Below are 110461 nucleotides of genomic sequence, written 5' to 3' on the forward strand. Positions count from 1 at the left end.
GCGGACCCCCCGAAATCCGACACCGCCCCACCTTCGACAGATTCCGTGTGCTGTTGGTGGGTGTCGACCTTGGTCGACACAATCTGTCAGATATCGAAATGAATCCGGGGTCAGATCCGTTTTCCTGCGGAAAACGGATCTGACCCCAAGAGCCGTTCCAACAGATCGCAGGAAACTGTCGAAGGCGGGGTGGGTCCGGTTGCGGGGGCGTGAGCCCCATGGATGGCGCGACCGAGCCTCCATGGACGGATTTACGGCGTCCCCCGTAACCGGACCCACCCCGCCATCCCACGGAAAGCCCGCTGTCGCCGTTGCTGTTGCTTCGGCCTCTGCGGGTGCAGGGCGCAGCCCTGCCGAACACCCCTACCGCTCGGAATGCCCGCTCTGGTCGTAATCGCGCGGACTGAACAACTCCGGCTGGATCAGCTCGATGAACGCTCGCGCCTGCGCCGACAGTGCCTTGCCGCGGCGCACGATCACGCCGTAGCTGCGCTCGGGGAACCAGCGCTTCATTGATCGCGCCGCCAGCCGCTCGCGGTCGGCCTCGTGCAGGCACAGCGCCGGCACGATGGAAATGCCCATGCCCATCGCCACGTACTGCTTGATCACCTCCCAGCCGCCCACCTCCAGCGCCACGGTGTAGGCGATGCGGTGGCGCTGGAACACCTGGTCGACCAGCCGATAGGTGATCTGCCGCTTCGGTGGCAGCACCAGTGGATAGCGCGCGATGTCGGCCAGCTCCAGCTCGCCACCGTTGGCCAGCGGATGATCGTGCGGCGCGATCAGTACCTGCTCGAAGCGGTAGGCCGGGGCGTAGGTCAGGTCGGCCGGCACATCGGTCATCGAACCGATCGCCAGGTCGGCGGCATCCTCGCGCAGCAGGTCGGTGCCGTCGGCGCTGATCGCGTTGTGCAGGGTCAGGCGCACGTCCGGGTAGTGCAGGCGGAAGCGTTCGACGATCTTCGGCAGCAGGTACAGGATGGTCGAGCTGTTGGCGGCGATGTTCAGCTCGCCCGCATCCAGGCCGCGTACCTTGTCGCGGAAGCGTGCCTCCAGCCCGTCCAGGTTCTCCACCAGCGGCTGCGCCATTTCGTACAGCAGCTGGCCCTCGCGGCTGGGCACCAGGCGACGCCCGCTGCGCTCGAACAACGGCACGCCCAGCTCCCGTTCCAGGGCCTGCAACTGCAGGCTGATGGCCGGCTGGCTGACGAACAATGCCTCAGCCGCCCGTGAGACAGAGCCCAGACGCACGGTCTGGCAGAACGCGCGCAACGGCTTCAACCGGTCGGATTTGTAGGAAAAACGCGGACTTGGCGAGGGGCGCGTGGTCATGGCGTTACAAGTATTAGCACAACTTATGTAGAGCATTGCAAAAACTGTTTTGCCAAATACTCGGCCCGGGCGGCACCGTGGAGGCGTTCCCCACCGCTGGAGTCGCCCCATGTCCGCCGTCGCTTCCGCTGTTCCCACCCCTGCCAGCAAGGCCACCCCCGGCATCGCCTTGGCGACCCGCGTGGCCGGTCAGGACACCGTGCTGCCGGCGCCGCTGCTGGCCCTGCTGGTGTCGCTGCACCGTGCGGTGGAACCGGGCCGGCAGGCACGGCTGCAGGCCCGCCGTGAACGCCAGGCGTTCTTCGACCAGGGCGGCCTGCCGGACTTCCGTGAAGACACCCTCGCAATCCGTAGCGGCGACTGGCGCGTTGCGCCGCTGCCGGCCGCGCTGCAGGACCGCCGCGTCGAGATCACCGGCCCGACCGACCCAAAGATGGTCATCAACGCGCTGAACTCCGGCGCCAAGGTGTTCATGGCCGACTTCGAGGATTCGACCTCGCCGACCTGGCGCAACCTGCTGGCCGGGCAGCAGTCGCTGGCGGCGGCGGTGCGTGGTGATCTGGAATTCACCGCCGCCAATGGCAAGCACTACACGCTGCGCCCGTACGACGAACAGGCCGTGCTGATCGTGCGGCCGCGCGGCTGGCATCTGGACGAGAAGCACGTGCGCATCGACGGCCAGTTCATCGCCGGCGGCCTGTTCGACGCGGCGGTGTTCGCCTTCCACAACGCCCGCACCCTGCAGGCCAAGGACCGCGGCCCGTACTTCTACCTGCCCAAGCTGCAGAGCATGGAAGAGGCCGCGCTGTGGGAGACCGCGCTGTCGCACATCGAAGGCATGCTCGGCCTGCCGCACGGCCAGATCAAGGTGACCGTGCTGATCGAAACGCTGCCGGCGGTGTTCGAGATGGACGAGATCCTGCACGCACTGCGTGACCGCGTCGTCGGCCTGAACTGCGGGCGCTGGGATTACATCTTCTCGTACCTGAAGACCTTCCGCCGCCACGCCGACCGCGTGCTGCCCGAACGCGGCCAGGTGACCATGACCCAGCCGTTCCTGAAGGCGTATTCGGAACTGCTGATCCAGACCTGCCACCGCCGCGGTGCGCATGCGATGGGCGGCATGGCCGCGCAGATCCCGATCAACAACGATGCCGCGGCCAACGAACAGGCGATGGCCCGGGTGCGCGCCGACAAGCTGCGCGAAGTCACCGCCGGCCATGACGGCACCTGGGTTGCGCATCCGGCGCTGATTCCAGTGGCGATGGCGATCTTCGACGAACACATGCCCGGTGCGAACCAGCACAGCGTGCTGCGCCAGGATGTGCGCGTGGGCCGCGATGAACTGATCGCGCGCCCGCCGGGCACCATCACCCGTGCCGGCTTCGAAGGCAACGTGGAAGTCTGCGTGCGCTACCTGGCGGCGTGGCTGGATGGCAACGGTTGCGTGCCGATCCACCACCTGATGGAGGACGCGGCCACCGCCGAGATCAGCCGCAGCCAGCTGTGGCAGTGGCTGCATACGCCGGGCCAGCAACTGGACGACGGCACCGCGATCGATCTGGCGCTGCTGGATTCCACTCTCTCGCAGCTGCCGGCACGGCTGGGCGATACCGCCGCGCTGCCCGGTGGTACACGCATCGGCGAAGCCATCACCCTGCTCGGCGAACTGAGCCGCAGCGACGAACTGACCGATTTCCTGACCCTGCCGGCCTACGCGCGCATCGATTGACTCCCGCCCGCGTTTCCACGCCGTTTCCCTCCCCGCTGCACGCACGAACCGAACTGGAGAAAGACATGAGCAAGCTGCCCACTGCCGAACAGATCCAGCACGACTGGGATACCAACCCGCGCTGGGAAGGCATCCAGCGCAACTACAGCGCCGCCGACGTGGTGCGCCTGCGCGGCACCGTCCACATCGAGCACTCGCTGGCCCGCCTGGGTGCGGAGAAGCTGTGGGCGTCGCTGCATGAGCGCGAGTTCGTCAACGCGCTGGGTGCATTGACCGGCAACCAAGCCATGCAGCAGGTCAAGGCTGGCCTGAAGGCCATCTACCTGTCCGGTTGGCAGGTGGCGGCCGACGCCAACCTGGCCGGCCAGATGTACCCGGACCAGTCGCTGTACCCGGCCGATTCAGTGCCGGCGGTGGTCAAGCGCATCAACAACACGCTGCTGCGCGCCGACCAGCTGCACCATGCCGAAGGCAAGGATGACATCGACTTCCTGCAGCCGATCGTGGCCGATGCAGAAGCCGGTTTCGGCGGCGTGCTCAACGCCTTCGAACTGATGAAGGCGATGATCGAGGCCGGTGCCGCCGGCGTGCACTTCGAGGATCAGCTGGCCTCGGTGAAGAAGTGCGGCCACATGGGCGGCAAGGTGCTGGTGCCGACCCGTGAGGCGATCGAGAAGCTCAACGCCGCGCGCCTGGCCGCCGACGTGCTGGGTGTGCCGACCCTGCTGATCGCGCGCACCGATGCCGAAGCAGCGGATCTGTTGACCAGTGACATCGACGGCAACGACAAGCCGTTCACCACCGGTGAGCGCACCGTCGAAGGCTTCTACAAGACCCGCAATGGCCTGGACCAGGCGATCAGCCGTGGCCTGGCCTATGCACCCTACGCCGACCTGGTGTGGTGCGAGACCGGCAAGCCGGATCTGGAATTCGCACGCAGGTTCGCCGAGGCGATCCATGCGAAGTTCCCCGGGAAGCTGCTGGCCTACAACTGCTCGCCCAGCTTCAACTGGAAGAAGAACCTGGACGACGCCACCATCGCGAAGTTCCAGCGCGAGCTGGGCAGCTACGGCTACAAGTTCCAGTTCATCACCCTGGCCGGCTTCCATGCGCTGAATTACGGCATGTTCAACCTGGCCCACGGCTATGCACGCCGCCAGATGAGCGCGTTCGTGGAGCTGCAGGAAGCCGAGTTCGAAGCGGCCGAGCGTGGCTTCACTGCGGTCAAGCACCAGCGTGAGGTCGGTACCGGTTACTTCGACGCGGTGACCCAGGCGATCCAGCAGGGCCAGTCGTCGACCACCGCGCTGACCGGCTCGACCGAGGAAGAGCAGTTCCACGGCGGGCGCAGCGAACGCGCTGCGTGATGCGGTAGTGCCGGCCGCTGGCCGGCAACCCGTCGATGTTCCCGAGGTCCAGATGGTTGCCGGCCAGCGGTCGGCACTACCGGGCCTCAGAGCGATCAGGGTGGCCAGGGAAGGGCCAGACAACGCCGGCCGGTCGGGGGACCTGCCGGCGTTGTTGTATCGATGCAAAGGCGCGGCCAGCAGGCAGCGTCAATCAGGCGCACCCCGTGTGCCGGCAACTTGGCCGAAACCCTGTGAAACCCGGCATCGGATTGATCCAGCAGGGGTTTTGCCCGGACACCCGTGACCAGAACGGGCCACCATCGATCTTCACATCAATCAAGATCGGCAGAAGGGTCAAAATGAGATAGGGCGCACACTTTAAAGCGGTGCTATGCTCCGCGGCTCACCAGGGGACGCTGGCGGCGGGTGCAGGGAATGACCGGCAGGGGTGCGGCCGAGAACAGTGATGTGACGTCAGGTATCGCCCGGGTGGCGATGGCCGAGATCGTGCACGCGCTGCTGTCCGCTGCCGAGGTGGCATTGTTCGCCAGATTTGCCCGTCCATGCAAGCTTCATGCCGGACAGTGGTTGTTCCAGCGTGGCCATCGCGGCGAACGGATGTATGTGATCCTCCAGGGCCAGATCGAACTGGACTTCGGCGAGGACCTGGTGATCAAGACGCTCGGCCAGCATGAGTTCTTCGGTGAGCTTGGCCTGCTGGTCGGTGATCACCTGCGCAGCGCCAGTGCACGCGCGCTGGCCGACTGCGAAGTACTGGAGCTGGGCCCGGCCGATTTCCATCGCCTGGTGGAATCCGATCCCGGCCTGGTCGCCTACTTCCTGCGCCGCACGATCATGCGCGTGCTGACCAACGAGCAGGCCCTGATCAGCCAGCTGCGCCGGCGCAACCATGATCTGGAAACCGCGCTGGACAATCTGTACATCACCACCCATCAGCTGACCCACACCCGTGAGCTGGTGCGTACCGATGAACTGACCGGGCTGCACAACCGCCGTGGCCTGACCCTGTACCTGCAGGAGTGCCGCGCCGACGGTGACGGGTTGCCGCAGGCCCTGCTGCTGATCGACTGCGACCGCTTCAAGCAGATCAATGATCGTCACGGCCACCAGGCCGGCGACCGTGTGCTGCAGAGCATGGGCAACATCCTGCGCTCGATGGCCGGTGAGCAGGACCTGGCCTGCCGCCTCGGCGGCGATGAGTTCTGCCTGATCCTGCGCCGTGGCAATCACGAGATCGTGCAGCACGCGGCCGAGTTCATCCTCAGCGCGGTGCATGGCCTGCTCGAACGCAGTCATGGCACGCCGCATGTCAGCCTGGTCAGCATCGGTGCCAGCCTGCTGGCGCCGGAGGCCGGCTGGAGCGAGTGGTATGCCAGCGCGGACCGCGCGCTGTACAAGGCCAAGCGCGATGGTGGCAACTGCCTGCGCTGGGTGGATGCTCCGGACGGCCCATAGGGAGATGCAGGCGATGAATGGCGACAACGGAACGTCAGCCCCGCATAGCCCCCAGCTACGCGCCCTGCTGTTCACCGATCTGTGTGATTCGCTGCAGCTGGTCGAGCGGATCGGCGACGTCGCGGCCGCGAGCCTGTTCCAGGAACACGACCGCCTGGTGCTGGTGTTGCAGCACCGCTGGAATGGCCAGCTGATCGATCGCTCCGACGGCCTGTTCATGCTGTTCGAGCGCGCCATCGATGCGCTCGGTTTCGCGCTGGACTACCAGTGCGAACTGCACACGCTGGGCCAGCAGCGTTCGATTGAACTGCGTGCGCGTGCCGGCCTGCATGTGGGTGACGTACTGACCTGGGACAACAGTCCCGAAGCGGTGCGCGCCGGCGCCAAGTCGATGGAAGTGGAAGGGCTGGCCAAGCCGATGGCGGCGCGCCTGATGATGCTGGCACGGCCTGGCCAGATCCTGTTGTCGGCCGTGGCCGAATCACTGACCCGCCGCGCCACCGATGCGTTGGGCGAGCGCGGCGCGCGCCTGCTGTGGAAGTCGCACGGGCGCTGGCGCTTCAAGGGCGTGCCGGTGGTGCAGGAAGTGATCGAAGTAGGCGAGATCGGCTCGGCGCCGCTGCGCATGCCACGTGCCAATGCCAAGGCGCGCCGCGACCTGCCGCTGTGGCGGCAGCCGTTGGTGCTGGCCGCTGAAGGTCTGGTACTGACGGTGGCGGTGCTGGGCGGCTGGCTGCTGCTGCGGCCGGAGCCGGCGATCGCCTTTGCCGAACGCGACTGGGTGGTACTCGGGGATGTCGACAATCTCACCGGTGATCCGATCTTCGACGATTCGATGCGGCACGCGATCCGCATCGCGCTGGAGCAGTCGCGCTACGTGAATGTGCTGTCCGAGGGCAAGATCCGCGAAAGCCTGGAAATGGCGCGGCTCTCGGGCGATACCCGGCTCAACCGGGATACTGCCGTCGATGTTGCGGTACGTGAAGGTGCGCGAGCGGTGCTGCTGCCGACGGTGCGGCAGAAGATCGGTGGCTACGAGCTCGCCATCGACGTCGCAGCACCGGGCAGCGGCCAGGTGATCCAGACGTTCACCGCCACCGCGGATCGATCCGATCAGATGGTGTTCGCGGTGGACGACGTGGTCGGACGCCTGCGACGTGGCCTGGGCGAATCGGTGGCAAGCCTGGAACAGTCGTTGCCGCTGCCGCGGGCATCGACCCAGGACCTGCGCGCACTGCGTGCGTTTGCCCTGGCCGAAAGCGCACTGGGCCAGCGTCGCTTCGAAGAAGCACGCAACCTCTACCAGGCGGCGATCGATATCGATCCCGGTTTCGCCCTGGCCTACATGGGCGTGGCCAAGCTGCTGGCCCGCACTGCGCAGGTTGCGGACGCGCGTGACGCGCTGGAGCACGCGCTGGCCCAGCAGCAGCGCTTGCCCGCGCGTGAGCGCCTGTACCTGAAGGGCTGGCAGGCCGAACTGGAACCCGGTGGCTGGCCGCTGGAACAGTGGCGTGCACTGGCCAAGATCTATCCGGATTCGTTTGCGGGGCTGTCCAATACCTCCTGGGGGCTGCTGCAGGACAATCGCTTCGCCGAGGCCGTGCCCTACGCGCGCGCCGCGACGGTGCCTCAGGACCCGTTGCGGCTGTATCCGATGATCCATCTGGCGCGGGCACAGTTGGGCCTCGGCCTGCCGCAGCAGGCAATGCGCACCTTGCACCAGGCACAGATGCTGCGCGGCAATGACGAGGCCGACGACCTGGATGTGGACGTGCTGGTTGCGCAGGGCCTGGACGCACAGGCACAGCAGCTGTTGATGCGGTTGCCGCGGGGGGATGACCTGCAACAGCGCATGCGCCTGCGGGCAAACCTGCTGGTGGCTGCGGAGCAGCGTGATTGCAGCAGCCTGCATGCCGCGATCGCTGCGGATGGCCCGGCACCGGATCTGATCGACTACCAGATCCATCAACGGCTGCAACACGCCACCGTGACCACGTTGTGCACGGCCGGCGATGCGAAGGAGCTTGAATCCATCGCCGCCATGCTGCGACCGCTGCTGCGGAAGAACGACGACTCCGCCGTGGGTAGCCGCAGTCTGCAGTTGCTGGCCCTGACCTATCTGGCCCAGCGCCAGGGCCAGCATGCGCTGGCCGCAGAGTGGCTGCGTGACCACGGCGAACTGCTGGAGCGGCAGCGCAGCCCTGTGGTGGGCAAGTGGCGCCGGGTTGTGCTGGCGATGGCCGAACTGGCGCAACAGCGTCCGCAAGCGGCACGCCATCTGCTCGAGCCCACCTTTGATGGCAGCGAACCGGTGCAGGCCCATGTTGTGCTGCTGCAGGCATTGCGTGCCGAGCAGGACACTGCCGGCGTGCGCCGCGAGCAGGCCTGGCTGGCCCGGCACCACGGTCAGGCCATTGCCGAGGTGGCGTCCATGCAGGTCTGGCAGCCCCTGAATGTGCACGACATCGCCACGGAGGCGACGTCGGTGCGGGTACCGCGCTGATGCGGACTCAGGCGTTGACGCGCTCGTCGATCCGGTCGGCTTCGAAGCAGAACACCACCGTCATCGAGGCGGTCGAGGCACTCAGGTATGCATGCAGCGAATCGCGGGTGCGGCGCAGCTCCTCGACCGAAGCCAGGGTGCCGATCTTCATGCAGTCGTTCTCGCCAACGGCACCGTCCAGGCCGATCGAGGCCAGGGCCTTGCCCGGCGATGCGGTGAAGTGGTTGCGGAAGTCGTCGTTGCCGATGAGGTGGTCCAGCAGGGTGCTGGCGTCTTCGGCGGAAAGGCGGGGATGGGTGCTCATGGAGATCGTCCGTAGGTTGAGTTTCTCGTATCGGCCGCGACAGCCTGCCATTGAGGGCGGTGGCGTGCATGTCGCTAAAGTTGGCCGCGTCGCGGTCGTTGCTGCTATGCCGGTTGTGCGGCAGAAGGAAGGAAACCCATGCGCCTGCGCCGCTGCGCCAGCCTGATGTTCGAGCCCCGCGAGTCGGTCACCCTGGACCTGCGCGCGATGCTGGCCGGCCAGGCCGAGATGGACAGCCAGATCAGCTGGGTGGCCCTGGCCGCCCATCTGGACCAGCCGCTGCCGGTGGACGCCGAGGAGCGCCAGCTGCTGGGCGAGCTCAGCGCGCACCGCTGGAGCGAACCGCCGGCCGGCACCTCTCCGGCGATGCTGGCGCGCCTGGTCGAGCAGGGGCTGGTGCTGACCGACCCGCCGGATGAGGTCGGGCACCAGATGCGTGATGAGGCATTGCGACGCAGCCAGTGGTGGCCGTTGGCCGCACTGGCCCATCGCCATGCGCGCTGGCAGGCGGTGGACAGCGTGGAGGACATGCGTCGCCAGGGGCTGGATACCGCTGCCGGCCTGCGCCAGCGGCTGGGGCCGCCACCACCGGTGGTGCAGGCCCTGCAGGGCGACTACCAGCCGCTGCCGCGCAGTGAAGAGGCCGCGTTCGACGCGCTGCTGGCGCAGCGCACGACCTGCCGCAATTTCGACCCGCAGCGCGCGCTGCCATTGCCGCTGCTGGCCCAGGTGCTGCAGCGCACGCTGATGGCCCACGCGGTGCAGAAGGTCGAGCGTGATACCGAGTTCCTGAAGAAGAACGTGCCCTCTGGTGGCGGCCTGCATCCCACCGAAGGTTTCCTGCTGGTGCAGAACGTGGAAGGACTGGCACCGGGCCTGTACCACTACCACCCGGTGCAGCACGCCGTGCTGCCGCTGCCCTCGCCGCCGCCCGATGCATTGCCCACGCTGGCACGGCGGATGCTGTCCGGTCAGGAGTGGTTCGCCGATGCACCGGCGCTGCTGGTGCTGGCACCGCGGTACGACCGCTGCTTCTGGAAGTACCGCAACCACGCCAAGGCGTATCGTGCGGTGACGCTGGATGTCGGCCACATCTCGCAGCTGCTGTACCTGTGCGCGACCGAGCGTGGCCTGGCGGCATTCGTCACCGCAGCCATCAACGATGCCGATGTCGATCGTGCCTTCGGTTTCGACGGCATCGGGCAGAGCGCGATGGCCATCTGCGGCCTGGGCTGGCGCAGTGCCACGCTGGACACGGCCGAATTCGATCCTGCTGGCCGGGTGGTGGTGGGCGACGACCGCTGAGCGGTCGCCGCCGCGGCGTTCACGCCGCCTCGAAGTCCACCAGTACTGCACCGTCACCCACCTGGTCGCCGGCCTTGGCGCGGTAACCCTTCACCGTGCCGTCCGCCGGTGCCTGCAGCGTGTGCTCCATCTTCATCGCTTCCAGCACCACCAGCGGCGTGCCGCGCTTGACCTCGGTACCGGCGGCGACCAGCGTCGCAACGATCTTGCCCGGCATCGGCGCCAGCAGGCTGCCGGCGTCGGCCACGGCGTGGTCCGATTCACCCACCGGATCGTGCAGGGTGAAACGGTGCTGGCCGTCGGCGCCGAACAGGTACAGCTGGTCACCGTCGCGCAGCAGCTGCAACGACCAGCGGCGCTCGCCCAGCTGCACTGTCAGGCCCTGCATATTGGCCGTGCCGATCACCTGCACCGGCGCAGCATCGTCGCACTGCACGCGCCAGCCATCGGCCTGCGCCCACACCTTCAGCGTGTGCCGGCGCTCTCCCTGCTGCAGCGGCAATACGCGCGGCGCGGACGCGCCAAGGCGCCAGCCGTCCTGCGCCTGCCACGGCGAATGCGGGTCGCGCGCATCGCTGCCGGCACCGGCAGTGCTTGCAACAGCGGCCACGGCGGCCAGCTGCCACAGGGCATCATCCGTATCGCCCGCTGCACTCAATGCCGCCTGTTCGCGTTCGATCAGCGCGGTATCCAGCTTGGCGTGCGCGAACGAATCGGTGTTCACCAGGCGGCGCAGGAAGCCGGCATTGGTGGTCACGCCCACCACCTGGCAGTCGGCCAGCGCCTGGCTCATGCGGCGCAGCGCGGCGTCGCGGTCCACGTCCCAGACGATCAGCTTGGCGATCATCGGGTCGTAGTACGGGGTGATGCTGTCGCCTTCCTCCACGCCGGTATCCACGCGCACATGGGCAGACGGAGCCGGCAGGCGCAGGCGGCGCAGGGTACCGGTGGAGGGCAGGAAGCCGCGGTCGGCATCTTCTGCGTACAGGCGTGCTTCGATGGCATGGCCGTGGATCGCCAGCTGCTCCTGGCGCAGCGGCAGCGGCAAGCCCGAGGCCACGCGCAGCTGCCATTCCACCAGGTCGGTGCCGGTGATGTATTCGGTCACCGGGTGCTCGACCTGAAGGCGGGTGTTCATTTCCATGAAGTAGAAATCGCCGTCCGGGCCGGCGATGAACTCCACCGTGCCGGCACCGACGTAGCCCACCGCGCGCGCGGCATCGACCGCCGCCTTGCCCATCGCCGCGCGACGTTCTGCACTCATGCCTGGCGCCGGGGCTTCTTCCAGCACCTTCTGGTGGCGGCGCTGCACCGAGCAGTCGCGCTCGAACAGGTAGACCGCCTCACCGTGGCTGTCGCCGAACACCTGGATTTCGATATGGCGCGGGCGCTCGACATACTTCTCGACCAGCACGTGGTCATTGCCGAACGCCGAGGCCGCCTCGCGCTGGCAGCTGGCCAGCGCATCGACGAAGTCCTCGCTGCGCTCGACCTTGCGCATGCCCTTGCCACCGCCACCGGCGCTGGCCTTGATCAGCACCGGGTAACCGATGGCGTCGGCCTGTTCGCGCAGGAAGGACGGTTCCTGCTGGTCGCCGTGGTAGCCCGGAGTCAGCGGCACGCCGGCTTTCGCCATCAATGCCTTGGCCGCGCTCTTGTCGCCCATCGCGCGGATGGCGCTGGCCGGCGGCCCGATGAAGGTGATGCCGGCGGCGGCGCAGGCATCGGCGAAGTCGGCATTCTCGGACAGGAAGCCGTAACCGGGGTGGATCGCCTGCGCGCCGGTCAGGCGTGCGGCATCGAGCAGGGCATCGCCGCGCAGGTAACTTTCACGTGCAGCGGCCGGACCGATGTGGATGGCTTCGTCGGCCAGGCGCACGTGGCGCGCGTTGCGGTCGGCATCGGAATATACCGCCACGGTGGCGATGCCGAGGCGGCGGCAGGTGGCGATGACGCGACAGGCGATTTCGCCGCGATTGGCGATCAGGACTTTGGTGAACATGGCAACAGGCTCGGTCATGGCACGGGTTACATGCGGAACACGCCGAAGCGCGTCTGCTGCGGGGCGGCATTGAGGCTGGCCGACAGCGCCAGGGCCAGTACGCGGCGGGTGTCGGCCGGATCGATCACGCCGTCGTCCCACAGGCGCGCGCTGGCGTAGTACGGGTGGCCCTGCTGCTCGAACTGCTCGCGGATCGGTGCCTTGAACGCATCTTCCTCCGCTGCCGGCCACTGGCCGCCCTTGGCTTCGATGCCATCGCGCTTGACCGTGGCCAGTACGCTGGCGGCCTGTTCGCCGCCCATCACCCCGATGCGTGCGTTGGGCCACATCCACAGGAAGTTGGGCGAATAGGCGCGGCCGCACATGCCGTAGTTGCCGGCACCGAACGAGCCGCCGATGACCACGGTGAACTTGGGTACCTTGGCGCAGGCCACCGCCATCACCAGCTTGGCACCGTCCTTGGCGATGCCGCCCTGTTCGTACTTGCGGCCGACCATGAAGCCGGTGATGTTCTGCAGGAACACCAGCGGGATGTTGCGCTGGGTGCACAGCTCGATGAAGTGCGCGCCTTTCAGTGCCGACTCGGAGAACAGGATGCCGTTGTTGGCGATGATGCCGATCGGGTAGCCGTTCAGATGCGCGAAGCCGGTAACCAGTGTTGCGCCATAGCGCGGCTTGAACTCGTCAAAGCGCGAGCCATCGACCAGGCGTGCGATCACTTCGCGCACGTCGTAGGGCTTGCGCGTATCGGCGGGAATCACCCCATACAGTTCATGCGCCGGCAGCAGCGGTTCCTCGGGCGCCTGCACCGCCATCGCCGGCTCCGGCTTGCGCCAGTTCAGCTGGGCGATGATCGCGCGCACCCGTGCCAGCGCCTGCAGATCGTTGTCGGCCATGTGGTCGGCCACGCCGGAGATGCGGGTGTGTACGTCGGCACCGCCCAGTTCCTCGGCCGTCACCACTTCACCGGTGGCGGCCTTCACCAGCGGCGGGCCACCGAGGAAGATCGTGCCCTGCTCGCGCACGATCACCGTCTCGTCGCTCATCGCCGGCACGTAGGCGCCACCGGCGGTGCAGCTGCCCATCACGCAGGCGATCTGCGGAATGCCCTGCGCCGACAGGTTGGCCTGGTTGTAGAAGATGCGGCCGAAATGATCGCGGTCGGGGAACACCTCGTCCTGCAGCGGCAGGAAGGCGCCGCCGGAATCGACCAGGTAGATGCACGGCAGGTGGTTCTGCTCGGCGATCTCCTGCGCGCGCAGGTGCTTCTTCACCGTCATCGGGTAGTAGGTGCCGCCCTTGACCGTGGCATCGTTGGCCACGATCACGCATTCCACGCCGCTCACGCGGCCGATGCCGGCCACCACGCCCGCAGCGGGCACGGCATCGTCATACATGCCGTGCGCGGCCAGCGGCGCGATTTCCAGGAAGGCGCTGCCGGGGTCGAGCAGGGCGTCGATACGGTCGCGCACCAGCAGCTTGCCGCGCGCGGTGTGCTTGGCGCGTGCCGCCTCGCTTCCGCCCAGTGCAGTGCGGGCAAGCGTGGCGTGCAGGTCGTCGACCACGGCCTGCATGGCCGCGCGGTTGCTTTCAAACGTTTCGCTGCCCGGTTGCAGCTGGCTGTTCAGGACGGTCATCGCGGTGGCCTTACAGGGTGCGCTGGAACAGTTCGCGGCCGATCAGCATGCGGCGGATCTCCGAGGTGCCGGCGCCGATTTCATACAGCTTGGCGTCGCGCCACAAACGGCCGGTCGGGTATTCGTTGATGTAGCCGTTGCCGCCCAGGATCTGGATCGCCTGGCCGGTCAGCCAAGTGGCCTTCTCGGCGGCGTACAGGATGGCACCGGCGGCGTCCTGGCGGGTGGTGCGGCCCTGGTCGCAGGCGCGTGCCACGGCATAGACATACGCACGGCAGGCGCCCAGGCCCACGTACATGTCGGCAATCTTGCCCTGGATCAGCTGGAAGCTGCCGATCGCCTCACCGAACTGGTGGCGCTCGTGCACGTAGGGCATCACCACGTCCATCGCTGCGGCCATCAGGCCCAGCGGGCCGCCGGACAGCACCACGCGCTCGTAGTCCAGGCCGGACATCAGCACGCGCACGCCGCCACCGATCTGGCCCAGCACGTTTTCTTCCGGTACTTCGCAGTCCTGGAACACCAGCTCGCAGGTGGGCGAGGAACGCATGCCCAGCTTGTCCAGCTTCTGCGCGGTGGAGAAGCCCTTCATGCCCTTCTCGACCAGGAACGCGGTGATGCCCTTGGCGCCGGCGTCCATGTCGGTCTTGGCATAGACCACCAGCACGTCGGCATCCGGGCCGTTGGTGATCCACATCTTGTTGCCGTTGAGCACGTAGCGGTCACCACGCTTGTCGGCGCGCAGTTTCATCGACACCACGTCCGAACCGGCACCCGGCTCGCTCATCGCCAGCGCGCCGACCAGGCTACCGTTGCACAGGCCCGGCAGGAAGCGCTGTTTCTGTTCTTCGTTGCCATTCTTGCGCAGCTGGTTCACGCACAGGTTGGAGTGCGCGCCGTAGGACAGGCCGATGCCGCCGGAAGCACGCGAGATCTCTTCCATCGCCACCACGTGGGCCAGGTAGCCCATGCCGGTGCCGCCGTATTCTTCTTCCACGGTGAGGCCGAGCAGGCCCTGTTCGCCCAGCTTCGGCCACAGGGCCAGCGGGAACTGATTGGTGGCATCGGCCTCGGCGGCCAGCGGTGCGACCTCGGCGGCGGCAAAATGGGCCACGCTCTGGCGCAGCAGGTCGATGTCTTCGCCAAGGTCGAAGTTCAGGGATGGCACGTGCATTGTGGTGGCTCCACGGCGGGATGGCAGGAAATGGACGCACCCGGCGGGGGAGCGGGCGGCGGTCTGCAGGACCGCTGCCCGCACGGGCGATTGGACCCCAGCGTAGCGGGGTTCGGGTAAGAAGTGAATACAAATTCAAAAATTGAAACTAGAATCAAAACATGGCCTACAAACGCTCTGCACTGATGGAAGAACGGCTGGCCGGGGCCCGTGAACGGATCCTGTTGGCCACCCGCGAGCTGGTCGCCACCGGCGGCTGGCGCAATGCTCCGGTAACCGCCGTGGCGACCCAGGCGGGGGTGTCCACCGGCCTGATCTACCGGCACTTCCCGTCCAAGGCCGAGTTGTTCGTGGAGGTGCTCAACGCCGCCGTGGCCCACGAGGTTGCGATCATGGAACGCATCGCCAGCGGCCCGGAGGTGGCCAGCGAGCGCCTGCGGCTGGCGATCACCGCCTTCGTCCGCCGCGCCCTGGCCGGGCCGGGGCTGGCGCACGCCTTCATCGTTGAACCGGTCGACCCGGACGTGGAAGCCGAGCGCATGCGCGGTCGCCGCGCGTTCGGTGACGTGTTCCTGCGGCTGGTGGAGGAGGGCGTGGCGGCCGGTGAGCTGCCGGCGCAGGACGCGCATGTGGCCGCCGCCTGCCTGGTCGGCGCCTTCACCGAAGCGATGGTCGGCCCGACCGCGCCCAGCCGCGAAGCACACCGCGACGAAGACGCGCTGGTGGATGCGATCTGCAGCTTCTGCCTGCGTGCGATCGGCGCCCCCGCAAAACGGTAGCGCCGGGCCATGCCCGGCGGCTGTTGCCATCCTCGACCGTTGTTGCCGCGCTTCGCGCTCGCCGGGCACGGCCCGGCGCTACCCGCATGCGGCCACGGCCGCATGTTGCGCCGCACCAGCAGTGACGCCTGTTGTCGCACGCAAAGCGCGTTCTATACTCGGTCCATCACGCAGTCGCTCAGCCGTGGTCCAACGACTATCAGCCAGGGGTAACGAAGAGTGCGGAATTACGATCTGGAGTTCCTGAAACGCTTCTCCATGGTGATCGCGCTGCTGGCGACCATCACCCTCGGCCTCATCCTCCTTGCCGCCTACATCCACACCCGGATTCCGCCCGAGGTGTCGCCAGCCGCGGCCAAGCGCACCGAACAGCGCATCTCGCCCACCGGCGCGGTCTATGCCGGCAGCACCGGCGCCGCCGCGCAGGCCGCCGCCAAGGCCGCCGCGCTGGCCAAGGCCGCGTCGCAGGTGGCCTACGGCGGCACCAAGGACGGCAAGGTCATCTTCGACAACCTGTGCACCGCCTGCCACACCACCGGTGTGGGCATGGCGCCGACGCTGGACCATTCGCACTGGGACAAGCGCATCGCACAGGGCAAGGACACCCTCTACAAGCACGCCATCGAGGGCTACACCGGGCCGGACGGCGGCATCATGCCGCCCAAGGGCGGCAACCCGGCGCTGACCGAGGAACAGATCCACGCCACCGTGGACTGGATGCTGGGCAACCTGAAGTAGACGCCCCAACGCGCTGCTTCCTGTAGAGCCGAGCCCACGCTCGGCTGCCCTCCGCGCGGTGTGGCCAGGTGCAGCCGAGCATGGGCGCGGCTCTACGATTCCCAGGCTTTGCCCACCGAGGCCTGATCGCTCATATGCCCCCGCTGCGCAGGCGGGGTTTCGCATTTCAGGGTTAGTCTGTGCGCCTCTTCCATGGAGTCGCCCGTCGATGCGCCGCCGTTCCCTCGCCCTTGCCCTGTCCCTGCTGCTGCCGGCCGGCGCCTTTGCCCAGGCCCAGCCGCAGGCCGCACCGGTCGCGTCGCCTTCCACTGCGCGCAGCAGCGCCACCGTGGTGCTGACCGCCGCGCCGGCCGACTGGCGTGTGCTGGATGGCCAGCGCGTGCGCATCGCCGCACCGCTGACCCTGGCCGGTACCGACGGCCTGGAGCGCTTCGGCCAGCTCACCGTGGCCTTCGATGGCCGCCTCTGGCAGCCGACCGAAGTGGCCGCGCCGGGTACTGCCGGCTACGAGCAGGTGATGGCCGACAACCAGCGCCGCCGCCTGGTGCTGGACGACGGCAGCGATGCCCGCGACCCGGCCAGCGTGGCCTACCTGCCGGCCAACCCGGTGCTGCGTACCGGCATGCAGCTGCGCAATGTGGAAGGTGTCGTGCACATGGACGCGCAGGGGCGGCCGCGCCTGCAGGTCGAAGGTGTGCTGAAACTGCCGGAGCTGAAGCGTCCGGCGGTGCCGACCGTGCCGGGCGGCCTGCACGTGGCGGCCTTCAACCTGGAGAACTTCTTCAACGGTGATGGCCAGGGCGGTGGCTTCCCGACCCTGCGCGGCGCGCGCACGCTGGACGAGCACAAGGCGCAGGTGGCCAAGCTGGTCACCACGGTCAACGCGCTGGGCGCCGATGTCGCCGCGCTGATGGAGCTGGAGAACGACGGCTACGGTCCGCAGTCGGCCATCGCCGAACTGGTCGATGCGCTCAACCGGGACCGCGGCGCGCAGGGCGACTGGCGCTTCGTCGACGCGGGCAACGGCCCCGGCGACAACCCGATCCGGGTCGGCATCATCTACCGCAGCGCGCGCCTGCAGCCGGTCGGCAAGCCGGCCACGCTGACCGGTGGTCCATTCGTCGAGCACAGTCGCGTGCCGCTGGCGCAGGCCTTCCAGGGCAAGCAGGGCGCACCGTTCGTGGTGGTGGCCAACCACTTCAAGTCGAAGGGCTGCCGCGACGCCGCCGGTGCCGACGCCGACCGCAACGACAACCAGGGCTGCTGGAACGCCACCCGCGTGACCTCCGCGCAGCAGCTGCACGCCTGGCTGCAGACCGACCCGACCGGTACCGGTGCAAAGGACGCGGTACTGCTGGGCGATTTCAACGCCTACGCGATGGAAGACCCGATCCGCACCCTGCATGACCTGGGCTGGCAGGACGCGTTCAAGGTGGCCAAGGTCGAGCATCCCTACAGCTACGTCTACAACGGCTACACCGGCCGCCTCGACCATGCATTGCTGAGCCCGGGCATGGCCAAGCGCCTGCGCGGCGCCGCCGAATGGCACAGCAACGCCGACGAGCAGGACGCCAGCGGCTACCAGGGCCGCAACGTGCAGGGCCCGTGGCGCAGCTCCGACCACGACCCGCTGCTGCTGGGCTTCGACAGATAAGGTTCGCCGGGGATCTGCTCTGGGAGTGACCTTGATCGGCACGGATGCTGCCGTTGCTTTTGATCTACCAGTCCGCCTTCAAGCGAGCCGAGCATCGCAGGTGAATCAGGGGCGAAGAGGCGCCGATGTCTGAGCGCAGCGAGTTCGGCGCCGTCCCCTGGTTCACCGAGAAGCGCAGGGTACCGGTGCACAGCACCGGCTCGCGGCTGGCGGCGCGTTTCTTTTGGTTACTTTTCTTTTCGCGCGAAAAGAAAAGTGACATCCCACCGCGGGCGCGGAAATGGCCCGCCGCAACCAACGCTCACCCCCAGGCGATCAATCCGATCACCAGCACCGCCAGCGCAAGACCCGCGCGGTTCCACTTCGTGGTTGCCTCGCCGAACGCGAACACGCCCACCAGTGCACCCAGCACCACCACGCCGATGTTCATGCCGGCGAACACGGTGGCTGGGCTCTCCGGCATCGACTGATGCGCGTGCACATAGAAAAGAATGTTGCCGCCATTGAGCAGGCCCAGCAGTGCACCCGCGCCGAGGTTGCGCCAGGCCAGCCGGCTGCGGCCACTGAAGTGCCGCCACAGCTGCAGCGCCAGCATCAGTACGAAGGACACGCTGAAGCTGGCCAGCACCGCCGCCATCGACGGCGTGCCCGACAGCGCCACCTGCTTGAGCAGCACGTCGACCACCGCGAACCCGGCCCAGACGCCCAGCAGCCAGCCCCAGCCACCGGGTGAGGACGACACCGCCGGTCCGCGCGGGCGCAGGCTGATCGCCACCATGGCGACCAGGCCCAGCGCCAGGCCGACCAACTTCCACGGCGTGGCGGTCTGGCCGAAGAACAGGAACGCGGCGGCCAATGACAGCAGCAGCGACAGCCGCTGCGCCACGTCGCTGCGGACGATGCCGGCCACCGCCACCGCGCGGCCCAGCACCAGGAAGATCGACGGCAGCACCACCGCCAGCGCCAGCAATGACAGCCACGGCGCATGCGGCGCGCGTAGCGCATCCAGCGGCGGCTGCAGCACCGCGGCGGTGAGCGTTGCAGCCACCAGATAGTTCCAGGTGACCATCTGCGCCACATCCAGCTGGCGGCGGTTGGCCAGCTTCAACAACACCGAAACCAGCACGCTGCAGATCACGGCCAAGGACAGGTAGAGCATGGGGCGGGCACAGGGCGGGGGCAGGGGACGGTATCATGGTGCCATGCACAAGCCTTCGTTCCCCGTCGCCCCTGGCGAAACCGCCTGCCTCGAACTGGACGGCCCGGCCGGCCCGCTGGAAGTGGTCGTCGACCTGCCCAAGGCCGATGTGCCGGTGCAGCCGATCGTGGCCATCGTCTGCCATCCGCTGTCCACCGAGGGCGGCACCCTGCACAACAAGGTGGTCACCATGACCGCCACCACCCTGCGCGAGCTGGGCATCGCCACGGTGCGCTTCAACTTCCGCAGTGTTGGCGCGTCGGCCGGTGAGTTCGACCACGGCGTGGGCGAGCAGGACGACCTGAAGGCCGTCGCCGCCTGGGTGCGCAGCCAGCGTCCGGACGACCGCCTGTGGTTGGCCGGTTTCAGCTTCGGCTCGTTCGTGTCGCTGAAGGCCGCTGCCGCGCTGCAGCCGGAAGCGCTGATCTCGATCGCGCCGCCGGCCGGTCGCTGGGATTTCGATGGCATCGCACCGCCGGCGCGCTGGCTGGTGATCCAGGGCGAGCAGGACGAGATCGTCGACCCGCAGGCCGTCTACCAGTGGCTGGACACGCTGGACTTCCCGCATGAGCTGGTGCGCATGCCCGAGACCAGCCACTTCTTCCACCGCAAGCTGATCGACCTGCGCGGCGCGCTGACCCACGGCGTGAAACATTGGCTGGGCGCAGCGGCATGAGTGCAACCGAGTTGACCCCGTCGCAGCGGTACGCGGAAGGGGTCGCCCGTGGCGACTGGCAGAACGACCCGGCCCAGCATGCGGCGCTGGCCGAGCTGGACCGCATCCACCTGGGCCTGCTGGACAGTGCCGAGGACGGCTGGCTGGACCGCCTGTCCTCGTTCTGGAAAAAGCCCGAGCCAGTCAAGGGCCTGTACTTCTGGGGCGGCGTCGGCCGCGGCAAGACCTTCCTGGTCGACCTGTTCTACGACGGCCTGCCGATCAAGCAGAAGTACCGCACCCACTTCCATCGCTTCATGCGCAGCGTCCACGAGCGCCTGCGCGAGCACCAGGGCCAGAGCGACCCGCTGGCGAAGATCGCCCAGGAATGGCGCAGCAACCTGCGCGTGCTGGTGCTCGACGAGTTCTTCGTCACCGACATCGGCGATGCGATGCTGCTGGCGCGGTTGCTGGAGCGCCTGTTCGCCGAGGGCGTGACCCTGGTCACCACCTCCAACACGGCGGTGGAGAACCTGTACCTCAATGGCCTGCAGCGCGAGAGCTTCCTGCCGGCCATCGGCCTGCTGCAGCGCTTCTGCGTCGAGTTGTACGCCGAAGGCACCGAGGATTACCGCATGCGCGCGCTGACCCGCTCGCCGGTGTACCGCGCACCGCTGGCGGCCGACAGCGATGAGTGGCTGGCCACGCGCTGGAACGAGCTGAGTGGCGGCCAGCCGGCCAAGGCCGGCAACATCGAGATCGAGGGTCGCAAGATTCCGGTCCGTGGCCGCGGCAAGAGCATCGCCTGGTTCGATTTCGCCGCGCTGTGCGAGGGCCCGCGCGGGCCCTCGGACTACATCGAGATCGCGCACGAGTTCAACACGGTGCTGCTGGGCGGCATTCCGGCATTCGACCGCCTGAACGAAGATGCCGCGCGCCGCTTCGTCAACCTGATCGACGAGCTGTACGACCGCCACGTCAACCTGGTCTGCACCGCCAGCACCTCGCCGATCGAGCTGTACACCGGCCAGCGCCTGCAGGGCGCGTTCGAGCGCACTGCTTCGCGCCTGATCGAAATGCAGAGCGCCGAATACCTGGGCACCCCGCACCGGGCGTGAGGGTAGTGCCGTTTGTAGAGCCGAGCCCACGCTCGGCTGCCTTTGCATGATGTGCCGAAAAGCAGCCGAGCGTGGGCTCGGCTCTACGACAGCACGGCGCGGCTATCGGGTGGGCGCAACCGCGCTCCCCAACGGCCGCTCATCCGGCCCGGCCGACACATGCAGCCCCGAGCCGCTGCCGTGCTCCACCCGAACGCTCTCGCCGCGCTCCAGCAGCCGCAGTGGCTGTCCCTGGTAGCGCACTTCCAGCGCATCGTGGGCCTCTGCCAGTGAACGCACCAGCGGGCAAAGGGCCATTGCCTTGGCTTCCAGCTGCTGGCTGCGCGCTTCCATGCGGTGGTCGACTTCGGCATCGAGGCGATCGGCGCGGCGCTCCATGGCCCCGGCGCGGCCGGTGAACACCTGCCACAGCACGCTGCGGGTCATCGACCCGGCCATCGTCTCGGCCATCTGCTCGATGTGCGCGTCGAAGCCGTCGCCGAAGGCTTCCTGTTCCCAGTAGCCGCGGCCCAGGCTGGCGTCGATCCAGTCCTGCATCTCGCCGCGCATCGCCCGCATCTGGCGGTTGCGGGACTTGCCGGTGATGGCCTCGAAGGCAGCGTCCAGCGCATCGAAGGTGACCCCGGAGACTTCGTGGGCCAGTGCGGTGGCCGCCGGCATCAACTGGCGGGCACCGGCCTCCATCTGCCGCAGGCGGGCGGCGTCGGCGGCGCTGACCGTGACCATCCTGCCGTCCAGGCTCAGCTCGCCGTCGTGGAACACCACTTCATGCGGCGCCTGCGGGCCGTGCCGCAGCCAGATGCCGCCGCTGTCCACCAGCACGTCGTAGTCGGTATGGATGCCGCACTGGTCCGAACGCAGGTCCAGCCCCTCGGCGGCCAGCGCCGGGGCGATGAACAGGGCGGGCAGCAGGGCCAGCGCGGGCAACCGCAGGTGCATCGGAGCATCCTTTTCCGGGAGCGAGCGGCCAGCATCCGCCGTCAGCGCGCGGGCGTCACCGGCCGGAAGTCACCCGTCCACCGGATTCCCACCGGCTGCCCACCATCTATCCACAGGGTTGTCCCTAGCCAGTTTCATCACTGTCATGTGAAGCTGTCATTGTTCCGTTTTCGCGGTGCGTTGTACCACCGCAATGATGCCTTTCGGGCTTGACTGCGCAGCCCGTTCCGGCAGGTCTGAAGCGTCTGATCCGGGCGCCGATGGCACGATCCTTGCGGCGCAAGGGATTGCCGAATTTCACTACATTTGGCGTTGACGGACCCCACTACCCCCACTATCTTGTGGCCGTCGGTCGCAGCAACCCCAATTCCAAGGGATGCCCGGGGTACCCATCCGCGATCGCCAACGGCAGTGGCAGGCGCAGGGTCTCATCCCCTGCGACGCCGTCCTGCCATCCTGGGCTGTCATGTCCCGGGCTGCGTCACCCGATGCATCGAGCACCCACCAATCACGCCAAGAGGACACACGCCGTGACCACCGAATCCAGCGCCACCATCGAGAAGGAAAGCGAATTCCTGTTGACGTCGCCGCCGACGGCCAACGCGATGAGTGTGACCAAGCGCAATGGCACGACCGAACTGGTGGACCTGAACAAGATCGTGCGCGCGGTGCAGCGTTCCTCCGAAGGCCTGCACGCCGTCGATCCGATGCGCGTGGCCACCCGCACCATTTCCGGCCTGTACAACGGCGCCACCACCCGCGAGCTGGACGAACTGTCCATCCGCACCGCCGCCCTGCTGATCGGTGAAGAGCCCGAATACGGCCGCCTGGCTGCGCGCCTGCTGGCCAACTACATCGCCAAGGAAGTCTCCGGCCAGGAAATCTACGCCTTCTCGCAGTCGGTCAGCCGTGGCCATGAAGTCGGCCTGATCAACGACCGCCTGCTGAACTTCGTGCAGACCAACGCACGCAAGCTCAACGATGCCATCGACATCTCGCTGGACCTGAACTTCGATTACTTCGGCCTGCGTACCCTGTACGACCGTTACCTGCTGCGCCACCCGCACACCCGCAAGGTGATCGAGACCCCGCAGCAGTTCTTCCTGCGCATCGCCAGCGCGCTGAGCGAGGACGTGTCCGAGACCCTGGCGCTGTACAAGCGCATGGGCAACCTGGACTACCTGCCGTCCAGCCCGACCCTGTTCAACTCCGGCACCACCCACGAGCAGCTGTCCTCGTGCTTCCTGCTGGACTCGCCGCAGGACTCGCTGGAGTCGATCTATGCCAAGTACGGCGACATCGCCCAGCTTTCCAAGTTCTCCGGCGGCATCGGCGTCAGCTATACCCGTGTGCGTTCGCGTGGTTCGCTGATCAAGTCGACCAACGGCCACTCCAACGGCATCGTGCCGTGGCTGAAGACCATGGATTCGTCCGTGGCCGCGGTGAACCAGGGCGGCAAGCGCAAGGGCGCGGCCTGCGTGTACCTGGAAACCTGGCACGCCGACATCGAGGACTTCCTCGAGCTGCGTGACAACACCGGTGACGAAGCCCGCCGTGCGCACAACCTGAACCTGGCCAACTGGGTGCCGGACCTGTTCATGAAGCGCGTCGAGGCCGACCAGGAATGGTCGCTGTTCGATCCGCGCGTCGTGCCGGAGTTCACCGACCTGTTCGGCGAAGCCTTCGAGCAGGCCTACCTGCAGGCCGAAGCCCAGGGCAAGGCCAACCGGACCATCTCCGCGCGCAAGCTGTACGCCCGCATGATGCGTACGCTGGCCGAGACCGGCAACGGCTGGATGACCTTCAAGGACAAGTGCAACCGCGCCAGCAACCAGACCCTGCGTCCGGGCAACGTGATCCACCTGTCCAACCTGTGCACCGAAATCCTGGAAGTCACTTCCAACGATGAAACCGCGGTGTGCAACCTGGGTTCGATCAACCTGGGCAACCACTTCGACGAGCACAACGAGTTCGACTTCGAGAAGCTGGCCGAGACCGTGCGCCTGGCCGTGCGCCAGCTCGACCGCGTCATCGACCTGAACTTCTACCCGATCGAAACCGCCCGCCGCGCCAACCTGCGCTGGCGTCCGGTCGGCCTGGGCTGCATGGGCCTGCAGGACGTGTTCTTCCGCAAGCGCCTGCCGTTCGACAGCGCCGAAGCCCGCGCCCTGTCGAAGAAGATTGCCGAAGCGATCTACTTCCACGCGCTGGAAACCTCCTGCGAGCTGGCCCAGGAACGCGGCAAGCACCCGTCGTTCAACGACACCCGTGCCGCCAGCGGCGAACTGCAGTTCGACGCCTGGAACGTGGTGCCGGAAGACACCGCACGCTGGGATGCCCTGCGTGAGCGCATCAAGGAACACGGCCTGCGCAACTCGCTGATGATCGCGATCGCCCCGACCGCGACCATCGCCTCGATCGCCGGCTGCTACGAGTGCGTCGAGCCGCAGGTGTCCAACCTGTTCAAGCGCGAGACCCTGTCCGGTGACTTCCTGCAGGTCAACCGCTACCTGGTGAACGAGCTGAAGAAGCTGGGCCTGTGGACCGCCGACATGCGCGATGCCATCAAGCTGGCCGAAGGTTCCATCGCCGGCGTGGCGCAGATTCCGGAAACGCTGCGCGAGGTCTACCGCACCGCGTGGGAACTGCCGATGCGCTCGCTGATCGACATGGCCGCCGAGCGTGGCGCCTTCATCGACCAGTCGGCCTCGCTCAACCTGTTCATGGAAAGCCCGAACATCGGCGCGATGTCCTCCATGTACATGTACGCCTGGAAGCAGGGCATCAAGACCACCTACTACCTGCGTTCGCGCCCGGCCACCAAGATCGCCAAGACCACGGTGAGCAGCGCGGCCCCGGCCAAGGTGTTCAGCCCGGACGAAGCCATCGCCTGCTCGCTGGAAAACCCGGAAGCCTGCGAGGCCTGCCAGTAACACGCCGCGCGGTGGCTGCCGACCGTTGGTCGGCACTCGAACACCTCGCACCTGTAGAGCCGAGCCATGCTCGGCTGCAGCACGGAAACACCAAGGTAGCGCCGGGCCACGCCCGGCGTTTTGACCCGAGAATTCAAGGAAACACCCATGGCCGACAAGCCCAAGCAGATGCTGCTCGATCCCGGTTTTGAACTGACCCTGCGCCCGATGCGCTACCCGCAGTTCTATGACATGTACAGGAACGCGATCAAGAACACCTGGACGGTGGAAGAGATCAACTTCCAGATCGACATCACCGACCTGCACAGCAAGATGTCGCCGGGTGAGCGCCACCTGATCCACCGGCTGGTCGCGTTCTTCGCCACCGGCGACTCGATCGTGTCCAACAACCTGGTGCTGAACCTGTACCAGCACCTCAATGCGCCGGAAGCGCGCATGTACCTGTCGCGCCAGCTGTATGAAGAAGCGCTGCATGTGCAGTTCTACCTGACCCTGCTCGACAATTACCTGCCGGATCCGGAAGAGCGCGCCAAGGCGTTCTCGGCGGTGGAGAACATCGACTCGATCAAGAAGAAGGCCGACTTCTGCTTCAAGTGGATCGACTCGATCCAGAGCCTGACCCGCATCGAGACCCGCGAACAGCGCCGCCAGTTCCTGCTCAACCAGATCTGCTTCGCCGCTTGCATCGAAGGCCTGTTCTTCTTCGCTGCCTTCGCCTACGTGTACTACTTCCGTTCGCGTGGCCTGCTGCCGGGCCTGGCCTCGGGCACCAACTGGGTGTTCCGCGACGAGAGCGCGCACATGGAGTTCGCGTTCGAGTCGGTGCGTGTGGTGCGTGAGGAAGAACCGGACCTGTTCGACGAAGAGATGAAGCAGCAGGTCTACGACATGCTGGCCGAGGCGATCGAGTGCGAAGTGCAGTTCGCCGAGGACGTGCTGTCCGGCGGCGTGGCCGGCATTTCCACCCGCGACATGCGCCAGTACCTGCAGCACTGCGCCGACCAGCATTTCGCCAAGCTGGGCATGGAAAAGAAGTACAACGTGCGCAACCCGCTGCCGTTCATGGAACTGCAGGACGTGCAGGAACTGACCAACTTCTTCGAACGCCGCGTCTCGGCTTACCAGGTCGGCGTGCAGGGCGAAGTGGCCTTCGACATGAACTTCTGATCGAACCGGTCAAGCCTGTCGCAACGAAAAACCCCGGCGATCGCCGGGGTTTTTTGTTGCGCGCCTGGCTTTTGCAGAGTCGATCCATGCTCGACTGCTGTCCGCGAAGATCAGTCGAGCATGGCCCGACTCTACAAAGAGCGGCTATCGCCGCCCTTCCACCGTCATGCGCACCGCCAGCCCGGCCAGTACCGTGCCCATCACCCAACGCTGCACCATCTGCCAGGTGGGGTGCGCGGCCAGGAAGCCGGCGATGCTGCCAGCGGTCAGCGCGATCATGCCATTCACGCTGACACTGACCAGGATCTGGGTGGAGCCCAGCACGATCGACTGCATCAGCACGCTGCCTTCGCTGTCCGGGTGCAGGAACTGCGGCAGCAGCGACAGGTACATCACCGCCACTTTGGGGTTCAGCAGATTGGTCAGGAAGCCCATCGTGAACAACTTGCGCGGGCTGTCCTGCGGCAGGTCGCGCACTGCAAACGGCGAACGGCCACCCGGCTTGAGCGCCTGCCAGGCCAGGTACAGCAGGTACAGCGCGCCGCCAATGCGCAGCGCGTCGTAGGCGAACGGTACCGTCATCAGCAGGGCGGTGATGCCCAGCGCCGCGCACAGCATGTAGAACACGAAGCCCAGCGCCACCCCGCCCAGCGAGATCAGTCCCGCCATCGGCCCCTGGCAGATCGAGCGCGAGATGACGTAGATCATGTTCGGCCCGGGCGTGATCACCATGGCCAGCGAGACCAGTGCAAAGGCCAACAGGTCGGAAAGTGCGGGCATGGGCGGTCCTGGCAGTGGGCGTGGCGCAGTGTAGCGCCTGCCATGGGCGGGGCCTGCGCAGGCACCGCTGCCAGGTGGCCATTGCGCATGCGTTCCGATGGCCGTCACGCCGGTCGCATAAAATTACCGGACCCCACACACCGAAGCACCCCCCATGACCCCGATCCCCGAGACCGTGCCGCCCACCGAAGTGCGCATGGCCGAAATCGTCTTCCCGAACCACACCAACCACCTCGGCACCCTGTTCGGTGGGCAGGCACTGGCGTGGATGGACAAGGCGGCCTTCCTGGCCGCCGCCCGCTATTCGCGCCGCACGGTGGTGACCGCGCGCAGCGACCAGGTCGACTTCAAGCTGCCGATCCGCATCGGCCAGATGGTCGAGACCATCGGCCGCATCGTCGAAGTCGGCCGCAGCTCGATGAAGGTCGAGGTGGAGCTGGTCGCCGAAGACCTGCATAGCGGCGAGCGCAAGCTGTGTACCCGCGGCCACTTCGTAATGATCGCGCTGGACGAGGAAGGCCACCCGATCGCGGTGCCACCGCTGCCGGCGGCCTGACCCGGCCAACGGACCGGCGCTTGCGGGGGCGCCGCCGCGCCCCCATCTGGCAGCCATGATCCCGCCACTGACCGACTTCATCGACCGCGCCCAGCGCCTGTTCGTGCTGACCGGCGCTGGCTGCAGCACCGCCTCGGGCATTCCCGATTACCGGGATACCGACGGCCAGTGGAAACGCACGCCGCCGGTGACCTACCAGGCCTTCATGGGCGAGGCGGCCACCCGCCAGCGCTACTGGGCGCGCAGCCTGCTGGGCTGGCCGCGCTTCGGCCTGGCCCGGCCCAATGGCACCCACCAGGCCCTGGCTGCCCTGGAAAGCCGCGGCAAGCTGCAGGTGCTGCTGACCCAGAACGTGGACGGCCTGCACCAGCGGGCCGGCAGCCGCAACGTGATCGACCTGCATGGCCGACTGGATCGGGTGCGCTGCATGGGCTGCGAACGCCGCAGCGGCCGCGAGGACTTCCAGCAGCGCCTGCTGGACGCCAATCCGGGCTGGGACGCGCTGAAGGCCGGTATCGCCCCGGATGGCGATGCCGATCTGGAGACCGATTTCTCCAGCTTCGTGGTGCCCGATTGCCCGTCCTGCGGCGGCCTGCTGAAGCCGGACGTGGTGTTCTTCGGCGAAAACGTGCCCCGTGAACGCGTGGCAGCGGTGCATGAGCACCTGCAGCAGGCAGACGCCGTGCTGGTGGTGGGTTCGTCGCTGATGGTTTATTCCGGCTTCCGCTTCGTGCAGGCGGCGGCCAGGGCAGGGCTGCCGGTGGCGGCGCTGAACCGCGGCCGCACCCGTGCCGACGACCTGCTGCAGTTCAAGGACGAGCGCGATTGCGCCGAGGCGCTGGCAGGGCTCGTTACCGGGTAGCGCCGGGCCATGCCCGGCGGAAACGGGGTGCCGCGCCGCACGTTCGCCGGGCATGGCCCGGCGCTACCCATCATGCGTCCCCGCGAAACAGCGATCCATCCAGATGGTTGATCCGCGAGCCGCGCGGCGGTGCAATACGCACCCCCTACGTCGTTCATCACCGTCTTGAGCCAGCTGTTCTCGCCGATTTCGTTCGGCCCCCTGACCCTGTCCAACCGCATCGTCATCGCGCCGATGTGCCAGTACTCCGCCGAAGACGGTCGCGCCAGCGACTGGCACGCCATGCACCTGGGCAACCTGGCGCAGTCGGGCGCTGGCCTGCTGATCCTGGAAGCCACCGCGGTCGAGCCGCGCGGCCGCATCAGCTGGGCCGATCTGGGCCTGTGGGACGACGGTACCGAAGCCGCGTTGGCACAGGTGCTGGCCAGCGTCCGCCGCTGGTCGCCGATGCCGCTGGGCATCCAGCTCGGCCACGCCGGCCGCAAGGCCTCGGTGAAGCGCCCGTGGGACGGCGGCGGCCAGTTGCCAGCCGATGATGCGCGTGGCTGGTCCACCGTGGCGCCGTCGCCGCTGCCGTTCCATGCCGGCGATCCGGCACCGCAGGAACTGGACGAGGCCGGCATCGCCGAGGTCATCGCCGCCTTCGCCGCCAGTGCGGTGCGCGCCGAGCGCCTGGGCTTCGAGCTGATCGAGCTGCATGCCGCGCACGGCTATCTGCTGCACCAGTTCCTGTCGCCGCTGAGCAACCGCCGCACCGATGGCTATGGTGGCTCGCTGCCGAACCGCCTGCGCCTGCTGGTGGAAGTGTTCGACGCGGTGCGTGCGGCAGTGTCCGACAAGGTCGCCGTGGGTGTACGCATTTCCGCCAGCGACTGGGTCGACGGTGGTTGGGATCTGGTGCAGAGCGAAGCGCTGGCCCAGGTGCTGGACGCGCGCGGCTGCAATTTCCTGCATGTCTCCAGCGGCGGCCTGGACGAGCGCCAGAAGATCACCGTCGGCCCGGGCTACCAGGTGCCGTTCGCGGCGGCGATCAAGGCCAAGGTGCGCATGCCGGTCATCGCTGTGGGCATGATCACCGAGCCCGAGCAGGCCGAATCGATCCTGCGCCATCGCCACGCCGATGCCGTGGCCCTGGCGCGCGGCATCCTCTACGACCCGCGCTGGCCGTGGCATGCCGCCGCCGCGCTGCGCGACAGCGTGGAACCGGCGCCGCAGTACCTGCGCTGCGAGCCGCGCGACGCGCGCGGCGTGTTCAAGGCGCGCTGAGGCTCACACCCGCCAGGCCGGCGCCATGCCGGCCTGCAGGTGCTCGAACAGCGCGCGGATCTTGGCGGTGAAGTCGCGGCGGTCGCTGACGCAGAAATAGACCTCCATCGGCTCCGGGCGCCACGCCGTGTCGGCGCCGAACACCGCCTGCAGGCGGCCATCGCGCAGGTAGGGCTCGGCCACGAATGCGGCCAGCCGGGTGATGCCGGCACCGGTCGCGGCAAGCGTTGCCAGTGCATCGATGTCATCGCAGACCATGCTCGGCGGCAGTGCGGCGTCCACGCGCTGGCCATCCTTCAGCAGGCCCCAGCGCAGCGGCCGGCCATCGGTGGGGAAGCGGTGCAGCAGCCCGCGATGACCGCTCAGCTCGGAGGGCTGCTGCGGGGTGCCGTGCGCTTTCAGATAGGCCGGCGAGGCACAGAACACGAAGGGCACGCGTGCCAGCTGCCGTGCGACCACGCCATCTTCCAGCTGCGCACCGATGCGGATGCTGGCATCCACCGCTTCCGGGCCATGCTGCACGGCGCGGTCGGTCAGGCGCAGCTCCAGCTGCAGTTGTGGGTAACGCTGCTGCAGTGAAGGCAGCAAGGGGGCAAGCACATGGCGACCGAAGGCGCTGCTGCTGGCGATGCGCAGCGGCCCGGCCGGCTCGATGTCACCGGCAGTGACCATCGCCTGCGCGCGCGCCAGGTCGGCTTCGATGTGGCGCACCTGCGCCAGGTACAGCGCGCCGGCCTCGCTGAGGGCCAACTGGCGCGTACTTCGGTTCAGCAACCGTACCCCCAGATGCGCCTCCAGCCGGTTGATGTTCTGGCCGACTGCGGTGGCGCTGATGCCAAGGATGCGGGCCGCGGCGGCAATGCTGCCGGTCTCTGCGGTGCGGGTGAAGCTGCGGATCAGTTGCAACAGGTTCATGACCGACCAGCTTGCCACGGGGAGTTCCAAGTATCGCTTGGGACTGAACCAAGCAGGTCGGTTGCATCGGTGACCATCGATCCGGCAGGCAGGTCGCTGCCCTACACTCGAGCCATGCGCCCCGATTCCATCCTCACCCTGTCCTGCCCCGACCGTACCGGTATCGTCTACCGCGTGTCCGGCCTGCTGTTCGACCACGGCTGCAACATCCTCGACGCCCAGCAGTTCGGCGACGAGGAGAGCGGCCGCTTCTTCCTGCGCGTGCATTTCGACCGCGATGCCAGCCTGCCGCTGGAGACCGTGTACGCTGCCATGGCCACGCTTGCCGAAGGCTTCGGCATGGACTGGCAGCTGCATGATGGCCGCCGCCGCGCACGCCTGCTGGTGCTGGTCAGCAAGCAGGGGCACTGCCTCAACGATCTGCTGTTCCGTGCCCACAGCGGCCAGTTGAAAGTCGACATCGCGGCAGTGGCGTCCAACCACGCCGATTTCGCGCCATTGGCAGCGTCCTACCAGGTGCCGTTCCACCATCTGCCGGTGACCGCCGATACGCGTGCGGTGCAGGAGCAGCAGATCATCGACCTGGTCGAGCGCGAGCGCATCGATCTGGTGGTATTGGCGCGCTACATGCAGATCCTGTCACCCACGCTGTGCCGCGCACTGGCCGGCCGTGCGATCAACATCCACCACAGCTTCCTGCCCAGCTTCAAGGGCGCGCAGCCGTATCACCAGGCGCACGCGCGCGGGGTCAAGATCATCGGTGCCACCGCGCACTATGTCACCGAGGATCTGGACGAAGGCCCGATCATCGAACAGGACGTGGCCCGCGTGGACCACGCGATGGCACCGCGCGAACTGGTGCGGCTGGGCAGCGATACCGAATCGCTGGTGCTGGCGCGCGCGGTGCGCCGCCATGTGGAGCACCGCATCCTGCTCAACGGGCACCGAACGGTGGTGTTCCGGTAATCGCCCATCCCGCGTCCGCCGGGCATGGCCCGGCACTACCGAATCCTGATTTCATCCAGTGAAAAGCCCCCGGTTCGGCCGTCCCGCGATCTGTAGGGGGGCGTAGTTGGGGGGCTGGATGAATCGATTGTGTTGTCGTGGGCAGGAGCGCGCAAGCGGCATAAGCGACGTGCGCGGTAGCGCCGGGCCATGCCCGGCGGTCGCCCGTCAGATGATCGCAATCCCCGCCTTGCCCAGCGCCTCGCGCACCATCGTATCGTTGGCCTCGGTCACCGGCCGGGTCAGCTCCCACAGGAACTTCACCCGGAAGCCGGACTTCACCGCGTCCTGCGCGCTCCACAGTACGCAGTAGTCGCGGGCCAGGCCGCACACATGCACTTCGCGGATGCGGCGCTCGTGCAGCCAGCCGGCCAGGCCGGTAGCTGGGCGCTCGCCATCGGGGCCATGGTTCTCGCGGAAGGCGCTGTACGAATCCACCTGTTGGCGCGTGCCCTTGCGCAGGATCAGGTCGGCCACGGTCCAGTCCACGCCCGGGTGCAGGGCGGCACCGGCGCTGCCCTGCACGCAGTGGTCCGGCCATAGGGTCTGCGGCTGCGCGTGCAGCAGGATGGTCTCGAAGGGGCGTTGGCCGGGGTGCTGGCTGGCGAACGAGGCATGGTCGGCCGGGTGCCAGTCCTGTGTCGCCACCACGGTGCGGTAGCGGCGCTGCGCCAGCAGACCGGCAATCGGTACCACCAGCGCATCGCCCTGGTCGCAGGCCAGCGTACCGCCGGGCATGAAGTCTGGCTGCAGGTCGATCACCAGCAGGGCGACATCGGCGGGCAGGGCGGTCATGGCAGGTCCACTACAACGTGAAGGGGCGACCAGCGTGGCCGCCCCGGCGGCACAGGTCAATCGCCCTGCGGCGTCCCAGCGTCCTGCCCGTAGTACAGCAGGCCGATCTTGATCCGCTCACGGCCATTCTCGCGGCGATGGCGGTTGGCATCGCGCAGCGAGTACACGCAGCCGCAGTACTCCTGCTGGTAGAACTGCTCGCGCTTGCTGATCTCGATCATGCGGCTGGCACCGCCGCCCTTGCGCCAGTTGTAGTCCCAGTACTGCAGGCCCTCGTAGCGCGACGCGGCGCGGATGCCGCAGTCGTTGATCTGCGCCATGTTCTTCCAGCGCGAGATGCCCAGCGAAGAACTGATGGTGTCATAGCCGTGTTCGTGCGCGTACAGCGCAGTGCGCTCGAAACGCATGTCGAAGCACATCGTGCAGCGGATGCCGCGTTCGGGCTCGTTCTCCATGCCGCGCGCACGGCTGAACCAGTTGTCGGTGTCGTAGTCGCAGTCGATGAACGGGATGCCGTGCTGCTCGGCGAAGCGGATGTTCTCCTGCTTGCGCAGCTCGTATTCCCTCACCGGGTGGATGTTGGGGTTGTAGAAGAAGATCGCGTAGTCGATCCCGGAGGCGGTGATCGCCTCCATCACTTCGCCGGAGCAGGGCGCGCAGCATGAATGCAGCAGCAGGCGCTTGCCGTCGGCGGGCAGGGTCAGGGTGGGACGTTGGAGCTCGGTCATCGTCAGGTACCGCATGGACCGCCGGCAACGGCGGTGGCCCATGCATCAGCGCGTGGGTGAACAGGTCTGGCCGGATACCGTGAAAAGGACGCGCGCGGCCGCATCGCCTGCACGCGCAGGACAACGACGGCCCCGGCAACCTCCCCGCGGAGATTCCAGGTCGAATCAGGGGACGGTCGTGTCCCCCGGCCGGGGCCGGTATTCGGGCTGATGGACACGGGCCGCAGCCCACCTACTACCTGCCGCTTCCCAGGCGCGAGCCCAGTGCTGTTGGCAGGATTCGTTTCCATTCACCGCTGCGGGGCAGCTCCGGAATGGGCGCGCGAGGCGCCTTCACCGGATTCCCGTTTAAATCCCGGCCGCCATCAATGCCACGGCCGGGATACCTTCGGCGTGCCCACGGTGGACGCGTCGAGGCCAATGGTCAAGGGCCAATCAAAGCGCAGGGCTGTGGCTCGTTTCTCAGGCTGTGAGAGCCCCTCTTGCCATACTGTGCATCGACAGACGGGAGGTGGCTCGTGGCGGCGAAGTACTGCGATCTGGTCATGAAAGGCGGCATCACCAGCGGCATCGTGTACCCCAATGCGGTACTGGCGCTGGCGCGCGAGTATCGCTTCAAGAGCATCGGCGGCACCTCGGCCGGCGCCATCGCTGCGGCGGTGGCGGCCGCGGCAGCCTGCGGTGATCGCCGCCAGCAGGCGGGCGAGCACCTGCCTGGCGATGCCGGCTATGGCGGGTTGTCGGCGGTGTCGGCGCAGCTGTCGCGGCGCGGCTTCATCTACAGCCTGTTCCAGCCGGCACGGGGCGCGCGTGCGGCCTATCGGCTGCTGGTGGTACTGACCGGCAATGCCCGCCTGCCGCACAAGCTGCTGTGCCTGGCCGTTGCCGTGTTCGAGATCGCGCCGCTGGAAGTGCTGGTGTCGCTGGCGCTGCTGCTCGGCCTGGGCTGGTGGGGTGGTGGCTGGAGCGGCGTGGCCGCCACGCTGCTGCCGTCGCTGCTGTGCGCTTACGGTGCCGGCGTGGCCGGTGCCGCGCTGCGGGTGGCGCGGGTGGCGCGGCGCAATCTGCTGGGCCTGTGCAGCGGCCTCGGCCGTGATGCACGCAAGCCGGCGTTGACCGAGTGGCTGCACGAGCGCCTGCAGCAGTTGTCCGGCAAGCCGCTGGATGCACCGCTTACCTTCGCCGACCTGCACGATGCACCGCGCTATGCCGGCGAGCCGGACAGCCCGCATGCGATCAGCCTGCAGATGATCACCACCTGCGTGTCGCACAACGAGCCGCGTACGCTGCCGCTGGGTGGCGCGCAGTTCTGGTTCCTGCGCGAGGAGTTCGAGCAGCTGTTCCCGTCCAGCGTGGTGCAGTGGCTGGTGGATCAAGCTGGCCCGCCGTTGGAGGTGGAGGGGCGACGGTACTACCACCTGCCGCAGGGCCCGAAGCTGCCGGTGCTGGTGGCCACGCGCATGAGCCTGAGCTTCCCGTTGCTGATCAGCGCGGTGCCGCTGCATGAGCCCTCGCGGCGCGAGCGTCGCTGCGAACCCACCGCGCCTGCCGCCGACCAGGAGCACAACGTGGCCGACAGCATGGAAGGGCTGACCAGTGCCGGGCAGACCTGTGGCCCGGTGATCACCGCCTTCCGCATCTGCTGGTTCTCCGATGGCGGCATCAGCAGCAACTTCCCGATCCATCTGTTCGATGCCGCCTTGCCGCGCTGGCCGACCTTCGCCATCAACCTGGTCTACCCGCAGCACGCTGAAGAGGTGGGACACGGCAGCAGCGGCCGCCAGTCGCTGGAACACGCGGTGTTCCTGCCCACCGAAAACCGTCATGGCTGGCAGCGCACCTATCAGTCGATCGCCACGCCGTTGGCGGCCGCGGAACTGGGGCGTTTCCTGTTCGCGGTGGTGGCGACCATGCAGAACTGGCGCGATCTGCTGCAGGCGCGCGCGCCGGGTTACCGCGACCGCATCGTGCACGTCAGCCTGCAGGGCGACGAAGGCGGCATGAACCTGGACATGCCGCAGGAGGTGCTGACCCGCATCGCCGACAAGGGCAGCCTGGCGGGCGCGCGCTTCTGCTCATTCTCGTTCGAGAACCACTACTGGATCCGCTGGCGCAACCTGGCCTCGGCCTACCAGCGCTACACGCTGGAAGTGGCGCGCACCGATGACCCGGCGCAGCAGGTGCTGGCCTACCGCGCGGCGTACGCGATGGTTGCCACTGGCCAGCCGACGCCACCGTCATACAAGCTGGGTTCGGAAGACAAGCGGCTGGCCTCGCAGCAGCTGTGGGGGTTGATGGTCGAACAGGGTCGCAGCTGGGAGGACCTCGGCCCCGACCTCACCGACGGCGCACCGCGCCCGTTGCCGCAGATGAAGGTGACGCCGATCTACTGACCCGGTAGTAGATCCACGCCTTGCGTGGATCCACCGTGTCGACCAAGGTCGACACCTACCAGAGCAATACGTCGTTCCGACAGATGGAAGGAAACTGTCGAAGGCGGGGTGGTGTCGGATTGCGGGGTGTCCGCGGCATGGATGCCGCGGCCAAGCCCCCAGGGACGGGTTCACGGCGTCCCCGCAATCCGACACCGCCCCGCCATCCCACGGAACGCCAGCTTTTGCTGTTGCTGTTGCTTCGGCTTCGGCTTCGGCAGGTGCAGGGCGCAGCCCTGCCGAACCAACCCTACCGCCCCGGCAATTGCGCGAACGCGCGCTGCATGCAGTCCTCGCGCGGGCACACCCGGCAGCCCGGGCCAATCGACACCGAATTGCCCGGGCTCTGCACATCCAGCCCCAGCGAATACACCAGCCGCTCGGCATGCTGCAGGTCGCAGCCCAGCGCCACCGCGAAGGTCTTGCGCGGCTGGCCATGCCCCACCGGCCCGCTGCTGACCTGCCGTGCCAGCCAGAAATGGCGGCGCCCATCGGGCATGCGCGCCGTCTGCGTAAGGATGCGCCCGGGCTGGTTGAACGCCTCGTAGACGATCCACAGCGGGCACGACCCACCCACCTGCGAGAAATGGAAATCGGTGGCCGAATGGCGCTTGGACACATTGCCCGCACGGTCCACGCGGATGAAGAAGAACGGCAGCCCCGGCGCACTGCGCCGTGCCAGTGTGCTCAGCCGATGGCACACCGCCTCGAAGCCGACGCCGAACTGATGCGCCAGCAGTTCGATGTCGTAGCTGCTGGCCTCGGCCGCACGCAGGAAGCGCATGTACGGCATGACCAGCGCGCCGGCGAAATAGTTCGACAGGCCGATGCGCGCCTGCGCGATGCGTGCCTCATCGGTGAAGCCGGCACGCGCCACCACCGCATCGATCTGCGGCAGGTAGCCGTGCAGGGCCAGTTCGGCGGCCATCTGGAACGCCTGCTGGCCCGGTTCCAGGTAATCGGGCAGCCACAGCCGCCGTGCACCGGCATCGAACTGGCGCTTCTCGCGCCCGGCCTGCAGCGCCGCCACTTCCACCAGCACGCCATGGCGGTCGGCCAGCAGCTGGCGCAGGCGTGGTGCCACATGCCCGGGCGACAGCCCCCACTCGGCGAACAGGCGCTCGGCCAGTTCGTCCAGCTCGGGGATGTGGTTGTGCATGCGGTTGAAGAACTCGCGCACCTGGTCACCGGCGGGCAGGGTGCTGCCGGCACCCGGCTCGCCCAGCTGGAATTCCAGGGCGGCGGCATGTTCGCGCAGCGCCAGGTGGCGCCGATGCAGGTCCAGCAGGGCGCGGCTGACCTGCGGCAGGTTGCCGGCCAAGGCGCGCAGCTCGGTCGCGCTCACCTCCGCCAGGCCCAGGTCGCGCAGGGTCTCGCCCAGTGCCTCCTGCAGTGCGGCGGGCTCATCTTCGTCGAACAGCGAGGAAACGTCGCCCAACACCTCACCCAGCTTCTTCTGCACCGCCGGCGTCAACGGGCGCTTGTTACGCTCGATCTGGTTCAGGTAGCTGGCCGACAGCCCCAGCGCACGTGCCAGGTCGGCCTGGCTATAGCCGCGCTGTTCGCGCAGCCGCAGCAGGCGCAGGCCAAGTTGACGCTGGGTGGCTGAATAATTCACAGAATTAACATGAATCGTCTGGCGTGTTGGCCAGATTAAGCGGATTCAGCCCGGAAATCGAGGTGGGTGCTGTGAATAATGCCAAGCATCTTTCGAGCCCGTGGGATTGTCATCATGACTGTTGCAGCGCCCCGTATCCGCATGCTGATCGATGGCCAGTTCATCGAATCGGCCACCTCCCACTGGCAGGACGTTATCAATCCGGCCACCCAGGACGTGCTGGCCAAGGTGCCGTTCGCCACCACCGGCGAAGTGGACGCCGCCGTCGCCGCCGCCAAGGAAGCCTTCAAGACCTGGCGAAAGACCCCGATCGGCACCCGTGCACGCATCTTCCTGAAGTACCAGCAGCTGATCCGTGAGCACATGAGCGAGCTGGCCCACATCCTCACCGCCGAACAGGGCAAGACCCTGCCGGACGCCGAAGGCGATGTGTTCCGCGGCCTGGAAGTGGTCGAGCACGCCGCCGCCATCGGCAACCTGCAGCTGGGCGAGCTGGCCAACAACGTGGCCAATGGCGTGGATACCTACACGATCATGCAGCCGCTGGGCGTGTGCGCCGGCATCACCCCGTTCAACTTCCCGGCGATGATCCCGCTGTGGATGTTCCCGATGGCCATCGCCACCGGCAACACCTTCATTCTCAAGCCGTCCGAGCAGGACCCGATGGTCACCATGCGCCTGGTCGAACTGGCGCTGGAAGCCGGCATTCCGAAGGGTGTGCTGAACGTCGTCCACGGTGGCGAGGAAGTGGTCAACGCGATCTGCGACCACCCGGACATCAAGGCGGTTTCGTTCGTGGGTTCCACCCGCGTCGGCACCCACGTCTACAACCGCGCCTCGCTGGCCGGCAAGCGCGTGCAGTGCATGATGGGCGCCAAGAACCACGCTGTGGTGCTGCCAGACGCCAACAAGGAACAGACCCTCAATGCGATGGTCGGTGCCGCCTTCGGTGCCGCTGGCCAGCGCTGCATGGCCGCCTCCACGCTGGTGCTGGTCGGTGAAGCGCGCAATTGGGTGCAGGACCTGGTGGCCAAGGCCCAGACGCTGAAGGTCAGCGCCGGCACCGTGGCCGGCACCGATGTCGGCCCGGTCATTTCCTGCAGCGCCCGCGAGCGCGTGGAAGGCCTGATCGCCTCGGGCGTGGAGCAGGGCGCCAAGCTGGTGCTCGATGGCCGCAAGCCGCAGGTGGATGGCTTCGAGAAGGGCAACTTCGTCGGCCCGACCATCTTTGCCGGTGTCACCCCCGACATGCGCATCTACCAGGAAGAAATCTTCGGGCCGGTGCTGGTCATCCTCGAAGCGGAAACGCTGGAAGACGCCATCGCGATGGTCAACAGCAACCCCAACGGCAACGGCACCGCACTGTTCACCCAGTCCGGCGCCGCCGCGCGCAAGTTCCAGGAAGACATCGACGTCGGCCAGGTCGGCATCAACGTGCCGATCCCGGTGCCGGTGCCGTTGTTCTCGTTCACCGGTTCGCGCGCGTCCAAGCTGGGCGACCTGGGCCCGTACGGCAAGCAGGTGGTGCTGTTCTACACCCAGACCAAGACGGTCACCGCGCGCTGGTTCGATGACGAAACGCTGAGCCACGGCGTCAACACCACGATCAGCCTGAAGTAACGGCAGGAGCAGCCATGAGCCACTCGATGACGACGGAACTGGAAGAAGCGCAGCAGGCGTACCGCGAGGCTGCGCGCGACTTCGCACAGGCCGAACTGGCGCCACACGCCGCGCGATGGGATGCGGAGGGCATCTTTCCGCGCGAGGCGATCGCCAAGGCCGGTGAACTGGGCTTCTGCGGTCTGTACATGGATCCGGAAGTGGGCGGCAGCGGCCTGAGCCGACTGGACGCCGCCGTCGTCATCGAGGAGCTCGCCAACGTCGATCCGTCGACCGCGGCCTACATCAGCATCCACAACATGGCCTCGTGGATGGTGTCCACGTGGGGCCAGCCGGCACTCCGCGATGCGTGGGGCACCGACCTGTCTTCGGGCAACAAGCTGGCCTCGTACTGCCTGACCGAGCCGGGCGCCGGTTCCGATGCGGCCTCGCTGAAGACCACCGCCGTGCGCGATGGCGACTTCTACGTGCTGAACGGCGCCAAGGCCTTCATCTCCGGCGCCGGTGCCACCGAACTGCTGGTGGTGATGGCGCGTACCGGCGGTGCCGGTGCAGGTGGCGTCAGCGCCATTGCCGTGCCGTCGGACCTGCCGGGCATCAGCTTCGGACGCAAGGAAGAGAAGATGGGCTGGAACAGCCAGCCCACCCGTGGCATCACCTTCGAAAACGTTCGCGTGCCGGTCAGCCACCTTCTGGGAGAGGAAGGCGGTGGCTTCAAGCTGGCGATGAAGGGGCTGGATGGTGGCCGCATCAACATCGCCGCCTGCTCGCTGGGTGCTGCGCAGGGCGCATTGGATGCCGCGCGCCGCTACATGGGCGAGCGCCGCCAGTTCGGCAAGGCGCTGGCCGAGTTCCAGGCACTGCAGTTCAAGCTGGCCGACATGGTCACGCAGCTGGTGGCCGCGCGGCAGATGGTACACACCGCCGCGCGCAAGCTCGATGCCGGTGCCAGCGACGCCAATGTGTGGTGCGCGATGGCCAAGCGTTTTGCCACCGATGCCGGCTTCAACATCTGCAACGAAGCCCTGCAGATCCACGGTGGCTACGGCTACATCCGCGAATACCCGATCGAGCGCCTGCTGCGCGACAGCCGCGTGCACCAGATCCTGGAAGGCACCAACGAGATCATGCGGGTGATCGTTGCCCGTCACCTGCTCAACACCGAAGAGGAACTGCGATGAAGGATTGGCGTACCCAGGAGCACGTGGGCCTGAAGGTCGAGGCCGATGGCCACACCGCCGTGGTCACCCTGCACAACCCGCCCGCGCATACCTGGACCGTGCACAGCCTGTCGGCGCTGCGCGACCTAGTCGGCGCGCTCAACGCAGACCGCGACATCTACGCGCTGGTGATCACCGGCGACGGTGAGAAATTCTTCTCCGCCGGTGCCGACCTCAACCAGTTCGCCTCCGGTGACAAGGCCGCTGCACGTGAAGCCGCGCGCCGCTTCGGCGAAGCTTTCGAAGCGCTGTCCGGGTTCCGTGGCGTGTCGATCGCCGCGATCAACGGCTACGCCATGGGCGGTGGCCTGGAATGCGCGCTGGCCTGCGACCTGCGCATCATCGAAGACCACGCCCAGGTCGCGCTGCCGGAGGCCACCGTCGGCCTGTTGCCGTGCGCCGGTGGCACCCAGAACCTGCCGCGCCTGGTGGGCGAGGGATGGGCCAAGCGCATGATCCTGCTGGGCGAGCGCATCAACGCCGAGACCGCACTGCGCATTGGCTTGGCCGAAGAAAAGGTCGGCAAGGGCGAATCCAAGGCACTGGCGCTGGAATGGGCGAAGAAGGCCGGCAAGCAGAGCCCAACCAGCATCGCCGCCTGCAAGACCCTGGTGCAGTCCACCCGCACCGGCACCCACGCCTCGGCGCTGGTGGCCGAGCGCGAAGCCTTCGTCGACCTGTTCGACACCGCCGACCAGGTCGAGGGCGTGACTGCCTTCCTGGAAAAGCGCACCGCGCAGTGGAAGAACGCATGAGCACCGACACCGCTGCCGACAACGCACCGGTGCTGTTCGAAGAGCGCGTGGCCGGCAACGGCGCGCGCATCGGCATCGCCACGCTCAACGCGCCGCGCACGCTCAATGGTTTCTCGCTGCCGATGGCGCACCTGTTGCTGAAGCAGCTGAATGCCTGGGCCGATGACGACGGCATCGCCATGGTGGTGCTGCAGGGTGCCGGTGAGAAGGCGTTCTGCGCCGGCGGCGACCTGCACAGCCTGTACAAGGCCATGGTCGCCTTCCGCGAAGAAGGCCGCAGCGATATCCGCGAGAACGACTACGCCGCTGAATTCTTTGACGTCGAGTACCGCGTCGATTACCTGATCCACACCTACACCAAGCCGATCCTGTGCTGGGGCCAGGGCATCGTGATGGGCGGCGGCATCGGCCTGATGTCCGGTGCCAGCCACCGCGTGGTCAGCGAACGTTCCAAGCTGGCCTTCCCGGAAATCACCGTGGGCCTGTTCCCCGATGTCGGTGGCAGCTGGCTGCTGCCGCGCGTACCGGGCAAGGGCGGCCTGTTCCTGGCCCTGACCGGCGCGTTGCTCAATCCGGGCGATGCCATCTATGCCGGCCTGGCCGATGTGCACGTGGCCGAAGAGCGCCGCAGTGCAGTGTTCGATGCGCTGCTGCAGGTGGCCTGGTCCAGTGATGCCGCACACAATCACGAACGCCTGACCCATCTGCTGCAGTCGCATGCCAGCGATGCCGCCACCGGTCCACTGCTGGCCCACGCGGCGCAGGTCGATGCGTTGTGCGAAGGCGATGACCTTGAAGCCATCGTTGCGCGCATTGCCGGCCTGCAGACCGACGACGCCTGGTTGCAGGCGGCTCAGAAGACCCTTGCGGCCGGCGCACCGGGTTCGGCACGGTTGGCGTACGAACTGCAGCGCCGCAGTGCCGGCCAGGACCTGGCCAGTGTCTATCGTCTGGAGTACATCACCGCGCTGCACTGCGCCGCCCACGGCGATTTCGCCGAAGGCATCCGCGCGCTGCTGATCGACAAGGACCGCAACCCGCAGTGGAACCCGGCCACCCTGGCCGAGGCCAGCGGCGCGTGGGCCGACACCTTCTTCGCTTCCCCCTGGGCCGATGCCGCGCATCCGCTGGCCGACCTGGGCACTCCCCTTGTTGAAAGGAGCCTTGCATGAGCCGCATTGCATTCATCGGGTTGGGCAACATGGGTGGCCCGATGGCCGCCAATCTGGTCAAGAACGGCCATACCGTGCGCGTGTTCGATCTGGTCCCGGCCGCGGTGCAGGCCGCCGTCGATGCCGGCGCCAGCGCGGCGGCATCGGCGCGCGAAACCCTGGCCGATGCGGAGGTGGTGATCTCGATGCTGCCGGCCAGCCGCCACGTCGAAGGCGTGTATCTGGGCGACGATGGCATTCTTGCCGCGATTCCGGCCGGCGCACTGGTCATCGACTGCAGCACGATCGCACCGGCCAGCGCCCGCAAGGTCTCTGAAGCCGCTGCCGCGCGTGGCCTGCAGATGATCGACGCGCCGGTATCCGGCGGTACCGCCGGTGCCCAGGCCGGCACCCTGACCTTCATCGTCGGTGGCGAAGAGGACGCGCTGGAACGCGCGCGCCCGGTGCTGCAGGCGATGGGCAAGAACATCTTCCACGTGGGCGCCAGTGGTGCCGGCCAGGTCGCCAAGCTGTGCAACAACATGGCGCTGGGCGTGATCATGGCGGTGACCGGTGAAGCCATCGCCCTGGGCGTGGCGCACGGGCTGGACCCGAAGGTGCTGTCGCAGATGATGGCAGTCAGCACCGGCCGCAGCTGGGCCACCGAAGTGTGCAACCCGTGGCCGGGCGTGCTGGAGAATGCGCCGGCCTCGCGCGGTTACAGCGGCGGCTTCGGCAGCGACCTGATGCTGAAGGACATGGGCCTGGCGGTGGAAGCGGCGATGAGTGTCGGCGCCTCGATCCCGCTGGGCGAAGTGGCCCGCAATCTGTATTCGATGAACCACCAGGCCGGCCGCGGCAAGCTGGATTTCTCCAGCGTCGTGCAGCTCATCACCAGCGACCGGTAACCGGTCGCTGGTCCGCGCATTCCACCTTATCCCCGCGCCGTTGGCGCACCCCCTTGAACAACAAGGGGGCTCTCCTCCAGAAGGATGGATGCGCGCCGTAGCGAATGCGTCCCCGGCCGCGCGCCGGGGCCCACCCGAGGTGGGATGGGCGGATGCCCGGTTTCGACCGGCATCCGCCCATTTTTTTGCCTTTCATGTTGGTAGTGCCGGCCGCTGGCCGGCAGCACCGCATCAGGCAACGATCAGCGTCACGTCGATGTTGCCGCGGGTGGCGTTGGAATACGGGCACACGATGTGCGCCTTCTGCACCAGCTCTTCCACCTGCTCGCGCGGTACGCCCGGCACGTTGATGGTCAGCTCGGCTTCGATGCCGAAGCCGGTCGGGATCTGGCCGATGCCGACCTTGCCGGTCACGGTGGTGTCGGCCGGCAGCGCGACCTTGGCCTGGCCGGCCACGAACTTCAGTGCGCCCAGGAAGCAGGCCGAGTAGCCAGCCGCGAACAGCTGTTCCGGGTTGGTGCCCGGACCGCCGGCGCCGCCCAGCTCGCGCGGGGTCGACAGCTGGATGTCCAGCACGTTGTCGGAGGAGACGGAACGGCCTTCACGGCCGCCGGTGGAGGTGGCCTGGGCGGTGTACAGAACCTTTTCGATGGACATCGTGATGCTCCTGGTCGGTGGGTGGGTGTTGCGTTGGAGCCTACTTTGCCCGGTTTTCGCGTACGTTGGGTTGCAATGCGTACGAAAAACTTGATCGATCGTCCTGTGGGCCTAGATCGTCCACTCGCGGTCGGTGGTGAACATGATCGTCAACCAGCGGTCCGGCGAAGCCTCGCCGAGCGCATCGCCGATCTCATCACGCAGCTGGTCCCATTCCACCAGCGGCCGCGGCGGGTCGTCCTCGCGCACCACGAAGAACAGCTCGATCTGCTCGCCTCGCCCCACCTGGGCCACGTAGCTGCGGTGCTCGACGAAGCCGTGCTTGGCGACGATGTCGCGCGCCACCGCATCCACGTGCGCCTGCAGCTCCGGCGGGGTGACCAGCAGGATGCCGGCCAGCGCGCGGCGCACGGTACCGAGCGGGGCGATCATCACCAGCACGCAGACGAAGGCGAGGATGGCGGGGTCGATGTATGGGCCGACCCAGGCCAGCGAGGTGCCCTGCACCAGCACACCGCCGAGGAAGGCCAGCAGATAGCAGGCCGACATGCTGGCTGCGATCACCCAGTTCTTCGCGTCCAGCGCAATGAACTCCGAGCCGATGCGGCGGTTGGCGCGCAGGATGAACCAGGCCAACGCGCCTTCGCCCACGATCGACAGCCCGGCGAAGGCAATGGCCGGGCCCAGCGCAATGTGGCGGCCCCCGGACATCAGTGCATCCACCGCATTGACCAGGGCATACAGTGCCGCACCGATCATCAGCGTGCCGCTGACCCCCAGCACGATCGGCTCCAGGTGCCAGAAGCCCATGGTGAAGCGCTGGTTGAGCCGCGATTGCAGCGCGTCGGTCTGGGTGGACAGCGCGATCAGCCGTGCCACCAGCAGCGACAGCCAGGTCATCACCACGTCGATCAGGCCGTAGATGCCGTCGAAGATGATCAATGACGAATTGGCCAGCAGGCCGAACACCACCGCCGCCGCGGCCAGCAGCAGCGAAGCGGCGATCGACAGGCGCAGCACGCCTTGTTCGGTGGCGGGGTCGAAGAACTGCGGGCGATCAGTAGCCATGCCCCGATTGTAGAGCGGCGCCATGCCCCGCGGCCTTTCGCGGCCGGTCGCGCTACCTTCGTGCGGCCGCTTCCCGTAGACTGCGCCCCTCCCACGTACCGACGCCCGCCTGCAGTGATCACGCCACCCTGACCCTTGCCGCACATCGGCAGCCGGCCCGCCCGGCTCAGGAACCCGTGTCTTTCCACTGCAGCGCCACGCGGCCACGCCCGCGTGCGCGCGGAGTTTTTCCATGCAAACGTCCTACCCCCTGCGCCAGCAATGGCTCGGCAACCTCCGTGGCGACCTGCTGTCCGGCATCGTCGTCGCCCTGGCCCTGATTCCCGAGGCCATCGCCTTCTCGCTCATCGCCGGCGTCGACCCCAAGGTCGGCCTGTATGCCGCGTTCTCGATTGCCGTCATCACCGCCATCGCGGGTGGCCGCCCCGGCATGATTTCCGCCGCTACCGGTGCAATGGCGCTGGTGATGGTCGACCTGGTCAAGGATCACGGCCTGCAGTACCTGTTCGCCGCCAGCATCCTGGCCGGCCTGCTGCAGGTGCTGGCCGGCGTGTTCAAGCTCGGCTCGCTGATGCGCTTCGTCTCGCGCTCGGTCATCACCGGCTTCGTCAACGCGCTGGCGATCCTGATCTTCCTCGCGCAGATGCCGGAACTGATTGGCCGCGGCCCTACGGTCTACGTGCTGTGCGCGGCGGCGCTGGCGATCATCTACCTGCTGCCGCGTATCACCCGCGCCGTACCCTCGCCGCTGGTCGCGATCGTGGTGCTCACCGCCGTGGTGATCGGCTTCGGCATCGACGTGCGCAGCGTCGGCGACATGGGCCAGCTGCCAGACAGCCTTCCACACTTCCTCATTCCCGATGTGCCGCTCACCTGGGAAACGCTGCGCATCCTGTTGCCGGTGTCGGCCACGCTGGCCGTGGTCGGCCTGCTCGAATCGATGATGACCCTGCAGATTGTCGAGGACATCACCGAGACGCCCAGCGAACGCAACCGCGAATGCGTCGGCCAGGGCGTGGCCAATACGGTCACCGGCTTCCTCGGCGGCATGGCTGGCTGCGCGATGATCGGCCAGTCGATCATCAACGTGACCTCCGGTGGCCGTGGCCGCCTGTCCTGCCTGGTGGCGGGCGTGCTGCTGCTGGCATTGGTGGTGTACGGCGGCGACCTGGTGGGGCAGATCCCGATGGCTGCGCTGGTGGCGGTGATGATCATGGTCAGCATCGGCACCTTCAGCTGGCGCTCGCTGCGCGACCTGCGCACGCATCCGCGCAGCTCGTCTGCGGTGATGCTGCTGACCGTGGTGGTCACCGTGGCTACCCACGATCTGGCCAAGGGCGTGCTCAGTGGCGTGCTGCTGTCGGCGCTGTTCTTTGCGCGCAAGGTGGGCCGTATGCTGGATGTGCAGCGCGACGATGCTGGTGACACACAGGTCTACCGCGTGCGTGGGCAGGTGTTCTTTGCCTCGGCGGGGCAGCTGGGTGCGGCGTTCGATTACCAGCACGTGGCGCCGAAGGTGCAGATTGACCTGCGCGATGCCCACCTGTGGGATCTGACTGCTGTGGCCGCGCTGGAGCGGGCGCAGGAAAAGCTGGCCGCGCATGGTGCGGAGGTGACGGTGGTGGGGCTCAATGCGGCCAGCCAGACGCTGATCGAGCAGGTCGGTGGCGCGCGCAGCGCGCACTGAAGTGGTAGTGCTTCAATGCCCGGGTCGGTTTTGGGGGCGGCTAAGCCTCCAGAATTTTCCTGAATCGCCTTTTCAGTGCGGTAGCGCCATTGCAGATGGAGAGTCCATATGTGGCCAGCGCCTTGGCAGACTCGGTGTCATCCTTGGCCTGCCATGAAAGGGCAGATAGCAGGGCCCTGCGGACGCGCGTGACCGAATTGAAGTGTGCCGGCGTCGAGTCGGCCTGAATGGCCGCGATCGTCAACGCTCCACAGATGGAATCGATGTCCTGGAACTGCGAAAAGAAGGGAAGGGCATTCTCCGTCAAAAGAGCATCCACCTCGGTCTTGAGCAGTTCAGCGTCCTGTTCAACGCTTATCCAATGGTCGCTTTTCCCTGGGGGAGCGGCCCTGCAGCTCACGTCGCAGTCGGTGTTGTTGAGGTTCGTGGTCTGATCCTTGCAACGCCCCGGGATGAAGCGGGCGAGCACACCGACATTGAATGCGAGTGCTTTGCCGTCGCTTCTGGTCTGCAGTGAAAGAACATCTACGAAATGCTCGCGCACTCTCATGAAGGTCGGCCCGTTGCGCACAAATCCTGCGTCCTTCATTGAGGCGAAGGCGGTGTCCAAAGCTTGCCTTTTCATTGGGCCTCACGAGGCGAACATGGGCGGGAAGATGACTGCAGGTGGGGCATGCCATAACGGGTATGCCGGTGCGCTGTACTGAAGCCTATCGGCTGAAAAGGAAGGTGCAATGGGGGCTGGCGTCAGAACATGTCGCATTTGACGATAGCTGTGTGATCGCTGTGCCCAGCTCGGTGGGCCCCGATCCTGCACGACCTGCTGCGTTGCATGGGTAGCGCCGGGCGATGCCCAGCGAGCCCGGTACGCGCCTACCTAGATGTTCTCGCGGCCAAGACCCGATTCTTCGGCATTGCTGCCTGTGCCGCGCGCTCGCACCACTGTTCCAAGCGCCTCCTGAAAATGGCTTGCATTACCAGCCGCCAAGGCGGCGCTCAGATAGATGGCGATTGCGACGTCATCATCCAGATAGCGGTCCAGGCGCTGGTCACGTTCACGGAAGTGGTGCTGCTACTGGCCGGGCGCTGCTTTGTGCTGGGAACCTGGACGGAGTCCAGCAGCCTGCTCTGGGGTTTTTTCCTCGCAGTACTGCTGGGAGCGGGACTGGCCCTCGCTGCGAACAAGGATTCCCTCCACAGGGTTCTCCGTCGTGCAGGCTTCACCACGAGGACATCCCACCCGAGCGAGTGGTACTGCGTACTGGGTACGCGTCCTGCCTTCGTGGTGCTGCAGCTGAAGGATGGCCGTCGACTGACCGGCTACCCCAAGGAGTGGCCGATCAGTCCGGCGGCAGGGCAGTTCTACATGCAGATGCCGGCCTGGATTGTGGACAGGGATCCATCAGATGCAGGCGCTGATCCGGAAGCAGGGCCTGCAATGGTCGAGCTCCCACAGCTGGATGGCATACTGATTCACGCAACCGACGTGCAATGGGTCGAGATTCTCCAGGAGACAGACAATGGCTAAGTTGAGGAAGGGTTCCAACCCACCACTGGACCAGCTGGTCGTATCCATGGAGAACGCAAACCCCAAGCTCCCCGCGGGCAGGAAGCGCCCGCCGCCGCCGCCCAGCCCGCCCCGGCCGCGGGAACCGGGCCCAACCGGCGCTCACCGCGCGGCTGACCGGGCGCATTCAGCCGGGCGGTGTAAACTATTGATCTCACTGGCAATGCCAGTCTCCACGATCAACGCCCCGATGACGTCCGCCACCGCCCGTTACGCCGATTCCCTGCGCCTGTCCGTTGCCCCGATGATGGACTGGACGGACCGCCATTGCCGCGTGTTCCATCGCGTGCTGGCGCCGGGTGCGCGCCTGTACACGGAAATGGTGCACGCCAACGCGGTCATCCACGGCGATCGCGAGCGCCTGCTCGGCTTCGATCGCAGCGAACAGCCGCTGGCGCTGCAGCTGGGTGGCAGTGACCCGGCCCTGCTGGCGCAGGCCGCACGCATCGCTGCCGAGTGGGGCTATGACGAGGTCAACCTCAACTGCGGTTGCCCGTCCGATCGCGTGCAGGCCGGGCGTTTTGGTGCCTGCCTGATGCGCGAGCCGGTGCTGGTGGCCGAGTGTGTGGCGGCCATGGTCGACGCGGTTGATATCCCGGTGACGGTGAAGTGCCGCCTGGGCGTGGATGAGGACAACGACTACGACGTGTTTGCCAGCTTCGTCGACCGCCAGGTTGCCGCCGGTGCGGCGATGGTGGTGGTGCATGCGCGCAACGCGTGGCTGAAGGGCCTGTCGCCGAAGGAGAACCGCGAGGTTCCGCCGCTGAAGTACGACTGGGCCTACCGCCTGAAGCAGGAGCGCCCGGCACTGCCGGTGGTGATCAACGGTGGCCTGGCCAGCATCGAGGCGGTACAGGCGCAGGCCGCGCACGTCGATGGCGTGATGCTGGGCCGCGCGGCCTACCACGACCCCTACCTGCTGCATCAGCTGGAGGCGCTGCACACCGGCGCCCCGCTGCAGGCCCGTGGCGAGCTGCTGCGCGCGATGCGCCCCTACGTCGAGGCGCGGCTGGGCGAAGGCCTGGCGCTGAAGCACATTACCCGCCACCTGCTCGGCCTGTTCCACGGCCAGCCCGGTGGTCGCGCATTCCGCCAGGTGCTGAGCGAGGGCGCGCACCGCCCGGGCGCCGGCTGGAGCCTGATCGAACAGGCCCTGGCGGTCACCGAACGCGAAGCTGATCGGGCTGCAGCGTGACCGCAGTCACATTCCTGACTTGACAAGGGACGTCGATTCGTCCCGAATGTTCACTTAGCTGAACAACGCGGGCGCAGGGCCGGAAAAGTTCAGACCGGATTCACCGCTGTAAACCAAGAATTTGCAAAAGATTTGTAAAACGCTGGGTTTCGAACCCGGCGCCGGATTTACGACTTTTGAACGAATCGCCGTGCTCGGCTAGGATCGCATCGATGTCTTCCGCTCCCTTCCATCGCCGCATTGCCCTGGTCACCTGCGTGGTGCTGTCGGCTGTGCCGCTGTCTTCGGCGCTGGCGCAACAGCCGCCGCGTGGCGAGCAGGCGCGGGCGGAGATGATGGAGCGGGGCGAGCGTGGCAACCGTGGCGACGAGCGGTCGCTGTCCGATGCCGTGCGCCGCGTGCAGCGCACCACCGGCGGCCACATCCTCGGCGCCGAGCGCGTGCCGTTCGATGGTCGTGATATCAACCGGGTGAAGTACATGGACGATCGGGGCCGGGTCCGCTACATGGACGACCCCGCCCCGTCGCGTTCACAGCCGCGCACGCCGCGGTCGGATATGTCATCACTACGCGGCGATAACCCCTGAACAGGGATAGTTGTCGCTATCAACCCGTACCCCACAGGCCTCCGGGCCACACCCAGGACACTAGGGAGAGTTCATGCGTATCCTTCTGGTCGAAGACGAAGCCCCGCTGCGTGAGACCCTGGCAGCCCGGCTCAAGCGCGAAGGCTTTGCCGTCGATGCTGCGCAGGACGGCGAGGAAGGCCTCTACATGGGGCGCGAAGTTCCGTTCGATGTCGGCATCATCGACCTTGGCCTGCCCAAGATGTCGGGCATGGAGCTGATCAAGGCCCTGCGTGACGAAGGCAAGAAGTTCCCGGTGCTGATCCTGACCGCGCGTTCGAGCTGGCAGGACAAGGTCGAGGGCCTGAAGCAGGGCGCCGACGACTACCTGGTCAAGCCGTTCCACGTCGAAGAGCTGCTGGCCCGCGTCAACGCGCTGCTGCGCCGCGCCGCTGGCTGGAGCAAGCCGACGCTGGAATGCGGCCCGGTTGCCCTGGACCTGGCTGCGCAGACCGTCAGCGTGGCCGGCAGCAATGTCGACCTCACCAGCTACGAGTACAAGGTGCTGGAGTACCTGATGATGCACGCCGGTGAACTGGTCTCCAAGGCCGACCTCACCGAGCACATCTACCAGCAGGACTTCGACCGCGACTCGAACGTGCTGGAGGTCTTCATCGGCCGCCTGCGCAAGAAGCTGGACCCGGATGGCGAACTGAAGCCGATCGAGACCGTGCGCGGCCGCGGCTACCGTTTCGCGATTCCGCGCAACGAGGGCTGAGCCGGCTCACCCTGGCGATAGCACGATGTCCGGCCGTCTGTGGTTCTTCCGACGCTGGCGGCCGCGCTCCCTGCAGGCGCGCCAGATGTTCGCCGCGTCCGTGGGCCTGGTCGCGTTCCTGGCGCTGGCCGGTTACGCGCTCGACGCCGCCTTCGCCGATACGGCGAAGGCGAACCTGCGTGAGCGCCTGAAGAACTACGCCACCGCCTACGCGGCCGGCATCGACTTCACCCGCGACCGCTCGCTGTACATCCGCGAGCAGCCGCCGGATTCGCGCTTCGACGTGCCGGGCAGTGGCCTGTACCTGCAGGTGGTGATGCCGCACGGCAAGGGCAATTCGATGTCCGCCGAAGGTCCGATGCTGCCCACCGCGGGCGGTGGCCTGCTGGCGCCGCGCCAGGAAGTGTTCGAAGGCCCACTGCCGATGATCCAGATCGACGGCAGCCAGGGCTCGGTGTACCGCTATGGCCTGGGTCTGGTGTGGGACGCCGACGCCGACCCTGCCACCGAGTTTCCGTACACCATCTACGTGATGGAAGACTCGCGCGCGCTGGGTGCGCAGCTGCGCGTGTTCCGCAGCCGGGTCTGGTTCTACCTGGGCGGCATCGGCCTGATCCTGCTGCTGCTGCAGACCGTCATCCTGCAGTGGAGCCTGCGCCCACTGCGCCGCGTGATCACCGAGCTGACCAAGGTGCAGCGCGGCGAGACCGAGCGCATGAGCGAGCGCCACCCGCGTGAGCTGGAACCGCTGACCGACAGCATCAACGCCTTCATTGAAAGCGAGCGCGAGAACCTGGAGCGCCAGCGCAACACCCTGGCCGACCTGGCGCACAGCCTGAAGACGCCCATCGCCGTGCTGCGCACGCAGATGGACAGCGGCGCCGGGGACGGCGCCCTGCGCGAGGAGCTGGACGTGCAGCTGCAGCGCATGAACAACCTGGTCTCGTACCAGCTGGCACGTGCTGCGTCGTCGGGCCACAAGCTGTTCTCCGCACCGCTGCCGATTGAATCCAACGCCGAGGAAATCGTGCGTGGCCTGGAGAAGGTCTACGCCTCCAAGGGTGTGCTGTGCGAATTCGACATCGACCCGGCCGCGCGCTTCCATGGCGAACCGGGCGACCTGCAGGAACTGCTCGGCAACCTGCTGGAAAACGCCTTCAAGTGGGCCAACCGCCGCGTGCTGCTGACCGCGCAGCCGCTGCCGGCACCGAACGCGCGCCGTGCCGGCCTGCTGCTGGCGGTGGACGACGATGGCCCTGGCATTGCCCCGGACGACATCGGCAAGGTGCTGCAGCGTGGCGTGCGTGGCGACGAGCGCGTGCAGGGCCACGGCATCGGCCTGTCGATCGTGCAGGACCTGATCAAGGATTACCGCGGTGAACTGGCTGTGGGCCGCTCCGAGGAACTGGGCGGCGCCCGTTTCGAAGTGCGCCTGCCGCCGGGGCCGTAGCCTTGTGGAGAGTCGAGCCATGCTCGACTGCTCCGCAAAATGCAGCCGAGCATGGCTCGGCTCTACATAAGCTGCGGTAGTGAATCAGCCGACCATCGTCGGCGGCTCGCCATAGAACCGCCGCAGCTGCGCGGCCACCTCCGGCAATGCCTGCTGCAGCAGATCCGGCGCCGAGAAGTGATACTCGCTCGCTACCGCGAAGAACTCTTCCGGCGCTTCGGCCGCGTACGGATCGATCAGCGTTTCCACGCCCGCGTCCACCTGCGCACAGAAGGCATCGTAAGCCTGCTGGAACGTAGCCGCCCACTCGCGCTGCCATTGCCGCGGCAGCGGCGGCGTGCCGTCCATCGCGCCATCCAGCGCATCCAGCTTGTGCACCATCTCGTGCACCGCCACGCAGTAGCCCTCGTGCGGCGCCGACAGGTCGGCCTGCACATCGGCCCAGGACAGGATCAACGGACCGCTGTCCCACGATTCGCCGATCAGTTCGTCATCCCACTCGTGCAGTACGCCGGCCGCATCCAGGTGGCTGCGGTGCACGCGGAACGCGTCGGGGTAGACGATCAGCTGCGACCAGCCTTCCAGTCCCACCTCGCCGAACTCCAGCAGCGGCAGGCAGCACAGCGCCGCCAGCAGCACGCCATCGCCGGCCTGCAGCTGCAGATCGCCGATCGGGGTGATGGTCTTCTCGTGCAGGAAGCGCGTGGCCAGCAGGCGCAGTCGCCCACGACGCCCGTCATCCAGGCCGTGCAGCCACGCCGCGCGTTGGCAGGCGTCTTCCCAAAGTGCATCGTCAATCGGCCGCGGTGCAGGCCGCAGCCACTGCAGCAACGACTTGATCAGCGGAACATTCCCGGCAGGTAGCTGTGCCACTTCGGCGCGCGGATGCGCGGCAGCATGTCGTCGTCGCTGCCACCGCCGCCGGTGGTGGTGCTGGCAGCCGGGCGTACCGGTGCCGCCTTGGTGCTGGCAGCCGATGCGCTGGCGGTGGGCGCGCGCTGCGAGGCGGCATCGCCATTGGAGGACACGCATGCCCCACGGCTGTCGTCCAGCGCTGCTGTCGCAGACGCCGCGAAGGGCATCGTCAGCAGGATCAGGCAATGGGCATAACGGCGCATTGACGACATCCACGTTAAGGGAAGGTGAGTTCCCGATTCTAGCCCGAACCCGGCACCCGGTTGGAAGCCCCTGCGGCCCACCGGTGGCGGGCGTCGCTGGCGGCTTTCCCGCATAATTCCTTTCTGACTTCGTGGAAGCTGCCGTGGACGATCGCCAATTGCTGGCCAAACTCGCTGCCGGTCGCCTGTCCGGCGACGCCCTGGCCCGTGAGCTGGGCCAGACCCGGGCGGCCATTTGGAAGCGTATTCAAGGACTTAGGGCCGCCGGTGTGGACATCGAGGGCCGCGCTGGCGAGGGCTATGGCCTGACCCGCCCGGTCGACCTGCTGGACCCGGCCGCGATCCGCGCCGGCCTGCCCGCCGACGTCCAGGCCCTGCTGCACGACCTGCAGGTGGCCTGGACAGTGGACTCCACCAACGCAGAATTGCTGCGTTGCAGCGCGCCCCTGCGCGGGGTGAGCGTCCTGCTGGCCGAACGCCAGACCGGCGGCCGCGGCCGTCGCGGCCGTACGTGGGCGTCGCCGCTGGCCGCGCATATCTACCTGTCGGTGCTGCGCCTGTTCTCCGGCGGCCTCGGCCGCTTGGCCGGGCTGAGCCTGGTGGCCGGCATCGCCGTGGCCGAAGCGCTGCACGACCTGGGCTACACCCAGGCGCAGCTGAAGTGGCCGAATGACCTGATCGTTGATGGCAAGCGCAAGCTGGTCGGCCTGCTCGCAGAAGGCGGTGGCGAATACGCCGGCCCGGCGCGCGCGGTGATGGGCATCGGCATCAACACGCACATGCCGCCGTCGTTCGCCGAGCAGATCACCCAGCCGTGGGTGGATCTGGACACGCTGGCTGGCAAGCCGGTGGACCGCAACGTGGTCGTTGCGGCCGTGTTGACGCGCCTGCTGCCGGCGCTGGAAGAGTTCGATCGCGAAGGTCTCGCTCCGTTCCTGCCGCGCTACGCCGCGTTCGACATGCTGGCCGGCCGCGAAGTACGGGTGGAACTGGAAGGGCAGTGGCAGCATGGCACCGCGCTCGGCCTGGCCGATGACGGCGCCTTGCGCGTGCGCATCGATGGCCGCGAGTGCCTGCTGCACGCCGGCGAAGTCAGCGTGAGGGCGGCATGAGCGATTGGTTGTTCGACCTCGGCAACTCGCGGTTCAAATTCGCGCCGTTGCAGGGTGACCGTGCCGGTGACGTGCAGGCCTGGGCGCATGGCGCCGAAGGCATGGCCGGGCAGCCGCCGCACAGTCTGCCCAGCGGCACCACCGCGTTCGTGGCCAGCGTGGCCGCACCGTCGCTGACCAGCGCCATGCTGGACCAGCTGCAGCGTCGCTTCGAGCACGTGCACGTGGTGCGCACCAGCGCCGAATGCGCCGGTGTGCGCATTGCCTATGCCAAGCCGGAGAAGTTCGGCGTCGACCGCTTCCTGGCCCTGCTGGCCGCGGCCAAGGCGCAGCGCCCGGTGCTGGTGGTCGGTGTGGGCACCGCACTGACGATTGATCTGCTCGACGCCAATGGCCAGCACCACGGTGGCCGCATTTCCGCATCGCCCACCACCATGCGCGAAGCACTGCACGCCCGTGCCGTACAGCTGCCGGCTACCGGTGGTGACTACAGCGAGTTCGCCAACGATACCGCCGATGCGCTGGCTTCCGGTTGCGATGGTGCGGCGGTGGCACTGATCGAACGCAGCGCACAGCAGGCGCAGACGCTGCTGGGTGTTGCGCCCTCGCTGCTGGTGCATGGTGGCGGCGCACCGGCGCTGATGCCATTGCTGCCCGGCGCCGATTACCACCCCTCGCTGGTGCTGGATGGCCTCGCCCGCTGGGCGGTGCACCAGCCCGCAGGCTAGTATCCGCGCATGCTGACCCGTGCCCTGATCGTCGTACTGGCCATCCTCAATCTTGGCGTCGCTTGCTGGTGGCTGCTGCGCGATGCGCCGCAACCGCCTGCGCCGCCGCCGCAACCGGCCGGCGTCGCCGAGCTGCGCTGGGTGCCCGGTGGCGTTGATGCGGCTGAGGCCGCCGATGCCACTGCTGCCGCACCTGTTGCGCCGCTGATGGATCGCGAACCGGCCGAGAAGACGGCTGTGGCTGCCACGCCGGCGCCCGCCGCCCCGGCCAGGCCGGAGATTGCCAAGCCGCAGGTGGCTGAGGCTACGCCGGTTGCTGCCGCTGCCAAGCCCGTAACACCGCCCGCACCCGTACCGGCACCGGAAAAACCCGCAACCCGGCCCGTGGCTGCCGAACCGGCGCGCTGCGTGGCGTTGGGCCCGTTCGCCGACCGCGCGGCCGCGACCAGTGCACAGGGCAAGGCCGGCAGCGTCATCAGTCAGGTACGCCTGCGCGAACAGCCCGCTGCCAGTGGCAGCGCCCGTTTCCGGGTGATGCTGCCGGCCGCCGCCAACCGCGAAGAAGCCCAGGCCACGGTGAAGCGCATCGTCGCCGCCGGCCTGAGCGACTACTACATCATCAGCCAGGGCGAGGACATCAACGCCGTGGCGCTGGGCCAGTACCGCAACCGCGAAGGCGCCGAGCGACGCATGGCCGCCGTGCAGGCCGCCGGCTTCCAGCCGCGCCTGGTGGCCAGCGGCGACGCCGGCCAATGGTGGCTGGAAGGGCAGCTGGCCGCGGGTACGCAGCCGGCCCAGGCCCAGCAGCGCAGCGGCGCGGCACAGAGCCGGTCGCTGGAATGCGCAAGGTTGCGCTAGAATCCCCGGACCGCGGCACTGCCGCGGGTGCACCACCCATGCCGCTTTAGCTCAGTTGGTAGAGCAACTGTCTTGTAAACAGTAGGTCATCCGTTCGATTCGGATAAGCGGCACCATCCCCATGAGTCAGCGCCTCATTGCGCTGCTCCAGGTACTCGCTCAGTGGTTCGAAGGGCGGCAGAGCTGTTTTCTCGACAGCCTTACCTTGAGAACGATGGCCCGTCCTGCGCATGAACCTGCTGCGCCGGCTGCTGTTCAAGATTTTCGGCCAACGCTTCAGCGCGATGCAGGGACTCTGCTTCAGGCGCGCGAAGCGCGTCCATCGTATTCATGGTTCCACGGCGTTGGGCAGGATCGTCCAGCGCTCCCTCGACGATGAATACTTTCTCGCCACGTGCAAGCGACTCTGTCGGGTTGTTCAATACAACGTGGTCAACTCTTGAAAGCCCTTGCTCCTTCGCGAGCACCAACAGACTCGCGGACATGCGCTGGCTCGACTCATCCCACTGCTTCCCGCTCTCGGCGTCCAGGCGTCCCACACCCGCTCTTATCTGCATGTAGAGAGAGCGGTCAGCGTTGCCGAGTTCAGCTACTGAGGAAGCTGTTCGCTGCACTGAGAGTGAGTCGTCGGCGACCACGGCGTCTCTTTCCGCAGCCGAAGTGCGCTCGGCGTCAAATTCTGGCTCGGGCCTACGTCGACGCTGCGTGGGTGCTATGTGCTGATCATAGTGCGCGCCATAGTAAAGCTCGTATGTCGCATGAGGACCAACAGAAGGAGCCTCCGTTTTGAACACCTCAGCGATCTGTCCAAGCGCCTGGTTTCGATTGATCCGCCCGGCCTGGAGTTCAACGGCAATGGCTCCATACTGTTGCGGTCGATTACCCGTACCCGACACGCCAATGTCCGGTCCACCGGCCGCAATGAGTTCACGCTGGACCTGGACATTACTGAGCGTCGCAGCGGCTTCTCCGCGTAGCAGGGTGTTTACATAGGATTGCTTGGACGTCGGATCGGGACGTTCGGTGAAGAGATGGTGCCCCACCTCGTGCGAAAGAGAGCGCGCGATTCTGGAGCCTTGCCCAACCGCGTTCTCGTCAATAACGATCTTCTCACCGGGAACAAGATAGGTGCCCCTGCCGGCTTGTCCCCAGACAACATCCAGATCGTCGCGCTCGGCCTGTGCGAGACCCGCCCGAAGTGTTGGGGATTTCGCTAGAAGTGGCGCCAACGAAGGGTCAACCAACGGGGACTCCGGCCGACGTACGGGTCCTGGGCGAGCCCCGCCCTGCGGCTGCGGCAGTACAGAGTCTTCAGTACGTTCCATGTTGGAGCTCCTGCCCAGGGGGTCAACGCTGGCTGATCAATACGTGGGTCAATGTCGCATTGTCAGGGGCGAGAGTGAGTACAACCTCAGCACCGTTCACTGGCGCGGTCCAGTAAGGGCGGGAGTCAGGGGCATCAGGCCGAGGTGGATACTGCGCCGTTCCCTCCCAGATGACTTCTTTGAGCGCGACGCTCGGTGGCGCGACATCAAAGGTCAGCTTCGCCTGCGCAGGATCATCGACAGCACTTCTCAGCGTGATGTTCCGAACTTCAAGGCCACCCAACATTCCACGTTCCGCGGTTCGCTCGTCTCTCGGGCCCTGCCGAGTCGGTTTTCCAAGATGCGTGTGAAGCTGTTCGTTCAATGCATCGACATCGCCAAAACGCACACTGGACAATCGCTCGATGTCGTTCTTGAATCGCTCCATACCAATTTCACTCCCTGATTCGACGGGCTGTCTTTGATTCAGATGATCTGATGGGGTCGGCGGCGCGGCACTCGAACATGCTGTCAGCACAAGCGCCGGAATAGCGATCGCGAGGCGACGACGCGCTGCGATCCAGAGGCGGCGCCGAAGTCCACCTTGCGATGAAGATGCGCATTTCTCGACCCATGCATTCATGAAAGCATCTCGCGCGCCAATGTCACACTCTTGAATCTAGCACAGCATTTTGTGAGCGCGGATCGGGTCCGCGTGAACAATGAGCTGCTGAAAGCGCACCCGATTCCACTTTCCAGTTTGAAAAGATGGGGCGCCGGCTGGGAGGGAAGGAGCGCCAGACGGAAGGCCGAGCACACCTCCATGCGCGCAATCCGATAGTTGAAAGACTGTAGCCAGTAGGCTACAGTCCTCCATGAAGATCCAGCGTACCCGTCAGTTCGCGACATGGATTGACGCTCTCAAGGACGTAACCGCACGCGCTCGCATCCTGGCCCGTATCGGTCGCCTCGCTGAAGGCCATCCGGGTGATCACCGCTATCTGGCGGATGGCGTTTCTGAATTGCGTATCGATGCAGGACCGGGTTACCGCGTTTACTACACCCAGCGCGGCAGGCAGTTGGTGATTCTCCTGGTTGGAGGCGACAAGGGTTCACAGCAGCGCGATATCGAGAAGGCCAGGGAGATTGCGCGTGCCCTGTGAGCATCGAACTGGCTGTAGGCGAAACGACTCAATACCGAAGTACCGGAGCTGTCCCATCATGGCCATCAAGAGAAAAGTCGAACTAAAATCATTTGATGTGGCCGAGCATCTTCGAACGCCGGAGGAGATGGCGGCTTATCTCGACGCCTGCATCGAAGAAAGCGACGGCGATTCTGCGTTCATCGCCAAGGCGCTCGGCGATATCGCCCGCGCCCAAGGGATGAGCAAGGTTGCACGGGCGGCGGGCCTGTCGCGCGAGAGTCTGTATCGCGCACTGTCGGGCGAGCGCAGCCCTGATTTCGCGACCATCCTCAAAGTGACGCGTGCCCTGGGTGTGCGCCTGCATGCCAGTGCCGCGTAAAGCGTCAAGGCATTGCGCTCCACCTCTTCCGCCTGTAGAACGCCGGTGCGAACAGGTTCAATCAAACCGGATGATGCGGATCAACCCTCTTTTCGACGATCCGACTCCGAAGGCGGCCAATGTGCCACAGGGGAACGCCTCCTTCGAGCCGTCATGGTTGATGAATGAGATCGTGCAGTTTGTCCGCGTGCCGGGACGGATTCGGGTGATGGCTCTGTCATTCAAGACGAAGCTATACCATGTGAGTTCAGGACTCATGGAGCGCGCCATGGGGCGTGCGGTGGACGCGATCATCCCGGCAACAGCACCGCCGCGCGAATCCACTTCGTCCAGCCGCAGCTCAACGAGTACAGGTTTCAGGTTTGGATAGGGGATGCGCATTCCGGCAGCGGGTCTGCTTGATTCGATAACTGGGGCAGTGACGTCGCTAACCTGTGCATTGGGTACCTCAATGCTCCGCATTATTGAGCCCTACCCACCTGCAACGCCACATACTCCGCCAGCCCCCGGCAGGCCAGCATCAGTCCCTCGCGCGTGCCATCGCCGATATCGTCCTTCTCTTCCCCGTCCACGCGCACGCGCTCTGCGGCGTGATACAGCTCCAGCAGCGACACCAGGCCCACTGCGGCGCGGTCCCTGCGTGCAGCAGCCACGGCGTGGCCGGGCGTGCTGGATGGCCCCTGCCACGGCTGTCCGTCGGCGGCATCTCCGGCCTGGATGCGGCGCAGGCAGACGGGCAGGTTGATGGGCGTGGGCGCATCGTTGGCGGCGGCAAAGGCGGCTTCCAGCGGCTGCGCCAGTTCGAGCGGCAGATGCAGGGCGGCGTCGCCCAACGTGGCGGTCAGATACGGGTAGAGCGTCTTGGACATGCGGGCATCCTCGTCAGGCACAGAGGCGCCGCCACGATAGGGTGGCGGGCGATGCGTGGCTTCCAAGACCGGAGATCGATGAGCCGGCGGGCACAGGGCCCCCACGCACCGCCCGCCGTCGATCGGCGAACGGATTGCCAGCCGGCGCCGCTCTTGGGAGGACGACGCCGGCTGGCAAGCGTATACAGCTTCAATCAATCGGGCTTGGAAGACCCGGCCACCTCTGCAGGTGGCGATTCATCATGCGCACGCCAAACCCCCGCCTGCCAGTCGATTGTTTCGATGGCATCGGGTGATCTGAAAGGAAAAATGAATTATCGCGATTGGCCTGTTCGCGCCGCTGTGATGCAGAAAGCGACATATCGCGCAGTGCGATCATCCGCTGGAAATCTCGGGCGTCGGCGCTGTTGCAAGGCGTGGAACCGCCTACCAAGTAAAGCTGGCTTAACAGCCCGGACAGAGCGTCACGGCCACCATAGCAAACACACCCCCCAAAACGCGCACCCGGATACTGATTCTCCTCACACACCGCTCCCGACTCCCCACCGCATACTTCGGGCACATACCATTCGGGACCTCCCCATGCGTCGCCACGCCCTGCCGCTCACCGTCGCACTGTTGTCCGCCGCGTTCGCAGCCCCGGCCATGGCCGCTGTGCCGTTCTTCAACGCCAGCTGCCCGGGCGGCATCGATGTTCACGCAGACGAGGGCGGGCCGGTCTATGTGCAGGGCCGCGAGGCCACGCTGAAACATTTCAACGACCGCTATTTCGAAGCCCGCGACGCCAACAGCGGCATCACCCTGTCGATCAGCCGCAGCGATGACGGTACGCCGCAGATCAGCTACACCGGCCGAGGCGGCACCAATGGCATCTGTCAGGTCAGTACCAGCGGCACGCCCGCGCCCGCTGCAAGCAGCGCCCGCCCTCGCGACGCTGCCGCCGGCGATGCCGCGCTGCCGCGCGAAGTCACCTGCGAGTCCACCGGCGAGCAGCAGGTGTCGTGCGATCTGAATACCCGCGGCAATGTGGAAATCGTGCGCCAGCTCAGCCGCACACGCTGCGAGGAAGGCAAGAACTGGGGCCTGTCGCGGCACTCGGTGTGGGTCAATGGCGGCTGCCGCGCGGTGTTCCGCAATGTGTCCTCGGTGACTACCCCCGCGCCGACAGGCGATACCGCGTTGGGCGCCTGCAACATGCGCAAGGGCGCGCAGGGCGCCCTGGTCACCCAGATGCCTGTGGGCAGCGATTACCAGGAACTGATCATCGATTACCCCGATGGCCGCTTCCTGTGCATGATGCGCAACAACGGCCAGGTGCAGAGCGTGACGCCGGTGCGCCGCCGCGGACGCTGAGCGCGCAGCGGGTTGGGACAGGCTTCAGCCGCAGGACCTATACAGCAACACCCACGCCAGCATCAGGGTGAACATACCAACGAAGGTCAGGCCGAACCACAGCGCGGCCACCTTCACGTTGCCGATCAACGCCGCCAGCATACGGTGCAGTTCGCTTTTCAGAATCGGGTATTCAGCGTGCGCCTTGCGCAGACGCTGCCAGCCCAACCCGAGGAATACCAGGGTCGAGAACGGCACCAGCAGCAGTGTCGCCTGCATCAGCCAGCCATTCGGCGACGCATCGATCGAGTTGCTCAAAAAAACCGCAAAAACGGCGACCGGCAGCGCCACGGTGAAAAAGCGTGGCCACGCGGTATTGATGAAGGGCGACATCGCAATCTTCCATGAAGGACGGTCGGGTCCGCGCGGCATCATGCCATGCAATGGCCCTGCTGCACCGCCGCGAGTGGTGTCACACAGCTCTGGCTAGACTGTGCTTCTTTTTCCCCCGCAGGAGGCACCCATGGCCCATCCCATCTCCGTATCCCTGATTGGCGTTCCCACCGATGTCGGTGCGGGCCATCGCGGTGCCCGGCTGGGGCCGGAGGCGCTGCGCGTGGCGGGCCTGCCGGAGGCGCTGGAAGCGCGCGGCGTGGACGTGCGCGACCTGGGCAATCTGGATGGCCCGCGCAACCCGTGGACCACGCCGGTGGAAGGCTACCGCCACCTGGACGAAGTGGTGGCATGGAACCACGCACTGATGGAAGCCAGCTACGCCGAACTGCAGGCCGGGCGCATGCCGATCATGCTTGGTGGCGACCATTGCCTGGGCATCGGTTCGATCACCGCCGTCGCGCGCTGGTGCCGCGAGCAGGGCAAGACCCTGCGCGTGCTGTGGCTGGATGCGCATTCCGATTTCAACACCAGCGATGTCACCCCGTCGGGCAACATCCACGGCATGCCGGTGGCCTGCCTGTGCGGCCTCGGCCCGAAGGCGCTGACCCACCTCGGCGGCAGCGCACCGGCGATCACCCCGTCGCAGATGCACCAGATCGGTATCCGCTCGGTGGACCCGGACGAGAAGCGCCTGATCAAGACCCACAAGGTCGATGTGTACGACATGCGCTACATCGACGAGAACGGCATGAAGCGCGCGGTGGAAGCGGCGCTGGCCGGTATCGACGAGAACACCCACCTGCATGTCAGCTTCGATGTGGACTTCCTCGACCCCAGCATCGCACCGGGCGTGGGCACCACCGTGCCGGGCGGGGTGAACTACCGTGAGGCGCAGCTGGTGATGGAAATGATCGCCGACGCCGGGCGCATGGGGTCGCTGGACATCGTTGAGCTCAACCCCTTGCTGGACAAGCAGAATGCCACCGCTGAACTGGCCGTGGACCTGGTGGAAAGCCTGTTCGGCAAGTCCACCCTGATGCGCGACTGACCGCCCCTGCTGAACGGATTGCCGAACCGTTCACGCCCGCTCCACGCCCCTGCCGCCAGATTGCACTTCACGCGGCGGCAGTGGGCATTGGTGCCCTCCCGCCGAGCGAAAGAATCCCATCCGCGAATAAAGCGGTATAGCGGCGAACCCAAGGAGAAGCCCATGAAGCGCGTAGTTGCCCTGATGCTGTTGTCGATGTTCTCGGTGGCCCTGCTGGCCGGTTGCAACACCGTGGCCGGTGCTGGCAAGGACGTGCAGAAGGCCGGTGAAAAGGTTGAGGACGCCGCCAAGGGCAAGTAAGCCCGGCGCGGAACGGAAAGAGAAAGGGCCGGGGACATCCCCGGCCTTTTTTTGTGCGTGCTTTTCACTACATGCTGTCGAAGCGTAGTGAACCATTCAAGCAGGTGAGCATTGTTTTCATGGTCGGTTGACCGGCACCCAACAGCCGCTGCGCGAAGCTGGAGCTACGGTAAGAACGCCGTTGCAGCCAAGGATTCCCAGCAATGAACAAAGACATCATTTCCGGCAAGTGGTCGCAGCTGAAGGGCAAGGCCCAGGCCAAGTGGGGCGATCTGACCAACGACGATTTCGATGTGGCCGAGGGCAATGCCGAGTATCTGGCCGGTCGCCTGCAGGAACGTTATGGCTGGGCCAAGGACCGCGCCGAGAAGGAAGTCCGTGAGTTCCAGGACAGCGTGAGCAAGGACTACCCGGACTACAAGTAAGCGCTTCGGTTTCCCCCACAACACAACGCCCGCACCGAGAGGTTGCGGGCGTTGTGTTGTCTGGGCGGGAGGATCAGCGCGCCGGCGGGTCCGGCACGTAACGGTTGGGGAAGGCCTGCGGCTCGCGCGGCAGGCGCGAGGGCGAATCCACCAGGATGCCGCGTGCGCGCAGGTTGCGGGCGCTGTCGTAGCGCAGCTGCAGGACCTGCGCCGGGCTGCGGCTGGCGCGTTCGAAGTCGGTATCGCGTACCGACGACTGTTCGCGTGCGCCGTGGCCGGTGCCCAGCGCAGGAGCCTGCGACTTGCTGGCATAGCCCTCGATGCGGCTGGCGCTGGCGTCGGCCGCCGCTTCGGCCGTCGGGGCCGGTGCTGGCAGGCTACGGCGCAGGATCGGATCCGGACGCCAGCGGCGCGCTTCCTCGAACACGGCCACGCCCACCACGCCGATGTTGTCCGGGCGGCCAGTGCGGCTGGCATAGCTGCCGCTGGGGCTGCTGAACACGAACTGCGCCACTTCGTCCTGGCTCTTGCGCCAGCCGGTGATGTCGGCGCGCTGGCCGGGGTTGAGCACGTAGCCGGTCTGCGACGGATCGGCATCCTCGCCGGAGATGGCGTTGACGCCGTCCACCGACAGCACCACCAGCACCCGGCGCGGGCTGTCGTTGTACAGGCGGACGGCGTAGCGGTGGCCGCGCTCGCCGGCCACCCATCGCTGGCCCTCGGCAGGGTAGCTGCGCAATTCGGTGCCGCGGTCGCGGTCGACCAGGGACATGCGCACGGGGCCGCCCTCGTAGGCCGGCGGCGGCATCGGGGCGGGGCGGAAGCCGGCCAGGGGCAGGATCAACAGCAGGGGCAGCAGGCGTTTCATCGGGCGTCTCCAGCGGGGTTGCGTGAATGAACGCGCCGCAGGCCCTGACGGGGTTGGTGGCGTGCAAGGTAAACTGGCCCCGTTCATCGAAGGTTACCCCACGCAGTCATGACCACCCGAGTCCTCACCGGCATCACCCCCTCCGGCACGCCCCACCTGGGCAACTACGTTGGCGCCATCCGTCCGGCCATCGCGGCCAGCCGCGCGCCGGGGATCGAGAGCTTCTTCTTCCTGGCCGACCTGCACAGCCTGATCAAGTCCCAGGACCCGCAGCGCACCCAGCGCGCGACCCTGGAGATCGCGGCCAGCTGGCTGGCCTGCGGCCTGGACCCGGAACACGTGTGGTTCTACCGCCAGAGCGACATCCGCGAGACCACCGAGCTGATGTGGTTCCTGACCGCCATCGCCAGCAAGGGCATCCTCAACCGCGCGCACGCCTACAAGGCGGCGGTGGACAAGAACCGCGAGGAAGGCGTGGACGAGGATGCAGGCGTCAGCGCCGGCCTGTTCATGTACCCGGTGCTGATGGCCGCCGATATCCTCATCTTCAAGGCCAACCAGGTACCGGTGGGCCGTGACCAGATCCAGCACATCGAGATGGCGCGCGATTTCGCCCAGCGCTTCAACCACGTGTACGGCAAGGAGTATTTCCCGCTGCCGGACGTGGTGATCGACGAGCAGGTGGCGACGCTGGCCGGCCTGGATGGCCGCAAGATGAGCAAGAGCTACCACAACACCATTCCGCTGTTCGTGCCGCGCGAGGAGCTGAAGAAGCTGGTGTTCTCGATCCTGACCGACTCGCGCGCACCGGGCGAACCCAAGGACACCGAGGGCTCGGCACTGTTCCAGATGTATCAGGCGTTCGCTACCCCGGAACAGACGGCGGAATTCGCCAAGGCGTTCGCCGCCGGCATCGGCTGGGGCGATGCCAAGCAGCAGCTGTTCGAGCGCATCGACAGCGAGCTGTCGCCGCTGCGCGAGCGCTACAACGCGCTGATGGCCGAGCCGGAGAAGATCGAAGCGCTGCTCAAGCGCCGTGGCCAGCAGCTGCGCGAGCGGCTGGCGGCACCGCTGCTGGAAGAGCTGCGCCATGCCGTGGGTCTGCGTGACCTGTCCAGCGCCGGCGACATCGCCAGCGAAGATGCCGGTGTGGCCCGCGTGGCACCGCCGCTGTTCAAGCAGTACCGCGAAAAGGATGGTCGTTTCTACTTCAAGCTGACCGCCGGTGACGGCACGCTGCTGATCCAGAGCGAAGGCTTCGATTCGCCGCGTGATGCCGGCCAGCTGATCGCGGTGATCAAGCAGGCCGAGCAGGGCGACCAGCTGCAGAGCGAACTGTTCAAGCTGGAAGCCGAAGTGGACGCCGTGCTGGCCGCGCTGGCCGTGCTGCGCGAAGGGACCTGACCGGAGGCTGTTGTAGAGCCGAGCATGGGCTCGGCTCTACAGGGAAGCACTCCGCCGGCACGACCGTGGCACAGCGCCCGTGGCATGATGTCCGCGCGCCTCCGGCGCGATGACATGGAGTCTGCGATGGCCTGGTTGTCGCTGCTGCTGTTCCTGCCCTGGTTCCTGCTGCTGGGCAGCCTGTACTGGCTGTTCCCGCGCCAGCCGCGTACCCCGCGGCGGCGCCTGTTCGACAGCACCACCCTGGTGCTGGCCTTCGCCCTGAGCATCGTGTCGATGCTGTGGGGCTACCGCATCGGCGTGGTGCAGCCCGGCGCCGGACCCATCTGGCCACAGGTGCTGGCGGTGCTGTATGCCTACGGCGCGTTCCTGGCGGTGCTGGTGCTGGCATTGATGCTGCGGCCGCGATGGCTGGACCGGTAGCCCCGCTTTTGTAGAGTCGAGCCATGCTCGACTTCGCGTGCCGCTGTAGAGCCGAGCCTATGCTCGGCTGATGCCTGACAGAATGGCAGCCGAGCGTGGGCTCGGCTCTACAGTAGAGCGCCCTCCGACCAAAGCCGCATCGAACCCGGGCCGCCTGCGCGCCTACCATGGTGTCTGTTCCCGATCCTGCCAGGTGCGTGCCGATGACCGCCGACCCCAGCATCCACACCATCGATACCGGCTTCCAGCGTCCCGACTTCGACGCGGCCTACCTGATCGTTGAAAACGGCCGCGCGGCCTTCGTCGACTGCGGCACCGGCCTTTCCGTGCCGGCCATGCTGCAGGCGCTGGCCGACGCGGGGCTGGGCGTGGACGCGGTGGACTGGCTGCTGCTGACCCATGTGCACCTGGATCACGCCGGTGGCGCCGGCCTGCTGATGCAGCAGCTGCCGAATGCAAAGGCGGTGCTGCACCCGCGTGGTGCGCCGCACATGATCGACCCGACCCGGCTGATTGCGGGTGCCACGGCGGTATACGGCGCCGAGGAAATCGCCCGCAGCTATGGCCGCATCGAACCGATTCCCGCCCAGCGCGTAGTGGTCGCTGAAGATGGCCACCGCATCGACCTGGCTGGCCGCGAGCTGGTACTGCTGCACACGCCGGGCCACGCGCTGCACCACTACTGCGTGTGGGATGCGCGCAGCCGCAGCTGGTTCACAGGCGATACCTTCGGCATCTCCTACCGCGAGCTGGACAGCACGCAAGGTGCCTTCATCTTCCCGACGTCGTCGCCGGTACAGTTCGACCCGGAAGCGATGAAGGCCTCGATCCGGCGCATGCTGGGCTACGGCCCGCAGGCGATGTACCTGACCCACTACGGTCGTGTGGAACAGGTGGGGAAACTGGCCGACGACCTGTTCGAGCAGATCGATGCGATGGCCGCCATCGGCCGCCAGTGCGATGGCCGGCCGGACCGTCACCGCTGCCTGCTGGCTGCACTGCAGGCGCTGTACCTGGAACGTGCACAGCTGCATGGCTGTGCGCTGGACGATGCGGCGGTGACTGCGGTGCTGGCGATGGACATCGAACTCAATGCGCAGGGCCTGGCCTGCTGGCTGGATCGCATCAGCAGGTAGATCCACGCCATGCGCGGGTGACGCCGCCCCAAGCCGCGCCGTGATGTCACGACCACGTTACACTCTGGTGACTTCCAAGCTAGCCGTGGTACTGCCGTGAATCCGATGCGCGTGTTGCTGCTGTCGTCCTGCCTGTTCGTCGGTGGCCTGGCCCATGCGGCCAATGACCTTCCCGGTGGCGGCATCGATCCGCAGGCACTGTCGCGCCACGTGCGTGTGCTGGCGTCGGATGAATTCGAGGGCCGCGCGCCGGCGACCGAAGGCGAAGAACGCACGGTGCAGTACCTGATCGAGCAGTTCCGCAGCTATGGCCTGCAGCCGGGTGGTGTGGATGGCAGCTGGGTGCAGCCGGTGCCGCTGGTGCGCGCGCAGCTTGATGGGCCGGCCAAGGCCAGCCTGTCGCTGAAGCAGGGCAAGCGCGCGCTGGCCAACGGCGTGGACGTGACCCTGCAGAGCCTGCAGCCGCGCAAGCGCGTGCAGATCAAGAACGCGCCGCTGGTGTTCGTCGGTTACGGCATCGACGCGCCGGAACGCCAGTGGAATGACTACAAGGACGTGGACCTGCACGGCAAGATCGCCGTCATGCTGATCAATGACGCGGATTTCGAAGCCGATGCGCCGGGCGCGTTCGACGGCAAGGCAGTGACCTACTACGGCCGCTGGACCTACAAGTTCGAGGAAGCCGCACGCCGTGGCGCCGAGGGCGTGCTGATCGTGCACGAGACTGCGCCGGCTGCCTATGGTTGGGCCACGGTGAAGAGCTCGGGCACCTCGCCGCTGTTCGACATCGAGCGCAGCCAGGCTGAAGCCATGGCGCAGCACACACCGCTGCGCGGCTGGATGCAGCGCGAGCTGGCTGAGGCGATCTTCGCCGACGCGGGCCTGGACTTCGACGCCGAGAAGCGCAAGGCGATGCGCGCCGACTTCCGTCCGGTGGCGCTGGATAACGCGAAGCTGAGCGTGGACTTCGCACTCAAGCGCGAGCAGGTGGTGACCCGCAACGTGGTGGCCAAGCTGCCCGGCGGCGAGCATGGCGACGAGGCGGTGATCTTCTCCGCGCACTGGGATGCGTTCGGTATCGGCCAGGCCGATGCCAAGGGCGATCGCATCCGCCGTGGTGCGATCGACAACGCCACTGGCGTGGCCACGGTGCTGGAACTGGGCCGCGTGTTCGCCGCCGGCCCGCAGCCGCAGCGCACGCTGTACTTCGTGGCACTGACCGCTGAAGAGAAGGGCCTGCTGGGCGCCAGCTACTACGCCACGCATCCGCTGGCGCCGCTGGACAAGACCGCTGCAGTGCTGAACATCGAAATGTTCAGCCCGGATGGCCCGACCCGTGACATCGCTTCGTGGGGCAAGGGCCGGGTGTCGCTGGAAGGCGATCTGGAACGCGTGGCCAAGGCCCGCGGCCGCAGCTACAGCCCGGACCCGAACCTGGAGGCCGGCTTCTTCTACCGCGCCGACCACTTCGCCTTTGCGCGCCTGGGCGTGCCGGCGATCACCATCGGCCCCGGTCTGGACAAGCTGGACGGCGGCGTAGAAGCCGGCCGCGCGCTGCGCGAGAAGTACTTCGCCGACTGCTACCACCAGGCCTGCGATGCCTGGACCCCGAGCTGGGATCCGAGCGGCCACGCCGCCGACACCCTGCTGGTCTACGACCTGGGTGCCGAGCTGGCCAACAGCCGCCGCTGGCCGACGTGGGAAAAGGAATCGGAGTTCCGCAGCGCACGCGACAAGAGCGAAGCCGCCCGCCGCTGAGGTAGTGCCGGCCGCTGGCCGGCAACCTCGTGAACCTTCGGAAAGAATGTGGAGTTGCCGGCCAGCGGCCGGCACGATCGCGCGCTCGTCAGCGCCGGCGCAACAGCGTCCATGCGCCCCAGCCACTGGCAGCGAGCGCGGCCAGATAGCACGCCACCATCGTACGCAGGCCAACCGGTGATCCTGCGTTGATGCCGCGATGCAGGCGCAGCTGCAGCGAGCTGTGGCCGCTGCCCAGGTCCACCGCCAGCTGCAGCGCCAGCGCGCCGCAGAACACCAGCAGGGCGATCCCGAATCCGATGCGTGGCCACGCGGCCTGCGCGTTGGGACGGCGCAGCAGCCAGGCCAGTGCCGTGGCTGCGGCCAGCGTCGCCGCGATCCACATCAGTGGCGTGGCGGGAGACGCAGCGGCCACCGGCATTGCACCGGTGGCCGCAATTACGGCAACGCGCTTACTTGCGGGTGCCGTCGAGCCAGTTCGGGCCCTTGTTGGTAAGGAAGAACACATAGACCACCAACGATACCGCGATCGTGGCGGTTACGTAGATAGCGAACCAGTCGACATGGCCGGTCTTCAGCGCGCCCTGGTACAGCAGTGGGGCGGTGCCACCGAACAGCGAGTTGGCCAGCGCGTAACCCAGGCCCACGCCCAGTGCACGCACGTGGGTGGGGAACAGCTCGGCCTTCACCACCGCGTTGATCGAGGTGTAGCCGGTGAGGATGACGAAGGCCATGGCCAAGGTCAGGAAGGCCAGGGTGGCGTCATGCTGGTGCGGCAGCTGGGTGATCAGGTACCAGCTGTACAGCACGCCGCCGACGCCGAAGAACACCAGCAGGGTCTTGCGGCCGATGATGTCCGACAGCCAGCCGCCGACCGGCTGAAGCACCATCAGGAACGCCAGCACGCCCAGGTTGATCAGGGTGCCGGTCATCGGGTCGTTGCCGGCGAAGGCGCTCTGGATCATCTTCGGGCCGTTCACCGAGTAGGTGTAGAAGGCCACGGTGCCACCGGCGGTGATCAGGAAGCACAGCAGCAGCGGGCGCCACTGGTGCACGAACAACTCGTACATCGAGCCGGACTTCTGTGCCTTGCCTTCGCGTGCGGCTTCGATGGACGATTCCGACAGCGACTCGTCCATGCCCCGCCGCAGCCAGAACACCACCACCGCGGCGATGCCACCGATGCCGAAGGCGATGCGCCAGCCCCACTCGGAGATCTCCGGCTTGCCCCAGAAGGTCAGCATCAGCAGCAGGGTCAGCTGGGCCAGCACATGGCCGCCAACCAGGGTGACGTAGTGGAAGGAGGACAGGAAACCGCGTCGGCCGGGAATGGCCGCCTCGGACATGTAGGTGGCGCTGGCGCCGTACTCGCCACCGGTGGCGAAGCCCTGCAGCAGGCGCGCGAACAGCAGGATGACCGCAGCCCAGATGCCGATGCTGGCGGCGGTGGGGGTGACGGCGATGAGGAACGAGCACAGCGCCATCAGCGTGACCGAGACCGTCAGCGCCAGGCGGCGGCCGTGGCGGTCGGCGAAGCGGCCGAAGAACCAGGCACCGATCGGGCGCATCAGGAAGGTCGCGGCGAAGATCGCCCACACGTACAGGGTGGAGTTCTTGTCGTCCTGCGAGAAGAACTGCGATTCGAAGTACACGGCGAACACCGAGTACACGTAGACGTCATACCACTCCACCAGGTTGCCGGCGGAGCCTTTGAGGGTGTTGGAGATCGACCGCCGCAGGGCAGCGCGGTCGTTTGCGGGTACGGCAGGTTGGGACGTGGTGCTCATCTGGGTGGGAATCCTCGATGCGGCGCGTCCGTGCGCAGGGAAAACGGCGCCCGGCCTTGGGGCGGCGCGGCCGGGCAGCCCTCTTGGTACTGCATCGGCCGTCAACACGGGGTAGCAGACCAGAGCAGGGTGCATGGATGGATGACAGCGTGCCACCGTCCGGGGTGCCGGACCATACTCAAAACGTCCTAGAATCCGCCTTCCCCCGGCTCCCTGGTGTGTCATGTCGGCTCCCCCTTCTTCGTCTGCGGCTGCCCCCCGGGGTGGCCTTGTCGCGCTGGCATTGCTGCTGGTCTACGTGGTCTGGGGCTCGACCTACCTGGGCATCGCCAAGGCCCTGCACGGCGGCGCGCTGCCGCTGACGATGGTCTCCGGCAGCCGGTTCATCATTGCCGGTGGCCTGATGTTCCTGGCCTTGCGCCTGTTCTGGACGATGCCGAACCCGACCCTGCGGCAGTGGCGCAACCTGGTGGTGATGGGCGTGACCATGCTGGTGCTGGGCAACGGCATGGTGGTGCTGGCCGAGCGTGAGGTGTCTTCGGGACTGGCCGCTACCGCGGTGGCCTCGGTGCCGCTGTGGATGGCGCTTTTCTCGGCGCTGCGTGGCCAACATGCCAGCAGGGGTGAATGGCTGGGCATCGCGGTCGGCTTTGTCGGCGTGGTCTGGCTCAATGCCGGCAGCAGCCTGACCGCCTCGCCGACCGGGCTGGTGCTGCTGCTGATCGCACCGATTGGCTGGGCGTTCGGTTCGGTGTGGTCACGTGGCCTGGACCTGCCGGGCCCGTTCATGACCGCTGCCGGTCAGATGATCTGCGGCGGCGTGCTTCTGGTGCTGATCGGCCTGGCCGTGGGCGAACGCCCCACCACGCTGCCCGACACCGGCGGCCTGCTGGCGATGGCCTACCTGTGCGTGTTCGGCTCCATCGTCGCGTTCACCGCCTATGTGTGGCTGCTGCACAACGTGCGCCCGGCGCTGGCGGGCAGCTATGCGTACGTCAATCCGGTGATTGCCGTGCTGCTGGGCGCTGCATTGAATGGTGAACGCTTTGGATGGCGGGACTTCCTCGCCATGGCGGTGATTCTTCTGGGTGTGGTGGTGCTGACAATGGCAAGGACACGAAAGAAATGAGCATGGACGAGAAAGAACAACGCCGGGGCCTGCTGGTCACTGCGTCCACCTTCGTGATCTGGGGGTTGGTGCCGGTGTACTGGCACCTGCTCAACGAGGTCCCCTCGTTCCAGATCATCGCCCACCGCATCATCTGGAGCACCGTGCTGGTGCTGGGCTGGCTGCTGCTCAGTTCGCGCCTGGGCTGGTGGCAGAAGATCGCCGCACAGCCGCGCGCGCTGCCGATCCTGCTGGTGTCGAGCCTGACCATCGCGTTCAATTGGGGCCTGTACATCTGGGCGGTCAACGCCGGCCATGTGATCGAAACCAGCCTGGGTTACTTCATCAACCCGCTGGTGAACGTGCTGCTGGGCGTGCTGGTACTGAAGGAGCGCCTGCGCCGCCTGCAGTGGGTGGCGGTGGCGATGGCGGCGGTGGGTGTGGCCTGGCTGACCATCGATGCGGGCACGCCGCCGTGGATCGCGTTGGGCCTGGCCTGTTCGTTCGGCCTGTACGGCCTGCTGCGCAAGCTGGTTTCGGTCGATCCGGTGGCCGGGCTGGGCGTGGAGAGCATGTACCTGTTCCTGCCGGCGCTGGCGTTCGCGATCTGGGCCGAGAACGGCCATGGCGGCGCGTTCTTCCATGGCTGGGGCTGGCACAACGACCTGCTGCTGATCTTTGGCGGTGCGGTGACGGCCGTGCCGCTGATCGGCTTCGCTTACGGCGTGAAGCGCATTCCGCTGTCGCTGGTCGGCATCCTGCAGTACATCGCGCCGAGCCTGCAGTTGCTGCTGGGCGTGTTTTTCTTCCACGAAGCGTTCGATACCGCCAAGGCGATCGGGTTCGCGGCGATCTGGGCCGGCCTGGTGCTGTTCGTCGGCGACAACATCCGCACGATGCGCAAGCGGTAGCGGCGCCGGGAGCCGGCCCTGTCTTCCGTAAAAAAGAACGGCGCCCCGAGGGGCGCCGTTCTGCTTCCATCCACCGCCAGGAGAGAGAGATGGCGGTGGCGGGAACGCGGTTGCAGGCTTAGAAGCGCTGCTGGTACTTCATGTACATGAAACGACCGATATCGAAGCCACCGTAGTAGGTGAAGCTGCTGTTCGGCTGGCTGTACATGATCGGACCCTGGTGGTCGAAGACGTTGTTCACGCCCAGCGACACGGTGCCGTCCCACGGCAGGCTGTAACGCACCTGCAGGTCGTGGAAGGTGTTGGAGCCCACCTTGCGGCTCGGCTGCGCATCGGTGTACGGCGAGACGAAGCCGGCCATGTTGCAGTCCGGGCCACCGGCCAGGTCATACGAGCAGGCTTCCTTCATGCCCGAGTAGTAGCGGGCGGTCCAGCCGATGCCCAGATCGCCGTACTGCCAATCCAGGTTGAAGGTCGAACGCACGCGGAAGTTGCCCTGCCAGCCGGTCTTCTGCTCCACCGGCGTGGTAGCGGCGCTGTCGTTGCGCTGCTCCAGGTAGTCGGTGTAGGTGGTGTTCCAGTTGATGGCGAACTTGCCGTACGCGGTTTCCGGCAGGCGGTAACGCACGCCGATGTCATAGCCGGCGGTTTCGCGATAGCCAGCGTTGACCAGCGAACGATCCAGCGCCGAGACCTGGCCACGGGTGGCCGCAGCGGTGGAACGGGTGAAGCGACCGCAGGCCGAATCCACGCCCTGCACGTAGCACTGGTTGAGGATGTCGGTGGCCGACTCGCCGACGATGGCGTTGTTGATGCGGATCTTCCACCAGTCCAGGCTGACGTCCAGGCCCTGCACGAATTCCGGGCTGTAGACCAGGCCGACGGTCCAGGTCTTGGCGGTTTCCGGCTTCAGTTCCGGGTTGGAACCCGAGTTGAAATCGGAGGTGGCCTGCTGGCCCGGGCGGTTGGCAAGGTTGCCGTCCGCACCGGTCTGCTGACGGAAGTTGGCGGGCACATTCAGCGCCTTGCAGCGTGCTGCCACCGTCGGGCTGCTGGCGGCGATGCCGAACTTCGTATCGCACGGATCGGTGAACGAATCGCGGCTGGACACGGCGCCGCCGTAGAGATCGTCCACGGTGGGTGCACGGAAGCCGGTACCGTAGGTCGCGCGCACCAGCAGGCTGTCGATCGGCTTCCACTTCAGGCCGAACTTGCTGTTGGTGGTCGAACCGAAGGTGTTGTAGTCGGTGTAGCGGCCGGCCAGGTCCAGCGACAGTTCACGCGCGAATGGCATGTCGGCCAGCAGCGGCACCTGCATTTCCAGGTAGACCTCGTTGAGCGAGTAATCGCCACGGGTCGGCTGGCCGGTGGTGCCGGCGATCTGGCCCTTCTGCACCATCAGATCCGGGGTGTAGCTGGCCTCTTCGCTGCGGTGCTCGAAGCCCATCGCACCCATGATGTCACCGGCCGGCAGAGTGAACAGCGAGCCGGAGATGTTGGCGCTGGCCACCTTGGTGGTGCTCTTCATCTTGTCCACGAAGCGGGTGAACAGGTAGTCCTGCACGTCCTGGTTGCCCAGCGAGCCCGGGCCCGCATAGCCCATCGGCGCGGCCGGGTTCCACGGCACGCAGCCGGCGATCACCGCACCCGGAGTGCCGCAGCGTGCCACGGTGCCATCCATGAAGGACGGGCCGACCGCCAGGTCGACGTGCGGCTGGTACATGCTGCCGGTACCGATGCGCTCGCCTTCATTGCGGTTGTACATGTAGCTGACGTTCCAGTCCCAGTAACGCGAACCGGTTTCGAAGCTGCCTTCCAGGCCGATGCTGGCGCGCTTGGTGTCCAGGTTGTTCTCGGTGCCGCGCGGCAGTTCTTCAGTGCGGTGCGAGAACAGGACGTCCTGGCCCCACTTGTTGAAGGTGCTGTCCTTGGACAGGGCAGCACGGGTGCCATTGCGGGCCTGTGCGGCCGATACCGAGTACGGGTAGCCGGCCAGGTGCTTGGTCGACTCGCGCTTGCTGTACAGCGCGTCGGCCACGATGCGCAGGTTGTCGGTGATCGAGAAACCACCGTTGGCGAACACCGAGGTGCGCTCCAGACCGCTCAGCAGGCTCATGTTGGTCTTGGCGTTGGCACCATCAGCCGGGTCCGGGGTGTGGAAGTTGCCAGCCTGGCTCGGATTACCGCCCGGGCCCACGGTCAGCGGCTTGCCGCCGACGGTGACGGTGCCCCACTGGGTGGTCGGGCTCAGCGCGTCGACGTCATCGGCGTGGCGCGGGCCACCCGGGTAACGGCTGAACTCGCGCTCGCTGCCGAGGATCTCGTCTTCCTTGGTGCGCTCGGCGCCGACGCTGAACCAGCCGCGGTCGAAGGTCTTGCCGAAGGTAGCGCTGTAGGAGCGCTTCTGGCCGTCGCCTTCACCGTACTGGCCGACGTAGACGCTGGCTTCGCCGCCGTCGAAGTTCTTGCGGGTGATGATGTTGACCACACCGGCGATGGCGTCCGAGCCGTACAGCGCGGATGCGCCGTCGGTCAGCACTTCCACGCGCTCGACGATGGCGGACGGAATCGAAGCCAGGTCGGAGTAGCCACCGGCGCTGACGCCCATGCGGCGGCCGTCGATCAGCACCAGGCTGCGTTCCGGGCCGAGGTTGCGCAGGCTGACGTACGTGCCGCCGAAGTCGCGCGAAGAACTCAGCGACGACGAGCGGCTCAGGCTCGGAGCACCGGCGGCGGTGACGTCCTGCAGGATGTCGGCGACGTTGATGTAGCCCTTCTTCTCGATCTCGGCGCGGCTGAGCGCGACGACCGGCTGTGCGGTCTCGACGCTGGCCTGGCGGATGCGCGAGCCGGTGATCTCGATGCGGTCGAGGTTGGTCGGGGTATCGCCGGCGCTCTGTGCGAAGGCGGGGGTGGTGCAGCTGGCGGCCAGCGCGATGACGATCGCGTTGCGCAGCGGAGTGGTTTTCAGGGACATCCGTGACATCTCGTGTTTCAGGAAAACAAGCGTCCGTTCTGTGGGCGCGTGGGGTGCTGCAAACCAACGTGGGGGCCGGGATTCTAGAGTGTTTCCATTCGTAACTGTTTGTCGCCATGCCGCTGAATGTGCGCGAAGATGAATCGCAACCAACAATCCACAGATGCGACGTGCGCAGCGTCACGCACGTTGCATGCGCGATGGGCAGAGGCATCGATAGCGGCGGATTTCCGCCGATCTGTAGCAGTGCGTGTGCGCAGGCATCCATCCGCGCCATGCATGGATGATGTGCAAACAAAAAGGGACGGAGCCTTGGCTCCGTCCCTCTGCAGGATGCGCAATCTATCGTTTATAGATGCTCAGGTTTCTCGCAACGCCGTGGTGATCGGCAACCGGGCCGCGCGCAGCGCGGGGAACAGGCCGCCGACCAGGCCGATGCCCAGCGCCCATTTCAAACCCGTCCACAGCAGTTCCGGCGACACATGGAACTTGAACACCACCGCGCTGAAGTTGCTGCCGATGGTGGACACGCTGTAGCCATTGAACAGCAGCCATGCCACCGCACAGCCGAGCAGGCCACCCAGCAGCGCCAGCAGCATCGTCTCCAGCATCACCGCGGTCACCACCGGCAGGCCACGGAAGCCGATCGCGCGCATGGTGGCGATCTCGCGCGCACGCGTGGCCACGGCCGCATACATGGTGTTGAGCGCGCCGAACACCGCACCGACCGCCATGATCGTGCCGATTACCTTGCCGAGGATGTCGATCAGCTTGGTCAGCCCACCGCCCTGCTTGCTGTAGTAGACACGGGTGGTTTCCACGTCCAGCTTCAGGCGTGGATCAGCGGCGACGGCGGCCTTGAACTGCTCGAAGCCGGCCTTGCCATCGGTGCGCACGCTGATCGACTGCCACGCACTGCGCTGGTAGGTGGTGGCCAGCGTATCGGCGTCGGTCCACAGTTCCGAATCATGTGCATCGCCGGTGGCGAAGACGCCCACCACGGTCCAGGTCTGGTTGCCCAGGGTCAGCGTCCTGCCCACATCCAGATCGCGGAACTGGCCCTTGGCGCCCTGGCCGACCACGATCTCGCGCAGGCCAGTGGCGAACGTGCGGCCTTCGACGATCTTGACCTTGTCGTGCACCGCCCACGCCTGCGGGCCGACGCCGCGGAACTGCGCGTTGACGTCGGTGCCATCGGACTTTGACACCAGGTTGACCACCTGCGACAGCTCTGGTGACAGCAGCGGCCGACCTTCGGCATCGCGGGTGATGCCGGGCAGGGTGGACAGCGTGGGAACCTGCTCGCGGGTGATGACCGAGTTGGTCTCGGCCTGCGAGCCACCGCGCAGCACGATGGCGGTGGTGTCATCGCCGGTGTTGTTGAGCGTGGCCTGGAAGCCTTCGCCCATCGCCAGCATCGCCACCAGCACGCCGACCACGCCGGCGATGCCGACCACGATCACCGAGGACGCGCCCCAGCGCTGCGGCAGGCTGGCCACGCCGATGCGGGTGGCGGCCAACGCCAGCCGTCCACCGCGGGTCAGCAGCAGCCACAGGGCCACCAGCACGGCCACGGCGAGCACGCCCATCCACGGCAGGCTGATCCACAGCACCAGGCCGATGACCAGCAGCAGTACGGTCAACGCGTTGCCGGCCCACTTTTTGAACTTGTTCATCTGCAGGTCTCCTCAGCGGCCGGCCAGTGCGTCGACGATCTTCAGGCGCTTGGCACGCAGCGCCGGCAGCAGGCCGACGATGATGCCGATCACAACGATCAGGCCCAGCCCCATCAGCCAGGTGGGCGTGGGTACGTGTGGCGGCAGCAGGCCCATGCTCTTCGGGCCGATCGCCGGCAGGATCAGCGCGGCCAGGCCCATGCCGATCAGGCCGCCCAGGCCGATCAGCAGCACCGACTCCACCATCACCAGGGTCAGCACGGTGCTGTCCTTGAAGCCCAGCGTCTTCAGCGTGGCCAGTTCCGACACGCGCTCGCGCACCGCCTGTGCCATGGTGTTGCCGGTCAACAGCAGCAGGGTGAAGAACACCGCGCCCATGATCGAAGTGACGATCATGCCGATGTCGGCGAACTGCTTGACGAAGGCCTGCTGGAACGCCGATTCGGTCTGGGTCTTGGTCTCGTGGTCGGAGTTGGCCGAGATCGCATCGATCGCCTGCGCTACCCGCGAGGAGTGGTCAGGGTTGTCCAGCGTCACCGTGTACCAGCTCACCTGGTTCTTGATGTAGTCGTTGGATTCGTCGAAGTACTTCCAGTTCATCATCAGCTGGCGTTCTTCATTGGCGGCCAGCGCGCGGTCCTTGGAGCGGTAGATGCCCTTCAGCTCCAGCGGCCAGTCGTTGCTGCCGCCACGCGGGAAGATCGTGGCCTGCAGCGGGATGGTGTCGCCGATCTTCCAGCCGAACTGCTTGGCCAGGGTTTCGCCGACGATGGCGCCGGTGCGGGTCTGCTTCCAGTCTTCCAGCTGCGCCGGATCGATCTGCAGCTCGCGGTAGACATCGAAGTAGTTGGGCGACACCGAGAAGTTCGGGAAGAAGTTCTTCGGGTCCTGGTAGATGCCACCGAACCACATGCCATAGGCCACGTCGCGCACGCCGGCCACCTGGCGGATCTGGGTTTCCAGGCGGATCGGCAGTGACTGGGTGATCGACAGCCGCGAGGCCACCACCAGGCGGTTGGCGCCTTCCACGCTGCCGCCGGACGAGAACGCCACGCGCACCGAGTCGAGCATGCCGAACAGCAGGAACGCGGCCACCACCGAGAGCAGGGTCAGCAGGGTGCGCGTGCGGCTGCGGAACAGCTGCGCCCACACCAACGAAAAGTATTTCATCGCCGTGGCCTCCGTCAGTGGGCCAGCGGGGCGTCGGCCAGCTCGCCCTTGTCCAGGTGCACCGTGTGCGTGGCGTACTCGGCCGCCTTCGGGTCATGGGTGACCATGATGATGGTCTTGCCATGCTCGCGGTTGAGCTGCTGCAGCAGGCCGAGGATCTCCTCGGCGGACTGGCGGTCGAGGTCGCCGGTCGGTTCGTCGCAGATCAGGAAGGTCGGGTCGGAGACGATCGCCCGCGCGATCGCCACGCGTTGCTGCTGGCCGCCGGACAGTTCATTCGGGCGATGGCTGCGGCGATCGGCCAGGCCCACCAGGGTCAGCGCGATCTCCGCATTGCGGCGGCGCTGCGCCGCATTGAGGTGGGTCAGCAGCAGTGGCAGTTCCACGTTCTTCTGCGCGGTCAGCATCGGCATCAGGTTGTAGAACTGGAACACGAAGCCAACGTGGTGGCTGCGCCAGGTCGACAGCTGGCTACCGCTCATCTGGTCGATGCGCTCGCCTTCGATGCTGATTTCGCCGCCACTGGGGTTGTCCAGCCCACCGATCAGGTTGAGCAGGGTGGTCTTGCCCGAACCGGACGGGCCCATCAGCGCGACGAAGTCGCCGCTGGCGATGTCGAGGTCGATGCCGTGCAGCACCTGCACTTTCTCGGGGCCACGCTGGTAGGTCTTGGTGATGTTGCGCAGTGAAACCAGGGTCGACATGGGTTGTTCTCCACGGAAGGCGGGAAACGGGGAAGCGCACCTGCGGTGGCTGCGGGCGTGCGTCGAGCGGTGTTGCCGGCGGCGCCCATGGGCGCCAGGCCGTTACTGCGCTTGTTTCTGTTGCACCTTGGCGCCATCGCGCAGGGTGTCCGGCGGGTTCACCACCACCGATTCACCTGCACTCACACCCTTGAGGATCTGGCGGTCCTTGCCCATCGCCTGGCCGGCCTCGACCTTGCGCTGCTGTACCCGGTTTTCGTCACCCAGCACGAAGGCCACCGATGCGCCCTCGCGCTGCACCACGGCGCCGCCCGGCACGCGCACACCCTGCGGCTTGGCGGCTGCCTGCGGCTGGGCCTGTTCCAGGAAGCTGACCCGCACGCCCATCTCCGGCACGATGCGTGGGTCCTTCACTTTCAGCGCCACGCGCACCTTCACCGTGGCCTTGCCGCGGTCGGCGGTGGGGATGATGGCGATCACCTCGCCCGGAATCTTCCACTCCGGATAGGCGTTGAGCGTGGCTTCCACCGGCATCTTCGGCTGCACGCGGCCGATGAAGGCCTCGCCCACCTCGACTTCGATCTCCAGCGAGTCCATGTCGACGATGGTGCCGATGCCGGTACGGGTGAAGCCACCGCCTGCCGACAGCGGCGAAACGATTTCGCCGGGCTGCGCGGCCTTGGCGGTGACCACCCCGGAGAACGGCGCGCGCACGATGTTGTTGTCCACGCCCAGATCGGCGATGGCCAGCTGGTCGTTGGCGACCTTGACGTTGCGCTGGGCGGTCTCCAGCTGCGCACGCAGGCTGTCGCGCTGTGCCACGGCCTGGTCGTACTGTGAGCGCGATACCAGCTGCTGGCCGACGAGTGCCTGCAGGCGGCTGGCTTCGGCGGTGGCCTGCTTCTGCTGCGCCTCCAGCCCGGCCACCTGGCTGCGTGCGGCCTGAAGCTGCGAGGCATACAGGCTGCGCTGGGCGTCGGCATCAATCGGGTCCAGCGTGGCCATGATCTGGCCCTGTTCCACGCGCATGCCCTCCTCGATCATCACCTCGCGCACCTTGCCGGTGATCTTGGCCGAGACCGTGGCCATGCGGCGGGCGACCACGTAGCCGCTGGCGTCGAGCACCGAACTGCTGGCATTGCCCTGCTGGATGGCCACGGCGGGCGCGGTTTCCACCTCCACGGCCGGCGCACGGCCGAACAGGAAGGCGACGGCGGCGGCGATCAGCAGCACGGCCACGATGATCGCGATCCACAACCAACGGCGACCACCGCCGTTGCTGCCACCACCGGAGGCCGGCGGGGGCGATTTGCGGTCGATACGGAGTTCCTTCAACAGCTCGGCAGAAGCGTTCATTCGTTCCATCACAGGCGTTCGGGCGGGTGTGGCCGGAAGGGCAGACGGCGGCGGTTCCGGCGGTGGAGCGTGCGGCACAGCATGAAGGCAGGTACGGCGATGACGGCAGTGACAGCTGTCACCCGATGACACTGACGGCGGCAACTGCGAAATGTGACCACGCCGGTACAGGATGGCAACGTCCCCGCTACCGGTACCGCCCATGGATCCGATCGCCCCGTCGCTGGCCCGCCTGCAGCAGGTGCAGGTGCGCTACCGCGACCATACCGCCCTGCATGGCATCGACCTGCAGGTCCGCGCTGGCCAGGTGCTGGCATTGCTGGGCCGCAACGGTGCCGGCAAGAGTACCGCGATCAGCGTGCTGTTGGGCCTGCGTCACGCCGATGCCGGCCAGGTCGAGCTGCTCGGCGGCGACCCGCAGCAGCGGGCCAGTCGATTGGGCCTGGGCGTGATGCTGCAGAGCACGAACCTGCCGCCGATGCTGCAGGTGGACGAGCTGGTGGCCCAGGCCAGTGCCTGTTACCCCGACCCGATGCCGTTGCCGGAGGTACTGCAGCGCGCCGGACTGCAGGCGCTGGCGCGCCGCCGCTACGGCCAGCTGTCCGGCGGCCAGCAGCGCGCGGTGCAGTTCGCCATCGCGCTGTGCGGCCGCCCGCGGGTGCTGTTCCTGGACGAGCCCACCACCGGGCTGGACATCCAGGCGCGGCAGGCGATGTGGCAGGCGGTGCGGCAGTTGGTGGCCGAAGGCTGCGGCGTGCTGCTTACGACACACTATCTGGAAGAGGCCGAGGCGCTGGCGCAGCGCGTCGTGGTGCTGGAAGGCGGCCGGGTACTGGCCGACGCACCCTTGGCCGAGCTGCGCTTGGCCGACCGGCCGCGCCGCATCCGCTGCCGCAGCGCGCTGGCTGTCGAGGACGTGCAGCACTGGGCGGGCGTGCAGCAGGTGCAGCGCGACGGCGAGCATCTGCAGCTGCTGGCGAGCCCGGCCGAGCCGGTGGTGGCACGCCTGTTGGCGGCCGACGCGCAGTTGCGTGAGCTGGAAGTACAGGGCGCGGCGCTGGCCGACGCCTTCCTCGACCTGACCCGGGAGGCCGCATGAACACGATGACCCGTACCGGCACCGCACCGGCGCCGTCGTCTGCCTGGCGCCAGGCCCTGCGTCCCTACTGCGCTGAGCTGGTGGCCGAACTGCGCCGCGCCTGGCGTACACCCGCCTTCGCCGTACCTTCGCTGCTGTTCCCGGTGTTGTTCTACCTGCTGTTTGGCGTGCTGTTGGGCCGTGGCCACGCACCGCTGTACCTGTTGGCCACCTACTGCGTGTTCGGCGCGATGGCCCCGGCGCTGTTCGGCTTCGGCGTGCAGCTGGCGCTGGACCGAGAAGGCGGGCTGCTTACGCTCAAGCGGGCGCTGCCGATGCCGCCGGCGGCGCCGCTGCTGGCGCGACTGGCGATGGCCGTGCTGTTCGCGCTGCTGGTGGCCTCGTTGTTGATCGGCGTGGCATCTGTGCTGGGGGGTGTGCAGCTGCACGCCCTGCAGGTGCTGCAGCTGCTGGCGGTGGCGGGCCTGGCTGCGCTGCCGCTGGGGGCGATCGGCCTGCTGATCGGCAGCCATGTCAGTGCCAGCGCAGCGCCGGCGATGGTCAACCTGGTCTACCTGCCACTGGCCCTGCTGTCGGGCCTGTGGCTGCCGCTGTCGGCGTTGCCCAAGGTGTTTTCGACGATGGCACCGCTGTGGCCGACCTGGCATCTGGCGCAGCTGGCGCTGCCGGTGGTCGGGTTGCCGTCTGCGGGCAGCGTCGCCGGCCATCTGCTGGTGCTGCTGGCGGTGACCCTCGTGGCGTTGCTGCTGGCACGGCGCCGCCTGCGCCGGATCGGCTGAACTGGCATGATCGGCAGCGATCGTCCCCGCCTGGATCCTCCCGTGCCACCGAGCTGGCTTGCCTCCCTGCTGCGCCCCGCACCGGATTCGGCGGTGGCCGACAACCTGCGCCGCGGCAAGCCGGCCTGGGCCGATGCCATCCACCTGCTGTGGACGGTGTGGGTGTTCATGACGCCGCTGTTTTCAGGGGGGTACACGCTGCGCTGGCTGTGGTTCACCCTGGCCAGCTATCCGTTGTTCCTGCTGTTGTATGCGCGCCTGCTGCTGTCGCCGCGGCACCATGCGCCCCGCTATGCACTGGCGATGACCGCGCTGGCGATCGTGCTGGTGCCCTGGTACCCATCGGGCATCAGCTACTTCATTTTCGGCTGCGTGATGCTGCGGGTCTGCGGGCGTGGCAGCTGGTGGCGCTACCTGCTGCTGCTGGCCGTGCTCAACGCGGTGTTCTACCTGGTGGCCTACCTTGCGCACTACCCGTGGCAGAGCCTGGTCTGGGTGCCGGCGGTGTCGTTCATCATCGGCATGGTGGTGAACGTGGAGACGGTGAACAAGGAAAAGGATGCCGCATTGCAGCTTTCGCAGGAGGAAGTGCGGCGGCTGGCCACCACCGCCGAGCGCGAGCGCATCGGCCGCGATCTGCATGATCTGCTCGGCCATACCCTGTCTTTGATCACGTTGAAGCTGGAGCTGGCGCGCAAGCTGCACGACCGTGGCGATGCCCGTGCGCGGCAGGAGATCGGCGAAGCCGAGGACATCGCCCGCGAAGCGCTGGCCCAGGTACGCAGTGCGGTCACCGGCATCCGTGCCAGTGACCTGGCCGGCGAACTGGCCTCGGCGCGCCTGCTGCTGGAATGCCAGCAGGTGCACCTGCAGTACGCGCCTCCACCGCCGATGCCGGTGGACGTGGAGCGCGGACTGGCGCTGGTGCTGCGCGAGGCGGCAACCAATATCGTGCGACACGCGCAGGCGACGCAGGCGCGGGTGGAATTCATGCTGGAAGGACGAATGCTGGCGATGCAGATCCGCGACGATGGCCGTGGCGGCGTACAGGCCGAAGGCAATGGATTGTGCGGCATGCGCGAACGGGCGATGGCGCTGGGTGGACAGTTGTCACTGCAGTCGCCGCGCGGAGAGGGCACGGTAGTGACCGTGCGCGTGCCACTGGTGGCCGCGACCACGCCGCTGTCGCCAGCGTCACTGGCTCAGGATGGTGCTGCATGATCCGCATCCTGCTGGCCGAAGACCAGGCGATGGTGCGTGGCGCGTTGTCGGCACTGCTGGGCCTGGAGCCGGATATCGAGGTGCTGGGCAGCGCCGCCGACGGTGAGGCTGCCTGGCGCATGCTGCAGCAGCTGCAGCCGGACATCCTGGTGACCGACATCGAGATGCCGGGCCTGTCCGGGCTGGAGCTGGCACAGCGCATCGCCCGCCATGGACTGCCGATCAAGGTGGTGATCGTGACCACCTTCGCCCGCGCCGGTTTCCTGCGCCGCGCGCTGGAAGCGGGCGTGCTCGGGTACCTGTTGAAGGACGCACCGGCGGAGAACCTGGCCGATGCACTGCGCAAGGTGAAGCAGGGTATCCGTGCGATCGACCCGCAACTGGCACTCGATGCCTGGTCGCAGGCCGATCCATTGACCGACCGCGAGCGCCGCGTGCTGCGGCTGGCCGGCGAAGGCCGTACCGCCAGCGAGATTGCCGAGCAGCTGGGGCTGTCGCACGGTACGGTGCGCAATTACCTGTCCGAGTGCATCGGCAAGCTGGGTGCGGCCAACCGGATCGAGGCGTACCGGCTGGCGCGGCAGAAGGGGTGGTTGTAACTGCGTCCTGCCTTTCCCTGAGATGTCATTTCCGCGACCGCGGAGGGGTGTCACTTTCTTTGCGCGCAAAGAAAGTAACCAAAGAAACGCTCCGCCGGCCGCGAGCCGGCGTGCTTCGCACGCCGGTGCCCTGCGCTCCTCGGTCCGTCGAGGGACGGCGCGGGAACTCGCTGCGCTCAGACACCCGCGCCTCTTCGCCCTCGCCGGACCTGCGGTGCTCGGCTCGCTCAAGGCGGACTGGAAGGTCAAGATCAACGGCAACAGCATCCACGCATGGCGTGGATCTACTGGGTGCAGCTGTCGCTCTTGATGTTGGGTCCGCCTTGAGCGAGCCGAGCATCGCAGGGGAATCAGGGGCGAAGAGGCGCCGGTGTTTGAGCGTAGCGAGTTCGGCGCCGTCCCCTGATTCACCGAGAAGCACAGGGCACCGGTGCGCAGCACCGGCTCGCGCTCTGGCGGCGCGTTTCTTTTGGTTACTTTTCTTTTCGCGCGAAAAGAAAAGTGACACCCCACCGAAGTCGCGGAAACGATCCGCCGGGAACGCCCGGCGAACCCGATCAATCCTTCCCGCGCGCCATCGCCTGGAACACGCCATCGCGCCGCACCCACAGGTGGAACAGCGCCGCACCCACGTGCATCAGCACCGTGGCGAACAACACATACGCCAGCAGGCTGTGCGCATTGCGCAACGCGGCATACAGCGCCGGAGTGTGCGGCACGATCGGCGGCAGGTGCAGGCCACCCCACAGCACGATCGGGTAGCCGCCAGCCGACAGCATCGCCCAGCCGATCAGCGGCATCGCCAGCATCAGCGCGTACAACATCCAGTGCGAGGCCTTTGCTGCCAGCACCTGCCAGGCGGGCAGGTCGGAAGGCAGCGGCGGCGGGCGGTGGCGCAGGCGGTTGTACAGGCGCAGCAGCACCAGTACGCCGATGGCGATACCCAGTGGGCGGTGCAGGTCGATCAGCATCGGCCGCAGATGCAACGAGGCGACCATGGTCACGCCGACGAACAGCATGGCGATGATCATCAGCGCCATGGACCAGTGCAGCACCCGCGCCAGCAGGTTGAAGTGGCCGTTGCCGGTGTTCATCGTGCGGCCTCCCTCGGTTGCTCGACATTGCCGCTGGCGCGCTCGCGTTCGCGACGGTTGAAGGACTGCGAATACACCGCCGAGCGGGCGGCCAGGATCGGATCATCACTGCCGCGCACGCCACTGGGCAGGATCAGCGGATCGAAGTTGATCTGGCCGCACGCACCTTGTTCCTGCGACTGCATGCGGTCCAGGCTGAGTACGCCGGCCACCACCTGATCACGCGACTCGGGCCACGGCACCGACGGATCATCAATGGCATCACCGGGCTCGGCGGTGGTCACGACCAGGTTCCAGCGTACCGGGCCGCTGGCCAGGCGCTGCTGCAGTTCCTGGCTGAGGAAATCGACACTGGCCTGCTTGCGCGTTTCCGCATCCATCTCCACCACCGGCGCCTGTGGCTGCCAGCGCCAGCGCACGGCACGCTTCCGGCCCTGCGCGTTGGTGAACCAGAAGCTGTTGACGCTGTTGAAGGTGGTGTCGGCCCAGCTGCTGGTCCACGGTGCCGTCTTGGCCCACTGCTGGAACGCCTGTGCACTGGGGTACTTCGCCAGCACTGCAGCCATCTTCTGCGGGTCGGGCTTTCCGGTGGCGGGGTCCGGAATGGAGGCGCGTGTCTGCGCGTAGAACGCCTCGGCATCGGGCACGGCGAAGAACGGGAAGCTGTTCATCGCCATCCGCCATTCCTGGCCGTCATCGCTGACCATCTGCACCGCCAGGCTGCGCACGCGTGCGGTGTTGTCGGCGCCGTAGGGGTCGCCGCCGCCGATCGACAGGCGGCCCATCACCGGTACGCGGCGCTGCGAGAACACGCGGGCGCTGGACAGGGTAGGGGCCTGCGCGCTCGGTTCGAACCAGCCGTTCACGCAGACGCCCTTGCTGTGCGCGCGTCGGAAGCCTGGATGGGCCGGGCCGGTGGCCTCGATGGTGTCGGTGAAGCGTTGCGCGGTCAGGCGGTCGCCGATCCATCCGGCCAGCCAGGCGAAGGCCAGCGCGACCGCACCCAGAATGAGCGCGATCAGTGCGATCCAGGGCAGCGGCGAATGTTTGCGTGGTGCGCCCGGCGTCTGGCCAGCGCGGGTGTAGCGGAAGAGCGACATGGTCGGAGTCCTGCCTTCACGGAACGTGTGGGTGGTCGACCCACACATCCTCGCAGAACCCTTCCAGGCCCGGTATTCAAATTTTCGTCAAGATTGCCGGGACGGCGTGCCGACCAAGGTCGGCACCCACCCGATCAGCTGTAACGCGCCTTCAGCATCGCCCACGCCGAGCGCAGCGCCAGCGCTTCGCCACCGGCCGGACGGCCCGGGCGCTCACCGTCGTTCCAGGCATACACATCCAGATGCGCCCAGCGCTGGCCGTCTTCCAGGAAGCGCTCCAGGTACAGCGCGGCGGTGACCGAGCCGGCCATGCGCGAGCCGGCGTTGGCCAGATCGGCGATGCCGCTGGTCAGGTAACGCAGGTAGGGGCGCCACAGCGGCATGCGCCAGACCGGGTCGCGGGTCGCATCACCGGCCTGCAGCCACTGCTGCGCCACGTTGTCGTCATTGCTGAAGAGCGCCGGCAGATCCGGGCCCAGCGCGATGCGCGCGGCGCCGGTGAGGGTGGCAAAGTCCAGCACCAGGTCGGGTTTCTGCTCGCTGGCGAAGGTCAGTGCATCGCACAGGATCACGCGGCCTTCGGCGTCGGTGTTGTCGATCTCCACGCTCAGGCCCTTGCGGGTGGCGATCACTTCGCCCGGGCGGAATGCATCCGGGCCGATCGCGTTTTCCACCGCCGGCACCAGCAGGGTCAGGCGTACCGGCAGCCCGCGTGCCATCACCAGGCCGGCCAGGGCCAGTGCGTGCGCGGCGCCGCCCATGTCCTTCTTCATGTTGCGCATGCCGTCGGCCGGCTTGATGTCCAGGCCGCCGGTATCGAAGCACACGCCCTTGCCGACCAGCACCAGTGCCGGATCGGTGTCCTTGCCCCAGCGCAGCACGACCAGGCGCGGTGAGCGGTGCGAGGCGCGGCCCACCGCGTGGATGGCCGGGAAGTTCTGCTTCAGCAGTTCGTCGCCGGTAATCGCCTCGACCTGCGCGCCGTGCGCGTCGGCCAGCGCGCGCGCGGCGTCTTCCAGCTGCTGCGGACCCATGTCTTCGGTCGGGGTGTTGACCCAGTCACGCACGCGCAGGCTGGCGGCGATCAGGTCGGCCACTTCGCCGGTCGGCTCGGCCACCAGGCGCGCCGGCGCACGGTGGCGCTTGCGATAGCGGTCGAAGCGGTAGCTGCCCAAGCCCCAGCCCAGCTGCAGCAGCGCCAGTTCGGCGGCCGGCAGTTCGCTGGCCAGCTGCCACACGCTGCCTTCCGGCAGGGCATGCGGGGCATGCGAATAGCTGTAGGCATCGGCGCGATCACCGACACCGATCACCGCTCCGGCCAGGCCATCGGCGCCGGGCAGCAACGCCGTGGTGAAGGCACCGGCGGTGAAGCCCTGCGACGCCAGCCATGCCTGGGTGGCAGCCGACTGGCCGTCCTTCCAGGCCGCGAACTGCTCGCGGTCCAGCACGTACAGCGGCAGTGCTGCGGCGGTGTCGGCAGTGAAACCAGTGATCTCGCTCATGCGTCAGGTACTCCGGGATGCGGCAGCGTCGAGGTTGGCGTCCAACCAGTCGGCCAGGCCGGTAAGGGTGTCGAACTGCAGGTCCGGCTGCAGCTGCGGATGGGTCCAGGTGGCTGCGTCGCGGTTGATCCAGCAGCCGCGCAGGCCGGCGGCGATCGCCCCGGCCACGTCCATGTCGGCGTGGTCGCCGACGTGCAGTACCTGTGCCGGTGCCACACCCAGTCGGGTGCAGGCGGCGTGGAAGATGCTCGCCTCCGGCTTGGCCGCGCCGTGCTCGCGCGCGCCCAGCTGGAAGGCGAAATGATGGGCCAGGCCGATCCGCTCCAGATCGGCATTGCCGTTGCTCAGCGCTGCGACCGGTACCCGCGCGGCAATCCGCGCCAGCGCGTCGATCGCATCGGGGTAGCACTCGACCTGATTGCGCGCGGCGAAGAACACTTCATACGCCGGCTCCAGCAGATCCAGGCTGGCGCCACTGGTGTGCAGCGCTTCGTGCAGGGTCAGCCGGCGCAGTGCGCTCAGGTCGTGATGGAGGTGCGGATGGGCGTGGTACAGGCGCTCGCGCAGTTCGCGCATTGCCGCCACCGGATACATCTCGGCCGTGGCGGGGCTGTTTTCACGCATCCACTCGTGCAGGACCAGGTCGATGCGGGCGCCGATCGGAGCGAACGGCCACAGCGTGTCGTCAAGGTCGAGGGTGATGGCTTGGACGGGGAAATTCACCCCGCCATTCTACCCCTGCCCGCGCGGGCTTTCATGCGGCGCGGCGGGCGGGGGGCGCCGGGGCAGGACGGGGTCAGCGCAGGTTGTACGAGCAGGCGATGGTGGTCTGGCCGTCGAACTGCTGCACGTCCAGGTTGTGCCGGCCCACTTCCTTCGTATAGGTGCCCGCCACCGGGTCGGACATCTTCGCCAGTGCCGCGATCTGTTCGACGCTCGCTGAGCTGAAGTACGCAGTGAAACTGTCGATGCCGTCCTCGCCGCTGTCGCCGTCATACGACTGCAGACGGTTCACGGGCTGGCCCAGCACCATCAGCGGCGTGGTCAACCGGAACTCGCCGCTGGATTCGCCGTTCTGCGCCCGCGCCGGGGCCGGTGCCAGCAGCCGGGCCATGGCGTCGAACTGCTTGGGCGTGAGGTGCCGCTTGCAGGTCACCGCGTCGGCAAGCTGGGTGCGTGCCTGCTCGGCAGTCGGGGGCGCAGCGGCGAACGCGGGAGCGGCAAGGCAGGCCAGGGCGAGGCAACGCATAGCGAAAGCGATCATCCGAACGGATCCATCCGAAAAAAGGGGGCCATAGTCTGCCACTTCGTCCCAGTTTCGGGTTCCGCCATCTGCGTCCTTCATTTACTGATGCCGTTATTCCAGCAGCCGTGCCCAGCCCTGCATGCCGTCCAGGCGTGCCAGCACCAGCTTGATGCATACCAGCAGCGGCACCGCCAGCAGCAGCCCGATCATGCCCCAGGCCCAGCCGAACACCATCAGCGCCAGGATCAGTACCAGTGGCGACAGCTTCATGCGACGGCCCAGCACGATCGGGGTCACCATCTGCCCTTCCAAGGTGTGCAGGCCCAGGTAGGCGGCGGCCGGCAGCAGGGCCTGCAGCGGGTCGCGGAACTCGACGAAGCCCATCAGCAGCATCAGCGCCACGCCGATCAGCGGGCCCACGTAGGGGGCGAAATTCAGCAGTGCGGCCACAGTGCCCCACAGCAACGCCTCCTGCAGGCCGATGCCGAGCAGCATCAGCACGCCAGCGAACACCAGGCCCACCAGCGTGTTGATCACGCTGATGGTCAGCACATAGCGCGAAACCTCGCGCTCGATCGAGCGCAGGATGTCACTGGTGAATCGCTGCTGCTGGCGGTTCGGGAACAGGGCGATGGCCGCGCGCTGCAGGGTCTGCCCATAGATCATGAAGAACAGCGTGAGCAGCACCACCGCCAGCACCGAGGCGGCCAGCCGCGGCGCGCGGGTCAGCATGCGATAGGGGTCGTCCATCTGGGTGCGGATCACCTGCACCTTGTGGTTGCTGTCACCACCGGCCACGCGGGCGAAGTTTTCCGCCGCCTGGTTGGCCTGCTGCACCGGTTTGGTCAGGTCCTGCACCTGGCGGGCGACCTTGCGCAGCTGCTGCGGTGCTTCCTGCGCCCATTCCATGGCCGGGCCGATCAGCTGCACCGCCAGCGAACCGGTCACGCCCAGGCCGGCGCCGAGGATCAGCAGTGCGCCGAGTGCGCGTGGAATCCACAGCTTCTGCAGCAGGCGCAGGATCGGATTGCCGACCAGCGCGAAGAACATCGCCAGCAGCACCGGCAGGATGATGTCCTGTGCCGCCCACAGGGTGTAGCCCACCGCCAGAGTGGCCAGCACCACCAGCGACATCGGTCCGCGCGGGCGCGATGCGGGCGGCAGCGGAACGTCGGGCTGTTCGGGGCCGGCCGGTGACGGGGACAGGAGGGACTCGCTCATCGACGCACCAACCGGGAAGAGGAGCGCATTATCCGCCGGCCGCGATCGGCGCGGCGGATTCCATGGTTCAACGTTCGGACAGCTCGGTGGCCGCTTCGGCCGGACGCGGTCCGCGCAGGTCCGGTTCCGGTCCTGGCTCCGGCACGGAGCGTGGTGCCGGTGCCGGCCGTGCTTCGGCAGCGGAGGCCGCCGCCTGTGCCTGTTCGCTGGCCTCGTCGGCTTCTTCGGCCGCGTCGTCGGCGGTGGCTGCGGCCTGCGCCGCCATCGCCGTGGCGAACGCCGCCTGTGCACTGGCGAACAGGTTCGAGACCGAGCCCACCATCTGCAGCCAGCGGGCACCGTTGACCTTGCCCGGCACTTCCAGCTTGCCGGCGATGAAGCCACCGGCCAGGCCGACCACCACGATGCGCAGCGGCGACCAGCCTTTTCGCCAGACGTCGCTGAGCGTGGACCAGTGGTCCTGGGTCTCGCCCAGACGCACGGTCACCACCTGTTCGCAGCGTTTCACCCGCCGTTGCAGCGCGCCGAACTTCATGGCTTGCCCTCGGGCAGCTGCACCTCGGCATCGGGATCGTCTTCGCTGGGTTCGTCGAACAGGCCCAGGCGTGACAGCTGGCGCCGGGTAGCGTGCATGCCGGTGTGGTGGAAGAAGTAGGACACCCGCCAGATCGCATAACCGGTGACGGCCAGGCTCAGCAGCGAGGTGATCAGCAGGGCCTGCAGCCAGCTCAGGCCCCAGCTCTGCAGCAGGGCGATGAGGGTGGCGGCCATCAGCAGCCAGGCCGAGGCACCGAACACGATCGCCACGCCGGCCCAGGCCAGTGCACGACCGAACGCACTGCGTGCCATCGCGAAGTCGGCCGAGGCCAACCGGCGCAGCGAGCGCAGCGTGTGCTTGGCCGAATCGGCAGCGGCACGACCGGCCGCACCGACCTGGCGGATGCTCTCATCCAGCGGCGGGGTGGCCGCTGGATCAGGGGCTTGCGCGTTGTCTTCGCTCACGCCGCGGCTTACTTGTCGCTGCTGCCGCGGGCCAGCTTGGCGATGATCCAGCCGGCAGCGAAGGCAACACCGAACGAGGCCAGCGGACGTTCACGGATCAGCTCCGCTGCGCTGTCGATCAGGTCCTTGCCCTTGTCCATCAGCGCATCCACCTGCTCCTTGGCGGCGGCACCACCGAACTCGGCGGCGGCCAGGCCGGACAGTGCGCTGTCGGACAGTTCAGCCTTGACGTTGGCTTTGCCGATGCGAAGCTCGTCGGTCGCTGCGCCGGTTGCACCCTTGATTGCACCGCCGGCGGCCGACGCGGCCTGCTTCAGGTGGGAACCGGCTTCACCCAGGTGTTCCTTCAGGTTCTCGGTATTGGTGGGGCTCATCGAATCACTCCTGTTGCGATGGGGGAACGGGTGTCGGCGGTGCCGACCTGGACTGACAGCAATAGCATTGCCGGGGTATAGGGGGTGTTACGGCAGGGCGATCAGCGCATCACGAGCTGGCCCTGCTGCTGGCCATTGTTGCGCAGCACGCGTATCACCAGGGTCGGCGGGCGCTGCTGGAAGTTGGCGCGCCAGCTGGCCAGGTCGGCGAATTCGCCCACCGTGGCATCGGTGATGATGTCGCCCTGCTGCAGGCCGTTGCTGGCCGCGCGGCTGCCGCGCTTGACCTCGCTGACCAGCACGCCGCCGACACCGGACTGGCGCAATGACTCGGGCAGGTCGACGAAGGTGGCCCCGGTCAGGCGCGGGTCCAGGCTCTCGCCGGTGACCGCGCGCGCCTGTTCCTTCAACGTTGCCTTGATCTGCAGCGGCTTGCCCTCGCGGCGCACGTCCAGCGTCAATGCGCTGCCGACCGCGGCCAGGCCTTCCACGTTGTGCAGGGCTTCGGCGCTGTCTACACGTTGGCCGTTGGCCGAGACCACCACGTCGCCCGGCTTCAAGCCGGCGGCGGCGGCGGCCGAACCGGCCAGCACGCGCGTGATCAGCGCACCACGGGTTTCGCCCAGGCCCAGGCCCTGCGCGATCTGCGCGGTCAGGTTCTGGCTTTCCACGCCCAGCGTGCCGCGCACCACCACGCCGTGCTTGACCAGCTGGTCGACCACGCTGCGTGCCAGGTTGGAGGGAATCGCCAGGCCCAGGCCGATGTTGCCGGCCATGCTGCCCTGCGGGTTGAAGCTGGCGGTATTGATGCCGATCAGCTGGCCCTGCAGATCGACCAGTGCGCCACCCGAGTTGCCCGGGTTGATCGACGCATCGGTCTGGATGAAGTTCTGGTAGCCCAGCCCGCGGATACCGCTGCGGCCCACCGCCGAGACAATGCCCGACGTGACCGTCTGGCTGAAGCCGAACGGGTTGCCGATGGCCACCACGAAGTCGCCTACCCGCAGCTGGTCGCTGTTGCCGAGCTTTATGTCGGTCAGGTTCTGCGCCGGGATGCGGATCAGCGCGATGTCGGTGTCGCGGTCCGAACCGAGGAATTCGGCCTTGACCGTGCGCCCGTCGGCCAGTGTCACCTGTACGTCATCGGCGTTGTCGATGACATGGTGGTTAGTCAGTACCAGGCCCTCCTTGGCGTCGATGATCACGCCCGAGCCCAGCGATTCGTTGATGCGTTCCTGCGGGATGTCCGGGAACAGGCGGCGGAAGAACGGGTCGTTGAAGAAGGGGTTGCGCACGCGCACCACCTGCTTGGTGTTGACGCTGACCACTGCCGGCATGGCCTTCTCCAGCATCGGTGCCAGCGACGGCACCGCCTGTCCGGCTACCGAGGCGGGCAATGCCGCCGTGGTCGGCAGCACCGCTGGCAGCGGCGCGGCATCGGCACGGTTGTCCAGGTGGGCATTGATGCCGGTGGCAACGAAGCCACCGAAGGCGGCGGCGATTGCGAGCGTGAGCAGGGTGGGAAGCGGTCGCATGGGAGTCGGTTCGCTGGCGTGGGTGGGGGCGGTTCGGCCCTACGGTAAAACAAGCTGAATGAGTGTGTCGCGATCTGGATAAATGCGCCATGAAAACCGGCGCCCGGAACGTGGGTCGGCATCGCCATCTGTGGGGCGGTACCGACAGCATAGGGCGTGCTTCTCAACGTGCCGACGTCTTCCGAAGCGCATGTGGATACAGGCCGATACTTGCGCAGTTCTGCGCATCCTGGTGCCGCGATGCGCCATATCGCACGCCTTTCGCTGTATTCGGACTTGTGCACGCAGGCAGCACCTGCCGCTACCCGGATCGTGCGGCGCAGCACTGAAAAAAAGGGGTTTCCTGTCAACCCACTGTGCTCGCGAGGGCGCCCGGCTACACCATTGCCGTCGCATCAGATGCGATTGCTCGCGCGCGCCCCGTTCCACGATCGTCAATGTCGGTATAGCATCGCCCCGTTTTGATACTTAAGGCCCCCAGGAGGGCAACATGAGCAACGGTAATGGTGTGTCGGTCGTGACCGACGCCGTCGAGAACGTCAAAGAAACCGCCACCAATGTTGGCGAGACCATCGCCCACGCTGCCGAAGACGCAGTGAAGTCGGTCAAGAAGACCGTCAAGCGCGCCACCAAGGCTGCCGGTACCCGCGTTGCCAAGGCCAAGAAGGCCGTGGCCAAGGTCGAGAAGACCGTTGCCAAGAAGGCCGAGAAGGCTGCCAAGTCGGTGGGCAAGACTGTTGCCAACGCCAAGAAGAAGCTGGAAGCCGCCAAGAAGAACGCCAAGGCCGAAGCCGCTGCCCTGAAGAAGGAAGTGGCCAAGAAGAAGGCAGCTGCAGGCAAGGCTGTGACCAAGAAGGCCGCCGCTGCCAAGAAGACCACCAAGGCCGCCACCAAGGCTGCCGGCAAGAAGGTCGCTACCGTGAAGAAGGCCGCCACCAAGAAGGCTGCCGTCGCGAAGAAGACCGTTGCCAAGAAGACCGCGGCCGCCAAGAAGGTTGTCGGCAAGAAGGTCGCTACCGCCAAGAAGGCCGTGGCCAAGAAGACCGTCGCCGCCAAGAAGGTCGCTGGCAAGAAGGCCGTGGCTGCGAAGAAGGTTGTCGGCAAGAAGGTTGCCGCCACCAAGAAGGTCGCCACCAGGAAGACCGCTGCCGCCAAGAAGGTTGTGGGCAAGAAGGCTGCTGTCGCCAAGAAGGCCGTCGGCAAGAAGACCGCCGCTGCCAAGAAGGTTGTCGGCAAGAAGACCGCCGTTGCCAAGAAGGCAGTTGGCAAGAAGGTTGCCGCCACCCGCAAGACGGTCGCCAAGAAGGCTGCGCCGCTGAAGAAGGTCGCCGCCAAGAAGGCGCCGGCCAAGAAGGCCGTGCGCAAGGTCGCCAAGCGCAAGTAATCGCGCCGTGACCGAAGGCCCTGCCACCCCCCGGGTGGTGGGGCCTTTCGCGTTTCTGGGACGCGGTCTGGGGCAAGATGCAGGTTCTTCCCGCCGGAGCCCCGGGCATGCGCGGTATCGACTTCAGTTCCTGGCAGGGCGTGCTGTCCACCTTGGCCGGCCTGGTCCTGATCACCCTGCTGGGCGTGGGCATCCGCCTGCTGGTGATGCAGACCCTGCAACAGCGCCGTGAGCGCGAGAACCGGCAGATCAATGAACGGCTGCGCACACTGATGGCGGCCTACAAGACCCTGGGCGGTTCGTTCACCGGCGAACTGGGTGTGGATCCCAGCCATCGCCGTGACCTGCGCCAGCGCGAGGATGCCGAGGGCATCGCCGAGCCCCGTTCGGATCGCGCGCGCCGCATTCGTGATGCCGTTGAAGCGGCGTTGTCGGACATCCTGCTGCTGGGCACCGACGAACAGGTGCGGCTGGCCGCGCGTGCCGCCAATGAACTGGCACAGGGGCGGCCGGTACATACCCACGAACTGGTGGTCTCGCTGCGCGACTTCGTGCGCGAAGCGCTGGATCTGGCGCCGATTCCGGCCGACCTGCAGATACCGCCGCAGGGGCCGACCCGGCCGGGTGGCGCCAGTGGCGGCGGCAAGGGCCGCAACGAGGGCGATGCCAAGGGCGGTCGCGCGGGTGGAGGAGGTGGCGGTGGCGGAATGGGCGCTGGCATGGGGGGGGCGGCCTCGGCGCCGGCGCCGCTCTGGGCGCCGGCCATGCGTCTGCCAGCGATGAAACGGACGCGCGCTGAGCACGTCCGCCCGGTTCAGCGCGTCAGCTCGTAGAGCGGCACGAAGCCGCCGTAGATCATCCGCGCGCCGTCGAACGGCATCGGATTTGTCGCCGGATCAAACCTTGGGTCTTCCATCATCTTCTTCATGCCGGCGTCGCGGGTCGGCTTGTCCGGCCATTCGATCCAGGAAAACACCACCGTCTCATCCGGCGTGGCTTTCACTGCGCCGAAGAAGTCGGTGGTCTTGCCGTGCGGCACGTCATCGCCCCAGCACTCGACCACGCGCAGCGCGCCGTATTCGATGAAAACGGGATCCCCTGTGCGTGCGTGGGCGAGGAACTTCTCCTTGTTGGCGGTGGGCACCGCCAGGACGAAACCATCGATGTAGCTCATTGCCTGCCTCCGGATGGACCGTGCCGCATGCACGGCCTTCAAGTACCCGACGAACCAGGGCGTCGTGGATCGACATCCTGCAACCGACAGTCGTTGTGCCGATGAAATGCACGCGCGCCGCGCGCGTATGCCAGAGACAGCCTGAATCAAGCCAAAAAATTCAGCAATGCGAAGAACGCTGTTTTCAGGGAGCGTTGTGGCGAATAACGGAGAATTTACATTCCCGATGCGATGGCGCCCTGGCGCTGCTGCACACCATAAGAAAGTAAAAGGTGTACCCCCATGAAGAATTCGCTGATTGCTCTGGCCCTGGCCGCTGCCCTGCCGTTCACCGCCTCGGCTGCTGAGAACCTGTCGTACAACTACGCCGAAGCCGACTACGCCAAGACCGATATCGACGCGTTCAAGGCCGACGGCTGGGGCGTGAAGGGTTCGTACGGCTTCCTGCCGAACTTCCACGCTTTCGGTGAGTACAGCCGCCAGGAAATCGACCACACCAACATCAAGCTGGACCAGTGGAAGATCGGCGCCGGCTACAACGTTGAAATCGCCCCGACCACCGACTTCGTTGCCCGCGTTGCTTACCAGAAGCGCGACCAGAAGCACGGCCTGGACTTCAACGGCTACAGCGCTGAAGCGGGTATCCGCACCGCCTTCGGTGCCCACGCCGAAGTCTACGGCATGGTCGGCTACGAAGATTTCTCGAAGAAGCACGGCATCAATCCGGAAGGCCAGTGGTACGGTCGCCTGGGTGGCCAGGTCAAGCTGAACCAGAACTGGGGCATCAATGGCGAGCTGAAGATGAACCGCGACGGCGACAAGGAATACACCGTCGGCCCGCGTTTCAGCTGGTAATAGCTTCCTCGGCGCGCCTGCGCGCTGAAGATGCCTCGACAGGCCCGGCGCATGCCGGGCCTGTTGCGTTGTGACGACCCGAAACCGCAGCTGAGCATGTTCCGGGGCCGCTGCTGCGTTGCAATAAATTGGATTCCGCTGCTCCCGGCGCGGGCCTACGGTGGGCACTTCGTACCGTCGGATCCATGTGATGCCGCCTGCCGTTCCCGCTCTGCCCCTCGATCGGCCCCTCGATCGGCCCCGCCGCCTGGCAATGCTGGCGCCGCATCCCGTGCTGCGCCTGGGGGTGGAGGTGGTGCTTTGCCAGCACGGTGGCGTGCAGGTCTGTGGCAGCTTCACCCGCGAAGGTGATCTGCTCGATCTGCTGCAGCGCCAGCCGGATGGCATCGACCTGTTGCTGATCGACCTGCTGGCGCCGTGCGGACCCGAACAGGGCCTGGCCCTGTTGCGGCTGTTGTCGCGGCGCTGGCCGCTGCTGCCGGTGCTGGTGCTGTCTGCGCACTGCAATGCCAGCACGGTGACCATGGCGATGCAGGCCGGCGCGCGCGGCTTTCTGTCCAAGGGAACCACGCCGGAGATGCTGCGGCGCGCAGTTGACGTACTGGCGCGTGGCGGCCGCTTCGTGCCCCCGGAGTTGCGCACGCAGTTGAGCCGATCGCGCATGCGGCGCACACCGGCGCCGGTGCTCACGCCCTTGAGCCGACGCGAGCGCGAGGTGCTCCGGCTGGTCCTGCAGGGCTGCACCACCGGGGAGGTGGCGCGGCGCTTCGGGCGCACGGCCAGTACGGTCAGCACGCAGAAGCGGACCGCCTACGAGAAGCTGGGCATCCACAGCGATGGTGAGCTGTTCCGCATCCGGCACCTGCTCGAATGCGGATGAGCGGACTTACTCGCCCTGGTACTGTTTCTCTTCCACCAGCGCCGAACCGGCCACGCGGTTGATCTCGTTCTTCACCTGCACGCGCTCACCATTGGTGCCATAGACACCGCGTGCCAGCTGGATGAAGGCATCGTCGAATACCTGGGCCGCTTCCTTGTCGCGCAGCTGGTCCTGGATGTCCCACATGCGCTCGTTGATCGCCTTCAGCTGCTGCTGCAGCGCGGCCAGGGCCGGCTGTGCCTGCAGCTGCTGCTGCAACAAGGGCAGCAGGCCGTCCAGTTCGGTGCGCACGTTGGCCAGCTTGGCCGCATCGTCGATGCGCTCGGCCTTGATCTGGAGAATGGTGATCTTGTCGATCAGCTCGCCGATCGATACCGGGGTCAGGATGGCGTCCACGCGGTTGGTTCCTGGAAACAGGGCGCCATGATACCGCGCTGCTGGCATGTGGCCCCGATCCGCGGGATTTACGCCGAATTTGCGCCACGGGCCCGGCAGCACCCTCGATCCGTTACGGCCACCGCCTCGACACTGCGTTCCCGGCGGCGTGACCGCCTTCGACGAGGAACACAGTGCAGTGAACAGCAAGGGGATGATGGCGGCGGTGGTGGCCGCCCTGGCAGGGCTGCTCGGAATCGGCAGCGCGCAGGCACAGGTACAGGTCAGTGGCAGTGCGGCGTTGACCAGTGACTACGTGTGGCGTGGCAGCTCGCAGAGCGACGGCGACCCGGCGGTGCAGGCGGGCGCGAAGGTTTCGATCCCATCGGGTTGGTACGCCAGCGTGTGGGGCTCCAACGTTTCGTTCAAGCCAGACAACGGCGCGCGCAGCGAGTTCGACCTGGTGGCGGGCTGGTCCGGTGCGCTGGCCCCGGACTGGACACTGGATGCCAACCTGACCCGCTACATGTACCCGGGCACCGGCCGCGCGCTGGACTGGACCGAACTCAATACCACCGTGACCTGGAAGCAGCGCGCCTGGTTGCAGGTCGCCCATTCCAGCGATGCATTGGCCGGCGGCCATCGCGGCACCTATGCCCAGTTGGGCGTGCGGGTACCGCTGCACGAGCGGTTCCACCTGGAGGCGGCGGTGGGCCAGTATTGGCTGGCCACCGCCCAGGGGCCGGATTACCTGCATGGACAGCTCAGTGCCATCGCCTCACTGACCCCGGCATGGGAACTGCGCGCCACCGTGCATGACACCGACAGTGCGGCCAAGCGCCTGTTCCCGGGCAATGCCGGGGGGCGTTGGGAGTTGGCGCTGCAGGGCAGCTTCTAGTTCGACGACACCGCCTGGCGCGCACGCAGCGCGCCGGGCAGCCACAGCAGCAGGGCCAGCACGGCCACCGTGGCACCGGCCACGCAGACGCCGGTCCAGCCGAAGCGCTGGTAGACCTGCGCCGACAACAGCGAACCCAGCGAACCGCCGATGAAGTAGCCGGTCATGTAGCCTGCATTGAGGCGGTTGCGTGCGGCTGGTTGCAGCGCATAGATCAGGTTCTGGTTGCTGACGTGCAGCAGCTGCGCGGCCAGGTCCAGCACCACTACGCCGACCAGCAGCGCCAGCAGCGAGTGTGCCGACAGCCCCAGCGGCAGCCACGAGAGTAGCAACAGCGCCAGCGCGATGGCGGTGGCGCGGCCGGTCTGCCCGCGGTCGGACATGCGGCCGGCCAGGCCAGCCGCCAGCGTGCCGGCGGCGCCGACCAGTCCGAACAGGCCGATGGTGGCGTCGCTGTAGGCGTAGGGCGGTTGTGCCAGCAGGAACGCCAGTGGCGTCCAGAAGATCGCGAACATGGCGAAGCTGCAGGCGCCAAGCAGCGTGCGCTGGCGCAGCACGGGTTCCTGTACGAACAGCACACCGATCGAGCGCAGCAACGCGAAGTAGCCAAGGCCGGCGCTGTGGTGGAAGCGCGGCAGGCCGCGCTGCAGTGCCAGCGCGGTCAGTACCAGGGTGCCGGCGGCGATCGCGTACACCAGGCGCCAGTCGCCCAGGCTGGAAAGCAGGCCGGCCACGGTACGTGCCAGCAGGATGCCCAGCAGCAGGCCACTCATCAACGTGCCGACCACGCGACCACGATGCTCGGGCGCCGCCAGCGTGGCGGCGAACGGCACCAGCACCTGGGCCACCACCGAGAACAGGCCGGTGATCGCGGTGCCCACCAGCAGCCAGGTCAGCGACGGCGCACAGGCACTGATCACCAGCCCGCCGGCGGACAACAGGCTCATCACCACGATCAGGCGGCGGCGTTCGAACAGGTCTCCCAGCGGCACCAGCAGGACCAGTCCGGCGGCATAGCTCAGCTGTGCGGCAGTGACCACCATGCCAACCTGGCCGAACGGCACACCGAAGGCATCGGCAATGGTGTGCAGCAGCGGCTGCGCATAGTAGTTACTGGCCACGGCCACGCCGGTAGCCACCGACATCAGCAGCACCTGCCATCGGTGCAGAGGGGGGAGGGACGGACTCACGCGGTGTTCCAGAGAAGCGGGGTGCACAGTGTCCGCCTGCTGCAGCGATGATGGAAATGAATCATCATCATCCCTGTCATCTGGAAACGAGATAGCAGGGTGAACCTCAAGCAGCTCGAGTTTGCCGTCGCCCTGGCCGAGGAAGGCAACTTCACCCGCGCCGCCGAACGCTGCCATGTGGTGCAGTCCGCACTCAGCCACCAGATCGCCGCACTGGAGCAGGAACTGGGCACGCCGCTGTTTGAACGCCTGCCGCGCCAGGTGCGGGCGACGGCAGCGGGTGAGGCGCTGTTGGTGCACGCACGCCAGGTGCTGGTCAGCCTGCGTCACCTGCGCGCCGACGTGGCCGCGGTCAGTGGTGAGGTGCGTGGTCTGCTGGCGATCGGGCAGATCTCCTCGCTGACCGATATCGATGTAGTGGCGATGCTGGCCGCCTTCCAGCAGGTGCACCCGCAGGTGGAATTCCAATTGCGGGTGGACAAGAGCGAGGACCTGATCGCGCAGGTGCAGTCGCGCGACCTGGATGTGGCGCTGGTCGGGTTGTCACCCTCGGCCGGCCTGGACGGGGTCTGCCACCAGATGCTGCAGGAAGAAGACCTGGTGGCGGTGCTGGCGCCGTCGCACCGCCTGGCCCGGCGCAAGCGGCTGCCATTGACCGAATTGCAGGACGAGGCGCTGGTCGACTTCCCGCGCGGCACCGGTGCGCGGCGGCAGACCGACGATGCCTTCGCTGCCGTTGGCCTGCCGCACACCGTGCGTTTCGAGGTCAATCTGATGGAACTGATCGAGCGCTTCGTCCGCCATGGGCTGGCGGTTGGCATCGTGCCGACGTTGATTGCCGAAGGCTTCCAGGGCGTGGTGCAGATTCCGCTGCAGCCGACCCCGACCCGCCGCGTGCACCTGGTCTGGCAGCGGCTGCCGACACCGGCGGCGCGGGCGTTCGTCGAGGCCGTGCTCAGCCGCGCAGGCGCAGGCTCAGGCCCTTGAGGAAATTGCGCAGCATCTGGTCCAGGCAACGCCGGTAGTTGGTGTGGCCGGGCTGGCGGAACAGCGCGCCCACTTCCGACTTGGACACGTTGAAACCGGCGCTGGCGAAGATCTCCATCAGATCGACGTCGCGCAGCTGGAACGCCACGCGCAGCTTCTTCAGCACCAGGTTGTTGTCGATGCGGGTTTCCACCGCACGCTGCGGCTGGCTCTCGTCGCGACCGCGCAGGTGCACGATCAGGCCATCGAGGAAGTGCGCCAGCGCGCTGTCGCTCATCGCCTCGAAACCGGCTTCGTCCTCGCGGCGCAGCCAGGCCTTCACCTGCTCGGGATCCACGGCGAAGGCCGGGTCGGCCATCTGGCACAGGGTCACCACGTGGTGGTCGCCCAGATCCAGGGAGTAGCGCACGCTGCGCAGGACATCGTTGTTGATCATGGCCCAATTGTACCGGTCACCCCGGCAGGAGGGGCCGGATCAGGCCGATCAGGCAACGCAACCCCCCGCCGACGGTGCCAGAATGGGGGTCTGGTTTTTCCCCCCTGGAGTTGCCTGATGACCCGCACTGTCCTGATTACCGGCGCCACGTCCGGCTTCGGCGCCGCCGCCGTCCACCGCTTCGCCCAGGCGGGCTGGAAGGTGATCGCCACCGGCCGCCGCGGTGAACGCCTGCAGCCGCTGGTCGAGCGCTACGGCAAGGACGTGGTGCACGCGGCTGCCTTCGACATCCGCGATCCGGTGGCGATGGAAGCCGCGTTGCTGGCACTGCCGCCGGCCTTCGGCGAGATCGATCTGCTGGTCAACAATGCCGGCCTGGCGCAGGGCACCGCGCCGGCACAGAGCGCCAAGCTGTCGGACTGGACCACGATGATCGACACCAACATCACCGCGCTGGTGACCCTGACCCATCGCCTGCTGCCGCAGCTGGTGGAGCGCAAGGGCGCGATCATCAACATTTCCTCGGTGGCCGGCGTCTACCCGTATCCGGGCGGCAACGCCTACGGTGGCACCAAGGCCTTCGTCAGCCAGTTCTCGCTGGGCCTGCGTTCGGACCTGCATGGCACCGGCGTGCGCGTGACCACGATCGAGCCGGGCATGGCCGAAACCGAGTTCACGGTGGTGCGTACCCATGGCGACCAGGCGGCGTCGGACAAGCTCTATACCGGCGCCAACCCGATGACCGCCGAAGACATCGCCGAACAGATCTTCTGGGTAGCCAGCCTGCCGCCGCACCTGAACATCAATCGCCTTGAACTGATGCCGGTCAGCCAGTCCTTCGCCGGTTTCCAGGTCGCCCGCGAAGGCTGACGGTCGTTTGTAGAGTCGAGCCATGCTCGACTCCACAGAAACAAAAAAAAGCCGGGCAATGCCCGGCTTTTTCGTTCACAGCGGCAGGCTTACTGCGCCTTGATCGCCATCGCCTGCAGGCCGGTGCCGTCCAGCTTCTGCTTGGCTTCGGACAACTCGCCGGCACTGCCATACGGCCCCATGCGCACGCGGTACACGGTCTTGCCGTTGATCTGCGCCGATTCCACGCGTGCCGCCAGGCCCATCATCGCCAGCTTGGCCTTGGTCGCTTCGGCATCGCCGGAGGCACCGAACGCACCCGCCTGCAGGATGTAGCGGGCGTTGTCGGCGGCGGCCGGTGCAGCAGCGGCCGGGGTACTGGCCGCGGTCGGCGGGGTTTCCGCGCGCGCTGCCGGAGTGGCGGCGGCGCTGCTGGTCGACGCCGTCGGCGTGCTGGCCGGAGGCGTTGCCGCTGCCGGGCGTTCGCTCAGCGGTGCCGGCAGCGGACGGCTGGTGGCGGTTACCGGTGCGGTGCTGGCCACGCTGGCGGTTGCTGTCGGTGCAGGTGCAGCGGCTGCGGCCGGAACCGGCTTGCCTTCCAAAGCCGCCTGCGCGCGCTGCGCTTCGGCCTTGGCCCGGCGCTGGTCTTCGGCACGCGCGCTGGCGGCCAGTTCGGCGTCGGACATTTCAACTTCCTTGCCCGGCAGCAGGGTGTAGAAGTCGTACTGGGTGGCGGCCGGCTTTTCCGGTTCGGCCGGCTTCGGCGTGGCCGGCTGCGCGGCCGGCTGGGCGCCAACATCGCTGTCGGCATCCGCGACCGGGGCCGGCTGCGCGTTCGGGTTCGGCTGCGGACCGGCGCGAAGGAAGCCATCGCCTTCGCCCTTGAACAGGTTCGGCGCCGCCAGGAACACCACGGCTGCAATCGCCACGCCAGCGACCAGCCACACCCATCCGGGTGTTCCCTGGCTGCTGCTGTTGCGTCGTGCCTGGTTTTTGCCGCGTCGTGCTGCCATGTGTACTGCGTCTCCTGATGCTTACATTTTTTCCGGGGCGCTGACGCCCAGGAGTTCGAGGCCGTTGGCCAGCACCTGGCGCGCGGCGCAGGCCAGGGTCAGCTTGGCGTTGCGGTCGGCGGCGTCATCCACCAGCACCGGCGTCCCGTGATACCACGTGTGGAACGCGTGCGCCAATTCACGCAGGTACTGCGCCACCAGATGCGGTTCCAGCGCCACGCCGGCCGCCTCCACCACTTCCGGGTACCGCGAGATCTCGTTCATCAGCAGCAGCGAAGCGTCGTCGGCCAAGCGGCCGAGGTTGGCCAGGCCGTTGCCCTGTTCGTACACCAGGCCCTTCTCCTGCGCCTGGCGCAGCAGGCTGCAGACGCGCGCATGCGCGTACTGCACGTAGAACACCGGGTTGTCGTTGCTCTGCTGGCGGGCCAGGTCGATGTCGAAGGTCAGCTGCGAATCGGGCTTGCGCGCGATCAGGAACCAACGGGTGGCATCGCGGCCGGCTTCCTCGATCAGGTCGCGCAGGGTGAAGTAGCTGCCGGCACGCTTGGACAGCTTCACTTCCTCGCCGCCACGCATGACGGTGACCATCTGGTGCAGCACGTATTCCGGCCAGCCCTGCGGAATGCCCACTTCCATCGCCTGCAGGCCGGCGCGCACGCGCGCCAGCGAGCCGTGGTGGTCGGCACCCAGTTCGGTGATCGCGCGCTCGTAGCCGCGCTGCCACTTGGACAGGTGGTAGGCCACGTCCGGCACGAAGTAGGTGAAGGTGCCGTCGGACTTGCGCATCACGCGGTCCTTGTCGTCACCGAAGTCGGTGCTGCGCAGCCACAGCGCGCCACCTTCTTCATAGGTATGACCCGACGCCTGCAGCTTGGCCACCGCTTCGGCTACCTTGCCGTCGGCGTACAGCGAGCTTTCCAGGAAATAGATGTCGAAGTCGACGCCGAACGCGGCCAGGTCCAGGTTCTGCTCGTTGCGCAGGTAGGCCACCGCAAACCGGCGGATCGCCTGCATGTCGTCCGGGTCCTTGGCGCCGACCACGGTGCTGCCTTCCAGGTCGACGCTGGCGCCGGCCATGTAGGCGCGGGCGACGTCGGCGATGTATTCGCCGCGGTAGCCACCTTCCGGCCAGCCGTCCTGGTCCGGCGCGATGCCCTTGATCCGCGCCTGGGTGGACAGCGCCAGGTTCTCGATCTGCACGCCGGCGTCGTTGTAGTAGAACTCACGCTTGGCGTTCCAGCCGTTGGCGTCGAGCACACGTGCCACGCAGTCGCCGATCGCCGCCGCGCGGCCATGGCCGACATGCAGCGGGCCGGTCGGGTTGGCCGACACGTACTCCACGCCCACCGTGCGGCCATTGCCGGACAGATTGCGGCCGTAGTCGTGGGCTTCCTTGATGACCGAGGCGGCTTCGCGCTGGTACGCGGCCGAGGCCAGGTGGAAGTTGATGAAGCCGGGGCCGGCGATCTCGACCTTGCTGACGTCCTCGCTGCGCGGCAGCGCCTCGACCAATGCCTGTGCCAGTGCGCGCGGATTGCTGCGCGCGGCCTTGGCCAGCAGCATCGCGGCGTTGGTGGCGAAGTCGCCGTGGTCGCGGGTCTTCGGGCGCTCGACCACGAAGTCCGGCGGCAGGGAGTCGGCGGGCAGGGTGCCATTGGCGCGCAAGGCTTCGATGCCTTGGCTGATCAGGGCGCGGAGGAGATTTTTCACGAGGCCTGCTGTGAGAATGAGCGGCGGAATCGCCCATTTTAGCGCAGATACCCGCGCCCACGCTGACCAGAACATGCCTGTGGGGGCGGCCGATGGCGCCTGAAGGGGCCGTGCTCAGCCGAACAGGCGCGGCTGGGGCGCGGACAGAAGGCCCCGTTCAGCAAATGAAACGGGACGGCCCTCGCCCACCACGAAGTGGTCCAGCAGGCGCACGTCCACCATCGCCAGCGCCTGCTGCAGTTCGTCGGTGATGCGGGTATCGGCGCTGGAGGGTTCCGGGTCGCCGGAAGGGTGGTTGTGGCTGAGGATCACCGCCGCCGCGTTGTGCAGCAGGGCGCGCCGCACCACTTCGCGGGGGTAGACCGGTGCGGCGTTGATGGTGCCGTGGAACAGTTCCTCGCAGGCGATCAGGCGGTGGCGATTGTCCAGGAACAGGGCCATGAAGATCTCCCGTGCCTGCCCTCGCAGGCGGTGCTGCAGATAGCGTCCGACCGCGGCCGGGTTGTTGCCGACCGCTTCGCCGTGTTCCAGCTCGGCGGCCAGGTAACGGTGGGCCAGTTCCAGCCCGGCAGCCAGGGTACAGCTGCGCGCCGGACCCAGACCGGGCAGGCGCGCCAGCTCCCGCGCGGGGCGATCGAGCAGCACCCGTAACGGGCCATGCGCCTGCAGCAGGTCGCGCGCGGTCTGCACGGCATCGCGGCCACCGAACCCGGAGCCGAGAAACAGGGCCAGCAGTTCGGCGTCGGAAAGTGACGTGGGCCCGCGCGCGATCAGCTTCTCGCGGGGGCGTTCCTGTTCGGGCCAGTCATGGATGGGCATGCCTGCATCATCGCCAGCTTCGGCGGCATCTCCCATCGGGGCTTGCCGCGGGCCCGGGTCGGTCGATGCCTCAGTCGCGCCGGGTCTGCAGGTAGTCGAACAGTTCCTGGTTGTTCTGCAGGCCCAGCTTGCGCTTGGCTTCGGCCTTCTGCCGGCTGATGGTCTTCGGGCTGCGCCCACAGCGCTCGGCGACCTGGTTCACGTTGAGACCGGCCGCCAGCAGTTCCAGCACTTCCTGTTCGCGTGCCGACAGCGGCGCCGGCTCACGCGGAAACAGCAGGTCGCGTGCCTGCAGGTGGTGGCGCAGCTGCTGGGAGACGAATACCTGCCCCGCCATCGCGGCGTTCAGCGCCTGGGGCAGTTCGGCGAAATCGGCGCACTTGTCGACCAGGCCACTGATGCCCTCCCGCAGCAGTCCGTCCAGCAGGCCGGGATGACGGGCGCCGGTCAGCACCACCACCGGCAGGCCAGGGCGGCGCATGCGCAGCGCGTCGATCAGCTCCGGACCGTCCGGGCCGGCACCCGGCATCGAGAGGTCGGTCAGCACCGCATCGCAGTCGTGCTGGTCCACCAGCTCCAGCAGCTGGGCGCCGTCGCGCGCACTGCCGACGATGTCCATCAGGTGGCTCTGCAGCACGACACGGATGCCATGCAGGACCACGGGATGGTCGTCGGCGATGATGATGCGTGGATGCACGCGGCTCCTCGAAGGTCGAACAGGCCACGGCGGGCGGCAGCCAATGCCTGATTCTGCAAAAGCACAGAGACGTAGGGGTATAGGAAAGGTCCGAAACTGTTACCGGGTGAATCCCGGGTCAACGCAGGCGGATTCCATCTGCTGATAGCCGCCCGCTATGTGCGCCCTGTACCGGGACATTACCGGCCATCGGGTAAGCTAGCGCCCTCGTTTGCACAGGAATTCCAGGTGGCTGACTCCCCCAACGCTTCCCCCGCGCCGGCGCGCGCGCTGGAAGGTCAGAAACTGCTGTTGTGCGTCGGAGGCGGGATCGCGGCGTACAAGGCGCTGGAACTGGTGCGGCGCCTGCGCGACGCCGGTGCCCAGGTGCAGGTGGCGATGACCGCCGGTGCCCAGCAGTTCGTCACTCCGCTCAGTTTCCAGGCCCTGTCCGGGCAGCCGACCCGCACCACGCTGTGGGACAGCGCCGCCGAACAGGCCATGGGCCACATCGAGCTGGCCCGCTGGGCCGACCGCATCGTGGTCGCCCCGGGGACCGCCGATCTGCTGGCCCGGCTGGCGCAGGGCCATGCCGATGACCTGGTCAGCACGTTGTGCCTGGCCAGCACCGCGCCGTTGACGATCTGCCCGGCGATGAACCACCGCATGTGGCTGCATCCGGCCACCCAGGCGAACATCGCCCTGCTGCGCCAGCGCGGCGCGCAGGTGATCGGCCCGGTCGACGGTCCGCTGGCCGAGGGCGAATCCGGTCCCGGCCGTCTGGCCGAGCCCGGCGACATCGTCGCCGCGCTGGCCGCCAATGGCAGTACCACGGCGGCGGCTGCCGCACCGGAAACCCGCGCGCTGCAGGGCCTGCGCCTGCTGATCAGCGCTGGCCCGACCTATGAAGACATCGATCCGGTGCGCTACGTCGGCAACCGCAGCAGCGGCAAGATGGGCTTTGCCCTGGCCGCGGCCGCCGCGACGATGGGCGCCCAGGTGGTGCTGGTCAGCGGCCCGGTGCAGCTGCCGACGCCGCCCGGCGTGCAGCGCGTGGACGTGCGCTCGGCCGCGCAGATGCGCGATGCCGTGTTGAAGTCGCTGCCGGCCGACATCTATATCGGTGCCGCCGCGGTGTCCGACTACACACCGCGCCAGGTGGCTGCGCAGAAGCTGAAGAAGACCGCCGACAGCCAGTCGCTGGTGATCGAGCTGGTGCGCACGCCGGACATCCTGGCCGAAGTCGCCGCGCAGACGCAGTCGCTGAAGCTGGTGGTCGGCTTTGCCGCCGAAACCCACGACGTGGAGAAGTACGCACGCGGCAAGCTGGTCGACAAGCGCCTGGACCTGGTGATCGCCAATCAGGTCGGCATCAGCGGCGGCGGTTTCGAGAGCGACAACAACGCCGCCACTGCCTTCTGGCAGGACGGTGAACAGGTATTCCCGGCCACCTCCAAGCGCGAGCTGGCCGAACAACTGCTGGCGCTGATCGCGCGGAGACTCCAGGCATGACCCAGGCTTTCACTTCCCAACCGCTGCAGGTCAAGCTGCTCGATCCGCGCTTCGGCGACAGCTGGCCGCTGCCGGCCTACGCCACCGAAGCCAGCGCCGGCATGGACCTGCGCGCGGCGCTGGATACCGCGCTGACCCTGCAGCCGGGCGACACCGCGCTGGTGCCCAGCGGCCTGGCCATCCATATCGCCGATCCGAACCTGTGCGCGGTGATCCTGCCGCGTTCCGGGCTGGGTCACCGCCACGGCATCGTGCTCGGCAACGGCACCGGCCTGATCGACGCCGATTACCAGGGCCCGCTGCTGATCAGCGTCTGGAACCGTGGCCGCGAGGCCTTCACCATCGAGCCGGGCGATCGCATCGCGCAGCTGGTGGTCGTGCCGATTGCCCGCGTCAGCCTGCAGGTGGTGGATACTTTCACCGACAGCGTGCGGGGAACGGGTGGATTCGGCCATACCGGGGTGCGTTGACAGGGGACATCGATGAGCGGCATCGGGGAAGGACAGCGGGGACGGTCGTTGGGACGCAGTGCGCCACTACTGGGGGTGCTGCTGGTCCTGCTGGCTGGCTGGTTCGGATGGAGCGCGGTGCAGCAATGGCGCCAGGAGGCCAACGGCCAGGCGCTGGAAGCTGCGCGTGACCAGGCTGTGCAAGGCCTGCAGGAGGCCGCTGCCGGCCAGCTGAAGCAGCTGCAGCAGCAGCTGAAGAACGAGCGCGTGCAGCAGGCGCTGCAGGCCGGCGATGCCGCTGCGGCAGCCCTCGCGGTCCGCGAGAGCTGGACCGGCGTCGAGCACGCCGAAGTACTGACCGCCGATCTGGCCAACGCCTACGCCGACCCGGCGACCTTCGGCTATGCCCGGTTGGCGCTGCTGGAAGCCGCATTGGCCGAGACCGGCCCCAGCCTGCGCGTGGTCCGCGATGGGGGTGGCAATCGTCTTGGCCTGGCGGCACCGGTGCCGCTGGGCAGCCTGGGCCCGGCAGTGCTCTACGTGCGCCAGCCATTGCTGCGACTGACCTCGCCGCTGGACCAGGTGAGTGCGCCATCGGCCGGTTTCCTTGGCCTGCGCCAGGGCGCGCATGACCTCGTCGCCCAGGGCGATGCCAGCCTGGCTGAAAGTGCCGAAGCATTGGCGCGGCCGATTCCGGGTACGCCGTTGCGGCTGGTGGCCGCGGTACCCAATGTCGAACCCGGTCCGCTGGGCCTGGGTTCGCTGGCCAGCGCCATCGTTGCGCTGCTGCTGGCGTTCATCGCCGTGCTGCTGGTGGTGGGTCGCGGCCGCCTGCCGAAGACGCTGCCGCTGCCGCGCCGTGCGGCCGTGGCGGAAGCGGATCATGGCCCGACCCTGAGCGAGAGCCTGCAGATGGCGCCGCCGCCGGTGGCCGAGGCCAGCACAACTGAAAGTGCACCGCCGCCCCCGCCGCCGGTTCCGGCCGAGGAACTGGCGGCCGGTATCTTCCGCGCCTACGACATCCGCGGCGTGGTGGGCAGCCAACTGACGCCGAAGACGGCGGCGCTGATCGGCCAGTCCATCGGTACCGTGGCACTGGAGCAGGGCCTGCGCGAGGTGGTGATCGGCCGCGACGGCCGCCTGTCCGGCCCGGAACTGGCCGCAGGGTTGGCCGAGGGCCTGAGGCGCGCCGGTTGCGCGGTGATCGACATCGGCCTGGCACCGACCCCGGTCGTGTACTACGCCGCCTTCCATCTGCGCACCGGCACCTGCGTGGCGGTCACCGGCAGTCATAACCCGCCCGAGTACAACGGCTTCAAGGTGGTCATCGGCGGCGAGACGCTGTCCGGCGATGCCATCACCGATCTCTACCAGCGCATCATCGAAGGCCGCCTGGTACAGGCCGCCGAGCCGGGCGATTACCAGCAGCGCGATGTCAGTGCCGACTACATCCAGCGCATCGCCGACGACGTGCAGCTGGACCGCCCGTTGAAGGTCGTGGCCGATGCCGGCAACGGCGTCGCCGGTGCGCTCGCACCGCAGCTGCTGGAAGCGATCGGTGCTGAAGTCATTCCGCTGTACTGCGATGTCGACGGTACCTTCCCCAACCATCATCCCGACCCGAGCGAACCGGCCAACCTGGAAGACCTGGTGCAGACGGTCAAGCGCTTCGGCGCCGACCTCGGCGTCGCCTTCGATGGCGATGGCGACCGGCTGGGCGTGGTCACCGGCGAAGGCAGGATCATCTATGCCGACCGCCTGCTGATGCTGTTTGCCGCCGATGTGCTGATGCGCAACCCCGGCGCGATGGTGATCTACGACGTGAAGTGCACCGGCAAGCTGTCCGACCACGTGCTGCGCAATGGTGGCAGCCCGCAGATGTGGAAGACCGGGCATTCGCTGATGAAGGCGAAGATGCGCGAGACCGATGCCGAGCTGGCCGGCGAGATGAGCGGCCACTTCTTCTTCAAGGAGCGCTGGTTCGGTTTCGACGATGGCCTGTATGCGGCGGCGCGCCTGCTGGAGATCCTGGCCCAGCGCGAGGAGACCCCGGATGAGGTACTGGCAGAGCTGCCGGAGATGGTGGCCACGCCGGAACTGAAGGTGCCGGTGGCCGACGGTACGCCACATGCGCTGGTGGCGATGCTGGTGGCGGCGGCGCAGTCACCGGACACCCCGTATGTGGGCGGCCGCCTGTCGACCATCGACGGCCTGCGTGTGGACTTCCCCGATGGCTGGGGCCTGGTGCGTGCCTCCAATACGACGCCGGTGCTGGTGCTGCGCTTCGAGGGCAACGACGAGGCGGCACTGGAACGCATCCAGGCGCTGTTCCGCAGCCAGCTGCAACCGGTGCTGGGCGAGACCCCGCTGGGGTTCTGAGGTGGGGCCGGGCTGCGCCCGGCACCCGCCGAATCAACGTCAACGTCAAAGGCCGGCTATCCGTGGGATGGCGGGGCGGTGTCGGAGTGCGGGGACGCAGCAAGTACGTCCCTGTAAGCTTGGCCGCCGCATCCATGCGGCGGACACCCCCGCGCAGCCCACCCCCCCGGCCCCCGCCAAATTTCTTGGCGGCCCCCCACGGGAAGGGAGAGGAAAATCAAAGGCAAAAGCGGGGCG

General features: G+C 67.1%; 104 protein-coding genes, 1 tRNA gene, 1 pseudogene and 1 riboswitch. Of the genes and pseudogenes, 58 read left to right on the plus strand and 48 right to left on the minus strand.

Annotated elements, in window-relative coordinates; genetic code table 11:
- Nucleotides 1-363 precede the first annotated feature (363 nt).
- Nucleotides 364-1332: a LysR family transcriptional regulator gene (locus tag ARC63_RS16180; RefSeq protein ID WP_057503813.1), complete on the minus strand. Its 969-nt coding sequence runs from the start codon at nucleotides 1330-1332 to the stop codon at nucleotides 364-366.
- Nucleotides 1333-1441: 109 nt separating this feature from the next.
- On the opposite strand from ARC63_RS16180, the gene aceB reads away from it, so the two are divergent.
- From aceB to ARC63_RS16200, 4 genes are all read left to right on the plus strand, one after another.
- Nucleotides 1442-3064, plus strand: coding sequence for a malate synthase A (aceB, locus tag ARC63_RS16185; protein ID WP_057503814.1), 1623 nt, complete (start codon nucleotides 1442-1444; stop codon nucleotides 3062-3064).
- Between the two features lie 65 nt (nucleotides 3065-3129).
- Nucleotides 3130-4431 carry an isocitrate lyase gene (gene aceA, locus ARC63_RS16190; RefSeq protein WP_057503815.1) on the plus strand — a complete coding sequence of 434 codons (1302 nt, stop codon included), beginning with the start codon at nucleotides 3130-3132 and terminating at the stop codon, nucleotides 4429-4431.
- A 417-nt stretch (nucleotides 4432-4848) separates the two neighbouring features.
- Nucleotides 4849-5889 (plus strand): GGDEF domain-containing protein, encoded by a 1041-nt coding sequence (locus ARC63_RS16195; protein ID WP_057503816.1) that lies wholly within the window; start codon nucleotides 4849-4851, stop codon nucleotides 5887-5889.
- Nucleotides 5890-5893: 4 nt separating this feature from the next.
- Nucleotides 5894-8392, plus strand: a complete 2499-nt coding sequence (locus tag ARC63_RS16200) for a putative peptide modification system cyclase (protein ID WP_057503817.1) — start codon at nucleotides 5894-5896, stop codon at nucleotides 8390-8392.
- Nucleotides 8393-8399: 7 nt separating this feature from the next.
- Here ARC63_RS16200 and ARC63_RS16205 read toward each other — a convergent pair whose 3' ends face one another.
- The gene (locus tag ARC63_RS16205) at nucleotides 8400-8696 is read right to left on the minus strand and encodes an NHLP-related RiPP peptide (RefSeq protein WP_010487062.1); all 297 of its coding nucleotides are present in this window, start codon (nucleotides 8694-8696) and stop codon (nucleotides 8400-8402) included.
- Nucleotides 8697-8834: 138 nt separating this feature from the next.
- Here ARC63_RS16205 and ARC63_RS16210 point away from each other — a divergent pair, with 138 nt between their 5' ends.
- Nucleotides 8835-10001 carry a putative peptide maturation dehydrogenase gene (locus ARC63_RS16210; protein WP_049410000.1) on the plus strand — a complete coding sequence of 389 codons (1167 nt, stop codon included), beginning with the start codon at nucleotides 8835-8837 and terminating at the stop codon, nucleotides 9999-10001.
- A gap of 19 nt (nucleotides 10002-10020) precedes the next feature.
- On the opposite strand, the gene ARC63_RS16215 is transcribed toward ARC63_RS16210, so the two are convergent.
- The 3 genes from ARC63_RS16215 to ARC63_RS16225 are packed head-to-tail and all read right to left on the minus strand — an operon-like array spanning nucleotide 10021 to nucleotide 14814.
- Complete coding sequence (locus ARC63_RS16215; protein WP_425513184.1) at nucleotides 10021-12021, minus strand: acetyl/propionyl/methylcrotonyl-CoA carboxylase subunit alpha; 2001 nt, start codon at nucleotides 12019-12021, stop codon at nucleotides 10021-10023.
- 8 nt (nucleotides 12022-12029) lie between these two features.
- Nucleotides 12030-13640, minus strand: coding sequence for a carboxyl transferase domain-containing protein (locus ARC63_RS16220; protein ID WP_010487057.1), 1611 nt, complete (start codon nucleotides 13638-13640; stop codon nucleotides 12030-12032).
- 10 nt (nucleotides 13641-13650) lie between these two features.
- Nucleotides 13651-14814, minus strand: a complete 1164-nt coding sequence (locus ARC63_RS16225) for an isovaleryl-CoA dehydrogenase (RefSeq protein ID WP_019337659.1) — start codon at nucleotides 14812-14814, stop codon at nucleotides 13651-13653.
- 161 nt (nucleotides 14815-14975) lie between these two features.
- Between ARC63_RS16225 and ARC63_RS16230 the strand changes: the two genes are divergently transcribed.
- From ARC63_RS16230 to ARC63_RS16240, 3 genes are all read left to right on the plus strand, one after another.
- Nucleotides 14976-15593: a TetR/AcrR family transcriptional regulator gene (locus ARC63_RS16230; RefSeq protein ID WP_019337660.1), complete on the plus strand. Its 618-nt coding sequence runs from the start codon at nucleotides 14976-14978 to the stop codon at nucleotides 15591-15593.
- A 219-nt stretch (nucleotides 15594-15812) separates the two neighbouring features.
- The gene (locus ARC63_RS16235) at nucleotides 15813-16331 is read left to right on the plus strand and encodes a c-type cytochrome (protein ID WP_043400625.1); all 519 of its coding nucleotides are present in this window, start codon (nucleotides 15813-15815) and stop codon (nucleotides 16329-16331) included.
- A 208-nt stretch (nucleotides 16332-16539) separates the two neighbouring features.
- Nucleotides 16540-17985, plus strand: coding sequence for an ExeM/NucH family extracellular endonuclease (locus tag ARC63_RS16240; RefSeq protein ID WP_057503819.1), 1446 nt, complete (start codon nucleotides 16540-16542; stop codon nucleotides 17983-17985).
- Nucleotides 17986-18286: 301 nt separating this feature from the next.
- Here the strand turns inward: ARC63_RS16240 and ARC63_RS16245 are convergent, their stop codons facing one another.
- Nucleotides 18287-19144: an EamA family transporter gene (locus tag ARC63_RS16245; protein WP_057503820.1), complete on the minus strand. Its 858-nt coding sequence runs from the start codon at nucleotides 19142-19144 to the stop codon at nucleotides 18287-18289.
- A gap of 43 nt (nucleotides 19145-19187) precedes the next feature.
- Here ARC63_RS16245 and ARC63_RS16250 point away from each other — a divergent pair, with 43 nt between their 5' ends.
- Both ARC63_RS16250 and zapE read left to right on the plus strand, forming a co-directional pair.
- On the plus strand, nucleotides 19188-19859 hold the full coding sequence (locus ARC63_RS16250) for an alpha/beta hydrolase (RefSeq protein WP_043400616.1): 672 nt from the start codon (nucleotides 19188-19190) through the stop codon (nucleotides 19857-19859).
- Nucleotides 19856-20956, plus strand: a complete 1101-nt coding sequence (gene zapE, locus ARC63_RS16255) for a cell division protein ZapE (RefSeq protein ID WP_029380119.1) — start codon at nucleotides 19856-19858, stop codon at nucleotides 20954-20956. Before ARC63_RS16250 ends, zapE begins: the two co-directional genes overlap by 4 nt.
- Before the next feature lie 102 nt (nucleotides 20957-21058).
- Here the strand turns inward: zapE and ARC63_RS16260 are convergent, their stop codons facing one another.
- A complete protein-coding gene (locus tag ARC63_RS16260; RefSeq protein WP_057503821.1) occupies nucleotides 21059-21895 on the minus strand; it encodes a DUF2884 family protein in 837 nt (278 codons plus the stop codon).
- A 530-nt stretch (nucleotides 21896-22425) separates the two neighbouring features.
- On the opposite strand from ARC63_RS16260, the gene ARC63_RS16265 reads away from it, so the two are divergent.
- Both ARC63_RS16265 and ARC63_RS16270 read left to right on the plus strand, forming a co-directional pair.
- Nucleotides 22426-24828: a ribonucleoside-diphosphate reductase subunit alpha gene (locus ARC63_RS16265; protein WP_057503822.1), complete on the plus strand. Its 2403-nt coding sequence runs from the start codon at nucleotides 22426-22428 to the stop codon at nucleotides 24826-24828.
- A gap of 147 nt (nucleotides 24829-24975) precedes the next feature.
- Nucleotides 24976-25995, plus strand: a complete 1020-nt coding sequence (locus ARC63_RS16270; RefSeq protein ID WP_005407669.1) for a ribonucleotide-diphosphate reductase subunit beta — start codon at nucleotides 24976-24978, stop codon at nucleotides 25993-25995.
- Nucleotides 25996-26139: 144 nt separating this feature from the next.
- On the opposite strand, the gene ARC63_RS16275 is transcribed toward ARC63_RS16270, so the two are convergent.
- Nucleotides 26140-26775 (minus strand): LysE family translocator, encoded by a 636-nt coding sequence (locus ARC63_RS16275; protein WP_010487036.1) that lies wholly within the window; start codon nucleotides 26773-26775, stop codon nucleotides 26140-26142.
- Nucleotides 26776-26929: 154 nt separating this feature from the next.
- On the opposite strand from ARC63_RS16275, the gene ARC63_RS16280 reads away from it, so the two are divergent.
- The 3 genes from ARC63_RS16280 (at nucleotide 26930) to ARC63_RS16290 (ending at nucleotide 29459) form a co-directional block, all read left to right on the plus strand.
- Complete coding sequence (locus ARC63_RS16280; protein WP_004153688.1) at nucleotides 26930-27331, plus strand: acyl-CoA thioesterase; 402 nt, start codon at nucleotides 26930-26932, stop codon at nucleotides 27329-27331.
- 55 nt (nucleotides 27332-27386) lie between these two features.
- On the plus strand, nucleotides 27387-28193 hold the full coding sequence (locus ARC63_RS16285; RefSeq protein WP_057503823.1) for an NAD-dependent protein deacetylase: 807 nt from the start codon (nucleotides 27387-27389) through the stop codon (nucleotides 28191-28193).
- 165 nt (nucleotides 28194-28358) lie between these two features.
- Nucleotides 28359-29459, plus strand: a complete 1101-nt coding sequence (locus tag ARC63_RS16290) for an NADH:flavin oxidoreductase/NADH oxidase (RefSeq protein ID WP_043400603.1) — start codon at nucleotides 28359-28361, stop codon at nucleotides 29457-29459.
- A 3-nt stretch (nucleotides 29460-29462) separates the two neighbouring features.
- On the opposite strand, the gene ARC63_RS16295 is transcribed toward ARC63_RS16290, so the two are convergent.
- Nucleotides 29463-30374, minus strand: a complete 912-nt coding sequence (locus tag ARC63_RS16295; protein ID WP_010487028.1) for a LysR family transcriptional regulator — start codon at nucleotides 30372-30374, stop codon at nucleotides 29463-29465.
- A gap of 114 nt (nucleotides 30375-30488) precedes the next feature.
- Between ARC63_RS16295 and purU the strand changes: the two genes are divergently transcribed.
- Nucleotides 30489-31340, plus strand: coding sequence for a formyltetrahydrofolate deformylase (gene purU / locus ARC63_RS16300; protein ID WP_029550788.1), 852 nt, complete (start codon nucleotides 30489-30491; stop codon nucleotides 31338-31340).
- Nucleotides 31341-31547: 207 nt separating this feature from the next.
- On the opposite strand, the gene pncA is transcribed toward purU, so the two are convergent.
- Together pncA and ARC63_RS16310 are read right to left on the minus strand one after the other, a co-directional pair.
- Nucleotides 31548-32174, minus strand: a complete 627-nt coding sequence (pncA, locus tag ARC63_RS16305) for a bifunctional nicotinamidase/pyrazinamidase (RefSeq protein WP_049409976.1) — start codon at nucleotides 32172-32174, stop codon at nucleotides 31548-31550.
- Nucleotides 32175-32230: 56 nt separating this feature from the next.
- Complete coding sequence (locus tag ARC63_RS16310) at nucleotides 32231-32917, minus strand: epoxyqueuosine reductase QueH (protein ID WP_082587898.1); 687 nt, start codon at nucleotides 32915-32917, stop codon at nucleotides 32231-32233.
- 161 nt (nucleotides 32918-33078) lie between these two features.
- Nucleotides 33079-33293: riboswitch (cobalamin riboswitch) on the minus strand.
- 154 nt (nucleotides 33294-33447) lie between these two features.
- On the opposite strand from ARC63_RS16310, the gene ARC63_RS16315 reads away from it, so the two are divergent.
- Complete coding sequence (locus tag ARC63_RS16315; RefSeq protein ID WP_057503858.1) at nucleotides 33448-35295, plus strand: patatin-like phospholipase family protein; 1848 nt, start codon at nucleotides 33448-33450, stop codon at nucleotides 35293-35295.
- Between the two features lie 289 nt (nucleotides 35296-35584).
- Here the strand turns inward: ARC63_RS16315 and ARC63_RS16320 are convergent, their stop codons facing one another.
- Nucleotides 35585-36952, minus strand: coding sequence for a helix-turn-helix domain-containing protein (locus ARC63_RS16320; RefSeq protein WP_010487019.1), 1368 nt, complete (start codon nucleotides 36950-36952; stop codon nucleotides 35585-35587).
- Nucleotides 36953-37066: 114 nt separating this feature from the next.
- On the opposite strand from ARC63_RS16320, the gene ARC63_RS16325 reads away from it, so the two are divergent.
- The 5 genes from ARC63_RS16325 to mmsB are packed head-to-tail and all read left to right on the plus strand — an operon-like array spanning nucleotide 37067 to nucleotide 42606.
- Nucleotides 37067-38572, plus strand: coding sequence for a CoA-acylating methylmalonate-semialdehyde dehydrogenase (locus ARC63_RS16325; protein WP_057503824.1), 1506 nt, complete (start codon nucleotides 37067-37069; stop codon nucleotides 38570-38572).
- A 14-nt stretch (nucleotides 38573-38586) separates the two neighbouring features.
- A complete protein-coding gene (locus ARC63_RS16330) occupies nucleotides 38587-39753 on the plus strand; it encodes an acyl-CoA dehydrogenase family protein (RefSeq protein ID WP_057503825.1) in 1167 nt (388 codons plus the stop codon).
- The gene (locus ARC63_RS16335) at nucleotides 39750-40547 is read left to right on the plus strand and encodes an enoyl-CoA hydratase (protein WP_049431358.1); all 798 of its coding nucleotides are present in this window, start codon (nucleotides 39750-39752) and stop codon (nucleotides 40545-40547) included. Before ARC63_RS16330 ends, ARC63_RS16335 begins: the two co-directional genes overlap by 4 nt.
- Nucleotides 40544-41719 (plus strand): enoyl-CoA hydratase/isomerase family protein, encoded by a 1176-nt coding sequence (locus tag ARC63_RS16340; RefSeq protein ID WP_057503826.1) that lies wholly within the window; start codon nucleotides 40544-40546, stop codon nucleotides 41717-41719. Before ARC63_RS16335 ends, ARC63_RS16340 begins: the two co-directional genes overlap by 4 nt.
- Nucleotides 41716-42606, plus strand: a complete 891-nt coding sequence (gene mmsB / locus ARC63_RS16345) for a 3-hydroxyisobutyrate dehydrogenase (RefSeq protein ID WP_049464149.1) — start codon at nucleotides 41716-41718, stop codon at nucleotides 42604-42606. The genes ARC63_RS16340 and mmsB overlap by 4 nt, the downstream gene beginning before the upstream one ends.
- Before the next feature lie 231 nt (nucleotides 42607-42837).
- Here the strand turns inward: mmsB and ARC63_RS16350 are convergent, their stop codons facing one another.
- Together ARC63_RS16350 and ARC63_RS16355 are read right to left on the minus strand one after the other, a co-directional pair.
- On the minus strand, nucleotides 42838-43263 hold the full coding sequence (locus ARC63_RS16350) for an organic hydroperoxide resistance protein (protein WP_004153735.1): 426 nt from the start codon (nucleotides 43261-43263) through the stop codon (nucleotides 42838-42840).
- Between the two features lie 111 nt (nucleotides 43264-43374).
- Nucleotides 43375-44355, minus strand: a complete 981-nt coding sequence (locus ARC63_RS16355; RefSeq protein WP_019337793.1) for a cation diffusion facilitator family transporter — start codon at nucleotides 44353-44355, stop codon at nucleotides 43375-43377.
- A gap of 208 nt (nucleotides 44356-44563) precedes the next feature.
- Here ARC63_RS16355 and ARC63_RS16360 point away from each other — a divergent pair, with 208 nt between their 5' ends.
- Nucleotides 44564-46018 carry a SulP family inorganic anion transporter gene (locus ARC63_RS16360; protein ID WP_057503827.1) on the plus strand — a complete coding sequence of 485 codons (1455 nt, stop codon included), beginning with the start codon at nucleotides 44564-44566 and terminating at the stop codon, nucleotides 46016-46018.
- Nucleotides 46019-46058: 40 nt separating this feature from the next.
- Here ARC63_RS16360 and ARC63_RS16365 read toward each other — a convergent pair whose 3' ends face one another.
- Nucleotides 46059-46628 (minus strand): DUF4304 domain-containing protein, encoded by a 570-nt coding sequence (locus ARC63_RS16365; protein WP_057503828.1) that lies wholly within the window; start codon nucleotides 46626-46628, stop codon nucleotides 46059-46061.
- Nucleotides 46629-46850: 222 nt separating this feature from the next.
- On the opposite strand from ARC63_RS16365, the gene ARC63_RS23450 reads away from it, so the two are divergent.
- From ARC63_RS23450 to ARC63_RS16390, 5 genes are all read left to right on the plus strand, one after another.
- Nucleotides 46851-47546, plus strand: coding sequence for a DUF6338 family protein (locus tag ARC63_RS23450; RefSeq protein ID WP_158003734.1), 696 nt, complete (start codon nucleotides 46851-46853; stop codon nucleotides 47544-47546).
- A 202-nt stretch (nucleotides 47547-47748) separates the two neighbouring features.
- Nucleotides 47749-48780 (plus strand): tRNA dihydrouridine(20/20a) synthase DusA, encoded by a 1032-nt coding sequence (dusA, locus tag ARC63_RS16375; RefSeq protein WP_057503830.1) that lies wholly within the window; start codon nucleotides 47749-47751, stop codon nucleotides 48778-48780.
- Between the two features lie 212 nt (nucleotides 48781-48992).
- Nucleotides 48993-49367, plus strand: coding sequence for a hypothetical protein (locus tag ARC63_RS16380; protein WP_057503831.1), 375 nt, complete (start codon nucleotides 48993-48995; stop codon nucleotides 49365-49367).
- Between the two features lie 73 nt (nucleotides 49368-49440).
- The gene (locus ARC63_RS16385) at nucleotides 49441-50124 is read left to right on the plus strand and encodes a response regulator transcription factor (RefSeq protein WP_004136763.1); all 684 of its coding nucleotides are present in this window, start codon (nucleotides 49441-49443) and stop codon (nucleotides 50122-50124) included.
- A gap of 25 nt (nucleotides 50125-50149) precedes the next feature.
- A complete protein-coding gene (locus ARC63_RS16390; RefSeq protein ID WP_019337797.1) occupies nucleotides 50150-51574 on the plus strand; it encodes an ATP-binding protein in 1425 nt (474 codons plus the stop codon).
- 84 nt (nucleotides 51575-51658) lie between these two features.
- Here ARC63_RS16390 and ARC63_RS16395 read toward each other — a convergent pair whose 3' ends face one another.
- Together ARC63_RS16395 and ARC63_RS16400 are read right to left on the minus strand one after the other, a co-directional pair.
- A complete protein-coding gene (locus ARC63_RS16395) occupies nucleotides 51659-52447 on the minus strand; it encodes a M90 family metallopeptidase (RefSeq protein ID WP_167345308.1) in 789 nt (262 codons plus the stop codon).
- A complete protein-coding gene (locus ARC63_RS16400; RefSeq protein ID WP_010486993.1) occupies nucleotides 52414-52692 on the minus strand; it encodes a hypothetical protein in 279 nt (92 codons plus the stop codon). The genes ARC63_RS16395 and ARC63_RS16400 overlap by 34 nt, the downstream gene beginning before the upstream one ends.
- Before the next feature lie 143 nt (nucleotides 52693-52835).
- Between ARC63_RS16400 and birA the strand changes: the two genes are divergently transcribed.
- The 4 genes from birA to ARC63_RS16420 all read left to right on the plus strand — a co-directional run bounded on the left by birA (nucleotide 52836) and on the right by ARC63_RS16420 (nucleotide 55506).
- Nucleotides 52836-53804: a bifunctional biotin--[acetyl-CoA-carboxylase] ligase/biotin operon repressor BirA gene (birA, locus tag ARC63_RS16405; RefSeq protein WP_057503833.1), complete on the plus strand. Its 969-nt coding sequence runs from the start codon at nucleotides 52836-52838 to the stop codon at nucleotides 53802-53804.
- Entirely contained in the window at nucleotides 53801-54532 is a 732-nt protein-coding gene (locus ARC63_RS16410) for a type III pantothenate kinase (RefSeq protein ID WP_010486989.1), read from the plus strand. Before birA ends, ARC63_RS16410 begins: the two co-directional genes overlap by 4 nt.
- Nucleotides 54533-54541: 9 nt before the next feature.
- Complete coding sequence (locus ARC63_RS16415; RefSeq protein ID WP_043401838.1) at nucleotides 54542-55390, plus strand: SPOR domain-containing protein; 849 nt, start codon at nucleotides 54542-54544, stop codon at nucleotides 55388-55390.
- Between the two features lie 40 nt (nucleotides 55391-55430).
- A tRNA-Thr gene (locus ARC63_RS16420) sits at nucleotides 55431-55506 on the plus strand.
- Between the two features lie 84 nt (nucleotides 55507-55590).
- Here ARC63_RS16420 and ARC63_RS16425 read toward each other — a convergent pair.
- Nucleotides 55591-56715 carry an XVIPCD domain-containing protein gene (locus tag ARC63_RS16425; RefSeq protein WP_082587902.1) on the minus strand — a complete coding sequence of 375 codons (1125 nt, stop codon included), beginning with the start codon at nucleotides 56713-56715 and terminating at the stop codon, nucleotides 55591-55593.
- A 22-nt stretch (nucleotides 56716-56737) separates the two neighbouring features.
- On the minus strand, nucleotides 56738-57337 hold the full coding sequence (locus ARC63_RS23330; RefSeq protein ID WP_139042439.1) for a hypothetical protein: 600 nt from the start codon (nucleotides 57335-57337) through the stop codon (nucleotides 56738-56740).
- 232 nt (nucleotides 57338-57569) lie between these two features.
- Here ARC63_RS23330 and ARC63_RS16435 point away from each other — a divergent pair, with 232 nt between their 5' ends.
- Together ARC63_RS16435 and ARC63_RS16440 are read left to right on the plus strand one after the other, a co-directional pair.
- On the plus strand, nucleotides 57570-57857 hold the full coding sequence (locus ARC63_RS16435) for a type II toxin-antitoxin system RelE/ParE family toxin (RefSeq protein WP_010486984.1): 288 nt from the start codon (nucleotides 57570-57572) through the stop codon (nucleotides 57855-57857).
- 58 nt (nucleotides 57858-57915) lie between these two features.
- Nucleotides 57916-58218 (plus strand): addiction module antidote protein, encoded by a 303-nt coding sequence (locus tag ARC63_RS16440; protein ID WP_029380112.1) that lies wholly within the window; start codon nucleotides 57916-57918, stop codon nucleotides 58216-58218.
- Between the two features lie 57 nt (nucleotides 58219-58275).
- On the opposite strand, the gene ARC63_RS16445 is transcribed toward ARC63_RS16440, so the two are convergent.
- Both ARC63_RS16445 and ARC63_RS16450 read right to left on the minus strand, forming a co-directional pair.
- Entirely contained in the window at nucleotides 58276-58599 is a 324-nt protein-coding gene (locus tag ARC63_RS16445) for a hypothetical protein (protein ID WP_010486982.1), read from the minus strand.
- Between the two features lie 80 nt (nucleotides 58600-58679).
- Nucleotides 58680-59087, minus strand: coding sequence for a hypothetical protein (locus ARC63_RS16450; protein ID WP_054170742.1), 408 nt, complete (start codon nucleotides 59085-59087; stop codon nucleotides 58680-58682).
- Between the two features lie 582 nt (nucleotides 59088-59669).
- Between ARC63_RS16450 and ARC63_RS16455 the strand changes: the two genes are divergently transcribed.
- Complete coding sequence (locus ARC63_RS16455; protein ID WP_057503834.1) at nucleotides 59670-60440, plus strand: DUF3011 domain-containing protein; 771 nt, start codon at nucleotides 59670-59672, stop codon at nucleotides 60438-60440.
- 24 nt (nucleotides 60441-60464) lie between these two features.
- Here ARC63_RS16455 and ARC63_RS16460 read toward each other — a convergent pair whose 3' ends face one another.
- Nucleotides 60465-60812, minus strand: a complete 348-nt coding sequence (locus ARC63_RS16460; RefSeq protein ID WP_057503835.1) for a hypothetical protein — start codon at nucleotides 60810-60812, stop codon at nucleotides 60465-60467.
- Between the two features lie 130 nt (nucleotides 60813-60942).
- Between ARC63_RS16460 and rocF the strand changes: the two genes are divergently transcribed.
- The 3 genes from rocF (at nucleotide 60943) to ARC63_RS16475 (ending at nucleotide 62588) form a co-directional block, all read left to right on the plus strand.
- A complete protein-coding gene (rocF, locus tag ARC63_RS16465) occupies nucleotides 60943-61863 on the plus strand; it encodes an arginase (protein ID WP_057503836.1) in 921 nt (306 codons plus the stop codon).
- Between the two features lie 162 nt (nucleotides 61864-62025).
- Nucleotides 62026-62163 carry an entericidin A/B family lipoprotein gene (locus tag ARC63_RS16470; RefSeq protein ID WP_014035659.1) on the plus strand — a complete coding sequence of 46 codons (138 nt, stop codon included), beginning with the start codon at nucleotides 62026-62028 and terminating at the stop codon, nucleotides 62161-62163.
- A 203-nt stretch (nucleotides 62164-62366) separates the two neighbouring features.
- Nucleotides 62367-62588 (plus strand): CsbD family protein, encoded by a 222-nt coding sequence (locus tag ARC63_RS16475; RefSeq protein ID WP_004137109.1) that lies wholly within the window; start codon nucleotides 62367-62369, stop codon nucleotides 62586-62588.
- A 73-nt stretch (nucleotides 62589-62661) separates the two neighbouring features.
- Here the strand turns inward: ARC63_RS16475 and ARC63_RS16480 are convergent, their stop codons facing one another.
- On the minus strand, nucleotides 62662-63456 hold the full coding sequence (locus ARC63_RS16480) for a hypothetical protein (protein ID WP_057503837.1): 795 nt from the start codon (nucleotides 63454-63456) through the stop codon (nucleotides 62662-62664).
- A gap of 108 nt (nucleotides 63457-63564) precedes the next feature.
- On the opposite strand from ARC63_RS16480, the gene ARC63_RS16485 reads away from it, so the two are divergent.
- The 4 genes from ARC63_RS16485 (at nucleotide 63565) to ARC63_RS16500 (ending at nucleotide 68177) form a co-directional block, all read left to right on the plus strand.
- Entirely contained in the window at nucleotides 63565-64860 is a 1296-nt protein-coding gene (locus tag ARC63_RS16485) for a tryptophan--tRNA ligase (RefSeq protein ID WP_057503838.1), read from the plus strand.
- A 126-nt stretch (nucleotides 64861-64986) separates the two neighbouring features.
- Nucleotides 64987-65283, plus strand: coding sequence for a hypothetical protein (locus ARC63_RS16490; RefSeq protein WP_049409948.1), 297 nt, complete (start codon nucleotides 64987-64989; stop codon nucleotides 65281-65283).
- A 203-nt stretch (nucleotides 65284-65486) separates the two neighbouring features.
- Entirely contained in the window at nucleotides 65487-66419 is a 933-nt protein-coding gene (locus tag ARC63_RS16495; protein WP_057503839.1) for an MBL fold metallo-hydrolase, read from the plus strand.
- A 105-nt stretch (nucleotides 66420-66524) separates the two neighbouring features.
- Nucleotides 66525-68177, plus strand: a complete 1653-nt coding sequence (locus ARC63_RS16500; protein ID WP_057503840.1) for a M28 family metallopeptidase — start codon at nucleotides 66525-66527, stop codon at nucleotides 68175-68177.
- 88 nt (nucleotides 68178-68265) lie between these two features.
- Here ARC63_RS16500 and ARC63_RS16505 read toward each other — a convergent pair whose 3' ends face one another.
- Both ARC63_RS16505 and ARC63_RS16510 read right to left on the minus strand, forming a co-directional pair.
- Nucleotides 68266-68562 (minus strand): hypothetical protein, encoded by a 297-nt coding sequence (locus ARC63_RS16505; protein ID WP_010486965.1) that lies wholly within the window; start codon nucleotides 68560-68562, stop codon nucleotides 68266-68268.
- A gap of 67 nt (nucleotides 68563-68629) precedes the next feature.
- Nucleotides 68630-69964, minus strand: coding sequence for an MFS transporter (locus ARC63_RS16510; RefSeq protein ID WP_057503841.1), 1335 nt, complete (start codon nucleotides 69962-69964; stop codon nucleotides 68630-68632).
- 223 nt (nucleotides 69965-70187) lie between these two features.
- On the opposite strand from ARC63_RS16510, the gene yedA reads away from it, so the two are divergent.
- Nucleotides 70188-71093: a drug/metabolite exporter YedA gene (gene yedA, locus ARC63_RS16515; protein WP_057503842.1), complete on the plus strand. Its 906-nt coding sequence runs from the start codon at nucleotides 70188-70190 to the stop codon at nucleotides 71091-71093.
- On the plus strand, nucleotides 71090-71983 hold the full coding sequence (gene rarD, locus ARC63_RS16520; RefSeq protein WP_010486962.1) for an EamA family transporter RarD: 894 nt from the start codon (nucleotides 71090-71092) through the stop codon (nucleotides 71981-71983). Before yedA ends, rarD begins: the two co-directional genes overlap by 4 nt.
- A gap of 118 nt (nucleotides 71984-72101) precedes the next feature.
- Here rarD and ARC63_RS16525 read toward each other — a convergent pair whose 3' ends face one another.
- From ARC63_RS16525 to ARC63_RS16545, 5 genes are all read right to left on the minus strand, one after another.
- Entirely contained in the window at nucleotides 72102-74960 is a 2859-nt protein-coding gene (locus tag ARC63_RS16525; RefSeq protein ID WP_010486961.1) for a TonB-dependent receptor plug domain-containing protein, read from the minus strand.
- 359 nt (nucleotides 74961-75319) lie between these two features.
- Nucleotides 75320-76636, minus strand: a complete 1317-nt coding sequence (locus ARC63_RS16530; RefSeq protein WP_057503843.1) for an ABC transporter permease — start codon at nucleotides 76634-76636, stop codon at nucleotides 75320-75322.
- A 12-nt stretch (nucleotides 76637-76648) separates the two neighbouring features.
- Complete coding sequence (locus tag ARC63_RS16535; protein ID WP_057503844.1) at nucleotides 76649-77806, minus strand: ABC transporter permease; 1158 nt, start codon at nucleotides 77804-77806, stop codon at nucleotides 76649-76651.
- A 14-nt stretch (nucleotides 77807-77820) separates the two neighbouring features.
- Complete coding sequence (locus tag ARC63_RS16540) at nucleotides 77821-78510, minus strand: ABC transporter ATP-binding protein (RefSeq protein WP_010486958.1); 690 nt, start codon at nucleotides 78508-78510, stop codon at nucleotides 77821-77823.
- 102 nt (nucleotides 78511-78612) lie between these two features.
- Nucleotides 78613-79866 (minus strand): efflux RND transporter periplasmic adaptor subunit, encoded by a 1254-nt coding sequence (locus tag ARC63_RS16545; RefSeq protein WP_019338656.1) that lies wholly within the window; start codon nucleotides 79864-79866, stop codon nucleotides 78613-78615.
- Between the two features lie 202 nt (nucleotides 79867-80068).
- Between ARC63_RS16545 and ARC63_RS16550 the strand changes: the two genes are divergently transcribed.
- Genes ARC63_RS16550 through ARC63_RS16565 form a run of 4 tightly spaced genes read left to right on the plus strand, consistent with a single transcriptional unit; the run spans nucleotide 80069 to nucleotide 83564 of the window.
- Entirely contained in the window at nucleotides 80069-80965 is an 897-nt protein-coding gene (locus ARC63_RS16550; RefSeq protein WP_057503845.1) for an ABC transporter ATP-binding protein, read from the plus strand.
- Nucleotides 80962-81744 carry an ABC transporter permease gene (locus tag ARC63_RS16555; RefSeq protein WP_057503846.1) on the plus strand — a complete coding sequence of 261 codons (783 nt, stop codon included), beginning with the start codon at nucleotides 80962-80964 and terminating at the stop codon, nucleotides 81742-81744. The genes ARC63_RS16550 and ARC63_RS16555 overlap by 4 nt, the downstream gene beginning before the upstream one ends.
- A gap of 6 nt (nucleotides 81745-81750) precedes the next feature.
- Nucleotides 81751-82965: a sensor histidine kinase gene (locus ARC63_RS16560; protein WP_057503847.1), complete on the plus strand. Its 1215-nt coding sequence runs from the start codon at nucleotides 81751-81753 to the stop codon at nucleotides 82963-82965.
- Nucleotides 82962-83564: a response regulator transcription factor gene (locus ARC63_RS16565; RefSeq protein ID WP_057503848.1), complete on the plus strand. Its 603-nt coding sequence runs from the start codon at nucleotides 82962-82964 to the stop codon at nucleotides 83562-83564. Before ARC63_RS16560 ends, ARC63_RS16565 begins: the two co-directional genes overlap by 4 nt.
- Before the next feature lie 557 nt (nucleotides 83565-84121).
- Here the strand turns inward: ARC63_RS16565 and ARC63_RS16570 are convergent.
- From ARC63_RS16570 to ARC63_RS16615, 10 genes are all read right to left on the minus strand, one after another.
- Nucleotides 84122-84658 carry a cytochrome b gene (locus ARC63_RS16570; protein WP_043401779.1) on the minus strand — a complete coding sequence of 179 codons (537 nt, stop codon included), beginning with the start codon at nucleotides 84656-84658 and terminating at the stop codon, nucleotides 84122-84124.
- On the minus strand, nucleotides 84655-85758 hold the full coding sequence (locus tag ARC63_RS16575) for a catalase family peroxidase (RefSeq protein ID WP_057503849.1): 1104 nt from the start codon (nucleotides 85756-85758) through the stop codon (nucleotides 84655-84657). Before ARC63_RS16575 ends, ARC63_RS16570 begins: the two co-directional genes overlap by 4 nt.
- Before the next feature lie 134 nt (nucleotides 85759-85892).
- On the minus strand, nucleotides 85893-87260 hold the full coding sequence (locus ARC63_RS16580; RefSeq protein ID WP_053442392.1) for a leucyl aminopeptidase family protein: 1368 nt from the start codon (nucleotides 87258-87260) through the stop codon (nucleotides 85893-85895).
- Nucleotides 87261-87263: 3 nt separating this feature from the next.
- A complete protein-coding gene (locus ARC63_RS16585) occupies nucleotides 87264-87983 on the minus strand; it encodes an HAD family hydrolase (protein WP_029550770.1) in 720 nt (239 codons plus the stop codon).
- 73 nt (nucleotides 87984-88056) lie between these two features.
- Nucleotides 88057-88524, minus strand: coding sequence for a hypothetical protein (locus ARC63_RS16590; protein ID WP_057503850.1), 468 nt, complete (start codon nucleotides 88522-88524; stop codon nucleotides 88057-88059).
- Between the two features lie 93 nt (nucleotides 88525-88617).
- Entirely contained in the window at nucleotides 88618-89727 is a 1110-nt protein-coding gene (locus tag ARC63_RS16595; RefSeq protein ID WP_057503851.1) for an AI-2E family transporter, read from the minus strand.
- 67 nt (nucleotides 89728-89794) lie between these two features.
- Nucleotides 89795-90262, minus strand: coding sequence for a hypothetical protein (locus ARC63_RS16600; protein WP_019337636.1), 468 nt, complete (start codon nucleotides 90260-90262; stop codon nucleotides 89795-89797).
- The gene (locus ARC63_RS16605; protein ID WP_010486934.1) at nucleotides 90259-90729 is read right to left on the minus strand and encodes a phage holin family protein; all 471 of its coding nucleotides are present in this window, start codon (nucleotides 90727-90729) and stop codon (nucleotides 90259-90261) included. The genes ARC63_RS16600 and ARC63_RS16605 overlap by 4 nt, the downstream gene beginning before the upstream one ends.
- Before the next feature lie 8 nt (nucleotides 90730-90737).
- The gene (locus ARC63_RS16610) at nucleotides 90738-91103 is read right to left on the minus strand and encodes a hypothetical protein (protein WP_010486932.1); all 366 of its coding nucleotides are present in this window, start codon (nucleotides 91101-91103) and stop codon (nucleotides 90738-90740) included.
- Nucleotides 91104-91204: 101 nt separating this feature from the next.
- Complete coding sequence (locus tag ARC63_RS16615) at nucleotides 91205-92638, minus strand: Do family serine endopeptidase (protein WP_049455509.1); 1434 nt, start codon at nucleotides 92636-92638, stop codon at nucleotides 91205-91207.
- 490 nt (nucleotides 92639-93128) lie between these two features.
- On the opposite strand from ARC63_RS16615, the gene ARC63_RS16620 reads away from it, so the two are divergent.
- Both ARC63_RS16620 and ARC63_RS16625 read left to right on the plus strand, forming a co-directional pair.
- Nucleotides 93129-94022, plus strand: coding sequence for a hypothetical protein (locus ARC63_RS16620; protein ID WP_049435203.1), 894 nt, complete (start codon nucleotides 93129-93131; stop codon nucleotides 94020-94022).
- 107 nt (nucleotides 94023-94129) lie between these two features.
- Nucleotides 94130-94821: pseudogene (locus ARC63_RS16625) on the plus strand (hypothetical protein).
- 15 nt (nucleotides 94822-94836) lie between these two features.
- Here the strand turns inward: ARC63_RS16625 and ARC63_RS16630 are convergent.
- The gene (locus ARC63_RS16630) at nucleotides 94837-95196 is read right to left on the minus strand and encodes a DUF1428 domain-containing protein (protein ID WP_032130337.1); all 360 of its coding nucleotides are present in this window, start codon (nucleotides 95194-95196) and stop codon (nucleotides 94837-94839) included.
- 282 nt (nucleotides 95197-95478) lie between these two features.
- On the opposite strand from ARC63_RS16630, the gene ARC63_RS16635 reads away from it, so the two are divergent.
- On the plus strand, nucleotides 95479-96051 hold the full coding sequence (locus tag ARC63_RS16635) for an OmpO family porin (protein ID WP_010486919.1): 573 nt from the start codon (nucleotides 95479-95481) through the stop codon (nucleotides 96049-96051).
- A gap of 190 nt (nucleotides 96052-96241) precedes the next feature.
- Nucleotides 96242-96931, plus strand: coding sequence for a response regulator transcription factor (locus ARC63_RS16640; protein ID WP_019337639.1), 690 nt, complete (start codon nucleotides 96242-96244; stop codon nucleotides 96929-96931).
- Nucleotides 96932-96937: 6 nt separating this feature from the next.
- Here ARC63_RS16640 and ARC63_RS16645 read toward each other — a convergent pair whose 3' ends face one another.
- A complete protein-coding gene (locus tag ARC63_RS16645; protein ID WP_049403467.1) occupies nucleotides 96938-97375 on the minus strand; it encodes a DUF6165 family protein in 438 nt (145 codons plus the stop codon).
- A gap of 130 nt (nucleotides 97376-97505) precedes the next feature.
- Here ARC63_RS16645 and ARC63_RS16650 point away from each other — a divergent pair, with 130 nt between their 5' ends.
- Complete coding sequence (locus ARC63_RS16650) at nucleotides 97506-98204, plus strand: TorF family putative porin (protein WP_057503860.1); 699 nt, start codon at nucleotides 97506-97508, stop codon at nucleotides 98202-98204.
- Here the strand turns inward: ARC63_RS16650 and ARC63_RS16655 are convergent.
- Nucleotides 98201-99349, minus strand: a complete 1149-nt coding sequence (locus ARC63_RS16655; RefSeq protein WP_338141133.1) for an MFS transporter — start codon at nucleotides 99347-99349, stop codon at nucleotides 98201-98203. The genes ARC63_RS16650 and ARC63_RS16655 overlap by 4 nt on opposite strands.
- A gap of 144 nt (nucleotides 99350-99493) precedes the next feature.
- Here ARC63_RS16655 and ARC63_RS16660 point away from each other — a divergent pair, with 144 nt between their 5' ends.
- The gene (locus ARC63_RS16660) at nucleotides 99494-100381 is read left to right on the plus strand and encodes a LysR family transcriptional regulator (protein WP_057503853.1); all 888 of its coding nucleotides are present in this window, start codon (nucleotides 99494-99496) and stop codon (nucleotides 100379-100381) included.
- Here the strand turns inward: ARC63_RS16660 and ARC63_RS16665 are convergent.
- Nucleotides 100350-100817 carry a YehS family protein gene (locus tag ARC63_RS16665; protein ID WP_005411992.1) on the minus strand — a complete coding sequence of 156 codons (468 nt, stop codon included), beginning with the start codon at nucleotides 100815-100817 and terminating at the stop codon, nucleotides 100350-100352. The two genes, ARC63_RS16660 and ARC63_RS16665, sit on opposite strands and share 32 nt — an antisense overlap.
- A gap of 117 nt (nucleotides 100818-100934) precedes the next feature.
- Between ARC63_RS16665 and ARC63_RS16670 the strand changes: the two genes are divergently transcribed.
- Nucleotides 100935-101687 carry an SDR family NAD(P)-dependent oxidoreductase gene (locus ARC63_RS16670; protein WP_019337645.1) on the plus strand — a complete coding sequence of 251 codons (753 nt, stop codon included), beginning with the start codon at nucleotides 100935-100937 and terminating at the stop codon, nucleotides 101685-101687.
- Nucleotides 101688-101776: 89 nt separating this feature from the next.
- Here ARC63_RS16670 and ARC63_RS16675 read toward each other — a convergent pair whose 3' ends face one another.
- From ARC63_RS16675 to ARC63_RS16690, 4 genes are all read right to left on the minus strand, one after another.
- Nucleotides 101777-102679, minus strand: coding sequence for an SPOR domain-containing protein (locus ARC63_RS16675; protein ID WP_057503854.1), 903 nt, complete (start codon nucleotides 102677-102679; stop codon nucleotides 101777-101779).
- 21 nt (nucleotides 102680-102700) lie between these two features.
- Nucleotides 102701-104389: an arginine--tRNA ligase gene (gene argS, locus ARC63_RS16680; RefSeq protein ID WP_057503855.1), complete on the minus strand. Its 1689-nt coding sequence runs from the start codon at nucleotides 104387-104389 to the stop codon at nucleotides 102701-102703.
- A gap of 114 nt (nucleotides 104390-104503) precedes the next feature.
- On the minus strand, nucleotides 104504-105208 hold the full coding sequence (radC, locus tag ARC63_RS16685; protein ID WP_049480365.1) for a RadC family protein: 705 nt from the start codon (nucleotides 105206-105208) through the stop codon (nucleotides 104504-104506).
- A gap of 70 nt (nucleotides 105209-105278) precedes the next feature.
- On the minus strand, nucleotides 105279-105905 hold the full coding sequence (locus ARC63_RS16690; protein ID WP_057503856.1) for a response regulator: 627 nt from the start codon (nucleotides 105903-105905) through the stop codon (nucleotides 105279-105281).
- A 228-nt stretch (nucleotides 105906-106133) separates the two neighbouring features.
- Between ARC63_RS16690 and coaBC the strand changes: the two genes are divergently transcribed.
- The 3 genes from coaBC to ARC63_RS16705 are packed head-to-tail and all read left to right on the plus strand — an operon-like array spanning nucleotide 106134 to nucleotide 110224.
- Entirely contained in the window at nucleotides 106134-107396 is a 1263-nt protein-coding gene (gene coaBC / locus ARC63_RS16695) for a bifunctional phosphopantothenoylcysteine decarboxylase/phosphopantothenate--cysteine ligase CoaBC (RefSeq protein ID WP_010486895.1), read from the plus strand.
- Complete coding sequence (dut, locus tag ARC63_RS16700; protein WP_021204751.1) at nucleotides 107393-107866, plus strand: dUTP diphosphatase; 474 nt, start codon at nucleotides 107393-107395, stop codon at nucleotides 107864-107866. The genes coaBC and dut overlap by 4 nt, the downstream gene beginning before the upstream one ends.
- Before the next feature lie 12 nt (nucleotides 107867-107878).
- On the plus strand, nucleotides 107879-110224 hold the full coding sequence (locus ARC63_RS16705) for a phosphomannomutase/phosphoglucomutase (RefSeq protein WP_057503857.1): 2346 nt from the start codon (nucleotides 107879-107881) through the stop codon (nucleotides 110222-110224).
- Nucleotides 110225-110461: the final 237 nt, after the last annotated feature.

The organism is Stenotrophomonas geniculata ATCC 19374 = JCM 13324, assembly GCF_001431625.1.
Taxonomy (GTDB): domain Bacteria; phylum Pseudomonadota; class Gammaproteobacteria; order Xanthomonadales; family Xanthomonadaceae; genus Stenotrophomonas; species Stenotrophomonas geniculata.

What these genes read in the sequence shown, in the direction of transcription:
- ARC63_RS16440 (WP_029380112.1), top strand. Translation starts at nt 57,916, where the DNA reads ATGGCCATCAAGAGAAAAGTCGAACTAAAATCATTTGATGTGGCCGAG.
- ARC63_RS16450 (WP_054170742.1), bottom strand. Translation starts at nt 59,087, where the DNA reads ATGTCCAAGACGCTCTACCCGTATCTGACCGCCACGTTGGGCGACGCC.
- ARC63_RS16455 (WP_057503834.1), top strand. Translation starts at nt 59,670, where the DNA reads ATGCGTCGCCACGCCCTGCCGCTCACCGTCGCACTGTTGTCCGCCGCG.
- rarD (WP_010486962.1), top strand. Translation starts at nt 71,090, where the DNA reads ATGAGCATGGACGAGAAAGAACAACGCCGGGGCCTGCTGGTCACTGCG.
- ARC63_RS16705 (WP_057503857.1), top strand. Translation starts at nt 107,879, where the DNA reads ATGAGCGGCATCGGGGAAGGACAGCGGGGACGGTCGTTGGGACGCAGT.
- pncA (WP_049409976.1), bottom strand. Translation starts at nt 32,174, where the DNA reads ATGACCGCCCTGCCCGCCGATGTCGCCCTGCTGGTGATCGACCTGCAG.
- mmsB (WP_049464149.1), top strand. Translation starts at nt 41,716, where the DNA reads ATGAGCCGCATTGCATTCATCGGGTTGGGCAACATGGGTGGCCCGATG.
- ARC63_RS16630 (WP_032130337.1), bottom strand. Translation starts at nt 95,196, where the DNA reads ATGAGCTACATCGATGGTTTCGTCCTGGCGGTGCCCACCGCCAACAAG.
- ARC63_RS16670 (WP_019337645.1), top strand. Translation starts at nt 100,935, where the DNA reads ATGACCCGCACTGTCCTGATTACCGGCGCCACGTCCGGCTTCGGCGCC.
- ARC63_RS16380 (WP_057503831.1), top strand. Translation starts at nt 48,993, where the DNA reads ATGTCTTCCGCTCCCTTCCATCGCCGCATTGCCCTGGTCACCTGCGTG.
- ARC63_RS16410 (WP_010486989.1), top strand. Translation starts at nt 53,801, where the DNA reads ATGAGCGATTGGTTGTTCGACCTCGGCAACTCGCGGTTCAAATTCGCG.
- ARC63_RS16510 (WP_057503841.1), bottom strand. Translation starts at nt 69,964, where the DNA reads ATGAGCACCACGTCCCAACCTGCCGTACCCGCAAACGACCGCGCTGCC.
- ARC63_RS16555 (WP_057503846.1), top strand. Translation starts at nt 80,962, where the DNA reads ATGAACACGATGACCCGTACCGGCACCGCACCGGCGCCGTCGTCTGCC.
- ARC63_RS16295 (WP_010487028.1), bottom strand. Translation starts at nt 30,374, where the DNA reads ATGAACCTGTTGCAACTGATCCGCAGCTTCACCCGCACCGCAGAGACC.
- dut (WP_021204751.1), top strand. Translation starts at nt 107,393, where the DNA reads ATGACCCAGGCTTTCACTTCCCAACCGCTGCAGGTCAAGCTGCTCGAT.
- ARC63_RS16595 (WP_057503851.1), bottom strand. Translation starts at nt 89,727, where the DNA reads ATGAGCGAGTCCCTCCTGTCCCCGTCACCGGCCGGCCCCGAACAGCCC.
- ARC63_RS16610 (WP_010486932.1), bottom strand. Translation starts at nt 91,103, where the DNA reads ATGAGCCCCACCAATACCGAGAACCTGAAGGAACACCTGGGTGAAGCC.
- ARC63_RS16330 (WP_057503825.1), top strand. Translation starts at nt 38,587, where the DNA reads ATGAGCCACTCGATGACGACGGAACTGGAAGAAGCGCAGCAGGCGTAC.
- ARC63_RS16205 (WP_010487062.1), bottom strand. Translation starts at nt 8,696, where the DNA reads ATGAGCACCCATCCCCGCCTTTCCGCCGAAGACGCCAGCACCCTGCTG.
- ARC63_RS16525 (WP_010486961.1), bottom strand. Translation starts at nt 74,960, where the DNA reads ATGTCCCTGAAAACCACTCCGCTGCGCAACGCGATCGTCATCGCGCTG.
- ARC63_RS16415 (WP_043401838.1), top strand. Translation starts at nt 54,542, where the DNA reads ATGCTGACCCGTGCCCTGATCGTCGTACTGGCCATCCTCAATCTTGGC.
- ARC63_RS16280 (WP_004153688.1), top strand. Translation starts at nt 26,930, where the DNA reads ATGACCCCGATCCCCGAGACCGTGCCGCCCACCGAAGTGCGCATGGCC.
- ARC63_RS16560 (WP_057503847.1), top strand. Translation starts at nt 81,751, where the DNA reads ATGATCGGCAGCGATCGTCCCCGCCTGGATCCTCCCGTGCCACCGAGC.
- ARC63_RS16210 (WP_049410000.1), top strand. Translation starts at nt 8,835, where the DNA reads ATGCGCCTGCGCCGCTGCGCCAGCCTGATGTTCGAGCCCCGCGAGTCG.
- ARC63_RS23330 (WP_139042439.1), bottom strand. Translation starts at nt 57,337, where the DNA reads ATGAATGCATGGGTCGAGAAATGCGCATCTTCATCGCAAGGTGGACTT.
- ARC63_RS16220 (WP_010487057.1), bottom strand. Translation starts at nt 13,640, where the DNA reads ATGACCGTCCTGAACAGCCAGCTGCAACCGGGCAGCGAAACGTTTGAA.
- ARC63_RS16580 (WP_053442392.1), bottom strand. Translation starts at nt 87,260, where the DNA reads ATGAGCGAGATCACTGGTTTCACTGCCGACACCGCCGCAGCACTGCCG.
- ARC63_RS16215 (WP_425513184.1), bottom strand. Translation starts at nt 12,021, where the DNA reads ATGACCGAGCCTGTTGCCATGTTCACCAAAGTCCTGATCGCCAATCGC.
- zapE (WP_029380119.1), top strand. Translation starts at nt 19,856, where the DNA reads ATGAGTGCAACCGAGTTGACCCCGTCGCAGCGGTACGCGGAAGGGGTC.
- ARC63_RS16240 (WP_057503819.1), top strand. Translation starts at nt 16,540, where the DNA reads ATGCGCCGCCGTTCCCTCGCCCTTGCCCTGTCCCTGCTGCTGCCGGCC.
- ARC63_RS23450 (WP_158003734.1), top strand. Translation starts at nt 46,851, where the DNA reads ATGGGTAGCGCCGGGCGATGCCCAGCGAGCCCGGTACGCGCCTACCTA.
- ARC63_RS16390 (WP_019337797.1), top strand. Translation starts at nt 50,150, where the DNA reads ATGTCCGGCCGTCTGTGGTTCTTCCGACGCTGGCGGCCGCGCTCCCTG.
- ARC63_RS16360 (WP_057503827.1), top strand. Translation starts at nt 44,564, where the DNA reads ATGCAAACGTCCTACCCCCTGCGCCAGCAATGGCTCGGCAACCTCCGT.
- ARC63_RS16315 (WP_057503858.1), top strand. Translation starts at nt 33,448, where the DNA reads ATGAAAGGCGGCATCACCAGCGGCATCGTGTACCCCAATGCGGTACTG.
- ARC63_RS16500 (WP_057503840.1), top strand. Translation starts at nt 66,525, where the DNA reads ATGCGCGTGTTGCTGCTGTCGTCCTGCCTGTTCGTCGGTGGCCTGGCC.
- ARC63_RS16495 (WP_057503839.1), top strand. Translation starts at nt 65,487, where the DNA reads ATGACCGCCGACCCCAGCATCCACACCATCGATACCGGCTTCCAGCGT.
- ARC63_RS16475 (WP_004137109.1), top strand. Translation starts at nt 62,367, where the DNA reads ATGAACAAAGACATCATTTCCGGCAAGTGGTCGCAGCTGAAGGGCAAG.
- radC (WP_049480365.1), bottom strand. Translation starts at nt 105,208, where the DNA reads ATGCCCATCCATGACTGGCCCGAACAGGAACGCCCCCGCGAGAAGCTG.
- ARC63_RS16355 (WP_019337793.1), bottom strand. Translation starts at nt 44,355, where the DNA reads ATGGCGCCGCTCTACAATCGGGGCATGGCTACTGATCGCCCGCAGTTC.
- ARC63_RS16490 (WP_049409948.1), top strand. Translation starts at nt 64,987, where the DNA reads ATGGCCTGGTTGTCGCTGCTGCTGTTCCTGCCCTGGTTCCTGCTGCTG.
- ARC63_RS16335 (WP_049431358.1), top strand. Translation starts at nt 39,750, where the DNA reads ATGAAGGATTGGCGTACCCAGGAGCACGTGGGCCTGAAGGTCGAGGCC.
- ARC63_RS16225 (WP_019337659.1), bottom strand. Translation starts at nt 14,814, where the DNA reads ATGCACGTGCCATCCCTGAACTTCGACCTTGGCGAAGACATCGACCTG.
- ARC63_RS16260 (WP_057503821.1), bottom strand. Translation starts at nt 21,895, where the DNA reads ATGCACCTGCGGTTGCCCGCGCTGGCCCTGCTGCCCGCCCTGTTCATC.
- ARC63_RS16310 (WP_082587898.1), bottom strand. Translation starts at nt 32,917, where the DNA reads ATGCGGTACCTGACGATGACCGAGCTCCAACGTCCCACCCTGACCCTG.
- rocF (WP_057503836.1), top strand. Translation starts at nt 60,943, where the DNA reads ATGGCCCATCCCATCTCCGTATCCCTGATTGGCGTTCCCACCGATGTC.
- ARC63_RS16480 (WP_057503837.1), bottom strand. Translation starts at nt 63,456, where the DNA reads ATGAAACGCCTGCTGCCCCTGCTGTTGATCCTGCCCCTGGCCGGCTTC.
- ARC63_RS16470 (WP_014035659.1), top strand. Translation starts at nt 62,026, where the DNA reads ATGAAGCGCGTAGTTGCCCTGATGCTGTTGTCGATGTTCTCGGTGGCC.
- dusA (WP_057503830.1), top strand. Translation starts at nt 47,749, where the DNA reads ATGCCAGTCTCCACGATCAACGCCCCGATGACGTCCGCCACCGCCCGT.
- ARC63_RS16565 (WP_057503848.1), top strand. Translation starts at nt 82,962, where the DNA reads ATGATCCGCATCCTGCTGGCCGAAGACCAGGCGATGGTGCGTGGCGCG.
- ARC63_RS16250 (WP_043400616.1), top strand. Translation starts at nt 19,188, where the DNA reads ATGCACAAGCCTTCGTTCCCCGTCGCCCCTGGCGAAACCGCCTGCCTC.
- ARC63_RS16590 (WP_057503850.1), bottom strand. Translation starts at nt 88,524, where the DNA reads ATGATCGCTTTCGCTATGCGTTGCCTCGCCCTGGCCTGCCTTGCCGCT.
- ARC63_RS16645 (WP_049403467.1), bottom strand. Translation starts at nt 97,375, where the DNA reads ATGCCAGCAGCGCGGTATCATGGCGCCCTGTTTCCAGGAACCAACCGC.
- ARC63_RS16545 (WP_019338656.1), bottom strand. Translation starts at nt 79,866, where the DNA reads ATGAACGCTTCTGCCGAGCTGTTGAAGGAACTCCGTATCGACCGCAAA.
- ARC63_RS16285 (WP_057503823.1), top strand. Translation starts at nt 27,387, where the DNA reads ATGATCCCGCCACTGACCGACTTCATCGACCGCGCCCAGCGCCTGTTC.
- ARC63_RS16675 (WP_057503854.1), bottom strand. Translation starts at nt 102,679, where the DNA reads ATGGCAGCACGACGCGGCAAAAACCAGGCACGACGCAACAGCAGCAGC.
- ARC63_RS16505 (WP_010486965.1), bottom strand. Translation starts at nt 68,562, where the DNA reads ATGTGGATCGCGGCGACGCTGGCCGCAGCCACGGCACTGGCCTGGCTG.
- ARC63_RS16640 (WP_019337639.1), top strand. Translation starts at nt 96,242, where the DNA reads ATGCCGCCTGCCGTTCCCGCTCTGCCCCTCGATCGGCCCCTCGATCGG.
- yedA (WP_057503842.1), top strand. Translation starts at nt 70,188, where the DNA reads ATGTCGGCTCCCCCTTCTTCGTCTGCGGCTGCCCCCCGGGGTGGCCTT.
- ARC63_RS16230 (WP_019337660.1), top strand. Translation starts at nt 14,976, where the DNA reads ATGGCCTACAAACGCTCTGCACTGATGGAAGAACGGCTGGCCGGGGCC.
- ARC63_RS16575 (WP_057503849.1), bottom strand. Translation starts at nt 85,758, where the DNA reads ATGTCGCTCTTCCGCTACACCCGCGCTGGCCAGACGCCGGGCGCACCA.
- ARC63_RS16425 (WP_082587902.1), bottom strand. Translation starts at nt 56,715, where the DNA reads ATGGAACGTACTGAAGACTCTGTACTGCCGCAGCCGCAGGGCGGGGCT.
- ARC63_RS16180 (WP_057503813.1), bottom strand. Translation starts at nt 1,332, where the DNA reads ATGACCACGCGCCCCTCGCCAAGTCCGCGTTTTTCCTACAAATCCGAC.
- ARC63_RS16530 (WP_057503843.1), bottom strand. Translation starts at nt 76,636, where the DNA reads ATGAACAAGTTCAAAAAGTGGGCCGGCAACGCGTTGACCGTACTGCTG.
- ARC63_RS16535 (WP_057503844.1), bottom strand. Translation starts at nt 77,806, where the DNA reads ATGAAATACTTTTCGTTGGTGTGGGCGCAGCTGTTCCGCAGCCGCACG.
- ARC63_RS16550 (WP_057503845.1), top strand. Translation starts at nt 80,069, where the DNA reads ATGGATCCGATCGCCCCGTCGCTGGCCCGCCTGCAGCAGGTGCAGGTG.
- aceB (WP_057503814.1), top strand. Translation starts at nt 1,442, where the DNA reads ATGTCCGCCGTCGCTTCCGCTGTTCCCACCCCTGCCAGCAAGGCCACC.
- ARC63_RS16435 (WP_010486984.1), top strand. Translation starts at nt 57,570, where the DNA reads ATGAAGATCCAGCGTACCCGTCAGTTCGCGACATGGATTGACGCTCTC.
- ARC63_RS16445 (WP_010486982.1), bottom strand. Translation starts at nt 58,599, where the DNA reads ATGCGCATCCCCTATCCAAACCTGAAACCTGTACTCGTTGAGCTGCGG.
- ARC63_RS16570 (WP_043401779.1), bottom strand. Translation starts at nt 84,658, where the DNA reads ATGAACACCGGCAACGGCCACTTCAACCTGCTGGCGCGGGTGCTGCAC.
- ARC63_RS16350 (WP_004153735.1), bottom strand. Translation starts at nt 43,263, where the DNA reads ATGTCCATCGAAAAGGTTCTGTACACCGCCCAGGCCACCTCCACCGGC.
- ARC63_RS16385 (WP_004136763.1), top strand. Translation starts at nt 49,441, where the DNA reads ATGCGTATCCTTCTGGTCGAAGACGAAGCCCCGCTGCGTGAGACCCTG.
- ARC63_RS16325 (WP_057503824.1), top strand. Translation starts at nt 37,067, where the DNA reads ATGACTGTTGCAGCGCCCCGTATCCGCATGCTGATCGATGGCCAGTTC.
- ARC63_RS16340 (WP_057503826.1), top strand. Translation starts at nt 40,544, where the DNA reads ATGAGCACCGACACCGCTGCCGACAACGCACCGGTGCTGTTCGAAGAG.
- ARC63_RS16665 (WP_005411992.1), bottom strand. Translation starts at nt 100,817, where the DNA reads ATGATCAACAACGATGTCCTGCGCAGCGTGCGCTACTCCCTGGATCTG.
- ARC63_RS16620 (WP_049435203.1), top strand. Translation starts at nt 93,129, where the DNA reads ATGAGCAACGGTAATGGTGTGTCGGTCGTGACCGACGCCGTCGAGAAC.
- ARC63_RS16615 (WP_049455509.1), bottom strand. Translation starts at nt 92,638, where the DNA reads ATGCGACCGCTTCCCACCCTGCTCACGCTCGCAATCGCCGCCGCCTTC.
- ARC63_RS16540 (WP_010486958.1), bottom strand. Translation starts at nt 78,510, where the DNA reads ATGTCGACCCTGGTTTCACTGCGCAACATCACCAAGACCTACCAGCGT.
- ARC63_RS16195 (WP_057503816.1), top strand. Translation starts at nt 4,849, where the DNA reads ATGACCGGCAGGGGTGCGGCCGAGAACAGTGATGTGACGTCAGGTATC.
- ARC63_RS16400 (WP_010486993.1), bottom strand. Translation starts at nt 52,692, where the DNA reads ATGCGCCGTTATGCCCATTGCCTGATCCTGCTGACGATGCCCTTCGCG.
- ARC63_RS16200 (WP_057503817.1), top strand. Translation starts at nt 5,894, where the DNA reads ATGCAGGCGATGAATGGCGACAACGGAACGTCAGCCCCGCATAGCCCC.
- aceA (WP_057503815.1), top strand. Translation starts at nt 3,130, where the DNA reads ATGAGCAAGCTGCCCACTGCCGAACAGATCCAGCACGACTGGGATACC.
- ARC63_RS16485 (WP_057503838.1), top strand. Translation starts at nt 63,565, where the DNA reads ATGACCACCCGAGTCCTCACCGGCATCACCCCCTCCGGCACGCCCCAC.
- ARC63_RS16600 (WP_019337636.1), bottom strand. Translation starts at nt 90,262, where the DNA reads ATGAAGTTCGGCGCGCTGCAACGGCGGGTGAAACGCTGCGAACAGGTG.
- ARC63_RS16270 (WP_005407669.1), top strand. Translation starts at nt 24,976, where the DNA reads ATGGCCGACAAGCCCAAGCAGATGCTGCTCGATCCCGGTTTTGAACTG.
- ARC63_RS16275 (WP_010487036.1), bottom strand. Translation starts at nt 26,775, where the DNA reads ATGCCCGCACTTTCCGACCTGTTGGCCTTTGCACTGGTCTCGCTGGCC.
- ARC63_RS16655 (WP_338141133.1), bottom strand. Translation starts at nt 99,349, where the DNA reads ATGTCGGTGGCTACCGGCGTGGCCGTGGCCAGTAACTACTATGCGCAG.
- ARC63_RS16245 (WP_057503820.1), bottom strand. Translation starts at nt 19,144, where the DNA reads ATGCTCTACCTGTCCTTGGCCGTGATCTGCAGCGTGCTGGTTTCGGTG.
- ARC63_RS16635 (WP_010486919.1), top strand. Translation starts at nt 95,479, where the DNA reads ATGAAGAATTCGCTGATTGCTCTGGCCCTGGCCGCTGCCCTGCCGTTC.
- purU (WP_029550788.1), top strand. Translation starts at nt 30,489, where the DNA reads ATGCGCCCCGATTCCATCCTCACCCTGTCCTGCCCCGACCGTACCGGT.
- ARC63_RS16460 (WP_057503835.1), bottom strand. Translation starts at nt 60,812, where the DNA reads ATGTCGCCCTTCATCAATACCGCGTGGCCACGCTTTTTCACCGTGGCG.